Annotated in this window: 101 protein-coding genes (1 of these 101 cut by a window edge); 58 read left to right on the top strand and 43 right to left on the bottom strand. The window is 64.3% G+C overall.

What is annotated here, in order from left to right; all coding sequences use genetic code 11:
* From EDC39_RS09115 to glpX, 15 genes are all read right to left on the bottom strand, one after another.
* On the bottom strand, positions 1-2,245 hold the 5' portion of the coding sequence (locus EDC39_RS09115) for a sensor histidine kinase (RefSeq protein ID WP_148896138.1). 2 nt of this gene lie to the left of the window's left edge; the window shows 2,245 of its 2,247 coding nt (coding positions 1-2,245); the start codon lies at positions 2,243-2,245; the stop codon is cut by the window's left edge — 1 of its three bases falls inside, at position 1.
* 176 nt (positions 2,246-2,421) lie between these two features.
* Positions 2,422-3,351 (bottom strand): UDP-3-O-acyl-N-acetylglucosamine deacetylase, encoded by a 930-nt coding sequence (lpxC, locus tag EDC39_RS09110; RefSeq protein ID WP_148896075.1) that lies wholly within the window; start codon positions 3,349-3,351, stop codon positions 2,422-2,424.
* Between the two features lie 229 nt (positions 3,352-3,580).
* A complete protein-coding gene (locus EDC39_RS09105) occupies positions 3,581-5,272 on the bottom strand; it encodes an ABC1 kinase family protein (RefSeq protein WP_148896074.1) in 1,692 nt (563 codons plus the stop codon).
* Positions 5,273-5,290: 18 nt separating this feature from the next.
* Positions 5,291-5,590, bottom strand: coding sequence for a phasin family protein (locus tag EDC39_RS09100; RefSeq protein WP_148896073.1), 300 nt, complete (start codon positions 5,588-5,590; stop codon positions 5,291-5,293).
* Between the two features lie 102 nt (positions 5,591-5,692).
* Positions 5,693-6,649 (bottom strand): patatin-like phospholipase family protein, encoded by a 957-nt coding sequence (locus tag EDC39_RS09095; protein WP_148896072.1) that lies wholly within the window; start codon positions 6,647-6,649, stop codon positions 5,693-5,695.
* A 15-nt stretch (positions 6,650-6,664) separates the two neighbouring features.
* Entirely contained in the window at positions 6,665-6,874 is a 210-nt protein-coding gene (locus EDC39_RS09090; protein ID WP_148896071.1) for a DUF2905 domain-containing protein, read from the bottom strand.
* A 2-nt stretch (positions 6,875-6,876) separates the two neighbouring features.
* Positions 6,877-7,413 carry an epoxyqueuosine reductase QueH gene (locus EDC39_RS09085; RefSeq protein WP_148896070.1) on the bottom strand — a complete coding sequence of 179 codons (537 nt, stop codon included), beginning with the start codon at positions 7,411-7,413 and terminating at the stop codon, positions 6,877-6,879.
* Between the two features lie 33 nt (positions 7,414-7,446).
* On the bottom strand, positions 7,447-9,795 hold the full coding sequence (locus tag EDC39_RS09080; protein ID WP_148896069.1) for a hypothetical protein: 2,349 nt from the start codon (positions 9,793-9,795) through the stop codon (positions 7,447-7,449).
* Positions 9,796-10,097: 302 nt separating this feature from the next.
* Positions 10,098-11,414 carry a diguanylate cyclase gene (locus EDC39_RS09075; protein ID WP_148896068.1) on the bottom strand — a complete coding sequence of 439 codons (1,317 nt, stop codon included), beginning with the start codon at positions 11,412-11,414 and terminating at the stop codon, positions 10,098-10,100.
* A gap of 6 nt (positions 11,415-11,420) precedes the next feature.
* Positions 11,421-12,455, bottom strand: a complete 1,035-nt coding sequence (gene ruvB, locus EDC39_RS09070) for a Holliday junction branch migration DNA helicase RuvB (protein ID WP_148896067.1) — start codon at positions 12,453-12,455, stop codon at positions 11,421-11,423.
* Positions 12,456-12,470: 15 nt separating this feature from the next.
* Positions 12,471-13,064 carry a Holliday junction branch migration protein RuvA gene (gene ruvA, locus EDC39_RS09065; RefSeq protein WP_148896066.1) on the bottom strand — a complete coding sequence of 198 codons (594 nt, stop codon included), beginning with the start codon at positions 13,062-13,064 and terminating at the stop codon, positions 12,471-12,473.
* A complete protein-coding gene (ruvC, locus tag EDC39_RS09060; protein ID WP_148896065.1) occupies positions 13,061-13,573 on the bottom strand; it encodes a crossover junction endodeoxyribonuclease RuvC in 513 nt (170 codons plus the stop codon). Before ruvC ends, ruvA begins: the two co-directional genes overlap by 4 nt.
* 89 nt (positions 13,574-13,662) lie before the next feature.
* The gene (locus tag EDC39_RS09055; protein ID WP_148896064.1) at positions 13,663-14,406 is read right to left on the bottom strand and encodes a YebC/PmpR family DNA-binding transcriptional regulator; all 744 of its coding nucleotides are present in this window, start codon (positions 14,404-14,406) and stop codon (positions 13,663-13,665) included.
* A 322-nt stretch (positions 14,407-14,728) separates the two neighbouring features.
* Positions 14,729-15,556, bottom strand: a complete 828-nt coding sequence (locus tag EDC39_RS09050) for a cytidylate kinase family protein (protein ID WP_148896063.1) — start codon at positions 15,554-15,556, stop codon at positions 14,729-14,731.
* Between the two features lie 79 nt (positions 15,557-15,635).
* On the bottom strand, positions 15,636-16,589 hold the full coding sequence (gene glpX / locus EDC39_RS09045; RefSeq protein WP_148896062.1) for a class II fructose-bisphosphatase: 954 nt from the start codon (positions 16,587-16,589) through the stop codon (positions 15,636-15,638).
* A gap of 150 nt (positions 16,590-16,739) precedes the next feature.
* Here glpX and EDC39_RS09040 point away from each other — a divergent pair, with 150 nt between their 5' ends.
* From EDC39_RS09040 to EDC39_RS09015, 6 genes are all read left to right on the top strand, one after another.
* Positions 16,740-17,138 carry a rhodanese-like domain-containing protein gene (locus EDC39_RS09040; RefSeq protein WP_148896061.1) on the top strand — a complete coding sequence of 133 codons (399 nt, stop codon included), beginning with the start codon at positions 16,740-16,742 and terminating at the stop codon, positions 17,136-17,138.
* 182 nt (positions 17,139-17,320) lie between these two features.
* Positions 17,321-18,043, top strand: a complete 723-nt coding sequence (locus EDC39_RS09035) for a glycerophosphodiester phosphodiesterase (protein ID WP_187426726.1) — start codon at positions 17,321-17,323, stop codon at positions 18,041-18,043.
* 80 nt (positions 18,044-18,123) lie between these two features.
* The gene (locus EDC39_RS09030) at positions 18,124-18,768 is read left to right on the top strand and encodes an HAD family hydrolase (RefSeq protein WP_148896059.1); all 645 of its coding nucleotides are present in this window, start codon (positions 18,124-18,126) and stop codon (positions 18,766-18,768) included.
* Between the two features lie 276 nt (positions 18,769-19,044).
* Positions 19,045-20,196 carry a class I SAM-dependent methyltransferase gene (locus tag EDC39_RS09025; RefSeq protein ID WP_187426725.1) on the top strand — a complete coding sequence of 384 codons (1,152 nt, stop codon included), beginning with the start codon at positions 19,045-19,047 and terminating at the stop codon, positions 20,194-20,196.
* Positions 20,197-20,340: 144 nt separating this feature from the next.
* Positions 20,341-20,562 carry a NifU family protein gene (locus EDC39_RS09020; RefSeq protein ID WP_148896058.1) on the top strand — a complete coding sequence of 74 codons (222 nt, stop codon included), beginning with the start codon at positions 20,341-20,343 and terminating at the stop codon, positions 20,560-20,562.
* 27 nt (positions 20,563-20,589) lie between these two features.
* Positions 20,590-20,784 (top strand): hypothetical protein, encoded by a 195-nt coding sequence (locus tag EDC39_RS09015; protein ID WP_148896057.1) that lies wholly within the window; start codon positions 20,590-20,592, stop codon positions 20,782-20,784.
* Between the two features lie 165 nt (positions 20,785-20,949).
* Here EDC39_RS09015 and EDC39_RS09010 read toward each other — a convergent pair whose 3' ends face one another.
* From EDC39_RS09010 to EDC39_RS09000, 3 genes are read right to left on the bottom strand one after another with little or no spacing between them, the layout of a single operon-like run.
* Complete coding sequence (locus EDC39_RS09010) at positions 20,950-22,089, bottom strand: DUF362 domain-containing protein (protein ID WP_148896056.1); 1,140 nt, start codon at positions 22,087-22,089, stop codon at positions 20,950-20,952.
* On the bottom strand, positions 22,086-22,481 hold the full coding sequence (locus EDC39_RS09005; protein ID WP_148896055.1) for a secondary thiamine-phosphate synthase enzyme YjbQ: 396 nt from the start codon (positions 22,479-22,481) through the stop codon (positions 22,086-22,088). The genes EDC39_RS09010 and EDC39_RS09005 overlap by 4 nt, the downstream gene beginning before the upstream one ends.
* Positions 22,478-23,311 carry an esterase/lipase family protein gene (locus EDC39_RS09000; RefSeq protein ID WP_148896054.1) on the bottom strand — a complete coding sequence of 278 codons (834 nt, stop codon included), beginning with the start codon at positions 23,309-23,311 and terminating at the stop codon, positions 22,478-22,480. The genes EDC39_RS09005 and EDC39_RS09000 overlap by 4 nt, the downstream gene beginning before the upstream one ends.
* 92 nt (positions 23,312-23,403) lie before the next feature.
* Between EDC39_RS09000 and xerC the strand changes: the two genes are divergently transcribed.
* Positions 23,404-24,306: a tyrosine recombinase XerC gene (gene xerC / locus EDC39_RS08995; protein WP_148896053.1), complete on the top strand. Its 903-nt coding sequence runs from the start codon at positions 23,404-23,406 to the stop codon at positions 24,304-24,306.
* A 160-nt stretch (positions 24,307-24,466) separates the two neighbouring features.
* Positions 24,467-25,069 carry a peroxiredoxin gene (locus tag EDC39_RS08990; RefSeq protein ID WP_148896052.1) on the top strand — a complete coding sequence of 201 codons (603 nt, stop codon included), beginning with the start codon at positions 24,467-24,469 and terminating at the stop codon, positions 25,067-25,069.
* A 49-nt stretch (positions 25,070-25,118) separates the two neighbouring features.
* Here EDC39_RS08990 and EDC39_RS08985 read toward each other — a convergent pair whose 3' ends face one another.
* The 10 genes from EDC39_RS08985 to rpoH all read right to left on the bottom strand — a co-directional run bounded on the left by EDC39_RS08985 (position 25,119) and on the right by rpoH (position 35,095).
* Positions 25,119-25,370 (bottom strand): CDGSH iron-sulfur domain-containing protein, encoded by a 252-nt coding sequence (locus EDC39_RS08985; RefSeq protein WP_148896051.1) that lies wholly within the window; start codon positions 25,368-25,370, stop codon positions 25,119-25,121.
* 133 nt (positions 25,371-25,503) lie between these two features.
* Positions 25,504-27,090, bottom strand: a complete 1,587-nt coding sequence (locus EDC39_RS08980) for an acetyl-CoA hydrolase/transferase C-terminal domain-containing protein (protein WP_148896050.1) — start codon at positions 27,088-27,090, stop codon at positions 25,504-25,506.
* Positions 27,091-27,641: 551 nt separating this feature from the next.
* The gene (locus EDC39_RS08975; protein WP_148896049.1) at positions 27,642-28,379 is read right to left on the bottom strand and encodes an outer membrane protein assembly factor BamD; all 738 of its coding nucleotides are present in this window, start codon (positions 28,377-28,379) and stop codon (positions 27,642-27,644) included.
* A gap of 60 nt (positions 28,380-28,439) precedes the next feature.
* Positions 28,440-29,465, bottom strand: coding sequence for a protein BatD (locus EDC39_RS08970; protein ID WP_148896048.1), 1,026 nt, complete (start codon positions 29,463-29,465; stop codon positions 28,440-28,442).
* A complete protein-coding gene (locus tag EDC39_RS08965) occupies positions 29,462-30,808 on the bottom strand; it encodes a VWA domain-containing protein (protein WP_148896047.1) in 1,347 nt (448 codons plus the stop codon). Before EDC39_RS08965 ends, EDC39_RS08970 begins: the two co-directional genes overlap by 4 nt.
* A complete protein-coding gene (locus tag EDC39_RS08960) occupies positions 30,805-31,785 on the bottom strand; it encodes a VWA domain-containing protein (protein WP_148896046.1) in 981 nt (326 codons plus the stop codon). Before EDC39_RS08960 ends, EDC39_RS08965 begins: the two co-directional genes overlap by 4 nt.
* Positions 31,782-32,420 (bottom strand): BatD family protein, encoded by a 639-nt coding sequence (locus EDC39_RS08955; protein ID WP_148896045.1) that lies wholly within the window; start codon positions 32,418-32,420, stop codon positions 31,782-31,784. Before EDC39_RS08955 ends, EDC39_RS08960 begins: the two co-directional genes overlap by 4 nt.
* The gene (locus tag EDC39_RS08950; protein ID WP_148896044.1) at positions 32,417-33,256 is read right to left on the bottom strand and encodes a DUF58 domain-containing protein; all 840 of its coding nucleotides are present in this window, start codon (positions 33,254-33,256) and stop codon (positions 32,417-32,419) included. The genes EDC39_RS08955 and EDC39_RS08950 overlap by 4 nt, the downstream gene beginning before the upstream one ends.
* Positions 33,257-33,263: 7 nt before the next feature.
* Positions 33,264-34,265 carry an AAA family ATPase gene (locus tag EDC39_RS08945; protein ID WP_148896043.1) on the bottom strand — a complete coding sequence of 334 codons (1,002 nt, stop codon included), beginning with the start codon at positions 34,263-34,265 and terminating at the stop codon, positions 33,264-33,266.
* Complete coding sequence (rpoH, locus tag EDC39_RS08940) at positions 34,238-35,095, bottom strand: RNA polymerase sigma factor RpoH (protein WP_148896042.1); 858 nt, start codon at positions 35,093-35,095, stop codon at positions 34,238-34,240. Before rpoH ends, EDC39_RS08945 begins: the two co-directional genes overlap by 28 nt.
* A gap of 208 nt (positions 35,096-35,303) precedes the next feature.
* On the opposite strand from rpoH, the gene crcB reads away from it, so the two are divergent.
* From crcB to EDC39_RS08915, 5 genes are all read left to right on the top strand, one after another.
* Positions 35,304-35,675 carry a fluoride efflux transporter CrcB gene (gene crcB, locus EDC39_RS08935; protein WP_148896041.1) on the top strand — a complete coding sequence of 124 codons (372 nt, stop codon included), beginning with the start codon at positions 35,304-35,306 and terminating at the stop codon, positions 35,673-35,675.
* Positions 35,676-35,703: 28 nt separating this feature from the next.
* A complete protein-coding gene (locus EDC39_RS08930; RefSeq protein ID WP_148896040.1) occupies positions 35,704-36,036 on the top strand; it encodes a DUF190 domain-containing protein in 333 nt (110 codons plus the stop codon).
* 7 nt (positions 36,037-36,043) lie between these two features.
* Positions 36,044-36,511, top strand: coding sequence for a tellurite resistance TerB family protein (locus EDC39_RS08925; RefSeq protein ID WP_148896039.1), 468 nt, complete (start codon positions 36,044-36,046; stop codon positions 36,509-36,511).
* Between the two features lie 3 nt (positions 36,512-36,514).
* On the top strand, positions 36,515-37,135 hold the full coding sequence (locus EDC39_RS08920; RefSeq protein WP_148896038.1) for a class I SAM-dependent methyltransferase: 621 nt from the start codon (positions 36,515-36,517) through the stop codon (positions 37,133-37,135).
* Between the two features lie 72 nt (positions 37,136-37,207).
* Positions 37,208-38,092, top strand: coding sequence for a DUF2279 domain-containing protein (locus tag EDC39_RS08915; protein ID WP_148896037.1), 885 nt, complete (start codon positions 37,208-37,210; stop codon positions 38,090-38,092).
* A gap of 27 nt (positions 38,093-38,119) precedes the next feature.
* On the opposite strand, the gene EDC39_RS08910 is transcribed toward EDC39_RS08915, so the two are convergent.
* The 3 genes from EDC39_RS08910 to trhA form a co-directional block, all read right to left on the bottom strand.
* Positions 38,120-38,782, bottom strand: coding sequence for an NUDIX hydrolase (locus tag EDC39_RS08910; RefSeq protein WP_148896036.1), 663 nt, complete (start codon positions 38,780-38,782; stop codon positions 38,120-38,122).
* On the bottom strand, positions 38,779-39,735 hold the full coding sequence (locus EDC39_RS08905; protein ID WP_148896035.1) for an NADPH:quinone reductase: 957 nt from the start codon (positions 39,733-39,735) through the stop codon (positions 38,779-38,781). The genes EDC39_RS08910 and EDC39_RS08905 overlap by 4 nt, the downstream gene beginning before the upstream one ends.
* A gap of 267 nt (positions 39,736-40,002) precedes the next feature.
* Positions 40,003-40,653, bottom strand: coding sequence for a PAQR family membrane homeostasis protein TrhA (gene trhA / locus EDC39_RS08900; RefSeq protein WP_148896034.1), 651 nt, complete (start codon positions 40,651-40,653; stop codon positions 40,003-40,005).
* Between the two features lie 256 nt (positions 40,654-40,909).
* On the opposite strand from trhA, the gene EDC39_RS08895 reads away from it, so the two are divergent.
* Positions 40,910-41,587 carry a lipid-binding SYLF domain-containing protein gene (locus EDC39_RS08895; RefSeq protein WP_148896033.1) on the top strand — a complete coding sequence of 226 codons (678 nt, stop codon included), beginning with the start codon at positions 40,910-40,912 and terminating at the stop codon, positions 41,585-41,587.
* Positions 41,588-41,730: 143 nt separating this feature from the next.
* On the top strand, positions 41,731-42,213 hold the full coding sequence (locus EDC39_RS08890; protein ID WP_148896032.1) for an RT0821/Lpp0805 family surface protein: 483 nt from the start codon (positions 41,731-41,733) through the stop codon (positions 42,211-42,213).
* 66 nt (positions 42,214-42,279) lie between these two features.
* Here EDC39_RS08890 and EDC39_RS08885 read toward each other — a convergent pair whose 3' ends face one another.
* Positions 42,280-42,639 carry a YkgJ family cysteine cluster protein gene (locus EDC39_RS08885; RefSeq protein WP_148896031.1) on the bottom strand — a complete coding sequence of 120 codons (360 nt, stop codon included), beginning with the start codon at positions 42,637-42,639 and terminating at the stop codon, positions 42,280-42,282.
* 239 nt (positions 42,640-42,878) lie between these two features.
* Between EDC39_RS08885 and EDC39_RS08880 the strand changes: the two genes are divergently transcribed.
* From EDC39_RS08880 to EDC39_RS08825, 13 genes are all read left to right on the top strand, one after another.
* Entirely contained in the window at positions 42,879-44,654 is a 1,776-nt protein-coding gene (locus EDC39_RS08880) for an Npt1/Npt2 family nucleotide transporter (RefSeq protein WP_148896030.1), read from the top strand.
* Positions 44,655-44,853: 199 nt separating this feature from the next.
* Positions 44,854-45,711 carry a cation transporter gene (locus EDC39_RS08875; protein WP_187426724.1) on the top strand — a complete coding sequence of 286 codons (858 nt, stop codon included), beginning with the start codon at positions 44,854-44,856 and terminating at the stop codon, positions 45,709-45,711.
* A gap of 44 nt (positions 45,712-45,755) precedes the next feature.
* Positions 45,756-46,274 carry a DUF2318 domain-containing protein gene (locus tag EDC39_RS08870; RefSeq protein ID WP_148896028.1) on the top strand — a complete coding sequence of 173 codons (519 nt, stop codon included), beginning with the start codon at positions 45,756-45,758 and terminating at the stop codon, positions 46,272-46,274.
* Positions 46,275-46,352: 78 nt separating this feature from the next.
* A complete protein-coding gene (locus tag EDC39_RS08865; RefSeq protein WP_148896027.1) occupies positions 46,353-47,510 on the top strand; it encodes an ABC transporter permease in 1,158 nt (385 codons plus the stop codon).
* Positions 47,511-47,588: 78 nt separating this feature from the next.
* Positions 47,589-48,311 (top strand): ABC transporter ATP-binding protein, encoded by a 723-nt coding sequence (locus EDC39_RS08860; protein ID WP_148896026.1) that lies wholly within the window; start codon positions 47,589-47,591, stop codon positions 48,309-48,311.
* Positions 48,308-48,565, top strand: a complete 258-nt coding sequence (locus EDC39_RS08855) for a double zinc ribbon domain-containing protein (RefSeq protein ID WP_148896025.1) — start codon at positions 48,308-48,310, stop codon at positions 48,563-48,565. Before EDC39_RS08860 ends, EDC39_RS08855 begins: the two co-directional genes overlap by 4 nt.
* On the top strand, positions 48,562-48,867 hold the full coding sequence (locus EDC39_RS15340; protein ID WP_187426723.1) for a hypothetical protein: 306 nt from the start codon (positions 48,562-48,564) through the stop codon (positions 48,865-48,867). Before EDC39_RS08855 ends, EDC39_RS15340 begins: the two co-directional genes overlap by 4 nt.
* The gene (locus EDC39_RS08850; RefSeq protein ID WP_187426722.1) at positions 48,864-49,331 is read left to right on the top strand and encodes a c-type cytochrome; all 468 of its coding nucleotides are present in this window, start codon (positions 48,864-48,866) and stop codon (positions 49,329-49,331) included. The genes EDC39_RS15340 and EDC39_RS08850 overlap by 4 nt, the downstream gene beginning before the upstream one ends.
* Complete coding sequence (locus EDC39_RS08845) at positions 49,315-50,613, top strand: TolC family protein (protein ID WP_148896023.1); 1,299 nt, start codon at positions 49,315-49,317, stop codon at positions 50,611-50,613. Before EDC39_RS08850 ends, EDC39_RS08845 begins: the two co-directional genes overlap by 17 nt.
* Before the next feature lie 39 nt (positions 50,614-50,652).
* On the top strand, positions 50,653-52,218 hold the full coding sequence (locus EDC39_RS08840; RefSeq protein ID WP_222862856.1) for an efflux RND transporter periplasmic adaptor subunit: 1,566 nt from the start codon (positions 50,653-50,655) through the stop codon (positions 52,216-52,218).
* Positions 52,219-52,318: 100 nt separating this feature from the next.
* Positions 52,319-55,543 (top strand): efflux RND transporter permease subunit, encoded by a 3,225-nt coding sequence (locus tag EDC39_RS08835; RefSeq protein WP_148896022.1) that lies wholly within the window; start codon positions 52,319-52,321, stop codon positions 55,541-55,543.
* A gap of 65 nt (positions 55,544-55,608) precedes the next feature.
* Complete coding sequence (locus EDC39_RS08830; protein WP_148896021.1) at positions 55,609-56,169, top strand: hypothetical protein; 561 nt, start codon at positions 55,609-55,611, stop codon at positions 56,167-56,169.
* A 212-nt stretch (positions 56,170-56,381) separates the two neighbouring features.
* Complete coding sequence (locus EDC39_RS08825; protein ID WP_148896020.1) at positions 56,382-57,170, top strand: hypothetical protein; 789 nt, start codon at positions 56,382-56,384, stop codon at positions 57,168-57,170.
* A gap of 322 nt (positions 57,171-57,492) precedes the next feature.
* Here the strand turns inward: EDC39_RS08825 and EDC39_RS08820 are convergent, their stop codons facing one another.
* From EDC39_RS08820 to EDC39_RS08810, 3 genes are all read right to left on the bottom strand, one after another.
* On the bottom strand, positions 57,493-59,775 hold the full coding sequence (locus EDC39_RS08820; RefSeq protein ID WP_148896019.1) for an HD domain-containing phosphohydrolase: 2,283 nt from the start codon (positions 59,773-59,775) through the stop codon (positions 57,493-57,495).
* A gap of 488 nt (positions 59,776-60,263) precedes the next feature.
* Positions 60,264-60,722: a membrane protein insertion efficiency factor YidD gene (gene yidD / locus EDC39_RS08815; protein ID WP_246140222.1), complete on the bottom strand. Its 459-nt coding sequence runs from the start codon at positions 60,720-60,722 to the stop codon at positions 60,264-60,266.
* Complete coding sequence (locus tag EDC39_RS08810; RefSeq protein WP_148896018.1) at positions 60,719-62,041, bottom strand: replication-associated recombination protein A; 1,323 nt, start codon at positions 62,039-62,041, stop codon at positions 60,719-60,721. The genes yidD and EDC39_RS08810 overlap by 4 nt, the downstream gene beginning before the upstream one ends.
* Before the next feature lie 129 nt (positions 62,042-62,170).
* Here EDC39_RS08810 and EDC39_RS08805 point away from each other — a divergent pair, with 129 nt between their 5' ends.
* From EDC39_RS08805 to EDC39_RS08770, 8 genes are all read left to right on the top strand, one after another.
* On the top strand, positions 62,171-63,025 hold the full coding sequence (locus tag EDC39_RS08805) for an NAD(+)/NADH kinase (protein WP_148896017.1): 855 nt from the start codon (positions 62,171-62,173) through the stop codon (positions 63,023-63,025).
* Between the two features lie 28 nt (positions 63,026-63,053).
* Positions 63,054-64,736 carry a DNA repair protein RecN gene (gene recN, locus EDC39_RS08800; RefSeq protein WP_148896016.1) on the top strand — a complete coding sequence of 561 codons (1,683 nt, stop codon included), beginning with the start codon at positions 63,054-63,056 and terminating at the stop codon, positions 64,734-64,736.
* On the top strand, positions 64,726-65,202 hold the full coding sequence (locus tag EDC39_RS08795) for an N-acetyltransferase (protein ID WP_148896015.1): 477 nt from the start codon (positions 64,726-64,728) through the stop codon (positions 65,200-65,202). Before recN ends, EDC39_RS08795 begins: the two co-directional genes overlap by 11 nt.
* 110 nt (positions 65,203-65,312) lie before the next feature.
* A complete protein-coding gene (locus EDC39_RS08790; RefSeq protein ID WP_148896014.1) occupies positions 65,313-66,182 on the top strand; it encodes a M23 family metallopeptidase in 870 nt (289 codons plus the stop codon).
* A gap of 192 nt (positions 66,183-66,374) precedes the next feature.
* A complete protein-coding gene (gene secA / locus EDC39_RS08785; protein WP_187426721.1) occupies positions 66,375-69,059 on the top strand; it encodes a preprotein translocase subunit SecA in 2,685 nt (894 codons plus the stop codon).
* Between the two features lie 23 nt (positions 69,060-69,082).
* On the top strand, positions 69,083-70,270 hold the full coding sequence (gene argJ / locus EDC39_RS08780; protein ID WP_148896013.1) for a bifunctional glutamate N-acetyltransferase/amino-acid acetyltransferase ArgJ: 1,188 nt from the start codon (positions 69,083-69,085) through the stop codon (positions 70,268-70,270).
* A gap of 13 nt (positions 70,271-70,283) precedes the next feature.
* The gene (gene deoC, locus EDC39_RS08775; protein WP_148896012.1) at positions 70,284-70,961 is read left to right on the top strand and encodes a deoxyribose-phosphate aldolase; all 678 of its coding nucleotides are present in this window, start codon (positions 70,284-70,286) and stop codon (positions 70,959-70,961) included.
* A complete protein-coding gene (locus tag EDC39_RS08770; RefSeq protein WP_148896011.1) occupies positions 70,958-72,136 on the top strand; it encodes a phosphopentomutase in 1,179 nt (392 codons plus the stop codon). Before deoC ends, EDC39_RS08770 begins: the two co-directional genes overlap by 4 nt.
* A gap of 3 nt (positions 72,137-72,139) precedes the next feature.
* Here the strand turns inward: EDC39_RS08770 and EDC39_RS08765 are convergent, their stop codons facing one another.
* On the bottom strand, positions 72,140-72,910 hold the full coding sequence (locus EDC39_RS08765) for a PilZ domain-containing protein (protein WP_187426720.1): 771 nt from the start codon (positions 72,908-72,910) through the stop codon (positions 72,140-72,142).
* 235 nt (positions 72,911-73,145) lie between these two features.
* Here EDC39_RS08765 and EDC39_RS08760 point away from each other — a divergent pair, with 235 nt between their 5' ends.
* Positions 73,146-73,526, top strand: coding sequence for a DUF2914 domain-containing protein (locus EDC39_RS08760; protein WP_148896009.1), 381 nt, complete (start codon positions 73,146-73,148; stop codon positions 73,524-73,526).
* 88 nt (positions 73,527-73,614) lie between these two features.
* On the opposite strand, the gene EDC39_RS08755 is transcribed toward EDC39_RS08760, so the two are convergent.
* A complete protein-coding gene (locus tag EDC39_RS08755) occupies positions 73,615-74,058 on the bottom strand; it encodes a MucR family transcriptional regulator (protein WP_148896008.1) in 444 nt (147 codons plus the stop codon).
* Positions 74,059-74,252: 194 nt separating this feature from the next.
* Between EDC39_RS08755 and EDC39_RS08750 the strand changes: the two genes are divergently transcribed.
* The 7 genes from EDC39_RS08750 to EDC39_RS08720 all read left to right on the top strand — a co-directional run bounded on the left by EDC39_RS08750 (position 74,253) and on the right by EDC39_RS08720 (position 81,973).
* Positions 74,253-75,293: a deoxyguanosinetriphosphate triphosphohydrolase gene (locus tag EDC39_RS08750; RefSeq protein ID WP_148896007.1), complete on the top strand. Its 1,041-nt coding sequence runs from the start codon at positions 74,253-74,255 to the stop codon at positions 75,291-75,293.
* 285 nt (positions 75,294-75,578) lie between these two features.
* The gene (locus tag EDC39_RS08745; protein WP_148896006.1) at positions 75,579-76,001 is read left to right on the top strand and encodes a chemotaxis protein CheW; all 423 of its coding nucleotides are present in this window, start codon (positions 75,579-75,581) and stop codon (positions 75,999-76,001) included.
* Positions 75,998-76,408, top strand: coding sequence for a chemotaxis protein CheW (locus EDC39_RS08740; RefSeq protein WP_148896005.1), 411 nt, complete (start codon positions 75,998-76,000; stop codon positions 76,406-76,408). Before EDC39_RS08745 ends, EDC39_RS08740 begins: the two co-directional genes overlap by 4 nt.
* A gap of 44 nt (positions 76,409-76,452) precedes the next feature.
* A complete protein-coding gene (locus EDC39_RS15750) occupies positions 76,453-77,865 on the top strand; it encodes a response regulator (protein ID WP_148896004.1) in 1,413 nt (470 codons plus the stop codon).
* 109 nt (positions 77,866-77,974) lie between these two features.
* Positions 77,975-80,632 carry a valine--tRNA ligase gene (locus EDC39_RS08730; RefSeq protein WP_148896003.1) on the top strand — a complete coding sequence of 886 codons (2,658 nt, stop codon included), beginning with the start codon at positions 77,975-77,977 and terminating at the stop codon, positions 80,630-80,632.
* A 123-nt stretch (positions 80,633-80,755) separates the two neighbouring features.
* Positions 80,756-81,523: a class I SAM-dependent methyltransferase gene (locus EDC39_RS08725; protein ID WP_148896002.1), complete on the top strand. Its 768-nt coding sequence runs from the start codon at positions 80,756-80,758 to the stop codon at positions 81,521-81,523.
* Positions 81,524-81,640: 117 nt separating this feature from the next.
* A complete protein-coding gene (locus EDC39_RS08720; RefSeq protein WP_222862855.1) occupies positions 81,641-81,973 on the top strand; it encodes a hypothetical protein in 333 nt (110 codons plus the stop codon).
* Between the two features lie 45 nt (positions 81,974-82,018).
* Here the strand turns inward: EDC39_RS08720 and ptsP are convergent, their stop codons facing one another.
* From ptsP to EDC39_RS08700, 4 genes are all read right to left on the bottom strand, one after another.
* Positions 82,019-84,313: a phosphoenolpyruvate--protein phosphotransferase gene (gene ptsP / locus EDC39_RS08715; RefSeq protein WP_148896001.1), complete on the bottom strand. Its 2,295-nt coding sequence runs from the start codon at positions 84,311-84,313 to the stop codon at positions 82,019-82,021.
* A gap of 384 nt (positions 84,314-84,697) precedes the next feature.
* Positions 84,698-86,980: a sigma 54-interacting transcriptional regulator gene (locus EDC39_RS08710; protein ID WP_148896000.1), complete on the bottom strand. Its 2,283-nt coding sequence runs from the start codon at positions 86,978-86,980 to the stop codon at positions 84,698-84,700.
* An 86-nt stretch (positions 86,981-87,066) separates the two neighbouring features.
* Positions 87,067-88,083 (bottom strand): oligopeptide/dipeptide ABC transporter ATP-binding protein, encoded by a 1,017-nt coding sequence (locus EDC39_RS08705; protein ID WP_148895999.1) that lies wholly within the window; start codon positions 88,081-88,083, stop codon positions 87,067-87,069.
* A complete protein-coding gene (locus EDC39_RS08700; RefSeq protein ID WP_148895998.1) occupies positions 88,074-89,036 on the bottom strand; it encodes an ABC transporter ATP-binding protein in 963 nt (320 codons plus the stop codon). Before EDC39_RS08700 ends, EDC39_RS08705 begins: the two co-directional genes overlap by 10 nt.
* Before the next feature lie 341 nt (positions 89,037-89,377).
* On the opposite strand from EDC39_RS08700, the gene EDC39_RS08695 reads away from it, so the two are divergent.
* From EDC39_RS08695 to EDC39_RS08685, 3 genes are all read left to right on the top strand, one after another.
* Positions 89,378-90,376 carry a YhdH/YhfP family quinone oxidoreductase gene (locus tag EDC39_RS08695; RefSeq protein ID WP_148895997.1) on the top strand — a complete coding sequence of 333 codons (999 nt, stop codon included), beginning with the start codon at positions 89,378-89,380 and terminating at the stop codon, positions 90,374-90,376.
* Between the two features lie 10 nt (positions 90,377-90,386).
* Complete coding sequence (locus tag EDC39_RS08690) at positions 90,387-91,169, top strand: enoyl-CoA hydratase/isomerase family protein (protein WP_148895996.1); 783 nt, start codon at positions 90,387-90,389, stop codon at positions 91,167-91,169.
* 161 nt (positions 91,170-91,330) lie between these two features.
* The gene (locus EDC39_RS08685) at positions 91,331-92,146 is read left to right on the top strand and encodes a ZIP family metal transporter (protein WP_148895995.1); all 816 of its coding nucleotides are present in this window, start codon (positions 91,331-91,333) and stop codon (positions 92,144-92,146) included.
* Here EDC39_RS08685 and EDC39_RS08680 read toward each other — a convergent pair.
* A complete protein-coding gene (locus EDC39_RS08680; RefSeq protein WP_148895994.1) occupies positions 92,143-92,688 on the bottom strand; it encodes a YkgJ family cysteine cluster protein in 546 nt (181 codons plus the stop codon). The two genes, EDC39_RS08685 and EDC39_RS08680, sit on opposite strands and share 4 nt — an antisense overlap.
* A 5-nt stretch (positions 92,689-92,693) precedes the next feature.
* Complete coding sequence (locus tag EDC39_RS08675; RefSeq protein WP_187426719.1) at positions 92,694-93,518, bottom strand: DUF3014 domain-containing protein; 825 nt, start codon at positions 93,516-93,518, stop codon at positions 92,694-92,696.
* 119 nt (positions 93,519-93,637) lie between these two features.
* Here EDC39_RS08675 and EDC39_RS08670 point away from each other — a divergent pair, with 119 nt between their 5' ends.
* The 11 genes from EDC39_RS08670 (at position 93,638) to EDC39_RS08620 (ending at position 107,154) form a co-directional block, all read left to right on the top strand.
* The gene (locus EDC39_RS08670) at positions 93,638-93,913 is read left to right on the top strand and encodes a helix-turn-helix domain-containing protein (RefSeq protein WP_148895992.1); all 276 of its coding nucleotides are present in this window, start codon (positions 93,638-93,640) and stop codon (positions 93,911-93,913) included.
* 171 nt (positions 93,914-94,084) lie between these two features.
* A complete protein-coding gene (locus EDC39_RS08665) occupies positions 94,085-94,585 on the top strand; it encodes a cytochrome P460 family protein (protein WP_246140221.1) in 501 nt (166 codons plus the stop codon).
* A gap of 141 nt (positions 94,586-94,726) precedes the next feature.
* Positions 94,727-95,782 carry a dihydroorotate dehydrogenase-like protein gene (locus tag EDC39_RS08660; protein WP_148895991.1) on the top strand — a complete coding sequence of 352 codons (1,056 nt, stop codon included), beginning with the start codon at positions 94,727-94,729 and terminating at the stop codon, positions 95,780-95,782.
* 11 nt (positions 95,783-95,793) lie between these two features.
* Positions 95,794-96,699 (top strand): alpha/beta fold hydrolase, encoded by a 906-nt coding sequence (locus tag EDC39_RS08655; RefSeq protein WP_148895990.1) that lies wholly within the window; start codon positions 95,794-95,796, stop codon positions 96,697-96,699.
* Between the two features lie 76 nt (positions 96,700-96,775).
* Complete coding sequence (locus tag EDC39_RS08650) at positions 96,776-98,509, top strand: transporter substrate-binding domain-containing protein (protein ID WP_246140220.1); 1,734 nt, start codon at positions 96,776-96,778, stop codon at positions 98,507-98,509.
* On the top strand, positions 98,502-99,911 hold the full coding sequence (locus tag EDC39_RS08645) for a sigma-54-dependent transcriptional regulator (RefSeq protein WP_148895988.1): 1,410 nt from the start codon (positions 98,502-98,504) through the stop codon (positions 99,909-99,911). The genes EDC39_RS08650 and EDC39_RS08645 overlap by 8 nt, the downstream gene beginning before the upstream one ends.
* Positions 99,912-100,188: 277 nt before the next feature.
* On the top strand, positions 100,189-101,166 hold the full coding sequence (locus EDC39_RS08640; protein WP_148895987.1) for a TAXI family TRAP transporter solute-binding subunit: 978 nt from the start codon (positions 100,189-100,191) through the stop codon (positions 101,164-101,166).
* A gap of 123 nt (positions 101,167-101,289) precedes the next feature.
* The gene (locus EDC39_RS08635) at positions 101,290-103,389 is read left to right on the top strand and encodes a TRAP transporter permease (RefSeq protein WP_148895986.1); all 2,100 of its coding nucleotides are present in this window, start codon (positions 101,290-101,292) and stop codon (positions 103,387-103,389) included.
* On the top strand, positions 103,386-103,874 hold the full coding sequence (locus tag EDC39_RS08630; protein WP_148895985.1) for a universal stress protein: 489 nt from the start codon (positions 103,386-103,388) through the stop codon (positions 103,872-103,874). The genes EDC39_RS08635 and EDC39_RS08630 overlap by 4 nt, the downstream gene beginning before the upstream one ends.
* A 14-nt stretch (positions 103,875-103,888) precedes the next feature.
* Positions 103,889-106,888, top strand: coding sequence for an NAD-glutamate dehydrogenase domain-containing protein (locus EDC39_RS08625; RefSeq protein ID WP_148895984.1), 3,000 nt, complete (start codon positions 103,889-103,891; stop codon positions 106,886-106,888).
* A complete protein-coding gene (locus EDC39_RS08620; protein ID WP_148895983.1) occupies positions 106,888-107,154 on the top strand; it encodes a hypothetical protein in 267 nt (88 codons plus the stop codon). The genes EDC39_RS08625 and EDC39_RS08620 overlap by 1 nt, the downstream gene beginning before the upstream one ends.
* Positions 107,155-107,500: the final 346 nt, after the last annotated feature.

Below are 107,500 nucleotides of genomic sequence, written 5' to 3'. Positions count from 1 at the left end.
AGGCCGCGGGCTGTTTTTCGCTCACCGGCAGTTCGACGACGAACCGGGTGCCACGCGGCGTGTTGTCCTTGACCCGGATGTAGCCATTATGGTCCGAGATGATGGTGGCGACAATGGCCAGTCCGAGTCCGGTTCCCGATTTCTTGGTCGAGAAGTAGGGTTCGAACAGCCGTGCCTTGTCTGCCTCCCGGATGCCGCTGCCGGAGTCGGCAACTTCCATCGTCGCCATCTTCAGGTCGGGACTGTAGTGGCTGCTGATGTCGATCCGCCCCTTGCCGTTCATGGCGTCGATGGCGTTGTCGAGCAGGTTGATCAGCACCCGCTTGATCTGTTCGCGGTCGAGGTTGAAGATCGGCAGCGACGGGTCCGGCCTGAAGTTGAAGTCGATCTCCTTGTGCCCTTCCTGGTAGAGGACCAGGGTTTCGCTGATGATTTCGTTCAGGTCGTTGGGCGTCGGGTTGCTTGCCGGCATGCGGGCGAAGTTGGAGAACTCGTTGACCAGGGTCTTCAGCTCATCGACCTGCTTGATGATCATGCGGGTGCACTCGTCGAAGACCGTGTCGTCCTCGCCGAAACGGTCGAGGTAGCGCCGGCGCAGGCGCTGGGCCGAAAGCTGGACCGGGGTGAGCGGATTCTTGATCTCGTGGGCGATGCGGCGCGCAACTTCGCGCCAGGCCGCCATCCGCTGGGCCTTGATCAGCTGGGTCAGGTCGTCGAAGACCACCACGGTGCCCATGAACTCGCCGTTTTCGTCGCGCAGGGTGGTCATGTTGACCAGCAGGGTCAGGCGCTGGTCCTGGATCTGCAGCGACAGCTGCTTGCGGATCGAATCCTTGCCCGAATGGACCAGCTCGCGCAGAAAGTCCTTGATGATCGGCAGGTAGGTCGGGCCGACGACCTCGCGAAAGTTGCGGCCGATGATGTTGTGCGGATTGATGCGCAGAAGCCGGGTAGCCGACTTGTTGATGGTGGTGATGGCGCCGTTCTTGTTGATCGAGATGACCCCGGCGGTCACGTTCGACAGCACGATCTCCATGTAGCGGCGGCGCTGTTCCAGTTCGAGGTTGGACTGGCTCAGTTCGAGGTTGGTGCGCCGCAGGGCCTGCTGATGCTGCTTCAGATCCTGGGTCATCTTGTTGAAGGACTGCACCAGGGAGCCGACTTCGTCATCGGTCCTGGCGGTCAGCTGCAGTTCGAGGTCGCCGGCGGCCACCCTTTCGGTCGCCTCGGCCAGGTCCTGCAGTGGTCCGGTGATGCCGCGGGCCAGGTAGAAGCCGAACCAGGTAGCGAGAAAGAGGATCACCAGGGCGATCAGCAGCAGGACGATGACATAGCCCTGCTGGATTTTCGACTTGAGAAACTTCGTCCCCTTGTACTGCTCGTAGGAGGTGGAGATCTCCTTCATCTTGCTGACCAGGGAGTAGGGCACGTAGTAGTTGACCACCACTGCGCCGACGATGTCCTCGGGGTTGAAGTTGGAGTAGATGGGGACGATGCCGCGAATCAGGTCGGCCTTGCCGATGGGGGTGATGCGGGTGATGCGCTTGCCCTGCAGGGCTTCGCGTATCGCCTCGGAATCGGGATTGGTGAATTCCGCCGCCGGGATGTGCGGGTTGGAAGCGCGCACCAACTCCTCGTAGGTGGCGGAAAAGACCTCGACCACGCCCAGGTTGTACTCCTTCTGTTTCTGGATGATCAGCGCCTCAAGCCGGGGCAGGTTGCTTTCGTTGAGCAGTTTCTGCTCCTTGATGGTGGCCGCCAGCTGATCGGCATAGTAGAGGGCGTTGGAGGCCGAGTTGCGATAGTAGGTCTGGGCGACTTCGAGGGATTCCTGTAGTGAGGTTTCGATCTGGGTATTGAACCAGTTTTCGATGGTGGTGCTGATGAAGCCGGCCGAGACCATGAACAGGACCATGGTCGGGATCAGGGAGAAGGCGACGAAGGAGAGGACCAGCTTGCTGCGCAGATGGGCGCCGGGAACGTTCCGGCGCCGTTCGATGATCAGCTTGAACAGGTTGCGGAAGACCAGGAAGAGAAAGAGGATGATCAACAGGATGTTGATGTTGATCAGGGCCAGGACGAGAACCGTGTTCGACAGCGGAATGCTTGAGGTGAACTGGAAAAGTTCGGTCTCGAAGCGGGAAAAGACGATGACCAGCGCCACGACCACCAGTACGAGCAGCCACTCGCGGCGTCGTTTGCGCAGCTCGCTTTTTCTGGTCTTGTCCTGGTCGCCCTGGTTCATGCGGATACCGCTCTTGGTCAAATCGGAACTATGGAGCTTTCCGGTTGCCCAAAGGTAGGATAAAACAGGGCATTTGACAAGGGTGGAGGAGGGGGCGACGAAAAAGGCCGCCTGGTCGGTCGGCAAACTCAGGGCAGCCGCAAGGCTGCCCTGGCCGTTTCGGTTCCTGTTCCGCCTCAGGCCTTGGAGAAGACCAGTTCTTCCTGGTAGGCGGCCGGGGCCTGCTCCAGCGCTTCGAGCAGGTCCTTTTCGGAGAACTCGACGATCTGCCAGTGGTCGGGTGATTCGAGCACCCGTGTGACCGCCTTGTGATTGATGTCGTGGCCGGCCTTGAAAGCCTTGATGTGGCCGAGCAGCGGGTAGCCGAGCAGGCTGAAGTCGCCGATGGCGTCGAGAATCTTGTGGCGCACGAACTCGTCGCTGAAGCGGAGTCCTTCGTCGTTGAGGATGCCGTCCTTGCCAATGACCACGGCGTTTTCCAGCGAGCCGCCGCGCGCCAGGCCGTTGGCCTTGAGGTACTCGACCTCGTGCAGAAAGCCGAAGGTGCGGGCCGGGGCGATGTCGCGACGGAAGAGTTCCGGTGAAAACTTGATCGATCGGGACTGCAGGCCGATGCAGGGATGGTCGAAGGCGATATCGAAGCTGATGCGGAAGAAACGGGACGGAATCAGGCTGACCCGTTTTTCCCCTTCGACCAGGGTGATCGGCTTGCGGATGGCCAGGTACTTGCGGCTGCGGTGCAGCCGCTGAAGTCCGGCCTCGGTCAGAAGGTCGATCAGCGGGGCGGCGCTGCCGTCCATGATCGGAACTTCCGGGCCGTCGATGTCGATGTGCAGGTTGTCGATGCCGAAGGCGGTCAGGGCCGCCATCAGGTGTTCGATGGTAGAAACGCTCAGCCCCTGCTTGCCGATGACGGTGGCGAGCCGGGTGTCGACCACGTTGCAGGCCCTGGCCTCAATGGCGACGGTACGCTCCCCTTCGGTGCGGTGAAAGATGATTCCGGTTCCGGCATCGGCCGGACGCAGAGTCATGGTTATGTCGCGACCGGAATGGAGTCCGATTCCGGTGATGGTGACGGGCTTGGCAATGGTGGCCTGAAAAATCATCTGCCTTCTCCTGGGTCGTTCGGCTCGCTCGAGCCGGCATCTGCATCCATTCCGAATGCAAGATGCGGGCCACAGTGTGGCTTTTTCTGGCTGTGAAAAAAGTCAGCAAATACAGTTTGTTATGATGTTTGATAGGAGATTGTGGCGGTAGCGGCGCGGCATTTGTGGACAGAGGAACACAGGTTGTGGACACGGGGCCACAGCCGGTCGCCGGTTTGTGGCCGGCAGGCTACAGGCGTCCGGAGCGCAGGATGGCGATCGCCAGCCACAGGCCGAGGATGCCGGCGACGGAGTAGCCGAGAAAGCCGAGAATGGGAAAGCCGAACAGGAGCGGTCCCTTGTCGGTCTGCATTATCAGGGATGAACCGACGATCAGAGCGGCGATGAGCAGGCTGAAGGAGATGCGGTTGCTGGCCTTGTCGAGGTCGGTGATCAGCTTTTCCAGCCCGCGGTGTTCGAGGTCGATCTTGAACTTGTTGCGGTTGACCCGGTTGATGAATTCCTTGATGTCGGTCGGCAGGTTGCGCATCAGGCTGAGGTAGGACTGGGCGACGCGGCCGAAGTCACGGCTCAGGTTGGCCGGCGTCAGGCGTTCCTTGACCAGTCTTTCCAGCCAGGGGCGCAGATAGCCGATCATGTTGAAGTCGGGGTCGAGCTGCCGGCCGAGTCCCTCCATGGCCACCAGGGCGCGCGCCAGCAGCATCAGGTCGGAGGGGAAGCGGATCCGGTAATGGGTCAGGATCTCCACGAAGTCACCGAGCAGCTTGCCGACCTTGATCTCCTGCAGCGGCAGTTCGTAGTAGTCTTCGATGAACTCGCTCAGGTCGCGTTTGAGGGCCTTGATGTTCGATTCGTCGGTCAGTTCGCCGGAGTAGAGGAGCTGGTCGATGATCCGGTCGACATCCTGCTGCAGGATGGCGAGCAGCAGGTCGACGATCTGCCGCTTCAGCTCGTCGCCGATATGGCCGACCATGCCGTAATCGATCATGCAGACCCGGTTTTCCGGCAGAATGAAGATGTTGCCCGGATGCGGGTCACCGTGAAAGAGGCCGAATTCGAGCACCTGGCGCAGAAAGAGGTCGGCGCCCCGGCTGGCGATGACCTTCAGGTCGTAACCCTCGGCCCGCAGGCGATCGAGGTCGCTGACCTTGATCCCCTCGATGTGCTCCATGGTCAGCACGGTTTCGCCGGAATAGTCCCAGTGGATCTGCGGCACGTGAACGGTTTCGTCGCCGGCGAAATTGGCGGCGAAGCGCTCGATGGTGCGCGCCTCGCGAGTGAAGTCGAGCTCTCGGTGGATGGTGCGACGGAATTCCCTGACCAGACCGACCGGATCGTAGAGATCGCCGCCGGGCACGTGGTGTTCGATCAGGTAGGCCAGTCCCATGAGGATGTCGAGGTCGGTTTCGATGACATCGACGATTCCCGGGCGGCGGATCTTGAAGACGACCTTGGTGCCGTCCTTGAGGCGGCCGTGGTGGACCTGGGCGATGCTGGCGGCGGCGATCGGCTCGGGATCGAATTCGGAGAAGATTTCCTCGACCGGATAGCCGAACTCGCGCTCGATGGCGGCCCTGATCTTGTCCTGCGGCACCGACGGCACGCGGTCCTGCAGCTTTTTCAGCTCGTCGATGTATTCGCGCGGAACCAGGTCGGGACGGGTCGACAGCAGCTGGCCGAGCTTGATGAAGCTCGGTCCGAGCTCCTCCAGAGCCAGCCGTAGCCGTTGCGGCTGGCCGAGGCGTTCGATCTCCTTGGGGGCTGTTCCCAGGGTGACTATCTTGCGCCCCAGCTCAAGATAGTAGTTGATGTTGAGCTGTTCGACGAACTGCCCGAAGCCGTACTTGATCAGGATGCCGAGAATGGTCCGGTAGCGTCTGATCGTGCGGATATTGCGGTTGAAGCGGGAAAAGGGAAGCATTTGTGGCCCGTCGGGGCGTTACTGGCTCTTGAGCTTCTTTTCCAGCTGGCTGACCTTCTTGCGCAGCTTTTGGAACTCGTCGGCGGTGACAACTCCGAGCCGCTTGCAGGCCTTCTCCACTTCCTGCTGGGCCAGCTCCTCCAGCTTGGCCTGGTTGACCTTGGCGGTTTCCTGCAGCTTCTGCAGCAGGGCGCGCCCCTCGTCTTCGCTCAGGTTCAGCCGCTCCTTCATGTCGGCAAGCAGTTCTTCGGCCTTTTTCTGGCTGAGAGATGCGGCGCCCATGGCGGTCAGCATGGCCTTTTCGATCAGTTCGAACATGGTCTCCTCCTGTTTTTCAGTTATTACAGGCAGTTAAAGTGTAACACAGGGCCGCCGCCGGGCAACCGGAAATCTTCTCTGCCGCCAGTTCGGCGTCTGGACTCAGCCGCCGGCGGCGATCAGCCGGCGGATGGCGGGCAGCTGTTGGCGCGCCGCTTCTTCGCCAGCCCGGATGATCTCTTCGCCGCGGTGGAATTCGAGCATGTTGATGCCGGCGAACTGCGGACGCAGCAGCAGATCGACACCTTCCTTTTCAAGCCGCAGGGCGTTGATCTGGTTTTCCATGATGGCGACGCTCTGGGCGAAGACGCGGAAGATGTTGGGCGGACGGCGTTCCTCCTGTTTGCTGTCGCCGCCTTTGTCGTTGCGCCCCCAGATGTCCCGCCACAGGCGGTCGACCCGGTCGGCGTTGATCAGCCCGAACAACGAACCGCGCGGTTTCTGGCGGCGCGGATGCGGGGAGGGAACCCAGGCCTCATGGCTGCGCTTGTCGACTTCGGGGATGGCGCACAGGCCGAGAATCCTGTTGGCGCCCAGTTCCCTGACGGCGCCGACGGGAACGGGATGGCAGAGTCCGCCGTCGACCAGGAATCTCTGCCCGATGCGGACCGGCGGAAAGATGCCGGGAAAGGCGATGGCGGCCCTGAGGGCGGGCAGCAGCTCGCCCTGGCGCAGGATCATCGCTTCGCCCGATTCGATGTCGGTGGCGGCCATGGCGAGGGGGATCTGCAGTTCGCTGAAGGCCCTGACCGGCAGCAGCTCGGCGAGAAACCGCTCCAGCCGTTCGCTGTCGATCAGGCCGCTGGTGGGAACCGTTGGCCTGACCAGCCGGCCCAGCTGCCGCCAGTCGACGCGCAGGGCGACATCCTCCATGTCGGCGGCCGGAACGCCGGCGGCGTAGAGGGCGCCGATCAGGGCGCCGATGGAGGTGCCGGCGACGGCGACCGGCCGGATTCCTTCGGCTTCGAGCACCTTGATCAGGCCGATGTGCGCCAGCCCCCGGGCAGCGCCGCTGCCCAGGGCCAGGCCGAGGCGGACATTTTCGGGTTTCCGGTTCATGCGGAATAGTCCGGTTCAGCGGCGAAAGAGCCAGAGGAACAGGCTCAGCAGCAGCGAAAGCAGCAGGCAGCTGCCGAGGGGGAAATAGAAGGTGAAGTTCTCTTTTTCGATCCGGATGTCCCCCGGCAGTCTCCCCGGCAGCGGCAGCTTGTCCGCCAGCAACAGCAGCAGGCCGGCCAGCATCAGCATGCCGCCGGCGATCAGTAGCAGTTTCCCCGGATGCATGATCAACCTCCAGGCCGGTAGTAGCGGTCCTTTTCCGAATAGATGCAGCCGCAGTACTGTTGGCGGTAGAGCCCCATCGCCTTCGACTTGTCGATGCCCTGGCGCCAGCCGACCCGGAAATCCTCGTAGACGAAGGCGAGGCCGAATTCGGCGGCGAGTTCCTCGCCGTAGCGGCGGATAGCGTCGTGCTGCTGGTAGCGGGAATAGAGCAGGCTGGTGGAGAATCCCTCGAATCCCTGCTCCGCCGCCACCCGGACGGTTTCACGCAGGCGGGAGCGGTAGCAGTAGTCGCAGCGCCGCTGCGGCTCGGCGGCGACGTTGGCCAGAAATTCCTCGAGCGGATAGTCCTCGCGCACCTGCATCGGCAACTCGACCCGGTCGGCGTACTCGAGGGCGGTTTCCAGCCGGCGGCGGAACTCCTGGTAGGGATGGATGTTGTGGTTGTAGAAAAAGCCGGTCAGTCGGTGGCCCTGCTGGCGCAGAACTTCGACCGGGTAGATGGCACAGTTGCCACAGCAGACATGCAGCAGGATGTTCATGGTCGGCTCCCTGGCGATTAGGCGGCCAAAAATTCATTCTAAGGGGTTTGTCGGAGAAAATAAAGCCGCAACCTGCCGGACCAGGTCCCAGGGCGGGAACCCCCATTCCCGCCACAGGCGGTTGACCAGCCGGTCCGGAGCGGCGGCCGCTTCCAGCCGGCATTGGCGGAGCAGCTCGCGGCGCAGCCTGGCCAGATCGTGCAGGTAGCGTTGCAGGATGTCGGCGGCCACCTGCGGGTCGGTCGGCAACTCCACGCTTTGCCGGCGGGCCGAGGCCAGCAGCAGGCAACCGGCCAGCGGTTCGCAATCGGTCCGGATGCTCTCGCCGTCCGGCCCCTGCAGCTCGATGGAGGAAAAGAAGCGTTCCTTCTCCTTCAGGGGACCGGAGAATCTCCAGCTCTTCAGCGCGGGACGGTAGTGGTCGTAGAGGTAGTGTTCGGGGAAGAGCGGCAGGCCGTCGATCAGGATCCGTTCCCGTATTGTTTCCGCCAGCTGGCCCTGTCTGGCCGGCGCGGGCGCGTTTTCGCGCACGGTGCGGTTCGGCCGGGGAAGGTCCGGGTCGGCGAGCCGTTCGCCGAGCCAGAAGGCGAGCTCCTCGTCGAGTTCCCTGGCCGGGGGCAGCTCGCTATCGGGTTGCCAGGCGACATTGCGCAAAGCCTGCAGCCTTTCCGGGGTCGGGTAGACGGGGGGCAGATCCTTGGCTCGCCCCTCGGCGAAGACCGACCGGGCCCGCGCCGGATTGAATCCGCACCACGCCGCCAGGTTGCGGCCCCAGCTCGAGTGCCAGAAGAGAATCTGCTCCCGCCAGAGCTCCGCGGGGGGCGGCGCTTCCTCGGTCAGCCGCAGTTCGTTCTGGCAGAGCATTGCGAACAGCGGATCGGGCCAGTCGAGGGCGCAGGCGAGATAGCGCAGCGATCGTTGCCGCAAAAGGTTCCAGTCGAGATCGCGGCGGATGGTTCCGTTTTCGAGTTGGCAGACCGTCTCTTCGTCCGGAATCCGTTGCAACCGCAAAGAGATGTTCCCGTCTTCCAGTCGCATTTCGCGGCAGCAGAACTCGCTGCACACCAGTTCCCAGAGGGGGCGGCCGATGGTCGGCTGCAGCAGGCTGTCCGGCAGTTGCAGTTGCAGCTCGCCCGCCGGCGCCGCCAGGCCGAGAAGGTGGATGAAATCGTAGCTCCAGGCGGGGGCGGTCGGCGCCAGCCGGAATCGCCGGCTGGGCCAGGAGAGCCGCAGCTGTGCCTGCTTGTTACCCCGGAGCCGACTGTCCGGTACCGACCTGTCGGTCAGCACGGCCGTGATCCTCTCGTAGCGCTGTTGCGGCGGCAGCTCCTCCAGGCGGTTGACGCAGATGGCCGCCGCCGGCCGCTGTTCCAGCCAGGCGCACAGGGTGTGCCATGCCGCCAGGGGAGCGTCGGCGACCAGGGCGTCGGGAGGATCGCCGGCAAGCGCGAGTGGCTGGACGGCGAGCCAGCGCCCCGTAGGCCGGTTCTGCGGACCTGGCCCCGGCGGGGCAAGAGGGGCCAGGTCGGGGGTCAGCTGTTTCAGCGCCGCGAGCAGCAGCGGTGCGTTGATTTGTTTTTCGAGTTGCTGCAGGCGGTGCCAGAGGTGGTGGAAGCGGACGGCGGCCGCCTCCGGAAGGGGTGGTTCCCCTTCGGCCGGGACGAGATGGCGGTCGATCGGCGCGGGAAGCTGGCCGATGGCGTAGCCGAGGGCCCGTTCGAGCTTTTCGGGCTGGATGCCGCGGCCGAGGACGCGGGCGTGGATCACGGCGACCAGGCGGAAAAGGACGAGCAGCGCCTTGCCTCGGGCGGCGCGGGCAAGGTCGTTCCAGGGGCGCCGGCCGTCGTCGACGGCGGTGCGCAGAGCCTGTTCGATTTGGGGGGTGACGTCGAGCAGGCAGAGGTGCAACAGGTTGGTCAGCCACCAGGAAGAGACAGCCGTGTTGCCGGCGCTTTGCAGCACAGACAGGACCTTGAGCCGTTCCAGCAGGCTGCGCAGGGCCCGGTGCAGCGCCGAAGCGCTTTGTTTGCCGCCCAGCGGCCATTCCTGCTGCAGCCGGATATCGTCCTCTTGCCTCTGCCAGATGGAAACCCGCTGCCGGTCCCAGACGGCGAAGTGGTCGAGGCCGACAGCTTCGGCCAGGGCGGCTCCGCCCTCCAGGATGTCTTCCGCCAGGTCGCGGGGCAGCAGAATCAGACCGCCGGCCATGGCGCTGGCGCGGTTGATCCACAGTACCAGGTGCTCGGCCGGCGGTGGTTGCGGCGTCAGCAGCGGCGGACCGGTTTCGACGCGGCGGAAGGGGATCCGTCCGGTCTCCATCTCCTGCTCGATCCAGTGGACCAGCTGTTCGCGGAACTGTTGCAGAAAATCTTCGTCGGCCATGCACTGTCTGCGTCGACGGCGGTTGCCCGTCCTGTCGGAGATTTCAGTCTGTGTGGGGCCCTGCTCAGGGCGAAATAAAAGGGCCGTCACCATGACGGCCCTGGGGGTGATTCAGCGGGGCTTTATCGTTGAATTTTTCCCCCGAAAAAAAGCTAGCATAGAGGCCTGTTCTTGCCAACCCCATTTCTGCGGGTTGCGGAGACGCGGATCCTTGGGCAGGCCGTTGAAAAACGTTCTGAGAGCGGGCGAGACAAGGCGAAAAATGCAGTTTGGTAAATGAGCGAGTCTGTTCTCGGGCCCGGTCAGTGTATGCGGCGGCGGTCGAGCAGGTAGCAGCTGCCGGGACGATCCTTCAGGTATTCCTTGATCCGGGCGCATTCGCGACCGATGAGTGTGGCGCTGGGATGGTCGAAATTGTCGGAGGCGACGATGGCGATCGATATGCTGAGCAGGGGAAATTTCCGCTCTTCGCCGAAACGGTCGCGGGCGATGAAGAACCCGGCCCGGCGGTCTTCCTCGGAGTAATAGGCGGGGATGGCCCGGTCGAAACGGCGGACGATCTCGTCTGCGATGCGTTCGGCCAGCTCCGGCCGGGTCAGGAAGATGTAGTCATCGCCGCCGATGTGGCCGACCATGTCGTCTTCGCTTCCCAGTTCGGCCACCACATCGCGGATGATGTCGCCGGTCATGCTGATGACATCACTGCCGCGCTGGTATCCGTAGCGGTCGTTGTAAGCCTTGAAATGGTCGAGATCGGCGAAGGCGTGGGCGAAGGCCTCCCCCCGCTCGATGCGGGCCTCGATCTCCTTGCGGATGGCCAGGTTGCCGGGCAGGCGGGTCAGGGGACTGGCGTCGAGCTGGTATTCCTCCATCTCACGCAGCTTGCGCCCCATCTCGCGCATCTCGCGGGCCAGCCGGCTGAACTCGTCGTTGCCCCTGGCGTCGAAGTCGATATCGAAGCTGCCGGCCCCGAAGTCGCGGATCATGCGGGCGAAGGTCTGCAGCGAGTTCTGGATGTACAGGTGCAGGGAGATGCCGGTGACGGCCGCCAGCAGGATGCCGCAGATCACCAGAATCAGGACGACCTGATAGGTCTGGTCCCCCTCGCGGGAGATGGCCAGCAGCGTCTGGCGGGTCTGTTCTCCGGTCCGACGGGAGGTTCGCTCGATCTGCTGCAGCAGGTTGCGGCGCAGCGCGCCGAGTTCACCCGTCACCAGGCTGTGCGCCCGGTCGAGCTGTCGCTGCCGGCAGAAGGTGAGAAAATCGCCGGCCGTTTTCAGGTAGTTGCGGGAAGATTGTCCGAAGGAGAGTCCCTCTCTGCCGGAGAGACGACCGAACGCGGTTTCCGCTTCGACAAGACGGCCGCCCAGGGAAACCAGCAGCCCCGGTCGCTGGTCGAGCAGGTACTGCAGGGAGAGGCGTTCCTCTTCCAGCAGGGTGTCATGCAGCGACTGAAGCTGTTCCTGCAGGCTGAGATCGACCTGCAGGAGCTGCCTGGAACGTTCGGCCTGGTCACGCAGGCGGAAGAGAGCGTAGCTGACGGCGCTGAGGCTGAACAGGGCCAGGATCAGGTAGCCGAAAATGATCTGCCGGGTCAGGGTCGGTCGCTGCAGTGCCATGGCCGGTCAGCCCCCGCTTTCCGGCGGTGCGAACAGGCCGCCGGCCGCCGGCGGCTGGCGGTCGAAATGGCGGTAGGCCAGAGGGGTGGCGATGCGGCCGCGCGGCGTGCGGTGAATGAAGCCTCCCTGCAGCAGGAAGGGTTCGATGACGTCCTCGATGGTGTCCTTCTCTTCTCCGATGGCCGCCGCCAGAGTGTCGAGTCCGACCGGCCCGCCGCCGAACTTTTCGATGATGGTCAGCAGCAGCCGGCGGTCCATGTGGTCGAAGCCCCGGGCGTCGACCTCCAGCCGTCCCAGGGCGAGGTCGGCGATTTTCTGGTCGATGGTGCCGTCGCCCTCGATTTCGGCAAAATCGCGCACCCGTCGCAGCAGGCGGTTGGCGATGCGCGGCGTGCCGCGACTGCGGCGGGCGATCTCCAGCGCGCCCTTTTCGGCGATGGGAATGCCGAGCAGGCCGGCGCTGCGCCTGACGATGGTCGCCAGCTCTTCCGGGGTGTAGAACTCGAGGCGGGCGATGACGCCGAAGCGGTCGCGCAGCGGCGAGGAGAGCAGGCCGGCGCGGGTGGTGGCGCCGACCAGGGTGAAGCGGGGCAGGTCGAGCTTGATGGTGCGCGCCGAGGGCCCCTGGCCGATGATGATGTCGAGCTGGTAGTCCTCCATGGCCGGATAGAGAATTTCTTCCACCACGGGGGAGAGACGATGGATCTCGTCGATGAAGAGCACGTCGCCCGGTTCGAGGTTGGTCAGGATGGCGGCCAGATCTCCGGTCTTTTCGATGACCGGCCCGGACGTGCTCTTGATGCCGACCCCCATTTCGTTGGCGATGATGTTGGCCAAGGTGGTCTTGCCGAGACCGGGGGGGCCGTAGAAAAGGACGTGGTCCAGGGACTCCTGCCGTTTGCGGGCGGCGTCGATGAAGACCTGCAGGTTCTGCTTGACCTTGGTCTGGCCGATGTATTCGGTCAGCAGCCGGGGGCGCAGGCTGTTCTCGAACCCGTTGTCGTCGTCCTGGATGTGGCCGGAAATCAGCCGCTCGGTCATGGTCCGTCTCCCCTGTCAGCGCACCAGCCGGCGCAGTGCGGTCTTGAGAATCTGCTCGACACTGGCGTCGGGATCGATCTCCAGACCGTCGAGCACCTTTTTCGCCTGCGCCGCCTTGTAGCCGAGATTGACCAGGGCGGACAGGGCGTCCTCCCGGTTGTCCCTGATCGCCGCCGGCCGGTCGGCGGTTTTCTCCGACGGCGGCTGTGGACCGGCGACCTTTTCGCGCAGGTCGACTACCAGCCGTTCGGCGGTCTTCTTGCCGATGCCGGGGATACAGGCCAGGCGCTTGCTGTCCCCGTTGGCCAGGGCCTGCCGCAGTTCGTCGACCGGGATGTTGGACAGAATGTTGACGGCCAGCTTCGGACCGACCCCCGAGACGCTGATGAGCAGGGCGAAGAGCTCCTTCTCCTCGCCGGTCAGAAAGCCGAACAGCTGCAGGGCGTCTTCCTTGACATGGGTGTGGATCTGCAGGGTGGTGACGCCGTCGTCCGGCAGAGCATAGAGGGTGGAGAGGGGAACGGTGACCCGGTAGCCGACCCCGTTGACGTCGATGACCAGGTGATCCAGCGCCCGCAGGGCGATGCGGCCTGTCAGCTGAGCGATCATTTCTTCACTTTCCGGTTGCCTGCCAGCGCCAGACGGTTCTGCAGCGGGGCGCTGTGGAAATGGCAGATGGCGACGGCCAGGGCGTCAGCCGCGTCCTCCTGGGCGATTTCCGGCAGGTTGAGCAGGGTGCGCACCATCTGCTGCACCTGGATCTTCTCCGCCTTGCCGTAGCCGACCACGGCACTTTTGACCTGCAGGGCGGAATACTCGCAGACCGGCAGGCCGGCGTTGATGGCGGCGAGCATGGCGCTGGCGCGGGCGTGTCCGAGTTTGAGCGCCGACTGGGCGTTTCTGGCCAGGAAGATGTTCTCGATAGCCAGAACGTCGGGAGCGAAGCGTTCGACCAGTTCGGCGACGCCGTCATGGATGATCTTGAGCCGGTCGGCCAGCGGTTGCCTGCTGCTGGTGACGATGACGCCGTTGTCGACGTGGCGCAGGCGGTTGCCCCGGCCCTCGATGAGGCCGTAGCCGGTGAGCCGGGAACCGGGGTCGATGCCGAGTATGCGCATAGAAAATCGGGCCTTGGGCGTAAGGCGCTGGGCGCTGGGGGGGCTGATTGAAAACCCGGGGCCCAGCGCCCGACACCTGGGGCCCGCTGTTATCCCATGATGCGGGCCATCTCTTCGTCGGACATGTCGAAATTGGTGTAGACGTTCTGCACGTCGTCGTTGTCTTCCAGCTTTTCGATCAGCTTCATCAGCTGTTCGGCCTGCTTGCCCTCGACGGAAGTTGTTGTCTGGGGCAGCATGGTGATTTCGGCGGTGGTGAAGCTCAGCCCGGCTTCCTCGAGGGCGTTGCGCACCGTTTCGAAGTCGGCCGGATCGGTGACGACCTCGATGCCGCCGTCCTGGCGGACATCTTCGGCCCCCGCCTCGAGGGCGACCTCGAAGATCCGGTCGAAGTCGGCGTCCTCGGGGAAGCTGATCAGTCCCTTGCGGTCGAACATGAAGGCCACCGAGCCGCTGACGCCGAGGTTGCCGTTGTGCTTGTTGAAGATGTGCCGGACTTCGGCCACGGTTCGCGTGCGGTTGTCGGTCAGAAACTCGACGATGACCGCCACGCCGCCCGGTCCGTAGCCCTCGAAGGTGCCTTCCTCGTAGTTGACGCCGTCGAGATCGCCGGTCCCTTTCTTAATGGCCCGCTCGATGTTGTCCTTCGGCATGTTGGCCTGCTTGGCCCTGTCGACGGCCAGGCGCAGGCGGGGGTTGGCGTTCAGATCGCCGCCGCCGATCTTGGCGGCGACGGTGATTTCCTTGATCAGCTTGGTGAAAATCTTGCCTCTCTTGGCGTCCTGGGCCCCCTTGCGGTGCTTGATGTTGGCCCATTTGCTGTGACCTGCCATGCGGGGATTCTCCTTGTGGTGCTTTATGGTTTCATCAAGCGCGCTATTCTACAAAATTCCGCCCGCGCTCACAAGTTTTTGCCCCGAGTCCCCCCTGTATTGTGGCCGAGGGTGCCGAAGGGGGCAGATGCCGGGTATCCGGCCGGTTCGGGCGCAGGCGTGGCTCGAGCCATGTCGAACACTTGAACGATGCGGCCGAACCGGCAGATGGGTCTGTCGCTGCAGCCGGATCCCGATATGGTTGGTTTGGGACTGCAGCGAAAAAAACCCGGAAGGCCAACGCCTCCCGGGTCCGGTCGATCTGGGGATGTCGCCGTGTCGGTCAGTGGTCGCTGGGGATGTTGTGGTAGGCGATGACCTTGAGGTCTTCGACCACCTCCCGGACGCCGTCGACGCCTTTGATGATCTTGAGCGCCTGCTTCAGGTCGTCCTGGCTGTGCATGTGCCCGGAGAGGGTGACCATGCCGTCCCTGACCTCGTTGTGCAGGTGCAGGGTGTCGATCTTCTTTTCGCCGGTCAGGGCGATCTCGATCTTCTTCTGCAGGATCAGGTCGCGAAGGATCTTCTTCGATTCCCCCTTGCGTTCGACAAGGTTGCTGTCCTGAACGCCGTCGCAGATCAGCTTGACAGCCATTTCGTGCGAGAGCTTGGAGGTGTTGATCACCAGGTCGTAGTGCAGGGGGTCGGCCCAGTCGCGGTCGAAGTAGTACTTGATGAATCCGGCCCGCTGCTGGTCGCTGCGACGGACCAGGATGCGGGCGTAGTCGGGATCGAGCCATTCCCTTTCGGCCCAGCGCTCGACCCGTTCTTCAAAGGGAGCGATGATGCGCACCCGAAAGACGTTGGACACCTTGGCCAGCAGGTCCTGGCCGCCGCGGCCGTAGATGATGACGTTGCCGGCCAGGGCCTTCTCGAGGATGATCAGCTCGATCTGGTGCAGGTCAACGGCCAGCTTCTGGTCGAGTTCGTCGACGAAGGCCGGCGGTTTTTCGTCGGCCAGCTCGAAGGCCTCGTCACTCAGTCCGTAGTCGCTGGCTGCGTTTCGCAGGGCGTCGCCGTCGATCAGGGTGTAGCCCAGCCGTTCGGCAACCTCGTGGGCGATCGGAATGCCGCCGCTGCCCATTTCCCTTGAGATGGTGATAATCGCCATGGATCAATCCTTCTCCGTTCCTGGTAGGCAAATTCCCGCGAATTTTAACAGGCGGCTACGCGCTTGACAAGGTTTGCGGTCAGTAGACCGGCTTGTGGTCGAAGTAGTGCAGACTGCGAATGAAACGGACGGTGCGGCTTTTCGAGCGCATGACGATCGATTCGGTCTCGGCGCCGCCGGCGTAGTAGCGGACCCCGCGCAGAAAATCGCCGCTGGTGACGCCGGTGGCGGCGAAGACCACGTCGCCACCGGCCATCTCCTCGGCGGAATAGACCCGGTCGAAATCGGTGATGCCCATGTCGCGGGCGCGGTCCCGTTCTTCCTGGGTCATGAAGACCAGCCGTCCCTGCATGTCGCCGCCCATACACTTGAGGGCGGCCGCGGCCAGCACGCCTTCTGGGGCGCCGCCGATGCCGATGAGCATGTCGATGCCGCTGCCCTCGACGGCGGTGGCGATGGCCGGGGCCACGTCGCCGTCGCTGATCAGGTGGATGCGGGCGCCGACCTTGCGGATGTCCTCGATGATGCGGTCGTGTCGGGGGCGGTCGAGGGTGACCACCGTCAGGTCTTCGATCCGGCAGCCCTTGGCTTCGGCGATCCGTTTCAGGTTGGCCGACGGTGAGTCGTGGATGTCGATGACACCGCGGGCCGAAGGGCCGACAGCGATCTTTTCCATGTACATGTCCGGGGCGTGCAGAAAGCCGCCCTTGGGGGCCAGGGCGATGGTGGCGATCGAGCCGGGAAGTCCCTTGGCGCAGATGTTGGTTCCTTCCAGCGGGTCGACGGCGATGTCGACTTCCGGCGGCTGGCCGGTGCCGACCTTTTCGCCGATGTAGAGCATGGGGGCTTCGTCCATCTCCCCCTCGCCGATGACCACGGTGCCGTCAATCCCGATGGAATCGAGGGTGCGGCGCATGGCTTCGGTCGCGGCCTCGTCGGCCGACATCTTGTCTCCCTTGCCGACCCAGCGTCCGCAGGCCAGGGCGGCGGCTTCGGTGACCCGCACCAGTTCCAGTGCCAGATTGCGGTCCAAAGTCAGTCTCCGATCGGTGGAATGGCCCGCCGGCTGCCGACGGGAGTAGGCATGATGCCACGAAACGGCGGGGGAGGCAAGAAAGAGGGCTGCTTCCGCGGGCGGCATTGTTCTATAATGATAAACTGAATCATTAAGGATGGAGGTAGCATGAACAGAACACGGCTGTCTGCCCTTGTTGTCCTTTTGCTGTTGACCGTTCTGTCGGAGCCGCTGCTGGCCGCCATGGCGCGCAACATCGACGCCGCCGGCGCCCGCCGGCTGATCGCGGAGCGTCCCGACCTTTTCATTCTCGATGTCCGGACACCCGAGGAGTTCGCCGGGGTACGGCTCGAGGGCGCGGTGCTGATTCCCATCGACCAGGTGGTGAAGCGGATCGCCGAAATTCCGCGTAACCGGCCTGTTCTTGTCTACTGCGCCGTCGGCTCGCGTTCGTCACAGGTGGCGGGCTATTTGGCCCGGCTCGGCTATTCCGAAGTCTACAATCTCTACGGCGGGATCTGGGGCTGGCGGCTGCGTGGCTACCCGGTGCTCAAGGGACTGCCCTGAAGTCTGACGCCCTTCGTTGTCCAGGGCGCCGTAACCGTGCCGGCTGCCGCGACCGAAGATCAGGGTCAGCAGCATGCCGGCCAGCAGGAGCAGGGCGAGCAGCAGCAGCCAGAGATGGTGAGAATTTCCTTTTCGCGACATGACGATCGCACCTGAATCCTAAGGGGGAAGGGATGCCGGAAATGCCTTTCATCTGGGCGCATCGCGGTGCCTCGGCGGTGGCGCCGGAGAATACCCTGGCGGCCTTTCAGGCGGCGCTTGCCGCCGGCGCCGACGGCATTGAACTCGATGTCCAGGTGACCCGTGACGGTGTCCCGGTCGTTCTGCACGACGAACGCCTCGATCGTACCACGGACCGGCGGGGTCGGGTAAGGGGCCTGACCCTGAGCCAGGTCCGGCAGGCCGACGCCGGTGGCTGGTTTCACGCCAGTTTTCGCGGCGAGCGGGTGCCGACCCTGCAGGAGGTGTTCGAGTGGGCCGGTGACACTGTCGAGCTCAACCTCGAAATCAAGGATGCCGCCGCGGCCGGCGCCGTTCTCGCCCTGCTGAGGTTCTACCCTGCGGCGCGGGTGCTGGTTTCATCCTTCGACCGCAGTTTGCTGCGCCGCCTGCGCCGGGCCGCGCCACGGCTCGATCTGGCCGTGCTCTGCGACCGCAGGTTCTGGCGGGGGGCGTTGCGCGAGGCGGTTCGGCTGGACGCCCGCGCCCTGAACCCTCGCCAGGATCTGTTCGGCGCGGTGATGGCTTCGCTCTGCCGCCAGCGGCGGTTGCGGGTCTACCCCTGGACCGTCGACGATCCGGCGGCGATGCGCCGGCTGTTGCGCCAGGGCGCGGACGGTTTTTTCACCAACGACCCGGCGGCGGCGCGCCGGCTGCTGTCGGCATCCGATGTCGCCGGCGACTGAGCTTTTGTTTCCGCCTTGCCCCTGACGGCAGCTCTGGTAGGCTGTAAGGGCGACGTCTCCTTACCCTTGCGGAGTGGCCCTTGCTCGTCGACGCTGACCGGACAGAAGCCATCGTCTTCGATCTCGATGGCACCCTCTATGTCAATCGCCAGCTGCTGACCGAAATCGAGTGGACGGCGGAACTGCTGGTGGCGCAGGGGCACGGCATCGTGCGCGGCGAGGCCCGCCGGATGATCGCCGCAGCCCGAAAACGTCTCGCCGATCCCGACGATCGGGAACCGCCCCTGTCGCGGGTCTGCATGGAGCTCGGGGTCGATCTGAAGGAGCTGCACCGGGCCTTCGAGGAGTTTGTCCGGCCCGAACGCTACCTGGTGTACGACCCGGTTCTGCACGCCCTGCTCGATTCACTTTGCGACCGCTGCGCCCTCTACATCTACACCAACAACAACCTGGCCATGACCCACAAGATTCTTGCCCTGCTCGGGGTCGAAGAGCTGTTCGACAAGCTCTACACCATCGAGTTCTGTTGGCGGCCCAAACCGGATCCCGAGGCGCTGCAGCTCGTTCTCGAGGATATCGGTGGTCCGCCCGAGCGCCTGCTCTTTGTCGGCGACCGCTACCAGGTCGACCTCGAACCGGCGCTCGAGCACGGCATCCCGACCCTGCTGGTGAACGAAACCGCCGATCTGCTGCAGGTTCACAAGCTGCTGGGACTGCTTCCCTGAAACCTGAATCAGTGAGCTCATCACCGGCGGATAGCACAAGTCATTGACCTGTCTGAGCGTCCCGAAAATCACCGGTGAGCCTATGGGTGCGTCTCAGGTTTTTGAAAACCTCGTTCAGGCCGAGCACTTGTACTCTCCATCCGGCATGAACTCATTGACTCAGGTGAAATGCCGAAACGATGGAAACTTGAGCAAAAAAGTCACCTTTTTCTTGTCAGTGGCGCTCCCCTCGGTTAGAATCGCCAACCGAATCTTTCCGGCGGAGCATTGAAACCCATGCAGGTGGAAAACGAGACGAACGGTCAACTGGAGGCGCTGATCCGCGAAAGGATCCGGCGGCAGGGGCCGATTCCCTTTGCCGAATACATGCGCCTGTGCCTCTATCATCCCGAGTACGGCTATTACATGACGCCGCGCCGCCGCATCGGCAAGCAGGGGGACTTTTTCACCTCCAGCAGTGTTCATTTTCTGTTCGGCCGGCTGATCGCCAGACAGCTCGTCCAGCTCTGGGAACTGCTCGGCGGCGGTGCCATGACCATCGCCGAACAGGGGGCCGGTGAAGGCTACCTGGCCCTCGACATTCTTGACGCCCTGCGGGAGGAGGCGGCCGACTGCTACCACAGCCTCACTTACGCCCTGGTCGAGGTCAGTCCGGAACATCGCGCCCGCCAACAGGAGCGCCTGGCCGGCCATGCCGCCCGGCTCGTCTGGTGCGAGCCGGGCGAGCTCGCCGGCATGACCGGCTGCATTCTGAGCAACGAACTGGTCGACGCTTTTCCGGTGCATCTGGTCGAGAAGCGGGACGGCCTTCTGCGGGAAATCCATGTCGGTCTCGACGGTGAAACCCTTGTCGAAGTGGTGGCGGAGCCGTCGATCGGCCGGCTGCAGGAGCATGTCGACTGGCTCGGCTGCGGTCCGGTGGAAGGGAATCGCGGCGAAATCAACCTCGAGGCCGTCGACTGGATGCGGCAGGTCGCCAGGCTGCTCGGGCGCGGCATGGTGCTGACCATCGACTACGGTTATCCGGCCGCGGAGCTCTACGCACCGCACCGGCGGGCCGGCACGCTGCTCTGCTATCATCGCCATCGCAGCCACGACAACCCCTATGTCAACATCGGCTGCCAGGACATGACCAGTCATGTCGATTTCACCGCCCTGCAGAAGGCGGGGGAGGAAGAGGGGCTCGAAACCCTCTGGTTTGGCGAGCAGTACCGCTTTCTCATGGGGCTGGGATTCGTCGAGCAGCTGATAGCGTTGCAGGCCCGGGAGACCGACCCGTTGCGGGCACAGCAGCTGCGCATGACCCTGAAGAATCTCATTCTTCCCGAAGGGGGTATGGGGGAGACCTTCAAGGTGCTCGTCCAGGGCAAGGGGATCGGCCGCCCGGAGCTGCTCTGTCAGCGGCCGATCGAAGCGATCAGAATCTAGCCGGGCGCAGGCTGCCGGAAAAGATCTCGCCGCGGCGTTGTTTCCGTTTTTCGGCAGCCTGGTCAGGCGGCAATCCCGGCTTCCGGTACCTTGCCAAGCCGGAGCGGGGAGGCTATACTTAACCTAACGAACGGAGGTCACTCAATGAAAGCTCAGGTTGAAGAAGTGTTGAACCAGGTCCGTCCGGCGCTGCAGGCCGACGGTGGCGATGTCGAACTGATCGATGTTACCGAAGACGGTGTCGTCAGCGTCAAGCTGACCGGAGCCTGCGGCTCCTGCCCCATGTCGACAATGACCCTGAAAATGGGTATCGAACGAACCCTCAAGGAAAAGATTCCGGGAGTCAAGGAGGTCGTGCAGGTCTGATGGCGCGATGCTCCAGAGGAGATCGTCATGATTCGGGTTAAGACCTTTGGTGAACCGTTGCAACCGTTCAAGACGCGACGTGAACTGGAAGAACTCGATGCCAGGGTGAATGCGTTTCTGGTTGAGGAGAAAGTCAGTCGCGTCATTGTCGTACAGGATACGCCGACGACCGAAAATGGCAATGTCATTGGTCTGATCCGTACGCTGGTCTACGAAACCTGACTTGCCCCTCTCTGCAGGGAGGCGCAGAACAGAAAGAAAGGCCCGCAAGCATTGGCTTGCGGGCCTTTCTTCTTTGTTGGCGGCGGTGAGTCGGGAGTGTAAGAATCGGCATGGTGCGCCGTCAGTGGCATGTCGGTTTGCTGAAGCTGGTGCGGAGGCTGGCTCTCATCTTCTGTTTTTGCGCCAGCGCTCGGCCATGCGCAGCAGCCGTCCCTGGCAGGTGTCGATGGCGGCGTGCGGACAGAGCTCCTGGCAGCAGAAGCAGCGGATGCAGCGGTCGAGGTCGATGACGACCTGTCCGGTCAGGGCCATGGCCCCGGGCGGGCAGTGCCGGACGCAGTGGCCGCAGCGGACGCAGCGCTGATGGTCGATGGCGGGAAAGGCGGTCAGGGAGCGCTTCAGCCGTTTTTTCAGCCAGGGTGGCAGGCCGAAATTGACGTCGGTCTGCCGGGCCGGACGGAAGCGGGCCGGGCGCAGCGTCTCGAGTGGCGGGCCGACCAGGTCGACATCCTGCAGCCTGCTGCCGGCGCGGCCGGTTTTGCGGGCGACGCGCCAGGTCCAGACCGCACGCTCGTCAAGCCCGAGCAGATGGGCGGCGACGGTGTCGACGGCCACCGGATCGCGGCCGGCCAGCAGCAGTCCCAGCGCGACCGGGTCGCCGTTGCCGGGTCCGTTGCCTTCCATGCCGGTGATGCCGTCGACGATGGTCAGGGCCGGAGCCACCCGGTCGGCCAGATCGAGCAGCATCCGGGCGAAAAACGCCTTGTCCGTTCCGGCCTGCAGGTGCAGCTGCGGTTTGCGCATGCCGACCACGGCGCCGAAGAGGTTCTTTACCGCGCAGGTCAGCCCCATCATCTGGTGGGTCTTCAGTTTCGGCAGGTTGATGACTACGTCCGCCTCGAGGATGTCGCGGGCCAGTTCGAGCTGGTGAAAGGTACCGCCTTCGATGCGGACCGGAACCGATTCGGCAAAGGGCGCAAAGCGCGCTTGCGTCTCCTCGATCACCTGCAGGATGCCGCATTTGCTCGCCACCTGTCGCGGATTGCCGAGACCCGGCGAGTCGCCGACGCTGACCACGCCTCCGGCCCGGCGGACCAGGTCGATGGCGGCGCGGACGATTTCGGGATGGGTGGTGACGGCCTTCTCCGGCGCCTTGCCCGCCAGCATGTTGGGCTTGAGCAGAACCTTCTGGCCGGGGCTGACGAAGGCCTCCATGCCGCCGAGCGGGGCGAGCAGTTCCTCGAGGGCCGACCGCACCTCCTGTCGCCGGTAGCCGGCAAGATGCCGCAGGCTGACCCTGTTCATCGGCCGATGATCTGCAGGTGGACTTTCCGCCGGCGCGGGCCGTCGAATTCGCAGAACCAGATTCCCTGCCAGGTACCGAGAACGGGCCGTCCATCTTCGACGGGGATGGTCTCGCCGGCGCCGATCAGGCTGCTTTTCAGGTGGGCGGCGCTGTTCCCCTCAACGTGCCGGTAGCCGTCCTCGAAGGGAACGATTCTGTTCAGTTCCATGACCAGGTCGTGCGGCACGTCGGGATCGGCGTTTTCGTTGATGGTGACGGCAGCCGTGGTGTGGGGCGTGAAAACGAGCAGCAGCCCCGAACGGATGCCCGATTCGGCCACCGCCTGCCGGACTTGGGCCGTGATGTCGATCATCTCGACCTGCCGGCCGCTGCTGACTTCCAGGGTGATCATGGGGCGACCTCGCGCAGGGCCTTCAGCAGCGGGCGCAGGGCGCGGGGATGGTAGAGCAGGCTGTTGTGGCCGATCCAGGGCAGTTCGTGCCGTTCGCTCCCCTCCAGCTCGGCCAGCCGCCAGGGCAGGACCATGTTGTCCTGCGGGCTGAGGATGTTGACCATGCGCACTTCCGGCGGCATTGCGGCTTCGTTCAGGCCGCGCAGAAAGTCGCTGCCGGGAACCAGGTGCCGGGCCAGGGGGCTGAGGGCGAAGGGCGCGAGTTTCGAGCCGTGGTTGGGGGCGCCGAGCAGCACGCAGAGCTTCACCTTTTCGGCGCCGCCGCGCCGCTGGATGTAGTTGCGCGCCAGCAGGCCGCCCATGGAATGGCCGATAAGAATCACCTTGTCGACGCCGGTCTCGAGGCGCAGGCTGTCGACCTTCTTGGCGATCATCTCGGTGAGAATCTCGATGTCGTGCCAGACCGACAGGTTCAGGCTGAAGATGTCGCGGTAGCCGGCCATGCGCAGCCGTAGCCGCAGCCACCACCAGCAGGCGCGGTTGAGAAAGAGGCCGTGCAGCAGCAGCACCGGTGTCTTGTTGGTCTTGCGGACCGGCTTCTCGGTCAGGGGGAGCCAGCCGAAGGGATGCGACAGCAGGGTGAGGTAGAGCAGGATGGTTTCGCCGACGATCAGGCCCAGCGAGCGGAGGAGGTTGCGCGGAGCGAAACGTTCCTGCATCAGTTCGGGCCGCAGGTTGGCCGATTCGTACCAGGCGATGGCGCAGGAGAGAAGTACGGCCAGAAAGGTCAGGCCGAAAAGGATTTCGAACAGGGTGTACAGCAGGTTCATGGCAGTTCCTCGACCGGGCGTGCCAAAGTATCGCACGGCGTTGGTGCGGCGTCAATTCTCCCCTGTCCGGTTTCGTGCTACAATCACCGGGCATGAAAGACCGTTTGGACAGATTTCTCCGCCATCTCGCTGTCGAGCGCAACCTGTCGCCGCACACCCGGCAGGCCTACCGGCGCGACTTGGAGGAGTTCTTCGCCCTGCTGCGCGAAGAGGAGGGACTTGCCCCCGATGCCGGGCTGGAGCCCGGCCGGATCGACCGGGTTCTGATCCGGCGCTATGTCGCCCGGCTGCACCGGCGCAATCGCCGTTCGACCATCGCCCGCAAACTGGCCTCGCTGAGAAGCTTCTTCCGCTTTCTGGTCCGCGAAGGCGAACTGACCGCCAATCCGGGCGAGCTGGTCGCCACGCCGCGGCAGGAGAAGTACCTTCCCGCCACGCTTACCGTCGACGAGATGTTCGCCCTGCTCGATCGGCCCGGCGACGATGGCCTTCTGGCACTGCGCGACCGGGCGATGTTCGAGCTGCTCTATTCGAGCGGCCTGCGGGTCGGTGAACTGACCGGCCTGAATGTCGGTCAGCTCGATCTCGACGCCGGTCTGGTGCGGGTCCTGGGAAAGGGGGGAAAGGAGCGTATCGTGCCGGTGGGCAGCAGCGCCCGCGAGGCCCTGCGCCGCTATCTCGACCAGCGGCCCTCCGCCGGTCCCGACGAGCCTCTTTTTCTCAACTACCGCCGGCAGCGTCTGACCGCCCGCAGCGTGCAGCGCCTGCTCAAGCGCCGGCTGCTGGCGGCCGGCATCGTCAGGGACGCCACGCCCCATGCCCTGCGCCATTCTTTTGCCACCCACCTGCTCGACGGTGGTGCCGACCTGCGCGCCATTCAGGAACTGCTCGGCCACGCATCCCTGTCGACCACCCAGAAGTACACCCAGGTCAGCACTGATCAGCTGACCCGGGTCTACGACCAGGCCCATCCCCGCAGCCGGAAAAAGGGCTGAGCGGCGGGGTGGAGACGGCCGGGAATTGCCCTGGCGTAATAAATGACCATTGTGGTCATATTTTTCTTGACAAGCGGAAATGGCTTAGTAAAATTGTCAGAAATTTGGCAGACAGCCTTAACAAGAGAACGGACAAAAAACAGAACAAGGAGAGAAACACATGAGCGTACTGGTTGGAAAACAGGCCCCCGATTTCACGGCGACGGCAGTCATGCCGGACGGTTCCCTCAACAGCGAATTCAAGCTGTCCGACTTTCGCGGCAAGTATGTCGTCCTCTTTTTCTATCCTCTCGACTTCACCTTTGTCTGCCCGACGGAACTGATCGCCTTTTCCAAGCGCATCAAGGAATTCGAGGAGCGCAACGTCCAGGTCATCGGCTGTTCCATCGATTCGCAGTTCTCCCACATCGCCTGGCGCAACACCCCGGTCGAAGAAGGGGGCGTCGGTCCCGTCAGCTATCCGCTGGTCGCCGACGTCAAGCACGAAATCTGTCGCGCCTACGATGTCGAGTTCGAGGCCGCTGGGGTCGCGTTCCGCGGTTCCTTCCTCATCGACAAGGACGGCGTGGTGCGGCATCAGGTGGTCAACGACCTGCCCCTGGGACGCAACGTCGACGAAATGCTGCGCATGATCGACGCCCTGCAGTTCACCGAGCAGTACGGCGAGGTCTGCCCGGCCGGCTGGCAGAAAGGGCAGGAAGGCATGAAGCCGGACAAGGAGGGCGTAGCCAGCTACCTGGCCAAGAACGCCGAGAAACTCTGAACCCACCTCATACCCATTTCTCTGTGGGGCGCCTTCGGCGCCCCTTTTTTTACTTGGGTGTCGGCGGTTCGAAGCCGCAGCCCCCGTCGCAGAAGGGCTGGTTGCGGCTCTTGCCGCAGCTGCACAGGTAGACGGTTTGCCGGACCTCGAGCTCGAAACGGATGGGATGGGACGTCGATCCCGAGTGGGATTCGTCACAGAATGGCAGGTGGCTGGAGCGGCCGCAGGTGCAGCGGTAGTAGACACCGGGGTCGAGGGTGATGCGAATCGGCATGCCGGCGTCGGGATTCATCGGCGACATGGATGACCTCCGTCGGGGGATGTTTCAAATGGTAGCAGGGAACCGAAAGTTTTTCTTCGCTTCTGCCGAAAAAAAAAAGGAAGGCCCCTCGATTCGAGGGGCCTTCCTTTTTTCAGTGAAACCGGGTGATCGATTACTCGCAGAGGTCGATCTTGACGTCCCAGTTCTTGACCTTCATGGTGCCGTTGCGCTCCAGATTGAGGTGCATCTTGAAGGCCCGGTCCCACAGCTGCGGCTCGTGGCCGACGCCGCGCTCGAGGCAGCTCTTGGTGGCCATTTCCAGGTAATCGAGCAGCTGGTCCTTGTAATCGGGGTGGGCGCATTTCTCGATGATCAGCCGGGCGCGTTCCTTCGGCGCGACGCCGCGCAGGTCGGCCAGGCCCTGCTCGGTGACCACACAGTCGAGGTCGTGCTCGGTGTGGTCGATGTGCGAACAGTGCGGCACGATGCAGGAGATGCCGGTGGGGTCGGTCTTGGTCGGGCGCACCGACGGCGTATGCATGATCTTCAGGTAGCCGTTGCGCAGGAAGTCGCCGGAGCCGCCGAGACCGTTGATCATGCGGGTGCCACCGACCAGGGTCGAGTTGGCATGGGCGTAGATGTCGATCTCGACCGGGGTATTCATGGCGATGCAACCCAGGCGCCGGATCGGCTCCGGAGCGTTGGAGACTGACAGCGGCCGCAGGACGATCTTGTCGAAGTATTTGTCCCAGTTGTCGAAGAAGCGCGGGAAGCCCGGATCCTCGGACAGGGAGAGCGAGCAGGCGGAGGCGCCGTCCAGCTTGCCGGAGTCGAACAGGTCGAGCATGGTGTCCTGCAGGACCTCGGTGTAGACGGTCAGGTTGTAGAAGTCACCCTTGACCAGGCCGCCGACGACGGCGTTGGCGATGGAGCCGACGCCCGACTGCAGCGGCAGCAGGTTTTTCGGCAGGCGGCCCTTCTTGACCTCGTGGTGGAAGAAGTCGAGGATGTGCTCGGCGATGGCTTCCGACTTTTCGTCCATCTCGGCGAAGGCGCGGCCCTTGTCGCGATGCTTCGACTCGACGATGGCGACGATCTTCTCCGGGTCGCAGGGCACGTAGGGTGTGCCGATGCGCTGGGTGGCGTGGGTGATCAGGAAGGGCTGCCGGTAGGGCGGCTTCTGCTGCATGATGATGTCATGCATCCCTTCGAAGGAGGGCTGGCCGGTATTGACCTCGATGATGATCTTGTCGGCGACCATCATCAGTTCCGGCACGATGCCGCAGGAGGAGGTCAGGGCCAGACCGCAGTCCTCGTTGATGGCCGAGACCTCGATGATGGCGATGTCCATGCGGCCGTTTTCGGTGTAGAAGCCATAGCCGACGTCCTGGGCGAAGTGGCCGAGGTGCTTGTCGCCCATGCGGATTTTGCCGGTGTTGATTCCCTTGGCGATGTTCTTGCCGGTCTGGTAGGGCCAGCGGCGGTCGATCATGTCGAGAGAGGCCCAGCGGTCCTCGAACTCGACACCGACGGAGGCGCCGATGAACAGATTGTATTTGGTCTGCCCCTGCAGGCCGTTCTTTTCGACATGGTCGGCCAGGGCGATGGGCACGGCCTTGGGATAGCCGGCCGGGGTGAAGCCGGAGCAGCCGATGTTCATGCCCGGCTTGAAGAACTGCACGCAGTCCTCCGGCTTCATGACCTTGCTCAGCAAGGATTTGCGACGTACGCGTTCTTCCAGGGTACCGTATTGGGACATCTCTCTCCTCCTCATGAATTTCCCCGGGTCCGGCAACAAAGACCGGAGCACACGGGCAGGTCGAATGATGAACTGTTCACGGCCATGGGACGAGCTTTGCCACGGCCGCAACCGTTAAAACCGGGTTAAACAAATCGGGAGCCGACGGACTCTTCGGAATCCCGCCGGCACGGTTCGAACCGACAGTCGCAATTTATAAAAACCCGTTATACGAGTGCCGACTTTTATAATATGCCGTAAACGCCAAGTCAAGGAAAAAGCGGGGGGGAGCAAGGCGGGAAAAAGCCCGAAATAAAAGGCTGTTGCGCAGGATTGTCGACAGGGTTGAAGGGGGCGGAAGAGCGTGGAAGAGGGTTTGAAATGCGATATGTGCGCAAAATAACTATGAATATGATAGGGCGGTGCGCATCCCGGCGCAATGGAGGGCGGATGGACTGCCGGCCGGGACGGATTCAGTCTCCCTAAAAAAAAGGCGCCGCCGTCACGCCGTCTGTTTAACCACCGAAAAGAACGTATGGCGTTGCGCTTCTTCTTCGGCCGGCCGGCACAGGTCAGTAGTGCTTCTCCATGAATTTCTGCGCCTCGATGATGAACGGACTGGATGGAAACTCCCTGAACAGGGTGTTGAAGGCCTTGACCGCCTTTTCCTTCTGCCCGGTCAGCAGGTAGGCCTTGCCCAGGCAGAGCCAGGCCTCGTCGCGATAGAAGTAGTTGGGATAGGTTCTGAACATCGCCTCGAGTCGGTCGATGGCGGCCTTCGGCTTGCCGGTCTTCAGGTACCACTTGGCGACATAGACCTCGTGTTCCGCCAGACGGTCTTCGCAGCGGCCGATGTAGACCTTCACCTCTTCCAGGTGCGGGTCGTCGGGAAAACGCTTCACCAGGTTGCGGAAGGTCGCCAGGGCGCTGCGGGTGGCGGTCTGGTCCCGGTCAGCCGGCAGCATCTGCCGGAAATAGGAAAGGCCGAGCTGATAGAGAGCCTGGGACACCCGGTCGCTGTTGGGGTGCTGCTTGAGGAAGTCCTCGTAGGCGGCCGCCGCTTCCGGATATTTTTCGGCCAGGAAATAGGCCTCGGCGATCTTCAGCTCGGCGATGATGTTCAGTTCCGGCGAGTAGTAGCTTTCCCTGACTTTCTCCCAGTTGGCGATCGCCTCTTCGAACAGCCCCCGGTCGAACATCTTCTCCCCCTCCTGCAGGTAGTAGGCCGCGGTCTTTGGCGGCGGGACGACGGGCCTGGCGCAGGCGGCCAGCAGGCAGAGGGCGGTCAGTACAGCCAGAAGAGTGCGCATGGCGATGAATCCTTTATCGGGTGTTGGCGTGGATGACGGCAGTGCCGGACGGCCGGAGAATCATGGACGATGCAGACGGCGTTTGTCAATCCCGGCCGCCATTTTCCACAGCAGTTGCGCTGGAATATCGCTCCGCTGTCGTCGGCCGGCCCCGGGGGAGGTGTCGGCGGCAAACCGGAGGTCCGCCTGCCGCCAGTGTCGTGCCAGCTCCTCGAGCAGATGGGCAGCGACGCCCGCCCGGCACAGCAGGCGCAGGCGGGTGTCGTACGGCAGACCGGCCAGGCCGGTGCGCAGGTAGCGGTCGAGGGTGATGACTTTCCGCCATCTGCACACAAGCCAGACCGGAAATGCCGCCAGCGCAGCCAGTCCAGCCCAAATCAGCCAGGAGCGACGCGACCTGCGATCGGAGCTGGTATGGTAGCGGCCGTCGGCCGGATCGAACCAGGCCAGGCGCAGGCGCACCTCGCCGTTTGCGGGCAGATGGTAGCGCAGCGTCCGCCGCCAGGTCGGCCAGTGTCCGTCCTGGTCTGACGCGAGCAGCGGCAGCGCCGTGATACCGTCGCCGGCAACCGGCCCCGGCAACTGGCGCAGATCGGTGTCGCCGGACAGTTCGAGCAGCAGGGTGCCGGTCGCCGGATCGGTCCGCGTCGCATATGCGAGCCTGCCGACGGCGCCGGCGAACTGTTGCGGCCGGCCTTTTTGCGGCAGGGCGCGGACGTGCAGGGTCACGCCCCGGGCGGCGATGCGCCGGCCGTTCTGCACCACCCCGGCGCCTTCGAGAGGGATCTGCCCGGCGCGCAGGGGGCGGACGACCCGGCGCAGATGCTCGATCACGGTGTCGGAGGCCGTGTCGAGCCGGTGGACCTGCCCCGGTAGTTCCTCGACCAGCAGCAGGTCGGTCAGCGGCGGCCAGAGAGGACGCAGGGGAGCCGCCACCTGCCCTGGGCGTCGGATCTCCAGGGTCAGCAGCACCGCCTCGCCGACGTAGGGGGCCGGATTGGAGGCCAGAAGCCGGGCCTGTATCGCCGCCGCGGCGGGCTGTGCCGCCAGCAGCATCAGCAGGGGGAGCAGGCGCCAGGGTTTCACCAGTCTTTCTCCACCGTGATTTCCAGGTTTTCGCCGTCGCCGGCCGGCGCCAGTTCGCCGGCCCGCACTTCGATGCTTTGCAGCAGCTGCCGGGCCTGTTCCGGTCGCATTCCCTCTTTTTCGGAGCGCTGCTTTCCGGCCCGGTTTTCGCTGCCGCCGGCCGGTGACTGCCGCAGCAGGCGCAGGGCCAGGGACAGGTTGGTGATGGAGGCTTGCCTTCCCGGCGCGCTCAGCAGGGCCTGCTCGCAGAGTTCGACGGCCAGCCGCGGGTGTTGCAGGTTCAGGGCGTCGCTGCAGGCGTTGTGCAGGGCGACGGCCCGTTTTTCGCCGGTGACGCCGGCCGCGGCCTGGCGGAACAGGTTCACCGTTTCTTCGTCGACGGAACCTTTCATGGCGCGGGAAAACAGCGCCTCGGGGGTGTTGGCGGTTCGGGAGCGATCGCAGCCCAGGGGCAGAAGCGCCAGCAACAGCCCGGCAGTCAGCAGAGTTGCCGCCGGGCGGGCGATGAACAGGTGGCGGGCGACGAGCAGGAACAGAGCGGCCCAGAGCCAGGGGCGGAAGGCTGTCGGCGTTGTTGCCGCTTTTTGCCGGTGCAGAAACGGCAGCTGGTCGATGGTCGGCTCTGACGGCGCGATGCGCAGCCAGCTGCCGCCGCCGGTCTCGGCGATCGCCTGCATCCGTTGGCGATCGGGCCGCGACAGCGCCGGCCGGCCATGGAAGGTCCGGCCGGGCACCTGTTGCGGCCGGTCGTCTGCCGGCAGCAGGGTGTAGACGGCAATCCCCCGGCCGATGACCGGCGGCGGGGTCGGCAGGGTCCGTTCGCCGTCACTGTAGAGCAGAACGGCTTTCTCTCCGTCGCATTCTTCCAGCAGCCTGCGGGCGAACAGGACCGCCTCTTCCGGAGCGGAGCCGGGAGCGGCCACCTGTCCCGGCCTGAGGCCGTCGAGCAGCAGCCGCAGGGCCTGGTGGTCGGCTGTCAGCGGCGACTGCAGCACCGGCGCTCCGGCGAAGGGGACCAGCGCCACTTTCGCGCCGGGCAGCTCCTGCAGCAGCAGGGCCAGGTCCTGGCGGACCCGGTCGAGGCGGCTGATGCCGCCGGCATCGGCGCCCATGCTCCAAGAGACGTCTATCGCCACTGCCAGGTTCAGTGGCCGGGATTGCGTGGTGCGCTCCGGGGACAGGCCGGTCGGATACAGCAGCAGAAGCAGAACCAGCAGGGCGCACAGGTCGTAGGCCAGCCGGCGATACTGTCCGGCCGCCAGGGGATGACCGGACGGCAGACGGCGCAGCGACGCCTCGCGCCAGAGAATCAGCAGACAGGCCAGAACGATGGCGGCGGTCATGGCAGCCTCCGCAGCCAGCCGCGAAAGAGGAGCAGTTCGCCGATCAGCAGCCAGCCCAGCAGTGGCCGCAGCCGGTCGGCCAGGGGGCGGTCGTGGACACGTTCCCGGATTTCAAGCGGGCTGGTTTCCAGGCGGTCGATCTGGTCGTAGACCCGGTGCAGGCTGTCGGCTCCGGTGGCGCGGAAGTAGCGGCCGCCGGTAGCTTCGGCGATGCGCCGCAGCGGCTCTTCGTCGAGGGTGACCAGCAGGCCGGAGGTCGGATGGCCCGGTGGCGGCGGACCTCCGGCGCGGAAACGGACCGGGGCTCCCTCGCGGGTGCCGAAGCCGATGGTGTAGATACGCACGCCCAGGGCTCGGGCCGCCTCACTGGCTGTGGACGGGGCGATCCGGCCGCGGTTGGAGTGGCCGTCGGTGAGCAGGATGATGGCCCGGCTTTCGGCGGTCGAGCGCTCGAGACGCTGCAGGGCCGCTGCCAGGGCGTCGCCTATGGCGGTTCCCGTTCCCCGGACTTCTGCCGTCACCGCCCGCAGCCGGGCCGCCACTCGCCGCCGGTCGGTGGTCGGCGGAGTGAGCAGGAAGGGGGTGCCGGCAAAGAGTATGACGCCGATGCGGTCGTTTTCGCGCGCCAGCACGAATTCGGCGGCCGCCTGGCGGGCGACGGCCATGCGGTTCGGCTGCATGTCTTCGGCCCGCATGCTGGCGGAGATGTCGAGAGCCAGCATCAGGTCGACGCCCTGACGCACGCTGACCTGTTCGCTGTCGCGCAGGATCGGTCCGGCCAGCAGCAGCACCAGCAGCACCAGCAGCAGCGCCGCGAAGGGTGGATGCAGCCGGGCCAGGCGCGTCCGCCAGCTTTCGCCGCCGCGATAGGGGACCAGGGACGAGACCGGCAGACTCCGCCGGCGCCACGACCACAGGGGGAGCAGGGCCAACGGCAGCAGCGCCAGGACCGCCGGATACGCCCAGACCAGGGTCATGACCGTCGCTCCAGGTCCGCCAGCCGGCGCCGCCAGTCGGCGCGCTCGCTCTCGTCGGGCGTGTAGGGGCCGTAGCACCAGCCGAGCAGTTCACGCTCCAGTTGCTGCCGCTCGGGGGATGGCGGCAGGGCGGCCAGGCGTTGTTTCTCCGCGGCGTACGGCCCTGTCGCGAGCTTGCGGCGTCGGATGCGGACGCAGATCGGGAAGAGGAGCAGAACCGCCGCTGTCAGGGCGAGCGCCGGCAGCCAGGGGGGAAAGGCGTTGTCCGGCGGCCAGTTCTGACGCGGGACGACGGCGGTGTCGGCGGCGACCGGATCGGTGACGGTGACCGGCAGCGGCCGGCTCTGCAGGACGCGGTTGCCCCGGACCAGGGTCAGGGGAGGGATTTCCGTCGGTCCGGGCCGCACCGGCAGCAGCCTCAGCGTCAGGGTCCCCCTGTCGGTCCGGGGCGGTTGCAGCAGGCGAAAGGCCGGCAGGTCGGGAAGTCCGGCCAGGGACCATTCCGCGTCCGGCAGCCGCAGCTGCAGCACGACCGGCTCTCCCAGGCGGACGTCGGCCGGTTGCAGGGCGGGCAGGGGAGCGGCGCCCAGCAGCAACGGCCATAGCAACAGAAACGGCAGCGGCAGGCGGTTCATGCGCCGCTCCTTCGCCGGAAGAAGCGGGCCAGGGCCGGCAGCGGGGGGGCGTCGGCCGCCAGCGGCAGGACGTCAAACCCGCATTGCCGCAAGCGGCGATGCAGATCCCGGTCCGTCTGTCGCCAGGCCGGCGCGGCGCGCCGGCCGTCGACCAGCAGGCCGCGGCCGCTTTCGGCGTCGACCAGCGAAACCAGGGCGTTCGGCAGCCGGGTTTCCGCCGGATCGCGCAGGACAAGGGCGATGCAGTCGTGGCGGGCGGCCAGCCGGCGCATCAGCCTTTCGGGCAGACGGGCATGGAAATCGGAGAGCACGAGCAGCATCCCCGGCCGGCTCAGCAGCCGGTCGGCGGCCTCCATCGGCGGTTCGAGCCGGGTCCGGCGGATGTGTGGCCGGCCGGCGTCGAGCCGGTGAAGCAGGCGCAGCAGCCCGCTCTCGCTGCCGGTCGGCGGCAGGATCGGCCCGTTGTCGGCGGCAAAGCCGATCAGGCCGACGCGGTCACGCTGGGCGACGGCGGCAAAGGCGAGCAGGGCCGCTGTCTGCCGCAGCAGGTCGAACTTGGCCGGCAGCATCGAGGTCGACAGGTCGGCCAGCAGCAGGATGGTGCGGTCGTGTTCTTCCCGGTAGCGGCGGACGTGGGGCTGGCCGCTGCGGGCGGTGACGTTCCAGTCGATGTGACGCGGATCGTCCCCCGGCTGGTAGGGGCGCAGTTCGGAAAATTCGAGTCCGTGCCCCAGAAAGCGGCTGCGGTGGCCGCCGCCGATGAAGCCGGCCAGGTGCCGGCGCGATTCCAGCCGCAGCCTGCGCAGCCGGGCGATCGGGAAGGCGGTTGCGGCCATGGAGCGTTCAGGGCGGGTCGATGGCGGCGAGAATGCGCCGCAGGATGTCGTCGCAGGTTATCCCTTCGGCTTCGGCCTCGTAGCTCGGAATCAGCCGGTGGCGAAGGACCGGGCAGGCCATGGCGAGGATGTCGTCGGGAACGACGTAGCTGCGGCCGCGCATGAAGGCCCTGGCCCGGGCGGCGCGTGCCAGGCAGAGCGAGCCGCGCGGCGAAACGCCGTGGGCGATCAGCGGCTGCAGGTTGTTCAGCCCGTGGTCGGCGGGGGCGCGGGTGGCGGCGATCAGGTCGAGCAGCCAGGCCGACAGCTGCTGACTGAGGTGGATGTCGGTGACGGCCTTTTGCGCCTGCCGCAGAATCGTTCGCCCGAGCATCGGCTGCGGCGGCTCGACGGCACCACCGGCGTGGGTGTCGAGCATGGCCTGTTCGGCCTGCCGCGGCGGGTAGCCGAGGGTCAGCTTGAGAAAGAAGCGGTCGAGCTGGGCCTCCGGCAGCGGGTAGGTTCCCTCGTGTTCCAGAGGATTCTGGGTGGCCAGTACCATGAACGGCCGCGGCAGGGGGTGGGTTTCGTCCCCGAGGGTGGTCTGCCGCTCTTCCATCGCTTCGAGCAGGGCGGCCTGGACCTTGGCCGGAGCGCGGTTGATCTCGTCGGCCAGCAGGATCTGGGTGAAGATCGGTCCCTTGCGGGTGCGGAACTCGCCGCTGGGCGGGTGGTAGACCGGGGTGCCGGTCAGGTCTGACGGAAGCAGGTCGGGCGTGAACTGGATGCGGCGGAACTCGAGGTCGAGCAGGCGGGCGAAGGTTCGGGCCGCCAGGGTCTTGGCCAGTCCCGGCGCCCCTTCGATCAGCACGTGGCCTTCGCAGAGCAGGCCGATCAGCAGCCCTTCGAAAAGCTCCTCCTGCCCGATGACGATCCGCCCGGCCTCTTCAAGGGCCGGGCGGAAGGCCTGCCGCAGCTCTGCGATGCGGTCGTCGTCTCGGCTCAGACGGGCATGGGCAGATTCCGGCACTCGAGATACTCCTTCAGTTTCTTCAGGGCGTTCTGTTCGATCTGCCGCACCCGTTCGCGGCTGATGCCGTAGCGGTCGGCCAGCTCCTGCAGGGTCAGGGGCTCGTCCCGCAGCAGGCGATCGGTGATGATCTCCCGCTCCCGCGGCTTGAGCTTTTCCATCGCCTGCCGGATCGTTTGCCGGCGCAGTTCCTCCTCTTCCCTGGCCGCCAGCAGCTCTTCCTGGTCCTGGCGTTCGTCCGCCAGGGTGTCCATCAGCGTATAATCATCCCCTTCAACCAGCTCCACGTCAAGGGAGGCATCGCGCCGGTGCAGCCTGAGCTCCATCTCGTCGACATCCTCGGGCCGGACATCGAGTTCGGCGGCGATCTCCCGGCTGTCGCTTCCTCCGGTCAGGCGCCTGAGCGCTTCCCGGGTCTGGTTGAGCTTGAAGAAGAGTTTCTTCTGCGCCTGGGTGGTGCCGATCTTGACCAGCGACCAGGTGCGGATGATGAAGCTCTGGATGTAGGCACGAATCCACCAGACGGCGTAGCTGATGAGGCGGATGCCCCGGTCGGGATCGAACTTCTTTACCGCCATCATCAGGCCGATGTTCCCTTCCTGGATCAGGTCGAGCAGCTTGCAGCCGTAGTTGCGGTATTCCCAGGCGATCTTGACCACGAAGCGCAGGTTGCTGGTCACCAGCCGTTCTGCGGCGGCGAGATCCCCCTGGTGACGGTAGCGGCGGGCCAGCTCCAGTTCTTCCTGCGGTGAAAGCAGGTCGAACCGGTTGACCTGCTTCATGTAGTAGGCGAAGTTGTCCCCTACCACGGGAAGATTGAGTGTGTTCATCGCTACCCTCCGAAAAAGTCCTTTGTCTTCAGTTGATTAGCACTCTCAACTCGAGAGTGCTAAAACCTTATAGCAAACCTGGACGGCAAGTGCAAGAGGTGGCCACCCATTTCGGGATTCGGCTGCCGTAACAGGTAGTGGATTGGGGGGGGCGGTTGACAGGGGAAGACTCGCCTTCGATAATGCGCGAAACAAAGGAGAGTCCCGGATGCAGCTGCTCTATATCACGGTCTTTGGCGGGCTGGGCTGTCTGTCCCGCTATCTCGTTTCGGGCTGGGTCTATGCCCTGGCCGGCCGGGCCCTTCCCTGGGGGACGCTGGCGGTCAATGTCGTCGGTTCACTGCTGCTCGGCTTTTTGATGGAATCCGGCCTGCGCAGTACCCTGATCCCGGCGGAGATCCGCATGGGGCTGACCACCGGCTTCATGGGCGGGTTCACCACCTTTTCCACTTTCTCCTACGAAACCGTCCGCCTGCTGGAGGAAGGGAGCTGGCTGCAGGCCGGCGCCAACATGGCCCTGAACCTGGCCGTTTGCGTGGCTTCGGCCCTTTTCGGAATCTGGCTGGCCCGGCAGATCTGACGGCGCTGCGGCCGGAAAGGAGTTTGACATGACACGTCTGGAAGGCGAGCAGACCCTGATGCGGATCTTTTTCGGGGAATCGGATCGCTGGGAAAGGAAGCCCCTGTACGAAGCCCTGCTCGATCTCTTTCGCGCCAGGGGAATCGCCGGGGCCACCGTGCTCAAGGGGGCGGCCGGCTACGGCGGCCGCAGCGTCCTGCACACCGACAGGCTGCTGCGCTTTTCCTCCGACCTGCCGGTGGTGGTGGAGGTGGTCGACGCCCAGGAGAAGATCGAGGCTTTGCTGCCCGAACTCGACCGCATGATCGGCAGTGGCATGATCACCCTGGAGAAGGCCCGGGTGATCCGCTATTTCGCCTGAGGTGACCATGATCAGCCGACTTGTGCATCTGCTGACCGGGCAGGACGAAACCTCGAAGGAGCGGCGCCACGATCGTGTGCAGCTGGCGGTGGCGGTGCTGCTGCTGGAGATGGCGCACGCCGACCGCACATTCGCTCCGCTGGAGAAAAAACTGGTCAACGGCCTGCTGCGCGAGCGTTTCGGTCTCGATGCCGGCCAGGCCGACGAGCTGATCGCCGCCGCCGAGAAGAAGCGCGACGAGAGTTTCGATCTGCACCAGTTCACCCGCCTGATCAACGAGCACTTCACCCTCGAGGAGAAGCTCGAGGTGATGGAGGGGCTCTGGCGGCTGGTCTATGCCGACGGCGAACTCGATCGCTACGAGGACGCCCTGGCGCGCCAGCTTGCCGGCCTGCTGCGTCTTTCCCACCGCCAGGCCATCTCGATGAAGCTGCGGGTGCTCGACGAAGTCGACCCGGAGCGCCGCCGGCGCTGAACCATGCCGTCGCCCGGATTTCTCGCCCAGGTGACCGACTGGGCGCACAGCCTGCTCGACGAGATCATCCTGCCCGGAGACACCCTGCTCGACCTGACCGCCGGCAACGGCCATGACACCCTCTTTCTGGCGCGCCGGATGGGCGAAACGGGGACGCTGCTGGCATTCGACGTCCAGCCGGCCGCCCTGGCCGCCAGCGAACGGCAGCTGCGGGCGGCTGATTTTTCGCCGCGACGAATCGACGCGCCGCAGCGCATCGCACGGCCCGGCATCTACCTGATCGCCGACAGCCATCACTGTCTCGACCGCTACCTGGCTGCCGAGGTGCGGGCGGCGATCGCCAACCTCGGCTACCTGCCGGGCAGCGACAAGCGGGTGATGACCCGGCCGGAGACGACGGAAGCCGCTCTGCGCCTGACGCTGGACGCCCTGGCGCCGGGTGGCCGGCTGGCGGTGGTGGCCTATTGCGGCCATCCCGGCGGCGAGGAGGAGACGGCCGCGGTGCAGGCCCTGTTCGCCGCCTTGCCGGCGGCCGAGTTCGACGTGCTGCAGCTGACGGCCGCCAACCATCGCTGCGCCCCCTTGCTGCTGGTCGCCGAGCGGCGTCCGGTCGAAATCGCCTGATGGGGGGGGGCAATGTTTCTGCTATACTCACAACACGGCTGCGGCCGGTTGGCGATGCCGGGGAGGTGAGATGTGAGACGGGCGCTTCTGGTTCTGGTCGGCTGTCTTGTCCTGACGGGGCCGGGCCTGCCCGGTCGTTGCGAGCTCTACGCCGCCGAACAGGCCGTCAGCGCGGCGCCGGTTCCGGCCTCGTCCCCATCCCCGGATGTCGATCCGGCCGTCCGCCGCAACCGGGCCCTGCTGGCCAATGCCGCCGTCGCCGGCGGCATTCTGACCTGGGGACTGCTGAACTGGGACTATTTCTCCCGCGCCCCCAAGACCAAGAGCGAGGGCTGGTTCGGGCACGACACCGCCGAGGGCGGCGCCGACAAGGCCGGCCACCTCTGGGCCAGCTACACCCTCAGCCATGCTTTCGCCGCCTACTACCGGCACATCGGCTATCCGGCCGACGAGGCGACCTTCTACGGACCGCTGTCGGCTTTCGGTATGACCGGGCTGATGGAAATCGGCGATTCCTTCAGCGTCGACCACGGTTTTTCCTACGAGGACATGGCGGCCAACCTGGCGGGAGCGGCGGCCGGCTGGCTGCTGCTGAAGTATCCGCAGTGGCAGAAGAAGGTCGATCTGCGCTTGGAATACCGGCCCGAGCTCTCCGACCTGGAGGGGGATTTCGCCACCGATTACCAGCATTCGCGCTATCTGCTGGCGCTCAAGGCCGAAGGCTTTGAGCGGGTCCGTCATCCGTGGCTGCAGGCCCTCGAATTGCGTCTCGGCTACTATGCCCGCAACTACGACAGCTGGACCCCCGGGCAGCCCGACCGGCGCCGCCGCTATCTCTACCTCGGCATCGGGCTCAATGTCGGCCGTCTGCTGCGTCCGTTCTGGAAGACCCGGCTGTTCGACTACCTGCAGGTTCCCTACACCGATATCCAGCTCCGGCGGGGAGTCGAACAGTGACCCGTGACGGGCAACGGGTAAGCCCGGTCAATCGTCGATCACCTGCAGACATTCTGTGCCCAGGCAACCGATCAGGACCAGAAACTGGACGACCAGGCGGTAGGTGATGCCCCAGAGGATCGGCCGGCCGGGGCCCAGCAGGTCGATGCCCCGCACCGAGCGCGGCCTGTCGCCCCACAGCAGGCTGAATTCGCCGTGACGTTCGGGGTTGAGCAGTTCGCGGCAGGGGAACCAGAAGAGAGTCTCGACCTCCTCGTTCAGGGTCGGCGGCTGCAGCTGCGGCAGCAGGTAGACGAAGCAGGCGATCTGGACCGGCAGGTAGGCCCCGCGGATGTCGTCCAGCCGGCCGAGGTATTCGGCGGCGGAGAGGTCGAAACCGATCTCCTCCCGCGTCTCGCGTTCGGCCGCCGCCCGGGCGTCGGCGTCCTGCGGGTCGATGCGGCCGCCGGGAAAGGCCAGGTTGCCCGACCAGGGATCGCGCGGATCGCTGGCCCGTTCGATGAAAAGCATTTCCGGCCCGGTCGGCCGCTGGTGCAGCAGCATGGCCACGGCCGCTCGTTTGCGTCCGGACACCGGGGCGGTGACCGGACGGTGGTCGGCCAGAACCTGGCGAATCCGGGTCAGAGAAGGGAAGGCGATGTCGGTCGGCCTCGCGGCGATGCCGCCGCCGACAGGATGGAAATCTTTCATGGCTTGAGCACGATCTTGCCGAGGGTATGGGTTTCGAGCACCGCGTGGTGCGCCGCCGCGGCTTCATCCAGGGGGAATTGGCGACTGATCCGCGGCTGCAGAACCCTGCTGTCGAGCGCGGCGGCGAGGGCGGCGTTGGTCTGGCGGCGCTCCTCGTCGCTGGCGGCGAACAGGGACATGCCGCGGATTTCAGTCTCCTTGCCCATGGTCAGGCGCGGATCGAGTTCGATGCGGCCGCGGCTGCCGACGATGACCACCCGGCCGCGCGGCGCCAGCAGCATCAGGTCCCGCTTGAGGTTGACATTGGCGAGCATTTCGATGATCAGGTCGACGTCGCCGGTCGTTTCCGCCAGCCGGTCGGCGTAATCGGCGGCGCCATGGTCGAAGACCGCTTCAGCGCCGGCCGCGCGCACCAGTTCGCGGCCGGCCTCGGTGCCGGCGGTGCCGAAGACCCGCAGACCGGCGGCCGCGGCCAGCTGTACGGCCGTCTGGCCGACGGCGCCGCTGGCGCCGTGCACCAGTACCTTTTCCGCCGGGCGGGCGCCGCCGCGGATGAAGAGGGCGCGCCATGCGGCGCCGGCGGGAATACCGATGGCCGCCCCCTGCTCGAATCCGATGTGATCGGGCAGCGGATGAACCTGGTCGGGACGGCAGAGGGCGTACTCGGCGTAGGTGCCGGTCAGGGCGCCACTGAGCCAGACCCGCTGGCCGGCACGGAAGCCGTCGACCCCTTCGCCGACCTGTTCGATGCAGCCGGCCGCGTCGAAGCCCGGGATGTAGGGGAGTTTGGGCAGGACCGGGTAGGTGCCGGCCCGGATGTAGGTGTCGACCGGGTTGACTCCGGCGGCGGCGATTCTGACCAGGAGCTCCCCGCGGCCGGGTGGTCGGGAGGCCACCTCACCCGTCTGCATGACCTCCGGTTCTCCGAACTGTTTGACCAGGATGGCGCGCATCCTCTTTCTCCTCCGGCGGTTTCGGCGCACCCGGCGCCGGTCATGGTCAGGACCTGAATCAGTAAGTTTATCACCGGCGGATAGTACACGTCATTGACCTGCCTGCGTTTCCCAAAAATCGCCGGCGAACCTGTGGGTGCGCCTGAGGTTTTTTGAAAACCCATTCAGGCCACGCAGGTGCACTCTCCATCCAGCATAAACTCACTGATTCAGGTAGGATACCCGCTGCCGGCGGGGAGTCAAGGGCGGCAGGGGAGGCGCCGGTTTTCAGGCCTGGTGGGGGATCACGTACCAGAAGATGGCGAAGAAATGCAGGGCGCTGCCGACGAGGACGAACAGGTGCCAGATGGCGTGGCCGTAGGGGATTCTGCGCCAGGCGTAGAAGACGATGCCGCCGGTGTAGGCCAGCCCGCCGGCGACCAGCAGGCGGAATCCGGCCGGGTCGAGCTGCTGGAGCAGCGGGCGTACGGCGATGACCACCGCCCATCCCATGACGACATAACTGCCGACACGAAGAAATTCGCGGCTGCGGCTGGCGGCTGCTTCGCAGATGATGCCGGCGATGGCGCATCCCCAGATCACGCCGAACAGGGCCCAGCCCCAGGGGCCGCGCAGGGTGACCAGGGTGAACGGTGTGTAGGTGCCGGCGATCAGCAAAAAAATGGCGGCGTGGTCGATGGTGCGCAGAATCCGTTTGATGTTCGTCCGGGAAAAGGCGTGGTAGAGGGTCGAGGCGAGAAAGGAACCGATCAGGGTCAGCCCGTAGATGGCCGAGGTGGTCAGGTGCCAGGCGTCCCCCCTGTGGGCTGCTCCGAGAATCAGGACGACCAGGCCGCCGAGGGCGAGGGCGGCGCCTAAGCCATGGGTGAGGCTGTTGGCGATCTCCTCTTTGCGGGTGTACTCGGGGCTGTCGGCCATCTCGGTGCGTCCTCCTTCTTGCGGCGTTCGCCACCACGAATGTCATCTGCATCAAGTCTAGCACTTGACGTGCGCGGCAACCACGGCCCGGGCACCGGTTTTACGCAAGTTTTACCTCTGGGTGGCCTTGACGGTCTGCGGACCTTTGGGCTGTCGGTCGGCCGGGGAATCGGTTAGAATGACGATACGCCGAACCCGTATGTCACCCTGGATTAGGGTGTGTTCATTTGTCAGATGTCAGGAAAGGAGTCGTTCGATGCGTAAACCGATCTTGTTGCTGCTTGCCTTGCTGCTGGTGTCGTCGCCGGTCGTCGCCGGAGAGAAGGAATCGCAGACGGTGCGTGACGCCACCGAAGTAGTGCAGGAGATCATGAAGATTCCGGAAAAGGGGATCCCGCCGGCCATGCTTCGCAGCGCCCACGCCGTGGCCATCATCCCCGGCATGATCAAGGCCGGCTTCATCGTCGGTGGCAAGTATGGCCGGGGCGTGCTGGTGCTGAAGAAAAACGGTGACTGGAAGGCCCCGGTTTTCGTCCGCATGATCGGCGGCAGTTTCGGCTGGCAGATCGGCGCCCAGTCGACGGACGTGGTGCTGGTCTTCATGAGCGAGAAGAGCGTCAGCGACGTCTTCAGCGGCAAGATCACTCTCGGCGCTGACGCCGCAGTGGCGGCCGGTCCCGTCGGCCGGCGGGTCGAGGGGGCGACCGACATCAAGCTCAGGTCGGAAATCTATTCCTACTCGCGCAGTCGGGGACTGTTTGCCGGCGTTTCCCTGGAAGGGGCCTCGCTCGATATCGACCATGCTGCCGATGGCCTTTTCTACGGCCGGGAGGGGATCATGCCCCAGTCGATCGTGAAACGCAGTGTCACCAGTCTGCCGGTTCCTGCTCGCCGGCTGCTGGACGCCCTGCGGCAGGCGGCCGCCGGTCGCTAGCCCGTTCGCCGATCGAGCGCACAGTCTGGCGACGTGGGAACGCGCAGCGCTTTGGTGGCGGGAAGACGCTGTGCTGGCCTCTTCCGTGTGCCAGAATGGAAGTATAAATCCACGCCCGGTGTGGACACCGGAAGGAGGCAACCATGAAACGCCACGGATTGTTCAGGGGACTAGCCCCCGTTGTTTTGTTGCTCTTTGTCGTCGCCTGCGCCCCCAGCATGGGGCCGAAGGAGACCGGCGGCACCATCATCGGCGCCGGCACCGGCGCCCTGCTCGGTTCCCAGATCGGTCATGGTAAGGGAAGGCTGGTTGCCGTCGCCGTCGGCACCCTGGCCGGAGCGCTGATCGGCCAGGGGGTGGGCAAGACGCTCGACCAGGCCGACCGGGCGGCCATGCAGAGCACGGCTCAGCAGGCCCTGGAAAGGAATCCCGCCTACCAGCCGGGCTACTGGCGCAACCCCGACAGCGGCAACGAGGGCTCGATCACCCCGACCCGGACTTACCGCAAGGCCAATGGCCAGTACTGTCGCGAATACACCCAGGTAGTGATGGTGGCCGGCGAGAAACAGCAGGCCTACGGCACTGCCTGCCGGGAGACGGACGGCACCTGGAAGATCGTCAACTGATCGCCCTTTGCCGGTGTTCGGCTTCGCCCGTTTCGGGGGGGGGCGCCCGCTTCGCAGTTTTCGGATTCAGTCGAGGAAGGTTCCCTTCAGGCAGGATCTGTTGTGTTCAAGAGTGGGGTAGGCCCGGCAGATGTCGGGCTTGACCTCGTGGATGCCGCAGATGGCCCTGTCAGGGCCGTCTGCGACCAGAAAGGGGCAGCATTCCAGCCGTTCGCCGCTGTCGGGATCGAACCAGAGCATGCCCAGTTCGTGCACGTGGGCAAGGATGTCATCCCGCCCCGCCTGCCGCCAGCGCCGGATGTCCCGGGGCGAGGCATGCAGGTGCCAGCTGAATCGGCGGCAGCAGTCGCCGCAGGCGAGGCATGCCGTTTCCTCCTTCTGCCCCAGCCGGTTGCAGATCTCCTTCAATCTTGTCCACAGTCCCATGTGAAATCCCTCGTTTCCTGTTCTGGAATGCTGGCGGCTCTGGCTGAAGACTATTCCCCAGCTTTGCCCCGCTGTTGTGGAATTTTCTTCACCCGTTTTGTCGCACGGTTCGCTTCCAGTTTCATATCTATTTGAAAAAAAAGAAAAAAACCTATTCTTGCCGGCTGGCACGCTTTTGGTAGTCTTGAACGAATGGCCCGCGGTTGCGGGTGTTCGACAGCGACAGGAGCGGATAGCGTATGAACGGCAAGATGCTTGGACATCGATTCGTCAACTGGCTCGGTCTCGATCCCGGCGATCTGCGGGTGTTTCTGCCCGCCACCGGGGCACTCTTCTTTATCGGTGCCTCCAACGTTCTGTTCGGCAACTTTGCCGAAACGGCCTTTCTGAAACGGTTCGGCGTAGCCTACCTGCCGACCATGATTCTGGTCAACGCCATGTTGACCGTTTTTCTCATGGCGCTTGTGGGCCGCTGGCTTGGGCGGTTGTCGGGCGAAACGGTTTTGCGGCGTGTTCTGGCTTTTTGTGCGATGTCCGCGGTGCTGATATGGCTGGCCATCCCCCTGCAAGTTTCCTTGCTCTATCCCCTGGTCTATCTGCTGAAGGCCCAGTTTGAGCTGCTGTTGACCTTTCTGTTCTGGAACCTGGCCAATCAGATCTTTTCCACCCGTCAGTCAAAGCGGCTCTTTCCCCTCATGGTGACCGGCAGCCTTGTCGGCGGCATCAGCGGAGGTTTCGCTACGCCGGTTCTTGTTCGGCTGACCTCCGTCGACAGCCTGCTCTGGATCTACCTGGGGACGATCGGCCTGGCCTTTCTGCTGGTAGGGCGGGCGGCGAGGCTGGCGGCGGAAAATCCTGTCGAGACCAGGGTCGAGAAACTGCTGCCCAAATCCTCCTTTCTGGCGAGCATGCGCCGGGCGATGCCGGTGCTGCGGGCCTCGTCGCTGGTTCGGGGACTGGTGTTGCTCACCCTGATTCCGAACATGATCGTGCCGATGCTCAACTACCAGGTCAGCTTCGCCATTGACATGTCCCATGCCAATGAGAACGCGATGGTGAATTTCTTCGGTCTCTATCGGGGGGCCCAGTTCAGTCTGGCCCTGCTGGTCAGCCTTTTCGCCGGCCGGATCTACCGGAAGTTCGGCGTGACCGGCGGCCTGATGGTGCATCCTTTCAATTACCTGCTGGTCTTTGTCGCCTTCATGATGCAGTTCGACCTGCTGACGGCCGTGTATGCGGGCATCAGCACCGGTGTTTTCCGCCGGGCCCTGCAGACGCCGGCGCGGGCGGCGCTGATCGGACTCTTTCCCAACGAACAGCGGGTGCTGCTGATGCCGTTTCTGCGCGGTGTCGTGGTTCGGCTGGGCGTGCTGGTCGGGGCAACCTTCGTGCTGGTCTGCCAGTCGGGCTATTTCGTGGTCTGCCGTTTCCCCCTGCATCCGCAGAACCTGGCGCCGTTCGGTTTCGCTTTCACCCTGATCTGGCTGCTGGTGGTCTGGGGGATGAAAAAACACTATCCGGAACTGGTGCTCGAAACCCTGGGCTGGCGGGGAAGCGCCCGGGGCCGGCTGCGCCTTCCCGACGATCTGCGGACGGTGCTGCGCAACGACATCACCCGGGGGCGGGTTCTGCTTTCCCGGGCGGCCGCCGTTCGCGAGCGCTATTCCGGCGCCGAAGCCGAAGAGCTGGTCGCCTGTCTGACCCGCAAGGCCCGCCAGGTCGGCCGGGACGTTCTCGCCCGCCTGGAAAAACAGGATCCATCCGGCCGGCTGGCGGTCATCTGCCGGGCCATCGAAGAGGGGGATGCACGCCAGCACGCCAATGCCGTCGAAGCGCTCGAACAGCTGGTGCCGACATCGCTGGCGGCCGGGCTGGCCCGTTGTCTGGAGGGGAATCTGCGCGGCGGGCGGCACCTGCTGGGGCCGGTTCTGGAGGAGCTTGCCGCCGACCGGGACGATGAAATCCGGGCGCTGGCCGCCAGGCTGCGCCGCCGGGTGGAGGCTGAAGGACCATGAGTAACCGGGGTGTTGGATATCCGGCAGCCTGGGTGTCGAATAGTCTCCAGTTTTTGTGGCTGTGTCGGTTTTCGTGATGGTGATTGTTTGAAAAAGTCATTGATATCAGTCGGTTGTGGATATCGCTGAGGTTGGCATGTCACGTGAAAAAAAGAAGGCAACAGGTTCACAACCACTGAGGAAAGGACTGCTCGAAACGATGAAACGAAGTAGATGGATGCTCATCCCGGGCTTGCTGCTGGTGGCTGTCGGCATCGGCTGGTGGCTGTATCCGGTCGGCTTCGACCCGGCCGGGGCGGCATTGGCCGAGTACCAGGTGGAAAAGCTCTCCTGCGGTTCCTGCGTGCAGAAAATCGACCAGGCTCTCAAGGCCGGCGGCGGTGTCGGCGAAATCGAAGTCAGCCTGACCAGCGGTCGCTGCCGGGTCGTTTTCGATCCGTCGCGCATCAGCAGCGACGCCATCGCCCGGCGCATTACCGAGGCCGGCTATCCGGCCAGGTTGCTCACGGAGCTGAGCCCGGAGGAATATGCCGGCCTGCGTCAGCAGCAGGCCCGTCTCGGAGCCAAATATGTCGCCAAGGTCGGCTCGCGACTGGTCTCGCGGGACGATTTCGAGACAGCCTTGCGGCAACGACTTGGTGAGCGCGAGGTGACGCCGGCTCTGCTGGAACAGCTGCGCCGTCAGCTCTGGAACGACCTGCGGCAGCGGGAGATGCTGCTGGCCGAGGCCGAGGCCGAGGGCATTCTGGTGCAGCCGGGCGAGGTCGATGCCCGTCTTGCGCAGCTGCGGAAAGGGCATGCCAATCTGGACGAACTCATCGCGCAGCGTTTCGGCGACATGGAGACCTTCCGTCGGCAATTGCGCGAGGACATGACCATCGAACGACTGGTCGAGGAGAAGGTCCTGGCCGGCATCACCGACCCTGGACAGCGCCAGCTGCGGCTGCAGCAGTGGCTGGGCGACCTTGCCCGGCGGACCGACGTCGTCATTTTCGATTCCCGGCTCAAGCGGGCTGTCGCCAGCGGAGGCGACTGCGACAGCGGCTGTTGCGGCTGAAGCGGAATCCGGTTGAACAAAACAAGATACGAGGAGTTGGAACCATGTCTGAACGGCAAGCGAAGCGTGATCAGTTTCGGAAAGAGGGAGAAGGCGCAAAATCGACCGGCAGGCTGCTGCTGCCCGGCATTCTGGTGCTGTTGGCGGCCCTTGGTGTCGGCGCCTGGTTGCTGCTTGGTGACGGCGGCGGTGGCGGAGTGCAAACGGTTCGCATCGACGAAGGGGGTGTCCTCCACCTGCCCGCCAGCGACTTCGATGACGGCCGGGCAAGGTTTTTCCAGTACCGGGGGCAGCACGGAACGGTCAGGTTTTTTGTCGTCAAGAGCCGCGACGGCGTGATTCGAGCCGCCTTCGATGCCTGCGATGTCTGTTACCGGGAGAAGAAGGGCTACCGGCAGGAAGGGGACGCGATGATCTGCAACAACTGCGGACAGGCTTTTCCTTCCGACCAGGTCAATGTGGTCAAGGGCGGTTGCAATCCCTCGCCCCTGCAGCGCGAACTCGTCGGCGACCAGGTCCGGATCCGGGTCGCTTCCCTGGAACAGGGTGTGAAGTATTTTTGAACTTGATTCAGGAGCCAGGAGTCGGAATCGGAAATTTCCTCCTGATTCCTGCGCCCTGAATACCCGGAGAATTCATCCATGCGTCTGGAAACGATCACTCTCAACAATCTGCGTCGCCGCAAGGGGCGGGCGATCTTTCTGCTGACCGGTCTGCTGATCGGGGTGGCGACGGTGGTGGCGCTGCTGTCGCTGACCGGGGCCCTGGCCGACCGGGCCCGGGACGAACTGGAGAGCTTCGGCGCCAACATCCTGATTACGCCGCGCAGCGACCAGCTCGCCCTCAGTTACGGGGGGATCTCCCTGGGCGGGGTTTCCCTGGCCGGTCATGAAATCGACCAGGAATCGCTGGCGGCGATTGCCACCATCCCCAACCATCGGAACATCGCTGCCGTGGCGCCCAAGGTCCTGGGCGCGGTCGAGGTTGCCGGAGGCAGGGCGCTGCTGATGGGTGTCGAATCCGACGTCGAGTTCGGGCTGAAGAAGTGGTGGCAGCTGACGGGAGAGCGCCCCATCCGTGCCGACCAGCTGGTTCTCGGCAGCGCGGCCGCTTCCCGGCTCGGGGTGGCCGTGGGAGATGAACTCGAGGTTTCGGGGCGGATCTTCCGGGTCAGCGGGGTGCTGCGGCCGACCGGCAGCCAGGACGATCAGCTGCTGATTGTCCAGCTGCCTGTGGCCCAGGAGCTGCTTGGCAAGCCGGGGCAGGTGTCGCTGGTCGAGGTCGCCGCCCTGTGCGCCAACTGTCCGATTGAGGACATGGTCGGCCAGCTTGGTCGCGCCCTGCCGGATGTCGAGGTGAGGGCGGTGCAACAGGTGGTCAAGACCCGGATGCACGCCATCTCCCAGTTCCGGATCTTTGCCTGGGGGGTGGCCGCCGTGGTGATTCTGGTCGGCGCGCTGCTGGTTTTCGTCACCATGATGGGGGCGGTGCGTGAACGGACCCGCGAGATCGGCATCTTTCGTGCCATCGGCTATCGGCGCAGTCATGTGCTGCGGCTGGTGCTGGTCGAGGCCGGCGTTGTCAGCGCCTTTGCCGGCCTGTTCGGCTATCTGGCCGGAGTCGGTGTCACCCTCGGCGCCCTGCCGCTGCTCGGGGACGGCAAGGCGGTCTGGCATTTCGAGCCGCTGCTGGCCGTTTCGGCCCTGCTGGCAGCGGTCGTTGTCGGTCTGCTGGCGGCTCTGCAGCCGGCCCTGCACGCCAGCCGCCTGGAACCGGGCGAGGCGTTGCGGGCCCTGTAACAGGGGATTGAAAAACGTCATGAGGGCGGGCCACGCCAACTGCAATCGTTTTTCGACACCCTGGTAAAGGAGAAGATCATGACCCTCATAGAGCTCAGCGAACTGACCAGGCACTTTGTCAACGGCAGCGATTGTGTCGCTGCCCTGCATGGCATCGATCTGGAGGTGGCGGAAGGAACCTTCCTCGGCGTGATGGGGCCCTCCGGCTCCGGAAAGAGCACTCTGCTTTCCCTGCTGGGCGGTCTGAGCCAGCCGACCACCGGCACGGTGAGGATCGACGGCATCGACATCTACCGGCTGCCGGCCGAGCGGCTTGCCGATTTCCGGCGCGAGTATCTCGGGTTCGTCTTCCAGAGCCACAACCTGATTTCCTACCTGACGGCCCTGGAGAATGTCATGCTCCCGCTGGCGGTCTGCCGCATGAAGCCGGCGGAAAAGAGGCGGCGGGCGGCCGAGGTTCTCGAACGGGTGGGGCTGAAGGACCGGATGCTGCACCTGCCGTCGCAACTTTCCGGCGGCGAGCAGGAACGGGTTGCCATCGCCAGGGCGCTGGTCAACCGTCCGCCGCTGCTGCTTGCCGACGAGCCCACCGGCAGCCTCGACAGTGCCACCAGTCGCCAGATCATGGAGCTCTTTTGCGAGCTGCATCGCGACGGACAGACGATCGTCATGGTGACTCACAATCGCGAAAATCTCGAATGGTTCGACCGTACGGTTTTTTTGCGTGACGGCCGTATCGTCGAGGAGATCAGCCATCGGGACGAGCCGACAGCCGTTGCGGCGAAGAGGGAGTGCGCATGATCCTCGTTCTGTTCGTCACCCTGGGGCTGCTGCTCTGGCAGATCTGCTGCCAGCTCGACCGACGGGGGCAGAAAGTCGAGCCCTCCGCTGCCGATTGCGGTGAATGCGGTGAAACCATTGGCGACGACTGGCTGATCTGCCCGCGTTGCAAATCCCTGGTGCAACAGCATTGTCCCGGTTGCAGCGGCCTGCACGCGGTCTCCGATACCTTCTGCCCCTGGTGCGGAATCCGGCGGGAGGGGAGGACGGCATGAGGATACGGCGGCTGTTCGGACGTGAGACCTGCTGGCTGGGGTTCTGGCTGCTGGCCGCGGCCCTTTCGGTTCTGGCCTACAACACCTGGTCGGTCTGTTGCGGCGCCTGTTCCTACCAGGACCTGATCACGCCGGGACCGGCCGGCTGGATTCTGCTGGCGGCCAACCTTGTAGCCGGCCTGGTCCTTGTTATACTCGTGAGGGTCAACCATGTGAAATTCTTGGAAGAATCATGTCGCTGCGGACAGCGGCTGCAGAAAAGGTGGAGCTTCTGTCCACGATGTGGAAAGGAAACGCGATGAAAAGCCTGTTGCCGATACTCATGCTGATGCTGGCCGGCACCGCTTTCGCCTCGGGTGCGGGGCATCATTCCCACGGTGGCGGTGACCACATGGTAACCATGGGGGCGGTCAAAAAGAAGATTCCGGCCGAATACCGGGTGATGGACAGGACGCCGGTGGCGCCGACCGCGGCCTCGCTGCAAAGCGGTGCCGACCTTTTCGCCCGCAACTGCGCCGTCTGCCACGGTGCCGAAGGAAGGGGAGACGGCCCTGCAGCCGCTTCCCTGCCGACCCCGCCGGCCAATTTCCACGATGCCCATCACCGCGGCTTTTACGGTCCGGGCGAGAAGTACTGGATCATCAGCAACGGCCTGCAGAGCGGCATGCCGCCCTTCGGTGAGCGGCTCTCCTCCAGGCAGCGCTGGGATCTGGTGAATCATATTCTCAACCTTCCGCAGGAGAATCTGAATGCGCTGTTTGACTAGATTTCTCGGTTGCCTGCTGTTTCTGCTCCTGCCCTTGCAGGTCTGGGCGATTCCGACGCTCGATCGCCTGGTTGACGAGGCGCTGCGCAACAACCCCGATCTGCAGGCGGCCAGGGCCCGCTGGCAGATGGTCGGACACCAGGAGATTCCCGCCGGGACCCTGCCCGACCCGCAGCTTTCCCTGTCGCTGGTGAATCTGCCGACCGATACGCTCGCCTTTGACGAGACGCCGATGAGCGGCAAGGATATCCGGCTGTCGCAGAAGTTTCCCTTCCCCGGCAAGCTGGGGACCCGGCGGCAGATGGCGGAGTACCAGACCCTCTGGTACCGTCATGCCTGGGAGGACGCCCGGCTGCAACTGGCCGGCAAGGTGAAGCAGAGCTGGTACCGGCTCTACTTTCTCGATCGCGCCATTGCCCTGACGAAGAAGAACCTTGCCGTTCTCGACGATGTCATCCGTTTCGCCGAAACCCGCTATGCCGTCGGCAAGGGCCTGCAGCAGGATGTGCTCAAGGCCCAGGTCGAGCATTCACGGCTCACCGACCGGCTTTTAGCGCTGCAGCAGCAACGACGCACGACCCTTGAGCGCTTCAACAGCCTGCTGGCCCGTTCTCCCGGTCAGCCGATGCAGACGCCCGAACGGCTGCAGCCCGAAACGTTCGCCCTGAGCGAGGAACAGCTGCGGCAACTGTCGCGGCGAAACCGGCCGCTCAACGCCGCCTACCGGGCCCTGATCGACAGGTTCAAGAGCAAGCGGCGGCTGGCCGAACTCGATTTCCGGCCCGATTTCACGGTCTGGGCCGGTTACCGGCTGCGGGACGAGGTCGCGGGCGATTCGGCCCGGGGGCAGGATTTCATCAGTGGGGGCGTCAACCTCAACCTTCCCGTCTGGCAACGGAAAAGGCATGCCCAGGTAGCCGAGGCCGATTCGGCTGTTCGCATGGCCCGGGCCCAGTACGAACAGTTTCTCAACCAGGTCGATTTTCGTCTCGCCGACGCCTATGCCCGGATGGCAAAGAACCGGGATCTGATCGAACTCTACGAAAAGGGGCTGCTTCCCCAGGCCGAACAGGCCTATCGGGCCAGCATGGCTGCTTACCAGGTCGGCAAGGTCGAGTTTCTGAGTCTGCTCGACGCATTGATGAAGCTCTACCGTTTTCAGATCGACCATGAGCGCGCCGTCAGCGAATACCAGGTCAGCCTGGCCGAGCTGGAAACCGAAGCCGGACTGTCGGTATCCGATGCCGGCATCGACACCCCGGAGCAACCCAAGGCTGATTGAACAGCCGTTACCCATCTCCATCGAAGAAGGATTTCAGGTATGAAGAAGACCCGGACAGCATCTTTCGCGACATCCAGTCTGTTTCGCCGGTCGGTGGTTACCCTGCTGGCGGTATTGACCCTGGCCGGCGGCCTGGCCCTGGTCCAGGTCGGTGCCGAACGGTTGAATCTGTCGGTCGGGCCGGTAATCGGTCGGGCCCATGCCGGGGATGTCAAATACACCTGCGGCATGCATCCGATGGTCATCGTCGACGAACCGGGCACCTGTCCCATCTGCGGCATGGATCTGATTCCCCTCAAATCAGGCACCGCAGGTGGTGATGCCGCCAAGCCTGCCGGCAAACGCAAGATCAAATATTGGGTCGCTCCGATGGATCCGACCTACATCCGCAAGGAACCCGGAAAGTCGCCGATGGGGATGGACCTGGTTCCGGTTTACGAGGATGAAGCCGCCAGTGGTTCGGTCATCCGCATCGATCCGGTCACCATTCAGAACATGGGAGTGCGCACGGCACCGGTGCAGCGGCGTGACCTGGCCCGAACCGTGCGGACCGTAGGGGTGGTGGCCTACGAGGAGCCCCGACAGTATTCGGTCAACAGCAAGATCGACGGCTGGGTGGAGAAACTCCATGTCAATCAGACGGGACAGTTTGTCCGCAAGGGGCAGAAGCTGCTCGAGATCTACAGTCCAGACCTGGTCAGCGCCCAGCAGGAATTTCTGTTGGCACGGGACAATAGCGCCGAGCTGGCCGCCTCTCCCTTTCCCGCCATCGCCGAAGGGGCGAAACGCCTGCTTGAAGCTTCGCGGCGACGGCTGAAGTTGTGGGATATTTCCGACGCCCAGATCGCCCGGCTGGAAAAGACCGGCGAGGTGAAGCGAACCCTGACCCTGTACGCTCCCTATGACGGCATCGTCAACATGAAGATGGTCCGGGAAGGGCAGTTCATCAAGAAGGGGCAGGAGCTGCTGCAGCTTTCGGATATCTCGCGGGTCTGGGTCTATGCCGACATCTACGAATACGAACTCCCCTGGGTCGAGGTCGGCCAGCAGGCCGAGATCGTGCTGCCCTTTGTCGGCGGCAAGACGGTGCCCGGCAAGGTCAGCTACATCTATCCCTATGTCGAACCGAAAACCCGCACCGTCAAGGCGCGCATCGAACTCGATAACCTTGATTACGAGCTGAAACCGGACATGTATGTCAATGTCAGGCTGAAGGCGAAGCCGGTCAAACAGACGATCAGCATTCCGGCCGAGGCGGTGATCCATTCCGGAGAAAAGACCCTGGTCTTTGTCGCTCTGGGTGACGGCAAGTACGAGCCTCGCCAGGTCAGGACCGGCGTGCAGGACGAAGACGGTTATCTGCAGATTGTTCAGGGGCTGTTCGACGGTGAACGGGTGGTGACCAGCGCCCAGTTCATGCTCGATTCCGAAAGCCAGTTGCGCGAAGCGATCGCCAAGATGCTCGAGCCGAAGCAGACTGGGGCCGAACCGGCGGCGCAGCCGATGAAGATGGATGGTGAGAAGGCCGGCGATGGCCAGGCCGAGGACCTGTTCGGAGATGAAGGGCCCCGAAAACAGGACGAGGCCGAGGACCTGTTCAAATGAAAAGGCGACCAAGGACTAAAGGCTAAGGGCCAAGGGCCAGGGGGAGTTTCCGGACTCCTCTTGAATACTGACTCCTGAATACTGCTTCACCGAGGCATCCATGCTTGAGAAACTGATCGACTGGTCAATCCAGAACAAATTCATGGTCGTGCTGCTGACGTTCTTCGTCATTGTCGGCGGTGCCTATACGATGTTCAAGACTCCCATCGACGCCATCCCCGATCTTTCGGATGTGCAGGTGATCATCTTCACCGAGTATCCGGGGCAGGCGCCGCAGGTGGTCGAGGACCAGGTGACCTATCCCTTGACCACCCAGATGCTGGCGGTGCCGGGGGCGAAGGTGGTGCGCGGCTATTCCTTCTTCGGACTGTCTTTCGTCTATATCATTTTCGAAGACGGCACCGATCTCTACTGGGCCCGTTCGCGGGTGCTCGAATATCTCAACTATGCCGCCGGACGGTTGCCGCCCGGGGTGACGCCGAGTCTCGGCCCGGACGCCACCGGAGTCGGCTGGGTCTACGAATATGTGCTCGAGAGCGACAAGCACGATCTGCAGCAGCTCCGGTCGTTGCAGGACTGGTTTCTGCGCTACGAGCTGACCAGTGTCGAGGGGGTGGCCGAGGTCGCCTCCATCGGCGGCTATGTCAAGCAGTACCAGGTCGAGGTCGATCCCGACCGGCTGCTGGCCTATCACATCACCATCCCGCAGATCAAGCGGGCGATCCAGCGTTCCAACAACGATGTCGGCGGCCGTCTGGTGGAGATGGGCGAAACCGAATTCATGGTTCGGGGACTGGGCTATCTGAGGTCGAAGGAAGACATCGAGAACGTGGTGGTCGGCACCGACAGTCGGGGAACGCCGATCCGGGTGCGTGACCTGGCGCGGGTGACCATCGGTCCCGAACTGCGGCGCGGTCTGGCCGAACTTGACGGTGAAGGCGAGGCCGTCGGCGGGGTGATCGTCATGCGGGTGGGCGAAAACGCCCTGAAGACCATCGAGGCGGTCAAGAAGAAGCTGGAACAGCTCAAACAGGGACTGCCCGAGGGCGTGCGGATCAAGACCGTCTACGACCGCTCAAGCCTGATCGAGCGGGCGGTCGACACTCTCAAGGAGAAGCTGATCGAGGAAAGTATCGTCGTGGCGATCGTCACGGCCCTGTTCCTGTTCCACTTCTCCAGTTCGCTGGTGGCGATTCTGACCCTGCCGGTCGCCATCCTGATCGCTTTCATGATCATGTACGCACAGGGGATCAACGCCAACATCATGAGCCTGGGTGGCATCGCCATCGCCATAGGGGCGATGATCGATGCGGCGATCATCATGATCGAAAACGCCCACAAGCATCTGGAACGAGACCGGGGCAAGAAATCACACTGGGAAATTATCGCCTCTTCGGCCAAGGAGGTCGGCCCGGCTCTCTTCTATTCTCTGCTGGTGATCACGGTCTCCTTCTTTCCGGTCTTCACCCTTGGCGAGCAGTCGGGGCGCCTGTTCAAGCCGCTGGCCTATACCAAGACCTACGCCATGGCCGGCGCCGCCCTGCTGTCGGTCACCCTGGTACCGGTGCTGATGGGCTGGTTCATTCGCGGCAAGATCCCCGACGAAGATAAGAATCCGCTCAACCGGCTGATGATCCGTTTTTATCATCCGGTGGTCGATTTCGTGCTCAAGTGGCGGTGGCCGGTGCTGATTTCGGCGCTTCTGATCACCCTGAGCATTGTCGTTCCCCTGAGGAAGATGGGTTCGGAATTCATGCCGCCGCTCTACGAGGGGGACCTGCTCTACATGCCGACAACCCTGCCGGGGATTTCGATCACCAAGGCGAAGGAGCTGCTGCAGCAGACCGACCGGATCATCCGCCGGTTCCCCGAGGTGCACCACGTCTTCGGCAAGGTCGGGCGGGCCGAAACCGCCACCGACCCGGCGCCACTGTCGATGCTGGAGACGACCATCATGCTCAAGCCGGAGGACGAGTGGCGCAAGCTGCCGCGGGAGCGCTTCTACTCCGGATGGCCCGATTCCCTGGAGCTGCTGAAGAAACCGTTGCGCCTGATCTGGCCGGAAGAGACGACGATCACGGTGGAGGAGTTGAAGGCCGAACTGAACGAAGCCATTCAGTTTCCCGGTCTGACCAACGCCTGGACCATGCCGATCAAGACCCGGATCGACATGCTGGCCACCGGTATCAAGACGCCGGTCGGCATCAAGATCATGGGCGACGATCTGGAAAAGCTCTCCGCCATCGGTGAGCAGATCGAGGCGGTTGTCCGGGAGATTCCCGGCACCCTGAGCGTCTTTTCCGAGCGGGTGGTCGGCGGCAACTATCTCGATTATGAAATCGACCGTGAGGCGGTGGCCCGCTACGGGCTGACGGTCGGCGATGTGCAGGACATCATCAAGAGCGCCATCGGCGGCATGAACGTCACCGAGACGGTCGAGGGACTGGAGCGCTACCCGGTCAACATCCGCTATCAGCGTGATTACCGCGGCGATCTGCAGTCCCTGGAGCGGGTGCTGGTGCCACTGCCCGATGGCAAGCACATCCCCCTGTCGCAGGTGGCGCGGATCAGGATTCGCAAGGGGCCGCCCGGCATCAAGAGCGAAAACGCCCGCCAGACCGCCTGGATCTATGTCGATCTGAAGGACATCGACGTCGGCACCTATGTCGAGAACGCCCAGAAGGTCATTGCCGAGAAAGTCAAGCTGCCGGCCGGCTACAATATTGTCTGGAGCGGTCAGTACGAGTACATGCAGGCGGCGGCGGCCAAGCTGAAGGTGGTCATTCCGCTGACGCTGCTGATCATCTTCGTCATCATCTACATGAACACCAAGAGCCTGGTCAAGACCGGCATCATCTTCATCGCCCTGCCGTTGTCGCTGGTCGGTTGTTTCTGGTTCCTCTATGCACTCGGCTACAACATGTCGGTCGCGGTCTGGGTCGGGGTGATCGCCCTGGCAGGCATTTCCGCCGAAACCGGGGTGGTGATGCTGCTCTATCTCGATCTCGCTTTCGATCTCTGGCGCCGGAACGGACGGATGCTGACATTGGGCGATCTGACCCAGGCGATTCACCATGGCGCGGTCAAACGCATCCGGCCCAAGATCATGACTATCTGCGTCATCATCGCCGGTCTCGTTCCCATCATGTGGTCGCACGGCGCCGGGGCCGACGTGATGAAACGGATCGCCGCGCCGATGGTCGGCGGGGTGATTACCTCGGGACTGATGGAGCTGCTGGTCTTTCCGGTGATCTACTTCATGTGGCGGGGATTGAAGCTGAAGCATGAATTTACCCCGACCTCATTCGAAGAGATTCACGAATGACAGGCCACGGAATCGTTTGTTTGACACCGGGCGAAGGCCCATACTCTCACACCAAGGAGAAGGACATGAAAAACGCAGCAAGGATTCTTTTGATCGCCATCTTTACCCTGATGTTGCCGCTGGTTGCGGTGGCTGACAAGGAGATGGACCATGGCATGATGAAGGACGCCGGGCACCACGGCAAGATGGAAGGCATGGACCATGACGGTATGAAGGGCATGGACCATGACGGCATGAAGGGCATGAAGATGGGGGCGGGCATGCTGATGCTCGGCACCGAGAGTGAAGACGGCGTCGAGGCGATGGCTCATGCCAAGGTCTATGACGAGGCGGCCCGTGCCTCCATGGAGAAGATGGGCATGAGTGCCACCCACCATTTCATGATCATGTTCAAGGACGAAAAGACCGGCGCTCCGGTGACCGGGGGGCTGGTTGCAGTCAAGATCAAGCCCAAGAACGGTGAGGCGGGCAAGGCGATCAAGTTGATGCCGATGAAGATGGGCATGGGCGAAGGCTTCGGCGGCGATATCAACCTGCCGGCACCCGGCGAGTATGAGATCAAGGTCGGCAGCAAACTGGCCGACGGCAAGAAACGCCAGTTCAAGTTTGAAATCCGGGTCGAATAGACCGACATCGGTGTTGTCCGGGATGCTGGAGGTGCAGTGTGCTTCCAGTGTCCCGGACTACCCTCCTTTTTTCTGCATCCCCACGCAAAAGATGTCAGCCCCTTGGTAAACCTTGTCCGAAATCATACGTCTAACGGTAAACAGGGGACATTGCCGCCGCCAGAGGTTGCCGGGGGCTGTCTTGCCTGAAACACGGAAACCGGGAGTTGCCCATGTTGAAGCTGTTGTTGTCGACAGGATTGCTGTTGCTGAGTGTTCTTCCCGTTTCGGCCGCGGGATTGAGCCTGGAAGTCGGCCTGGATGTGGCCAGTGGTGATTATGGAACCGATGAAACGGTCACCGCGGTGACCGTGCCGGTGACCCTGGCCTGGAGTACGGCGGATTTTGACCTGGCCCTGACCCTGCCCTGGATCAGTCAGTCGGAAGGAACGACGGTGCTCATGGGTGGTCGACGTTTCGGCGGTATGGCGGACGGTTTGTCGACGGTTGGCGGCATGGGGGGAGGCCGCCTGGCCGCCGCCGGCTCCAGCGAGGGTCTGGGGGATGTAAGCCTGGAGTCGAACTGGGCTTTCTGGTCTTCGTCGAGCCTCGAGTTGAGCCTGCTCGGCTATCTCAAGGCACCGACCGGAGATGACAGCAAGGGGCTGGGTACCGGCGCCTGGGATGTCGGCGCCGGGCTGGCCGTCCGGCGACTGCTGGGTGACTGGTTTCTCGACGGTTCCCTGCGTTCCATCCTTCCCGGTGACAACGGTGACTATCAGCCCGATCCGTACTGGGAATGGTCGGCCGCCGTCGGGCGCTACCTGGCCGGAGGCTGGAATGTTTCCGGTGGCCTGGAAGGGGCCACGGCGCCTTTTGATGGTGAGGACGACGCCCTCGAACTGGTAGGGCGTGTCGGCTGGGAGGGAAATGATTTCGGGTTTGGCGGCCATCTGCTCGGCGGGCTCAGCGACGGCAGTCCGGATGTGGGGGCAGGGATCTACATCTTCCACCTTTTCTGAGCAGGGGCGGTTCTTTTGCACCGGCTCGTCGTTGCGTCCCTCTTCGCTTGTGCGACGTACCTTCCGGTACGCCTCCGCGCTCATCGGGCCGCGCCTTGACCCGGCACAAAATTCCTCGCCCTTCGACGGTTCGGGGGAGAGGGGCTGGCGAACTTCGTTGAAGCCGGGTTGCGGGGCGGTTCTTTTGCACCGGCTCGTCGTTGCGTCCCTCTTCACTTGTGCGACGTACCTTCCGGTACGCCTCCGCGCTCATCGGGCCGCGCCTTGACCCGGCACAAAACCCCTCGCCCTGCGCCGGCGCTCGAAGTGCTGCCGGTCTTCTTCAGTGAACGGTCAGAACCGGTTCGTCGGCAAGCCCGGCTTCATGGCGGGCCACGTAATGGCTGATGAAGCCGTTGAGAGCGCCGGAGATCTCCTCGGGCACACGCAAAAACTCGATGCCGACGCCGTGCGGCAGGCGTTGCGCCTTGCGGTTGTTGTGCCAGGCGACTCTCCCCTTCAGCCGGAAGAGGGTGGAGGGCTGGTTGGGCAGGGTGAAGATGACCTCGACGTGGTTGTTGACGTCGATGGGATGGTCGGTGGCGACGAAGATGCCGCCGCTGCTGAGGTTGGCGCTGGTGCCGGCAACGACTCGGTTGCCGATCTGGCAGGAGACATGTGTGCGGCAGGGGATGCGGACCTTGCGCCGGTCGATGCTGGTTCTTTTCGGCCTGGACCTGCCGACCATGCAGACCCTGGTTTCGTTGATGTAGCGGAAAAAGGCGTCGACCACATTCTTGTCGAAGTGGATCAGGCTTTCTTCGGCCAGAAGCTGCAGGGCCACGGGATAGGGCATCGGGTCCCGGTAGTGGCGCTTGGAGGTGATGGCCTCGAAGAAGTCGGCCACGGCGATGATGCGGGCGCCGAGCGGAATCTCTTCTCCCTTCAGCCCCTTCGGATAGCCGCTGCCGTCCATCTTTTCGTGGTGGGCGCCGACGATCTGCGGGATCTGGCGATAGATGCCTTCGAAGGGGATCCGTTCGAGAATTTCGCGGCTCTTGTCGGGATGGGTGCGAATCAGGGCCTTTTCTTCGGCGGAGAGTTCACCGTCCTTTTTCAGGATGAAGTCGGGAACGGCCAGCTTGCCGTAGTCGTGCAGCATGGCGGCGATGCGGACCATGTCGGTGTAGTCCTCGGAAAGACCCAGCTTGCGGCAGATGCCGACGGCGTATTCGGTGACCTGGGCCGAGTGCCCCGCGGTCAGAAAGTCGCGGGCGTCGATGCTTGCCGCCAGGACCTGCAGGATCGACTGGAACTGGCTTGACTGCTGATGGAGCAGACGCGTGTTCTGCAGGCCGATGCCGATCAGGGGAACCAGCCCCTCGAGCAGCTGCAGGTCGCTTTCCAGCAGTTGTCGGCGCGGACTGGACAGGCCCATGATCAGCAGCCCTGCAGGATGTTTTCCATTGTGGATGGGGCAGCAGAGAAACGAGCGGTTGCCCAGGTGGGCCATCCAGCGGCAGAAATTGTGGTGGCGGACGGAATGCAGCCCCCTGACGTCGTTGACGAGCAGCGAGCCGGACTGCCGCAGAAAGTCGGGCAGGGGGTGGCCCCTGGACTTCAGATCCATGGAAACGGGTTCGCGCAGTACCGCCAGGTCCTGTTCGCCCAGTCCGAATCCCGCCCGGTACTGCACTGTCTTTTCGTCCCGGTCGACGAGGAAGATCATGCCCCGGTCGAAGTCGAGATTTTCGGCCAGAATGTCGATGACCGCCTGCAGCAGATCCTCGCTGCTGCCGCGGCTGCCCACCGCCTGGCTCAGTTCCCGGGTCAGCTGCAGCTTGACCGCGTTGGCGTTTTCCTGGTCGACGAGGTGCTCGTTGGTCAGGATCTGCCGGTGCAGGTGTTTCTGGATGCCGATACGCTCGATGATACCGCCGATGGCGGTCAGGGCGAAGAGGCCCCCCATGGCGGCGAACGCAAGAGGGCCGGTCGCCGTTGCCGGGATCCACGGTATCGCCGGCAATGTCAGCAGGGTGCCGGCGGCGAGCAGGTTGCGGGCGCGCCTGAGGGTGTCGCCCGGTCGGTTGGGCCAGGAAAGGACATAGAGACAGCGGCTGTCCCCCCGGCCGGTACAGCGCGGATGAACGAAACCGGATCCTTCCTGGCTGTAGAGCGGAGCCAGCCCTTCGAGAAAACCGGTCACGTACTGACAGAGGAAGGGGCCGTGTCCCTTGCCGCCGAGCGACAGTTCGAGACGTCTGGCGCCGGTTTTTTTCAGTTCCCATAGCGCCGGTCGGCCGGACTGGTGCCGCCGTATCAGGTGCTGCAGAAGGAGGCCGGGGCCGACGATTCCCTGGGCCGCCTGGCTGAGAAAGCCGAGGCTTGCCCGGCGCCCGGCGTGGCGTCCCACCCGGCGCAGCAGCATGTCGTCGCCGGTTGCGGCTGCGACATGCTGGCAAAATCGGTAGAATTGTTCAGCTGTTACCCGCAGCCGTTCGCGGTCGATGCCGGAGGCTGTCAACAGTGACTGAATGGGAACGGAAACGTCGGAACGGCCGAGATAGTCGAGGCAATGCCGCAGCGGCTCGCTGAAGTCGATCGGTGGTTCGTTCAGCGGAGGCATGACGCCTCCATGGGGGAAAGAGAGAATAGAACCGTGTGCGCTCCGGAGGGTTGGATGCCGGACGCTGGTAGTGGGTTCTGTTTTTGACGACGACCAGGGGTCGATACCATCCCGTAGGCTCCATGCCGGTGCCTGCAGGACATCGAAAAACGATCGTGGTTGGCGTGACCCCGCGTCCGCAAGCCGATGACCGGCAGGTAGTACACAGTCATTGACCTGCCTGAACTCACGAACCCGGCAAGGCGTCGAAACAGCCTCAAACGCTCATTCACTCACTTTGTAAACCGAGTTTTTGCGTTTTTCGGCCGTCTTTGCCCCGTTTCGCCCACCCTCATGACGCTTTTCAATACCCTGCCTAAGCCGGCCATATGCATTCCAATGACTGCAAAGGGTGGTATATCGCTCTGTTGCCCCCTCCTTGAAACCGGTAAATCAGAAGCGAACCGCCGTCAATATAACCTGCGCGGCGGGCAAAAACAAGCTGAAAATCACTGGGTTATTTGCCCTGAGTCCATGCGGGAACGGGGTGGTTGACCATCGGGCGGATCCGGCGCCGCCGCGGGATGCCCCAGCCAGAAGTCGTTGGCCTCGACCGGGTCGAAATAGCGATAGCGATCGCCGACCAGCACCGGCCGGCGGCGTTCGCGCGGATCGTTTTCGTGAATCAGGCGGTCGACGGTGAGCAGAATGCCGAGCCAGGGGCCGTGGCGGGCCAGGGCCTGGCGGGCGTAGGCCGAACAGGTCGGATACATGGGGCAGCGGGCGCCGTCGACCGGTGAGATGTAGTGCTGAAAGAAACGGATCGCCTGGTCGAAAGCCGGACCGTCGGCCTCGATCGGCATCTCTTTCCGGCTCTTGCCGTCCCAGGGCTGCCAGTCGGATGCCGCGCTCCAGAGCGGGGTCGCCGGCAGCAGAAACAGCAGAACGAAAAGCAGCCGCCGGCTCATGGTTTTTCCTTTCGGCCCCTGCGCCGCATTTTCAGCTGCGCATGATAGGCCATGCGTTCGCCGATGGTCTTCTCGTAGCCGCGGTCGGTCGGCCGGTAGAAGGTTCGGCCGGCCAGGTCTTCCGGCAGGTGGGACTGGGTTGTCAGGGCTTCGGCCTGGTCATGGGCGTACTGGTAACCCTTGCCGTAGTCGAGTTCCTTCATCAGCCGGGTCGGGGCGTTGCGCAGGTGTTTGGGGACCGGCAGGGCGCCGCTGGCGCGAACCTCGGCCTGCGCCTGCTTGATGCCGACATAGCTGGCATTGCTCTTTGGCGCCGTGGCCAGATAGGTGACACCCTGGGCCAGGTTGATGCGCGCTTCGGGCAGGCCGACGAAATGCACCGCCTGCTGCACGGTGATGGCGATCTGCAGGGCGCGGGGATCGGCGTTGCCGACATCCTCGGAGGCGAAGATGACCATCCTGCGGGCGATGAACAGGGGGTCTTCGCCTGCCTCGAGCATCCGGGCCAGCCAGTAGAGGGCGGCGTCCGGGTCGGAGCCGCGCATGCTCTTGATGAAGGCCGAGATGACGTTGTAGTGCTCCTCGCCTCCCTTGTCGTAGAGAATGGCCCGGCTCTGCAGCGCCTCCTCGACCAGGGGCAGGTCGATGGTTCCGTTGCGGGCCGCGGTGGCGGCGATCTCCAGCGCGCCAAGGGCCACCCGGGCATCGCCGTGGGCCCGCGCGGCGAGAAAATCGAGGGCGTCCTCCTCGATTTGCAGATTGCTGTCCGCCAGGCCGCGCGGATCGCGCAGGGCTTTTTGCAGCAGGGTTTTCAGATCCTCGGCGGAAAGCGGTTCTAGCACGAAGACCCGCGACCGGGAGAGCAGGGCCGAATTGACCTCGAAGCTCGGGTTTTCGGTCGTCGCGCCGATAAGAATGACATCCCCCTTCTCGACGGCGGGAAGAAAGGCGTCCTGCTGCGCCTTGTTGAAACGGTGGATCTCGTCGACGAAAAGCAGGGTGCGGCGGCCGTGCCAGGCGCGTTCTTCCGCCGCCTTGGCGACGATCTCCCGCACCTCCTTGATGCTGCCGAGAACGGCCGAAAAAAAGACGAAGCGGCTGCTGGTGGTGTTGGCGATGACGCGGGCGAGGGTGGTCTTGCCGGTGCCCGGCGGTCCCCAGAAGATGACTGAGGCGAGCCGGTCCTGTTCGATCAGCCGGCGCAGCAGTTTCCCTTCCCCCAGCAGGTGCTGCTGGCCGACCATGTCGTCCAGGGCCTGGGGCCGCATCCGCTCGGCCAGCGGGGCGTCGTCGCCGGTGCTCTGAGAGAAGAGGTCCATTGCGCGTGTCTCCTTGCCGCGTTCGACTCTAGCACAGCGGACGGGGCCCGGCAACCGGACGTAGTGGCGGCAAAGGGATGGACGCAGGGGCGTAAATCTGCTAGATTTCGACGATTAGAGGTGGTTCTCATGAAAAGAATCGGTATCTATGCCAAGCACAACAACCGGGATGCCGCGGCCCTGGCCGGCGATGTCTGCTGCTATCTCGAAGAGCGCGGCTGCAGCATCTTTCTGGAAGATGTGCTGGCCTCGGCGCTGGGGCGGGAGAAGGGTTATCCGCCGGGCGCCATTCCTTCCCTGGTCGACCTGGTCGTCGTGCTGGGTGGTGACGGCACCCTGATTTCCGTCGCCCGGCTGATCGGTGAGCTGCGGATTCCCATCCTCGGAGTGAATCTCGGCCGGCTCGGTTTTCTCACCGAGGTCGCCTGCGACGAGACCTTTCCGGTGCTCGACCGGGTGCTGCGCGGCGATTTCGAGGTGTCGAGCCGCATGATGCTCGACGCCGTGGTGCTGCGTCGCGGCGAGGCCGTCGGCCGTTTCCGTACCCTGAACGACGTTGTCATCAACAAGGGGGCGCTGGCACGCATCATCGACATGGAGGCCAGCATCAACGGCGGCTACCTGACCACCTTCCGCGGCGACGGCCTGATCATCTCGACCCCGACCGGCACCACCGCCTACAACCTGGCCGCCGGCGGCCCCATCATCCATCCGGGGCTGCACTGCCTGGCCATCGCCCCCATCTGTCCGCACATGCTGACCAACCGGCCGATCATCGTCTCTGACGAAGACGTGATCCGGGTCGAGGTCAAGTTTCAGGACGAAGAGGTGATGCTGACCGCCGACGGCCAGATCGGCATGCCGCTGGCCGGCGGTGACGTGGTCGAGGTCAGGCGGTCTCCCTGCGTGACCCTGCTGGTGAAGAGCCCGCAGCGGGACTATTTCGAAATCCTTCGCACCAAGCTGCTCTGGGGAGAGCGCTAGCCCGCGACCGGGCGGCCGACGGATTGCCATGCTCAGAGAACTCGTCATCCGCAACTTCGCCATCATCGACCGGCTCGAGGTGAGTCTGAAGCCGGGATTCAACATTCTTACCGGCGAGACGGGCGCCGGCAAGTCGATCATCATCGATGCCGTCGGCCTGCTCATCGGCGGCCGCGCCCGGCCCGAGGTCATACGAGCCGGTACCGACGAAGCGACGGTCGAAGGGCTGTTCGACATCGCCGGGCTGACCGAGGTCAAACGGCAGCTCGAGGCATCCGGTTTCGAGGTTGCGGACGAACTGACCGTCAAGCGGGTGATCAGTCGGGAAGGGAAGAACCGGATCTTCATCAACGGTTCCATCGCCCGGCTGGGGCAGCTGCAGGATATCAGCCGACGGCTGGTCAACATCTACGGCCAGCATGAGCACCAGCTGCTGCAGAAGCCCGAGGCCCACCTCAATTTTCTCGATCATTTCGCCGGCCTGCAGCAACAGCGCCGGGCCTGTGCCGACTGCCATGCCGGGGTGAAGGCGTTGCGCGACGAGCTCGAACAGCTCGAGCAGGGAGAGCGCGACCGCCAGCAGCGGCTCGATTTTCTGCGGTTTCAGCGGCAGGAGATTGCCGCCGCCGCCCTGCGGCCGGGGGAGGACGAGGAACTGGAACAGGAGCGCAAGCTGCTGAAGCATGGCGAAAAACTCTCCCAGGCTACCGGCGGCGGCTATGAAAGCCTCTACGGCGGTGCGAACTCGGTCTGTGAAATCGTCAGCCGGCTGGCGGGAGAGCTCGAAAACCTGGCCGAAATCGACCCGCTACTCGGGACCCTGGCGGAAACCCTGCGCAGCAGCCAGTACAGTCTCGAGGACGTCGCCCTGCAGCTGCGCGACTTTTCCTCCCGGCTCAGTTTCGAGCCAGGCCGGCAGAACGAGGTCGAGGAACGGCTGGCCCGCATCGGTCAGCTCAAGCGCAAGTATGCGCCGACGGTCGAGGGGATTCTCGAGCGGCTGCAGCAGGTCGAGGCCGAACTCGACCGCCTCGAGCACGCCGACAGCCGACGCGAGGAGCTGGCCGGACAGTTGCGGCAGGCCGAGGCGCGCCTGCGGGAGCTGGGGCAGGACCTCTCCGCCCGGCGCCGCCGGGCGGCCGAGAAGATGGCGCGGGCGGTCGAGCGGGAACTGGCCGATCTGGCCATGCCGGGATCCCGTTTCGAGGTTCATTTCTTTGACCTGGACGAGCCGGGACCGAGGGGGCTGGAGCGGATCGAATTCTACCTGTCGACCAATCCCGGCGAAGATCCGAAACCCCTGGCCTGGATCGCCTCGGGGGGCGAGCTGTCGCGCATCATGCTGGCCCTGAAGCAGGTGGCGCCGGAGGCCGACGGGGTTTCGACCCTCGTTTTCGACGAGGTCGACGCCGGGATCGGCGGCGAGGCGGCCAGCGCCGTCGGCCGCAAGCTGAAAAAAGTGGCCCGGGGATTGCAGGTCCTCTGCATCACCCACCTGCCGCAGGTGGCGGCATTCGGGGACAACCATTACCGGGTCGAGAAGATGGTCGACGGTGGACGGACCTTCACCGCCATGGTCGCGCTCGGCGACGAGACGCGGGTCCGGGAGATGGCCCGCATGCTGGGAGGCGACCGGGTGACCGAACGGACTCTCGAACACGCGCGGGAAATGATCGAAGCCGTCGCAAGGGAGAAAGACGATGGTACGTAAGGCGGTCATCGCCGATGCCAAGGTGATTCACGGTCTGCTCAACCACTATGCCGGCGAAGGATTGATGCTCTCCGCCTCGCTGGCCGAGGTCTATGAATACATCCGGAGTTTCTATGTCTTCGAGCAGGACGGCGCCGTCGTCGGCACGGTCCGGTTGCAGATCTGCTGGGAGGACCTGGCCGAGATCCGCTCCCTGGCCGTGGCCGAAGAGGCCGGCGGCAGGGGGGTCGGCCGCAGCCTGGTGCTCGCCTGTCTCGACGAGGCCCGCGAACTGGGGTTGAGGCAGGTCTTCGCCCTGACCTACAAGCCGGACTTTTTCGCCCGGCTGGGGTTTGTCGAGATCGACAAGAGCCGGCTGCCGCAGAAGATCTGGCGCGACTGTATCAAGTGCGCCAAGTTTCCCGAATGCGACGAGACGGCGGTCAGCATCGACATCGACGGCGCCGTCCCGGACGGCGACAGCTAGCCTCAAATGTCGGAAAACTTGACAAAAAACGGGAAATACGGCTATCAATGCATTTTCATGCAGGGTCGTCTGTCGACGCCGCAGGCGTCGGCATTGCCTAGGGAGGGCCGGTGACAGACAAGCGTTTCACCATTCTGATCGTTCCTGAAGACGCCCGGCGCGTGCGCCGGTTCATGCTGCCGGGCTGGACGGTCCGGGCCTGTTGCCTGGCGATGGCGGCGGTGGTGCTCGGCGTCGCCCTGCTCGCCGCAGGCTATGTGCGCCGCGGGATCGACCGGGAGGAACTGGCGCGTCTGCGGCAGGAGAACACCGAGCAGCGGCTCGAGCTGGCCCGGCTCTCCACAGAACTGCAGACCCTGAACCGCGACCTGACCCTGCTGGCCCAGAACGATGCCCAGGTACGGAACCTGACCAGCGTCCAGGCCGCCCGGCCGGACGCCCTGACCGGCATCGGCGGACCGCCGGAACCGGAGCTGCCGAACGGGCTTTCCGACCTGCAGGAGCGCATCGACCAGGTACGTCGCCAGATCGATCTGCAGCGCCTCAGCCAGGAAGAGATTCAGGCCGCTCTCAACGACCAGCGATCGCTGCTGGCGGCGAAGCCCCAGGGCTGGCCGGTCAAGGGCTGGCTGACCTCGACCTTCGGCATGCGCAAGTCGCCCTTCACCGGCCGGCGCAAGATGCACGAGGGGCTCGACATCGCCGCCCGCACTGGAACCCCGGTGCATGCCACCGCCGACGGGGTGGTGACCCAGGCCGGAATCGCCCCCGGCTACGGCAAGCTGGTGGTCATCGACCATGGCTACGGCTACAAGACATACTACGCCCACAATTCGCGGATTTACGTCAAGGTCGGTCAGCGGGTCAGGCGTGGCGACCGGATCGCCGCCGTCGGCAACACCGGCAGTTCGACCGGCTCGCACGTTCACTACGAGGTGCGCCGCAACGGGGTGCCTGTCAATCCGCGCAAGTTCCTGTAGCCTCGGGACGCTCGATATGGCCTTGTCAGCAGACACGCGGTTGCCGTTTGGCAGCCGTTTTTTTATGCCCTTGCCGGCGGTGAACATGCAGCTGCCTGCGGGGGCTGCATTCTTGTCGGAGCCGACCCCCTGTGGTAGAATTCACCGCTTTTAGCCCGGAGGGGGCGGGCAGACTCACGCAGGAGAGAACGAATGATCAACAGCCTGATCAAGAAGATAGTCGGCAGCAAGAATGACCGGGAGCTGAAGCGCCTGCAGCCGCTGGTCGACCGGATCAACGCCCTGGAGCCGCAGATACAGGGGCTGAGCGACGAGCAGCTGCGCGGCAGGACCGCCGAGTTCCGCCAGCGGCTCGACAACGGCGAGTCCCTGGACGATCTGCTTCCCGAGGCATTCGCCACCGTGCGCGAGGCGGCGGTGCGGGTGCTCGGTATGCGCCATTTCGACGTGCAGCTGATCGGCGGCATGGTGCTGCACCAGGGCAAGATCGCCGAAATGAAGACCGGCGAGGGCAAAACCCTGGTCGCGACCCTGCCCAGCTACCTGAACGCCCTGACCGGCCGCGGCGTGCACGTGGTGACGGTCAACGACTACCTTGCCCGTCGCGACGCCGAATGGATGGGGCAGGTCCACCGCTTTCTCGGGCTGAGTGTCGGCTGCATCGTTCATGGCCTGACCGAAAAGGAACGGCAGCAGGCCTACGGCTGCGACATCACCTACGGCACCAACAACGAGTTCGGTTTCGACTATCTGCGCGACAACATGAAGTTCGCCCTCGAGGACTACGTGCAGCGCGAGCACCACTACGCCATCGTCGACGAGGTCGACTCGATTCTCATCGACGAGGCGCGCACGCCGCTGATCATTTCCGGTCCGTCGGAAACCTCCAGTGAGCTCTACTACATGGTCAACCGCATCATCCCCCGGCTGAAGCAGGGCGAGGTGATCGAGCATCGCGACGGCAAGATCGGCCAGGCGCGCAAGGAATACACCGGCGACTACACCATCGACGAAAAGTCCAAGACGGCGACCCTCACCGAGGAAGGGGTGGCCAAGGTGGAGAAGATGCTCGGAGTGCAGAACCTCTACGATCCGAGCAACATCGAGCTGCTGCACCATGTCAACCAGGCTCTCAAGGCGCACACCCTGTTCAAGCGCGACGTCGACTACGTGGTCAAGGACGGCGAGGTGCAGATCGTCGACGAGTTCACCGGCCGCCTGATGCCCGGCCGCCGCTGGAGCGACGGTCTGCACCAGGCCATCGAGGCCAAGGAAGGGGTCAAGATCGAGAGCGAGAACCAGACCCTGGCCACCATCACCTTCCAGAACTACTTCCGCATGTACGAAAAGCTGGCGGGCATGACCGGTACCGCCGATACCGAGGCGGCGGAGTTCAACGAGATCTACAAGCTCGACGTGGTGGTCATCCCGACCAACCGGCCGATGATCCGCATCGACCAGTCGGACGTGATCTACAAGACCGAAAAGGAGAAGTTCGCCGCCGTCATCGAGGATATCGTCCAGCGTCACGACAAGGGGCAGCCGGTGCTGGTCGGCACCATCTCCATCGAGAATTCGGAGCGCCTTTCCGAAATGCTCAAGAAACGCGGCGTGCCGCACAACGTGCTCAACGCCAAGCACCACGAAAAGGAAGCCTTCATCGTCGCCCAGGCCGGCCGCAAGGGGGCGGTGACCATCGCCACCAACATGGCCGGTCGCGGTACCGATATCGTTCTGGGGGGCAACCCGGAGATGCTTGCCCGGCAGCAGGCGCAGAATGCCGACGACTTCGAAACCGCCTACCAGGAGGCCCTCGAGCATTTCCGGCCGATCTGCGCCCGGGAAAAGGAAGAGGTGCTGGCCGCCGGCGGTCTCTATATCCTCGGTACCGAGCGCCACGAGTCGCGGCGGATCGACAACCAGCTGCGCGGCCGTTCCGGCCGTCAGGGCGATCCGGGTGAGAGCCGATTCTACCTGTCGCTGGAGGACGATCTGCTGCGCATCTTCGGCTCGCAGCGGGTGGCCTTCGTCATGGACAAGCTGAAGATTCCGGAAGGGGAGCCGATCGAGCATCCGATGATCTCCCGCGCCATCGAAAACGCCCAGAAGAAGGTTGAGGCGCACAACTTCGAGATCCGCAAGCACCTGATCGAGTACGACGACGTCATGAACCGTCAGCGTGAGGTCATCTACCAGCAGCGGCGGGAGGTGCTGGCGGGCGAGAACATCCGCGAGACCATCGACGGCATCATCGAGGAAATCGTTCTCGACATGGTGGCCACCTTCTGCCCCGAGAAGACCGCGCCGGAGGACTGGAACTGGTCGAGCCTGCTGGAAGACTGCTTCAACCAGTTCTATTTCCGGCCCGAGCTGCCGGAGCCGACCCCCTCGCTGACCCAGCGCGAGCTGGAGGAGATGCTGATCGCCCAGGTGAAGGCCCGGCTCGACCAGCGCAGCGAGGAGATGACGCCGGAGGTGTTCGAGCACCTGATGAAGGTTCTGCTGCTGCAGGCCATCGACGCCAAGTGGAAGGATCACCTGCTTTCCATCGACTACCTCAAGGAAGGGATCGGCCTGCGCGGCTACGGGCAGAAGAACCCCAAGGAGGAGTACAAGCGCGAGGCCTACCAGCTGTTCATGGACATGATGGGCCGGATTCGCCAGGAAGTGGTGCAGATGCTCTTCCGGGTGCAGCTGGTCCGCGAAGAGGAGGTCGAGCGGCTCGAACAGGAAGAGAGGCAGCAGCGCCTGGCCATCGGCCGTGCCGGCGGCGCGCCGCAGGCGCGTTCGCCCAAGGTCAATCCGGAAAAGATCGGCCGCAACGATCCCTGCCCCTGCGGCAGCGGAAAGAAATACAAGAAGTGTTGCGGCGCCTAGCCGGCAGCGGGGAGTGAACAGCGATGAACGCCGAAAGCAGATCTGTTGTCCGCGGATACCGTTTCGCTTCGGGAGCCGCGGGAATCAAGGCTTCAGGCAAGGCCGATCTCGGCCTGATCGTTTCGGAGACGCCGGCCGCGGCGGCCGGTGTCTTTACCCGCAACCAGGTGGCAGCGGCGCCGGTGGTGGTGACGTCCGGGCGGCTGGCGAAGGGACGCTGCCAGGCCATCGTCGTCAACAGCGGCAACGCCAACGCCTGCACCGGCGAGCGGGGGATGCGCGACGCCGTGCGCATGGGCGAGCTCGTCGCCCGCGCCCTCGGCATCGACCAGGAGCTGGTGGCTGTCTCCTCGACCGGGGTCATCGGGCAGCCGATGCCGATGGCGGGGCTCGAGGATGCCGTTGCGCGTCTGGCTGGCCGGCTCGATCCGGACGGCTGGCCGGGGGTGGCCGAAGCGATCATGACCACCGATTCCTTTGCCAAGACCGCGAGCCGCACCGGCGCCGGTTACGGCATTCTGGGCATCGCCAAGGGGGCGGGCATGATCCATCCCGACATGGCGACCATGCTGGCCTTCGTGCTGACCGACGCCGCCGTCGACCCGGCATTGATGAAGACGCTGCTGCTGCAGGCCGTCGACCGGACCTTCAACGCCATCACCGTCGATGGCGACACCTCGACCAACGACATGGTGCTGCTGCTCGCCAATGGCCGAAGCGGCGGTGACGTCATCGCCGCCGGCAGCCGGGAGGCGGAGCAGTTTGCCGCTCTGCTCGAGGAGGTGCTGCTCGAGCTGGCGAAGATGATCGTTCGCGACGGCGAGGGAGCGACCAAGCTGGTCGAGGTCCGCGTCACCGGCGCCGTCAGCGACGCCGAGGCGCGCCTCGCGGCGCGCAGCATCGCCACTTCCAGCCTGGTGAAGACCGCCTTTTTCGGCGAGGACGCCAACTGGGGACGCATCATCGCCGCCGCCGGCTATTCCGGGGCGACGGTCGATCCCGACCGGGTGCGGATCCTGTTCGACGATGTCGAAATGGCCCGCAACGGCCTTGCCGTCGGTGGCGACAGCGAAGCGAGGGGCACCGAGGTTCTGCGACGGGACGCCTTCGTCGTCACCGTCGATCTGGGGCTCGGCGACGGTGCTTTCAGCTACTACACCTCCGATCTGACCCATGACTACATCCGCATCAACGCCGAATACCGGACCTGAGAGGCCGGCCGCGATGACGCCGTTGCGGAATCCGGCCCGCCTCATCGACCATACCCTGCTCAGGCCGACGGCCAGCGAAACCGACATCCGGCAGCTGTGCGAGGAGGCGGTCGAATACGGTTTCGCCTCGGTCTGCGTGCCGCCGGTCATGGTTCCGCTCGCCGCCCGGCTGCTCTACGGTTCGTCGGTGGCGACCGGCACCGTCGTCGGTTTTCCCCTCGGCTACAGTTCCCCGCAGGTCAAGGTTTTCGAGGCGCGTCAGGCCGCCGGTGAAGGGGCGACCGAGATCGACATGGTCATCCAGCAGGGATGGATGGCCGCCGGGGAGGTTGCGCGGGTGGAGGAGGAGATCGCCGCCGTCGTCCGGGCGGTGCCCGGCGTCGCCGTCAAGGTGATTTTCGAATGCTGCCGGCTGTCGCACCGGCAGATGGAGATCCTGGTCGGGATGGCGATACGCGCCGGGGCCGCCTATGTCAAGACCTCCACCGGATTTGCCGAGGCGGGGGCGAGCGTCGATCACGTCCGGCTGCTGGCCGCAAGTGCCGCCGGCCGGATCGGCGTCAAGGCGGCGGGAGGGATCCGCACCCTGGCCGACCTGCAGGCCATGGTCGCCGCCGGCGCGACCCGGATCGGCACCTCGAGCGCCTGCGCCATCATGGAGCAGTGGAGCGAGGAGGCCAGGGGCGCATGAAAGCCTTTCGTCGTGTCGTTCTCATCGTTCTCGACGGGGTCGGAATCGGTGCGCTGCCCGATGCCGCCGCCTACGGCGACGCCGGCGCCAACACCCTGCGCCATGTCGCCGAGGCCGTCGGCGGGCTGACGCTGCCCCATCTCTGCCGGCTCGGTCTGGGCCGGGTGATCGACTTTCCCGGCGCGTCGCAGCAGGCGTTCGTTGCGGGGGCTGCCGGGCGCATGGCGGAACGGGCGGCGGGCAAGGATTCGACCGCCGGTCACTGGGAGCTGATGGGGGTGATCCTCGACCGGCCCCTGCCGACCTTCCCCGAGGGGTTCCCGCCGGCGATCATCGAGGCGTTCGAGGCGCAGACCGGCCTGAAGGTGCTCGGCAATGTCGCCGCCAGTGGCACCGAGATCATCGACCGGCTCGGGGAAGAGCATATGCGTACCGGCCGCCCCATCGTCTACACCAGTGTCGATTCGGTTTTTCAGGTCGCCGCCCATGAAGAGGTGATCCCGGTCGACAGGCTCTACGAGCTGTGCCGGACGGCCCGGCGGATTCTCGACCCCTGGCGGGTCGGCCGGGTCATCGCCCGCCCCTTCGTCGGCGATCCCGAACACGGTTTTCGGCGGACGGCGAGAAGGCATGATTTTTCCCTCGCTCCGGTGGGGACGACCGTTCTCGACCGGCTGGCCGAGAAGAGGGTTGCCGTTTGCGGCATCGGCAAGATCGGCGATCTCTATGCCGGTCGCGGCCTCTCCGAACAGCAGGCGACGGCCTCCAACGCCGAAGGCATGGAGCGGATTCTGGCGGCGATCGGCCGACTGGACAGTGGCGTGATCTTCGCCAATCTGGTCGATTTCGACATGCTCTGGGGGCACCGGCTCGACGCGGCCGGTTTCGCCGCCGGCCTGGAGGCTTTCGATCGCTGGCTGGGCGAGCTGTTCGCCGTTCTGGAGGAAGACGACCTGCTGATGATCACCGCCGACCACGGCTGCGATCCGACCACGCCAAGCACCGACCACAGCCGGGAATACGTGCCTCTGCTCTGCTGGCATGCCGGCATGCGGGGCAGGGTCGACCTGGGGCTGCGCGGCAGCTTCGCCGATGTCGGCGCGACCCTCGCCGAGGCCATGGGCGTCGAGTCTCCCTGTGGCGAGAGCTTTCTGGTCAGTCTGTTTACGGACTGAGATTCAGGCGGAAAAGGGTCGGCCGGGGTCGGGCTGGCCGTTTTGGCAGGTGTGCTGCCGGATATTGGTCAGATCGATTTCGATGTGTCCGTGCTTTTCTTCCAGCTCCTTGAGCAGCCGCTGTTCGAGAAAGGCCTCGAGCTGCGCGGTGGCTTCGGCGTCGAGATCGCGGAACTCGAGACCGATGCCCTGCTGGTAGCGGTTTTCGGGGCAGGGTTCGACGATGTAGATCACCCTGGCTGTCAGTTCGAGTTCCCGCTTCATGCCGAGCAGGGGGAGAACCAGGCGGAACTCCTCGCCCCGGGAGACGGCCAGCGAGGTCTTGATGAAGATGCCGCGGACACTGATGCTCAGGATCTCGACCAGCGAGGTGGTCTCGGCCCGCATCACCATCCCCGGAACGCGGACGGCAATGCGGAAGTTGTTGCGGGGCAGGGGTTCGAGATGCTGCTGGACGATGCAGAAAAGTTTGAAGATGTCGACCGGAACGTCGAGCCGGATGCCGGATGTGTCGGGCCTGCAGTCGCCGGGAGGGCCGATCAGGACCACGGGGCATCCGGTCCGCCGGCAGCCGGCATCGACAAGCCGGCCGATTTCGGGATGGGCGGCCAGACGGGATTCGACCAGCAGAAAGTCCGGGTTGCCGTCGGTGAAGTACTGGGGCAGGTCTTCGGGCCGGTGAGTGGCTATCACCCGGTAACCCCAGTGTTTGAGAATAAGTTCCAGCGTGGTCAGAAGGTCTTCCTGGCGCAGGCAGATGAGGATTTTCTTCATTGGAACCTTCTTTGACGACATGCTGCGAATTTAAGTGAAAAGCGCTGCCATTGGCAAGAAATTCCTGCAGGCGGGATGAAAAAAACCGCTCCGTTGGCTAGAATGTCTTGCCGAGGTTTTTACACGCCGATCGCGCGCCGTCACCGTCGCCGGTCCGAAGCTCCGGGGAACCGGAAATGCCGCCGGGTTGCCGGCGGAAAGACGGCCTGGGCAGAAGAGAAAAGGAGAAAAGAGAATGAAACGAATCGTTGTTGTTCTATTGGCGGGAATGCTGCTGGTTCCTTCCCTGTGCCGGGCCCTCGAGGTTGCCGAAAGCGCTCTGGCGAGGAAGGTCGAGCAGCGGCAGCCGGTCGACGTCATGACCGAGGTTCCGGCCGACATCGGCCGTCTCTACTGCTTCACCCGCCTGGTCGGGGCCGAAACGGAGACCCGCGTGGTCCATGTCTGGTCCTGGGAGGGCAGGGAGATGGCCCGGGTCGAGTTGCCGGTCCGCTCCAACAACTGGCGGACCTGGTCGTCGAAACGGATTTTGCCCGAATGGAGCGGCGAGTGGACGATCTCCATTCTCGACGCGCAAGGCAATCTGCTCGAAAAGCTCTCTTTTCAGGTCCGATGAGCTCACGGATTCAGGTGAAAAAAGCGCCCCGCAAGGGGCGCTTTTTTTGAACAGCGGAAAAGGGCGGCTGTTTCGCAGCCGGACCCTTTTATTTTTTGGCAGCCTTTTTCCGGCCGCCCTTTTTTCTGGCGGCGCGAGCCTTGGCCAGGTTGTCGGCCAGTCCGGCGTCGAGGGCCATCTGGCGGCGGGTTTCGGAATAGCTCTTGGCCGCCAGCGGCTGCGAGCGGGGAATGTCGAACTGGCGGCGGTAGTCGGCGGGGGTCATGTCGTGCTTGGTGCGCAGGTGCCGGGCGAGGGTCTTCATCCCTTCACCGCAGATCATGCAGTAGACCTTGTCACGTCCGAAGGCCTTCTTGCGGCTGACGACCGGCGCTCCTTCCTGTTGTTCGCCGGCGGCTTCAGGGGCCTGGGACAGTTTCTGCAGCGCCTTGTACAGTTCGGACAGGGAGCTGACCATTTCTTCGGTCGACATGGAACGGGAGGTCGCCTGGGCTTCGACGAGATCCTTGGCCATTTGCAGCAGTTCGGACATTTGTTTTCTCCTTTTCGATTTTCGGTTCCGGCAACTTTGATCACAACGTTGCCGGATTCAGTGGATTGAAATGAAAAAAGCGGCCGTTTGATAGCGGCCCCGCAACTTTTTCTTTGACCTTGTGAACGCTAAAGATAATATTGATGCGATCATTTGACAAGAAGTCAGTTGAATTTTTTTGCATCGGTTTGACAATGACCGTCAGAGAAACGATTGAGGAAAGAGAGAGAAAGACTCTTTCGAAACAGGCATCGCTGAGTCAGAATACGCAAGGGCGTGCCGTCGACGAAGATCCCTGTCCTGTAAGAACCTGTTACCAGGTCGATCGTGATCGCATCCTGCACAGCAAGTCGTTCCGCCGGCTCAAATACAAGACGCAGGTTTTTCTTTCTCCCGAAGGCGATCATTACCGAACCCGGCTTACCCATACCCTCGAAGTTTCCCAGATCGCCCGCACCATCGCCCGTGCTCTCGAGCTGAACGAAGATCTGACCGAAGCGATCGCCCTCGGTCATGACCTGGGTCATACTCCCTTCGGTCATGCCGGGGAACGGGTTCTCGACCGGCTGGTTCCGGGGGGCTTCCGGCATGTCGACCAGAGCCTGCGGGTCGTCGACCGGCTCGAAAAGGATGGTGCCGGCCTGAACCTGACCTGGGAGGTGCGCAACGGCATCGCCGGTCATTCCAAGGGCGAGGGGCCGCTCCACGAGCCGGACCCCGCCCGCCGGCCCGCGACCCGCGAGGGGGAGATCGTCCGTCTCGCCGATATCGTCGCCTATGTCAACCACGACCTTGATGACGCCATCCGGGGCGGACTCATCGCCGCCGAATCTGTGCCTCGCCGGATGCTGCGGTCGCTCGGAGACCGGCATGGACGGCGCATCGGAGTGCTGGTCGAGGACATCATTGCCACCACGCGGCGGGTCGACGACGGCCATATCCATCTGTCACAGGAACGGGCCGAGGCGCTGCTGGCCCTGCGCGACTGGCTTGGGATGCATGTCTATCGCGCGGCGGGAGTCGATCGCGAGTTCGGCAAGGCGGCACGGATACTCGAAGAGCTGTTCCGTTTTTTTCTCGAAAAGCCCGAAGCCCTGGACGAGTTTGGAGCCGGTTGGGACCGGACGGCGCCGCCGGAGACGAGGATCGCCGATTTCATTGCCGGCATGACCGACCGGTTTGCCCTCAACCTCTATCGCCGGCTCTTTCTGCCGGAGCCGTGGAAGGTTGTCTGACGACCTGAATCAGTGGAGTTCATGCCGGATGGAGAGTGCACCTGCATGGCCTGAATGCGCTTTGCAAAAATCTTGGGCGCCCCCATAGGTTCGTCGGTGATTTTTGCAAAGCGCAGACTGGCCAATGGCTTGTGCCATCCGCCGGAGATGAGCTTGCTGATTCAGGTAAGTGCGCATAAATGCGAATCTTTTCTCCGGTCGGCAGCTTGACACCCTCCAGGGGGTGTGCTAGCTTTAATGAGCTTTCCGGCCGGTTGATGGTCGGTATTCCGCTTTCGAGGTGCAATGGTCAGTGCCGACAGGTTGAAACTGGTTGCCGGTGTTGGGCCCCTGCAGCTGCTCTTCGGCATCGACGAGCTGCAGGAGGTGCTCGCTGCCGGTGAACTCGAGTGGCTACCGGATGGCGAGGCGATACGGCTGCGGGGGGCGGAGGTGCCCGTTCGCGATCCGGAAAGCCTGTTCGGCGTGCCGGCGGCGGCAGCTTTCGCGGCGCGGCATCTTCTGGTCTTTCGCGATCCCGACCGGCCCTGGGGGCTGCTGGTTGACGATATTGTTGGCGTTTTTCCCGCCGAAAGCTTTATACTGCGCGATGTGCCGGCCCTGCTGCGCAAGCCGGGGCAGAGCTACCGGCAGATCGCCGTTCATCAGGGCCGGGTGCTGATCTGCTGCGACAGCGAACGGCTGGCAGCCCGGCGGAGTGCGCCATGAACCTCGATCCGAAGTTCGTCCTGGTCGGCGTCGGAGACGGGTTGTTCGCTTTCAGCGTCGGCCAGGTGAAGGCTGTCGTCGAGGGAGCGGAGATCTTTCCCCTGCCGCAGTTACCGTCGGGTTTTCTCGGCGTTGTCCTGCACGGGGACGTGCCCGTTCCGGTCTGCGTCGGAGCCGGTTTTCGGACCGACGGAGAGGCTGCGGTTCCCTACCTGTTGCTCGGCCGTTCCGAATGCGGTCTGGTCGCCTTCCCGGTCGACCGGGTGCTGACGACGGTCGGCGGCGAGATGCTGGAAGAAGCTGATGCGGAGGAGACGCTTCCCCCCTGGCAGACGGCCTGGATTCGCTGCCGGGAGCGACGCGTCCCCCTGATCGATATCGACCGTTTTCTGGCGAGCGTGGGCTGACTGGCGGCATTGCCCTGTTTCTGAACACGACAAGGAGGCTTTCCATGAGCAAGAGGCTGCTTCTGGCCGATGACAGCATCACCATTCAGAAGGTCATCGGCATTACCTTTGCCAACGAAGACTTCGAACTCGAAATCGTTGACAATGGCGATGCCGCGCTGGACAGCGCCAGGGCCCGGCGTCCCGACATCATCCTGGCGGATGTCTACATGCCCGGCAAGAATGGTTACGAGCTCTGCCGCGCGGTCAAGGAGGACCCAGAGCTCAGGACGGTTCCCGTTCTGCTGCTGACCGGAACCTTCGAGCCGTTCGACGAGGACAAGGCCCGTCAGGCCGGTGCCGACGACTGGATTGCCAAGCCCTTTGAGTCGCAGGCGCTTATCGACAAGGTCGAAGAGCTGCTCGAACGGGCCGCGGCCGAGGCGGTGGCACCGTCGCCAGCGGTCGACGAGCCGGCGGAAGCGGCGTCAGCCGTTGCGGAAGAGCCGGCCGCCGAGGTCGAGGAGGAAGAGATCCTGTCGCTCGGCGAAGAGGACATCTGGGTCGACGAGGAAGACCTGGAGATCGTCGAGGAGGACTTCGATTTCGAGGAGCCGTTCGCCGAGCCGGCGGCGGCCGCGCAACCTGCCGCCGAAGAACCGGAGTCGACCGAGGTGCCGGCCGAGGAGGCCGCCGTGGCGGACGACGACATCTGGGGGGCGGTCAGCTTCGACGAGGACGATCTGCTGAGCGAGCCGCTGCCGGAGCCGGCTCCCGCTCCCGAATTTGACACCGAGCCGGTACTGCCCGGGCAGGAAGCTGCTTCCCGGCCGGAGCCGGTGGCGGTGGAAGAGGCTTTTGTTGCTCCCGAACCGGAGCCGCCGACAGAGGAGGTCGTAGCCCCTGGGCCCGTCGCCGCCGAACCGGAGCGGGAAGTTGCCGGTGAGGCGATCTGGGAGGAGACGGAAGAGGAGATTTTCGATCTCGACGATATCGACGTGATCGACGAAGAGGAACTGCTGGCCGAAGCCGGGCTGGAAGCTGCCGCTGCCGCTGCCGAGCCGGTACCGGTGGCGGAGGAAGAAACCGTTGCCGAACCGGCTGCCGAACCGGCTGCCGAACCGGCTGCCATTCCGGTCAGCGAGGCTGCTCCTGCCGCCGGTTTCGAGTGGGAAGAGGCACCGGTCGAGCCGGTGGCGCCGGCAGAGCCGGAGGTGAGGGGGATCGACCTGGCGGCGATGGAGCCCGAGCCTGAGCCTGAAGAGGTGCCCGTCGTCGCCGGCACCGAGGCCGTCGAGAAACAGGTGGCGGCGGCCCTGAACGAGGAGCAGCTCGAGGCGATTGTCGAAAAGGTGGCGGGAGCGGTCGTCGAGCGGCTGGCCGGCACGGTGCTGGAGCGCATCGCCTGGGAGGTGGTGCCCGACCTCGCTGAAAGTTACATCAAGGAAGAGCTTCGCAAGATTCGAGACGCGGTCTGACGCGGCCCGGCAGAAGAGCAAGTCCAGTTGACGATGGAAGTGGGGATTGCTAGAATCCCCACTTCTTTTTTGGGTAGCGACCGCGATCATTCCGAAGAGGCTGCAAGAGATGGACAAAGGATTGCCCAAGGGGTACGAGCCCCGCGATGTCGAGTTGAAATGGTACCGCCGGTGGGAGGAAGACGGCTGTTTCGAAGCCGATGAGCATTCGCCTCGCCCCCATTACTCCATCGTCATTCCCCCGCCGAACGTCACCGGTGTCCTGCATATGGGACACGCTCTGAACAATACCCTGCAGGACATTCTCTGCCGCTGGAAGCGGATGACCGGCCACGAGGTTCTCTGGATGCCGGGCACCGACCATGCCGGCATCGCCACCCAGAACGTGGTCGAAAAACAGCTCGCCGCCGAAGGGGTCGACCGGCACGAGCTCGGGCGCGAAAAGTTCGTCGAGCGGGTCTGGCGCTGGCGGGAGGAGTCCGGCGGCCAGATCATCAATCAGCTCAAGCGGCTCGGTGCCTCGTGCGACTGGCGCCGCGAGCGTTTCACCATGGACGAGGGGCTCTCCCGGGCGGTGCGTGAAGTCTTCGTCAGTCTCTACGAGCAGGGACTGATCTACCGTGCCAACCGGCTGATCAACTGGTGTCCCCGCTGCCACACCGCCCTGTCCGACCTCGAGGTCGAGCACGAGGAGCAGAAGGGCCATATCTGGCACCTGCGCTACCCGGTGGTCGGCAGCGACCGCTACCTGGTGGTGGCGACCACCCGTCCGGAAACCATGCTCGGGGATACGGCGGTGGCAGTGCATCCCGAGGACGAGCGCTACGCCGACCTGGTCGGCCGCAAGGTGCGGCTGCCCCTTGTCGACCGCGAGATTCCCATCGTCGCCGACACCTACGTCGACCGCGAGTTCGGCTCCGGGGCGGTGAAGATCACCCCGGCCCACGATTTCAACGACTTCGAGCTGGGACGGCGGCACGATCTTGAGCAGATCAACATCTTCGACGAATCGGCCGTGGTCAACGAAAACGGCGGTCCCTACCGGGGGCTGGGCCGTTTCGAGGCCCGCGAGAAGGTGCTGGCCGATCTCGAGGCACAGGGCCTGCTGGAGAAGGTGGAGGAGCACGCCAACGCCGTCGGCGAGTGCTACCGCTGCCGCTCGGTCATCGAGCCCTGGCTCTCCAAGCAGTGGTACGTCAAGGTCGGTCCGCTGGCCGAAGAGGCGATCAGGGCGGTCGAGGACGGCAGGACCCGCATCGTTCCCGAGCACTGGACCAAGACCTACTTCGAATGGATGCGCAACATCCAGGACTGGTGCATCAGCCGGCAGATCTGGTGGGGACACCAGATTCCGGCCTGGTTCTGCGACGACTGTGACCAGATTACCGTTTCGCGCCAGGACGCCGAGACGTGCGCCCACTGCGGCAGCCGCAACATCCGTCGCGAAACCGACGTGCTCGACACCTGGTTTTCCTCCGCCCTCTGGCCCTTTTCGACCATGGGCTGGCCGGAGAAGACCGAGACCCTGCAGAAGTTCTATCCGACCTCCTGTCTGGTGACCGGTTTCGACATCCTCTTCTTCTGGGTCGCCCGCATGATGATGATGGGGCTGAAGTTCATGGGTGAGGTCCCGTTCCGGGACGTCTACATCCACGCCCTGGTCAGGGACGCCCAGGGGCAGAAGATGAGCAAGAGCAAGGGGAACGTCATCGATCCTCTGACGGTGATCGAGGAATACGGCACCGACGCCTTCCGCTTCACCCTGGCCGCCTTCGCCGCTATGGGACGGGACATCAAGCTCTCGACCGACCGCATCGCCGGCTACCGCAACTTCACCAACAAGCTGTGGAACGCCAGCCGGTTCACCCTGATGAATCTCGAGGACTTCGATCCCGAGGGGTGCACCCTCGACGGCCTCGACCTGTCGCCGGCCGACCAGTGGATTCTCACCCGGCTCAGGGAGACGGCCGCGGCCACCGGCCAGGCGCTGGCCGAGTACAAGTTCAACGACGCCGCCGGCAGTCTCTACGCCTTTACCTGGCACCAGTTCTGCGACTGGTATGTCGAGCTGGTGAAGGACGAGCTCTACGGCGAGGACGCCGCCGCCCGCCGGCGGGTGCAGACGGTGCTCTACACGGTGCTCGAGCAGCTGCTGCGGCTGCTGCATCCTTTCATGCCCTTCATCACCGAGGAGATCTGGCAGGCGCTGCCCGGCAAGCGCCCCTGCCGCTACCTGATGCAGGCCGCCTATCCGGACGGCTCCGAGCTGAGAGCCGATGCGGCGCTGGCCGGGCGCATGGAGCAGGTGATGGAGATCATCCGCGGCATTCGCAACATCCGCGGCGAGATGGACATCGCCCCCAGCCGGCGCATCACCGTGGTGCTCGACTGCCGGGACGAGGCGGCGGCCGCCGTGGTGGCCGAGGGGCAGGCCTACATCCGCTCGCTGGCGCGGGTCGACGAGCTGCGCTTCGGCGTCGGCATCGAGCGTCCGGAAAAATCGGCGACCCAGGTCGCCGGCCCGGTGGAGATTCTCGTCCCCCTGGCCGGACTGATCGACATCGCCGAAGAGGAAAAGCGCCTGAGCAAGGAGGTCGCCAAGGTGCAGAAGGATGTCGATTTCTTCCGCAAGAAGCTCTCAAACGAGAAGTTCGTCGCCAACGCCCCGGCGCACGTGCTGGAAAAGGACCGCGGCAAGCTGGCCCAGGCCGAAGAGAAGCTGGCGGTGCTCAAGCAGAGCCTGGAGCGCATCCGCTCCCTCGGATGAACCTTCCGCCAGATCGACGCATCACCCCGGCCGCAGGCGTTTTCGTCTGCGGCCGTTTGTTTCTATTGACCGGCGTCATTGCATGGGTGACACTTTTGCCGTCTCTTATTTGAGAGGGCATGGATGCGCAAAGCGTTGAGCAGGGAAAAACTGCAGGGCATCTATGGACAGATCGCGAAGCGATATGATTTCCTGCACGCATTCCTCACGGCCGGAACCGACCAGAAGGGCAGAAGGATTCTGGTCGAGAATGCTGTTCGCCAAGGCGACAGAATCCTGGATTGCGGTTCCGGCACCGGATCGGCCGGGCTTCTGGCTGCGCGGTTGGCAGGTGAGCGTGGCCGGGTGACTCTCTTCGATCTCAGCGCAGAGATGCTGGCGGTGGCACGGGAAAAGGCGATCCGGGAGGGGCTTCAGGACCGCGTGACTTTTCAGACGGGTGACATGGCCCGTCTGCCGTTTGCCGATGACAGCTTTGACGTGGTCCTTTCAACCTACAGCCTGTGTCCCCTGGATGACCCGGAACAGGGCGCTCTGGAACTGTTCCGGGTGACCAGGCCCGGCGGCAGGGTTGCGGTTGCCCATTCGACCGAGCCTGAAAACAGGCTTGTCAGATGGCTGGCCGGCCGCATTGAAGATATCGCCTGGCGGTTTCCCCGGCTGTCCATGGGCTGCCGGGCCGTCAGTGTCGTTTCGGTGCTGGAGCGGGCAGGCGGTTGGGTCGTTTTGGCAAAACGCATCGGCCTGCCATTGTGGCCGTTCATGCTTTTCATTGTCGAGAAACCGGCAAGTCCGGCATCCAGTTCGCCCGGCGCGGGGTGCGCCCCATCGACCTCGTCACTCAGATTCTGTCACCAGTCGCCACCACCCGTTCTACGGAAACAGTCATGAGCAAAGTGAAACACACGGCAAGTTTCAGCATCGATCAGCCGGCAAGGGTGCTCTTTCCCCTGTTCAGCGCCGAAGGGGAGAAGCTGTGGGTTCCGGGGGGGGGATTACGAAAATGTCATGGGCTCGACCGGTCTGCATGAGGACTATGTCTTCCTGACGAAAAATCATGATCATGCCTCGGCCGATGCGATCTGGCTGGTGAAGCGGTACGAGCCGGAATCTTGCCTGGTGCAGTTCTACAAGGTGGAGCCGCAGGACAAGGTCGGTGTCATTACCGTCCGGTGCCGAGAGCTCGCCGAACGTCTGACCCGGGTCGAGGTGACTTACGAATACATCGCCCTGAGCGAAAGGGGCGAACAGTTCATTGCCGGGTTTACCGCGGATGCGTACGAGGCGTTTATCGGCGAATGGAATCGGCTGTTGGTAAATTATTTTGCGGCCAAGGGTTGACGGCCTGCCCCCTCCGCTTCTGGTGCGGCGGAAAAAGACGCAGAGTCAGTCCTTCGGCAGCAGGCGCTGCAGGCGGCTGCGAATCTCGTGGCTTTCGCCGAGATCGACGATCTCGTCAACGGCGCGGGCCGTCTGTTCGAGGTTGATGCGCTGCAGCAGGGCCTTGATGCGGGGAATGTAGGGCGCCGGGGTGGAAAATTCGCGCAGGCCGAGGCCGAGCAGGGCGAGCAGCCCCAGCGGATCGGTGGCCATCTCGCCGCAGAGACAGAGCGCGCGGCCGGTATCCCGGGCGATGAGGTGAATCTGGCGGATGGTCGCCAGAACCGCGGGGTGCAGGGGGTCGTAGTACTTGCGGACCAGTGGATTGCCCCGGTCGGCGGCCAGCAGGTACTGGACCAGGTCGTTGGTGCCCAGGGCGAAGAAGTCGACCAGCTCGGCCAGGTGGCGGGCGATGGGGATGGCCGCCGGCACCTCGATCATCACCCCCAGCGGAATGTCGGCCACATGTTCGATCTCTTCCCCGGCCAGGTTGGCCGCCGCCTGCCTGACCGCCTGCCGGCAGGCCAGGGCCTCCTCCACCGACGAGATCATGGGAAAGAGCAGTCTGACGTCGCCGTGGCGGGCGGCCATGAGAATGGCCTCGATCTGGGTGATGAAGATGTCCGGATTGTCGAGCGAGACCCGGACCGAGCGCCAGCCCATGAACGGATTGTCTTCCTCCGGCGGCGCGAAGTAGGGCAACGCCTTGTCGCCGCCGATGTCGAGGGTGCGGATGGTGACCACCTCGCCCGGAAATCCTTCCACCACCTTGCGGTAGAGCCGGTACTGGTCGTCGCGGTCGGGAAAGCCGCCGCGCGCCATGTAGGGAAATTCGGTGCGGTAGAGCCCGACGCCGCGGGCGCCGTTGTGGCGGGCGATCTCGATGTCGCTGACCAGGCCGATGTTGGCCCGCAGCACGATGTCGACGCCGTCGGCGGTGCGGGCCGGCAGTTTCCGCAGCTCGTCGAGCCGTCCCAGCTCCCGCCGCCGCTCCCGGTCGAGCCGGCGGTACTCCTCCTCGACGGCCGGCTGGGGGCGGATGTAGAAGGTGCCGGCGTTGGCGTCGAGAATGACCGGGGCCTCCGGTTCGAGATGGCGCAGCACGCCCCTGACGTCGACCATGGCCGGAATGCCGAGCGACTTGGCCATGATCACGGCGTGGGAATACTCGCCGCCGGATTCGGTGACCAGGCCGAGCACCTGCTCGGGATCGAGGCTGGCCATGTCGGAGGGCAGGATCTCGTGTGCCACCAGAATGCCGGGGGTTTTCAGGTGCAGGCCGCTTTCCTCCCGCCCGGTCAGGTGCGCCAGGATGCGCCGGCCGATGTCGGCCATGTCGGCCGCCCTTTCCCGCAGGTAGGGGTCGTCCATCTTTTTGAAGGCGTCGATGTAGGTGCTGACCACCTTCTTCAGCGCGTAGGGGGCGCTGTGCCCGGCGTCGATCTCGTCGAACAGCTTGTCGACGAAGCCGTGGTCCTCGAGGATCATCAGGTGGGTGTGAAAGATCGACGCGTCCTCCTCGCCCAGGCGTTCCGCCATCCGTTTTTCGAGAAACAGGGTCTGGATGCGGGTCTTTTCCAGCGCGTCGGCGAGTCTGCTGCGTTCCTCGTCGGCGTCGACGCCGTCCTCGTCGAAGATATCGGCGAATCCCTGCTGGTTGTCGAGGATGTGCGCCGGTCCCATGGCGACGCCGGGGTAGGCGACCTGGCCGCGCAGGATCGGTCGCTGCTCACACTCGTCGGCTGCTGTCGGCTCTCCGGTCTGTCCGGGGTCGGGCAGGGCGCTCTGCCGTCTGTTGATCGAGTCGAGCAGCCGGGCATTGATGACGATCGACGCCACCTGGAAGGCGATGGTCGACAGGGCGCTGATCTCCGTCTCGGTGAAGGTGCGCGGTTCGACGGTCTGGATGACGATGACGCCGAGCGGATTCTGCCGATCGAAGAGCGGGATGCCGAGGAAGGAGTGGTAGCGTTCCTCGCCGGTCTCGGCGAAGTAGCGGTAACGGGGATGCTTTTCCGGTTCGCGGATGGCGACGGTCTGCCGCTTCTCGACGGTCAGGCCGGCAAGGCCCTCGCTGGTTTTCATGGTCACCCGGCCGACGGCGTCGGGACTCAGGCCGTGAGTGGCCCGCAGGCGCAGGGTTTCGCCGTCCGGATCGAGCAGGTAGAGCGAGCAGACCTCGGTCTGCATCCGGCGCGCCACCAGGTCGACGATATTGTTCAGGGTCTCGTCGAGATTGTGCGACTGCAGGATCAGGGCGCTGATGTCCTCAAGGGTGCGTAATCCGAGTTTGCCTTGCATCGGTTCCGTTGCTGCCGGTCGTGTTGAGGGAGCGAAGGTGTGTGTTCGCGCCCCATGATAACCAAGGCGACGGGCTGTCGCCAAAAAAAAACGCCGTCCGGGGGAGAGAGAGCCCGTGACGGCGTCAAAAGGGGCAGGAATTGGTTGAAGGATCCTGTGTCCCCGGCATGTATTCATTTGTTAAGCAAGGGGTGTGCCAAGGGGCGCAGATGACGTGACAGGGGGATTTATCGGCGTTTGCGGCGGTGCGGAGATGTCGAAGTGTGTCAAAAATGGCCCATTTTGGCCGCTGCTCCCGGTATTTCGCCACGAAAGGCAGTGGTAAGGCCAATTGTGAATGTGTCGCATGTGGCACACCTGTGCGGCATGTGTGCCACAGCTGGCTCAGGTGGGCCGGCGGCGAAAGGCCTTGCTGTCGATGCCATGCCGTTCGAGCAGGCGGTAGAAGGTGCGGCGTGGCAGCTGGGCCTTGCGAGCGGCGGCGGAGACGTTGCCGCCCGTTTCCTGCAGATAGCGCTTGAGCAGGTTGGCCTCGATTCTCCCGACCTGGGCCGAGCGCAGTTCGTTGAACGTGGTGGGTCGATCGGCCGGCAGCTGGAGCTTCTGGTAGAGCTCGGCGAAGACGACCGGCAGGTTGTCGAGATGGATCACGTTGTCCTGGGTGAGAACCGCGGCGCGTTCGATGATGTTCTGCAGCTCACGGATGTTGCCCGGCCAGTGGTAGTTGAGCATCGCTTCCACCGCCCGGTCCTCGATGCCGAGCAGGGGCTTGTTCAGCCGCTTGCTGGCGCGTTCGACGAAATGGTGCGCCAGGGCGGGCAGCGATTCCCTGCGATTGCGCAGGGGGGGCAGGTTGATGGTGAAGACGTTGAGGCGGTAGAACAGGTCTTCGCGGAACCAGCCTTCGCGCACACCCTGTTCCAGGTTCTTGTTGGTGGCGGTGATCAGGCGGATGTCGACCTTGATCGAGCGGTTGCTGCCGACCGGCTTGATTTCGCCGTTGTCGAGCACCCGCAGCAGTTCCGCCTGCAGCTTCGGGGTGATGTCGCCGATTTCGTCGAGAAAGATGGTGCCGCCGCTGGCGGTCTCGAACAGCCCCTTCTTGTCGGCGTGGGCGCCGGTGAAGGCCCCCTTGACGTGGCCGAAGAGCTCGCTTTCGAGCAGGCTGTCGGGCAGGGTGGTGCAGTTGACGGTGACCAGCGGCCGGTCGGCGCGCAGGCTCTGCCGGTGGATGGCACGGGCGGTCAGTTCCTTGCCGGTCCCCGACTCGCCCCGGATCAGCACCGTGGTCGGGGTCGGGCCGACCTGGCGGATCAGGTCGAGCACTTCGCGTGTCTTGCCGTCCTCGGCGATAATCTCCAGGTCGCCGAATTCCTGGTCGAGGGCCCGGCGGGCCAGTTCGTATTTCTGCGCCAGGTTGAAGCGGTCCTCCTCGAGAACCTGCAGTGAGTAGGGCAGGCACATGCCGCCTTCCGCCAGCCCCTGGTAGACTGCCACGGCGTGTTCCCGGCAGGTGTGATAACCGCAGGCGCCGCAGTTCAGCTCGTCCTTTTCGCTGTGCTTGTTGGTGGCGCGCAGGATCTGGCGGATGCTTTCGGCGCTCGGCAGGGTCAGCCGCCGATGCTTGTTGGTGAAGGTCCGCCCCAGGTCGGGACTGGCATCGACGTCCAGGTAGTGTCCGGCCGTGCGGTAGGGGATGTCGGTGCTCTGGTGATAGCCGTAGATGAGGTGCCGCTTGGTGAAGGTGGTCAGACGGTTGTTCTTGCCGGGGCCGCCGATACAGCCGCCGTTGCAGAAGCGGATGTCGACCACCCGGGGACGGATGCGCCCGGCCGCCAGGTCGCGGATGATTTCCAGGGCGTTCTCTTCCCCTTCGGTGGCGATGTAGTCGGGATTGTGGGAATCGTGCGGAATGCCGAAGGCACGGAACGGTCCGCCGGCGATGGGAAAGATGCGTCCCTGATGTGGTTCGATGCCGTCGAAGGGGGTCTCCGGCATTTCCCTCAGCCGGTAGCCGTGCTCGTCGAGCATGATGTTCAGCTCGCGGTAGGTCAGCACCGTGTCGATGGCGCCGGCCACCGGTTCGCCGGCGATCTCGAATTTGCCGGCGATGCAGGAGCTGATGTAGATCACCCGGGTGTCGCTGCCGCGCTGCTGCTTGATGAAGCGGCCGATGGCGACCATGGGCGAAACCACCGGCAGCAGGTTCTTCAGCAGCTGCGGATAGTGCCGTTCGATCAGGTCGACCACCGTCGGGCAGTGGCTCGAGATCAGCGGTGTCTGCGGCGGCCGCTCGATCAGGCGGCGGTAATCGTCGCGGATCAGCTCGACGCCGCTGGTTCCTTCGTGGACCTCGACGAAGCCGAGTTTTTTCAGTGCCGTGACCAGCTGTCCGGGACGGATGTCGTTGAAAAAGGCGGGAAAAGAGCAGCCGAGTACGGCGACCACGTCACTGCCCCCGGCCAGCAGGCGGCGGGTTTCGTCGATGCAGTCGGCAATCTGCTTGGCGTTCTGCGAGCAGGAGCGCAGGCACTTGCCGCAGCCGATGCAGCGCTCGTGGATGACTTCGGTGCAGTCCTCCTTGACCTTGATCGCCTTGACCGGGCAGTTGCGCACGCAGGCGTAGCATTTGCGACAGAGATCCCTGTCGGTGGTGATCGGACCCATGGGCCTCCCGTACCAGAAAAGGTGGGTGATTAGACAAGTGGTCGGATTGTGCCATCGACGGCACAGTGAGTCAAGCCGGAATCCGGTCAGGACCCTGCCGGGGCGGCCGGCCGCCGGTAGCGTCCGACCTGCTCGCTGTAGTGGCAGGCGGTGTGGTGTCCGGTGTCCTTTTCGACCAGCGGCGGGTTCTCCACCCGGCAGATTTCGCCGGCGTAGGGACAGCGGGGATGGAAGGGACAGCCGGCGGGCGGGGTGATCGGAGAAGGGACTTCGCCGGCGAGGATCTGTCGTTTCTGGCGGCGTTTCGGGTCGGGAATCGGCACGGCGTTGAGCAGGGCCTCGGTGTAGGGATGCAGTGGATGACGGTACAGTTCACGGGCCGGGCCGAGTTCGACGATGCGCCCCAGGTACATGACGGCGACCCGGTCGCTGATATGCTCCACCACCGCCAGGTCGTGGGCGATGAAGAGATAGGAGAGCCCGTCCTGCTGCTGGATGTCGCGCAGCAGGTTGATCACCTGCGCCTGGATGGAAAGATCGAGGGCAGAAACCGGCTCGTCGGCGACGATCAGTTCCGGTCTGACTGCGATGGCGCGGGCGATGCCGATGCGCTGCCGCTGGCCGCCGGAAAATTCGTGCGGATAACGGTCGAGGTGTTCCGGACCGAGGCCGACCCGGTGGGCCAGTTCACCGACCTCGACGGCCAGTTCCTTTCCGGTGGCGAGGCCGTGCAGCAGCAGCGGCTCGGCCAGGATGTCGAACACCTTCATTCGTGGATTGAGGGAGGAGAAGGGGTCCTGGAAGATCATCTGCATCCGCCGGCGGTAGGGGCGCAGTTTGCGCTGGTTCAGGCGGGTCAGGTCGGTGCCGCCAAAGCGGATGACGCCGCTGTCCGGCTCGATCAGGCGGGTGATCAGACGGCCGGTGGTCGATTTGCCGCAGCCCGATTCGCCGACCAGGCCGAGGGTTTCGCCCGGTGCCAGACTGAAAGAGACGCCCGCCACTGCCCGCAGCCTTTGGGGCGGTCCGGACAGGGGACCCCGGCTGACGGTGAAGGACTTGTGCAGATCGCAGACTTCGAGCAGGACTTCGTTCATCGGCATTTCCAGCAGCGGACCAAGTGGCCCGGCCGCATCTCTTTCAGCCCCGGCGTCCGGCTGCGGCAATGACCGTCCGCCAGCGGACAGCGCTCGGCGTAGGCGCAGCCGGGGGGCAGGTCGGCGATGTCGGGGACCTGGCCGGGAATGGGGTTGAGGCGCTGGCGTTCTTCTCCCAGCTTCGGTATGCAGTCGAGCAGCCCCCGGGTATAGGGGTGCAGCGGTTCGCCGAAGATTTCGCCGGTGGCGGCCGTTTCGACGATCAGGCCGGCGTACATGATGGCGACCCGGTCGGCGCTTTCCGCCACCACCCCGAGGTCGTGGCTGATCAGCAGGGTCGCCATTCCCCGTTCCCTCTGCAGGTCGAGCAGCAGATCCATGATCTGCGCCTGGATGGTGACGTCAAGGGCGGTGGTCGGTTCGTCGGCGATCAGCAGCGCCGGATCGCAGGCCAGGGCCATGGCGATCATCACCCGCTGCCGCAGGCCGCCGGAGAGCTGGTGCGGGTAGTCGGCGAGCCGCATGCCGGCTTCGGGAATCCCGACCTGGGTCATCAGGTCGGCGGCGGCGCGCAGGGCCTCCCCCCGGTTCATGCCCCGGTGCAGCCGCAGGGCTTCGGCGATCTGTTCGCCGACCCGGAAGACCGGATTGAGCGAGGTCATCGGCTCCTGGAAGATCATGGAGATGCGGTTGCCCCGGATGCGTCTCAGCTCCGGTTCCGGCAGCCGCAACAGGTCCTGGCCGTCGAAGCGGATCTCTCCACTGACGATGCGTCCCGGCTCGGGTACCAGCCGCAGGATGGAAAGGGCGGTCATTGACTTGCCGCAGCCCGATTCGCCGACCAGGGCAAGGGTTTCGCCCCGGCTGATGTCGAGGTCGATACCGTCGATGGCCTTGACGATGCCGCGCTCGGTCTGGAAGTAGGTTTTGAGATTGCGGATGGAAATCAGCTCTGCCATGCCTGACCGGGGACCTCGGGAAGGGGTTTTCTGGACTTTACACTCTCGCTCCCGAAGGGTCAACCGCCGCCGGCGTTCGGGAACGCCGGGGAACTGCTTTGGTCCGTTGAATCCGAATCAGTGAGTCTGGGCTGGATGGAGAGTGCAAGTGCTGGTTCCGAACAAAGATTTTCCAAAATCGCAAGGTGCGCCCACAGGTTCACCGGTGATTTTGGGAAAGTTTAGGAGTAGATAATGACTTGTGCTATTCACCAGTGATAAATTTGCTGATTCAGGTTAAAGTAAGGTCCTGATCCATGTATGCAGTCCTGTCAAACCCATTCAAAAATCGGGAGGAAGAGATGAGCCAGATCTTCAAAGCCTTTTGGGTCGAGGAAGTCGAAGCGAAAAAATTCAGCCGCAGTATCGTCGAGCGCAGTACGGACGATCTGCCTCCGGGCGAGCTGCTGGTGCGGGTGCGCTATTCGTCGCTCAACTACAAGGACGCCCTGTCGTCGATCGGCAATCGCGGCGTGACCCGTAAATATCCGCATACCCCCGGCATCGACGCCGTCGGCGAGGTGGTGAGCTGCAGCGACGGCGCCTTCGAGCCAGGTGCTGCGGTGCTGGTGACCGGCCGTGACCTGGGCATGAACACCCCCGGTGGTTTCGGGCAGTACATCCGTGTCCCCTCGGACTGGGCGCTGCCGCTGCCGACCGGTCTGAACATGGCCGAAAGCATGATGCTGGGCACCGCCGGCCTGACGGCGGGGCTGTCGGTGCAGGCGCTGCTCGACGCCGGTTTGCGGCCGGATTGCGGCGACATCCTGGTGACCGGCGCCACCGGCGGTGTCGGTTCGCTGGCCATTCCCATGCTGGCCGCCGAGGGGTTCCGGGTCGTCGCCTCGACCGGCAAGGAGAGCGAGCATGCCTTTCTGCGCGATTTGGGAGCCGCCGAGGTGATCAGCCGTTCCGACGTGCTGGAGAACGCCGACAGGCCGCTGCTGTCGGAGCGCTGGGGCGGCGTGGTCGACTGTGTCGGCGGCTCGATTCTCGCCGCCGCGCTCAAGGCGACCCGCCATGGCGGGGCGGTGACCTGCTGCGGCCTGGTCGCGTCGCCGGAGCTGCATGTCAACGTCTTCCCCTTCATTCTGCGGGGCGTGAGCCTGCTCGGCATCGATTCCGTGGAGATCGACCGTGACCGCCGGGAGCAGGTATGGGGCAAGCTGGCCGGGTCCTGGAAGCCGTCGCAGCTTGCCGACATGAGCCGCGAGGTCGGTCTGGACGGTCTGCAGGTCGAAATCGACCGCATGCTGCAGGGGCAGTCCCGCGGCCGGGTGCTGGTCAACCTCGACCGCTAGGGAGGGCGGCATGGATTTTCGCAACCTGCTGCTCGAAAAGAAGGAGAGGGTCGCCGTCCTGACCGTCAACCGGCCCGCGGCCCTCAACGCCCTCGATCCCGCCACCATTGCCGAACTCGGTGAGGCGCTGCGGAAGCTGGAGGAGGATCGCGACGTGCACGTGGTCATCCTCACCGGCGCCGGTGACAGGGCCTTCATCGCCGGCGGCGACATCTCGGTCATGGTATCCCTCGGTCCGCTCGAGGCCCGGGAGGCCGCCCGCAGTGCCCAGAAGCTGTTCTGCCAGATCGAAAAGATGCCCAAGGTGGTGATCGCCGCCATCAACGGTTACGCTCTCGGCGGTGGCTGCGAGCTGGCCATGGCCTGCGACATCCGCCTGGCCGCCGAGAGCGCGAAAATCGGCCAGCCCGAGGTCAACCTGGGCATCATTCCGGGCTGGGCGGGCACCCAGCGGCTGCCGCGCCTGGTCGGCAAGGGCATCGCCAAGCAGCTGCTGTTTACCGGTGACATGATTTCCGCCCGGCGGGCGATGGAGATCGGTCTGGTCAACGAGGTGTATCCTGACGACGGGCTGCTGCCGGCGGCCAGGGAGCTGGCGGCCAGGATCGCCGCCAAGCCGCAGGTGGCGGTACGGCTGATCAAGGAGGCGGTCGACAACGGGTTGGAGATGGGCTCGGAGCAGGCCTTCGAATATGAGGCCGATCTGTTCGGGCTCTGTTTCGCCACCGAGGACCAGAAGGAGGGAATGAACGCCTTTTTGCAGAAGCGGCCGCCGGTCTGGAAGAACCAGTGACCGGTCGGGACGATCACGGGCGCAGGAGCGGGACGCGCCATGGCGCGCCCCGCTCCTGCGCCGGGTACCGATGAAAAGGCTGGCGCAGCGGCGGGCGTCTGATGTAACGTTGTCACTACGGCCGTTCGCCCCCATGCTACCCCTTTGATTTCTTTGCCGCCATGTTCGAGCCTTTTCAGCAGCTCAGTCCCGTTGTCCAGACCCTGCTGGCGACACTCTTCACCTGGGGAGTGACCGCCGCCGGCGCCTCGCTGGTCTTTTTCGTTCCGGTGGTGCGGCGCAGGCTGCTCGACGCGATGCTGGGCTTTGCCGCCGGCGTCATGATCGCGGCGAGTTTCTGGTCGCTGCTTTCCCCCGGTATCGAGATGGCCGCCCAGCTGGGGCACACCCCCTGGCTGACCGCCGTCATCGGCTTTCTCGGCGGCGGCGTCTTCATGCGCCTGACCGACCGTTTCCTGCCGCATCTGCATCCCGGGCTGCGCATCGACCAGAGCGAGGGGGTCAAGACCTCGTGGCAGCGCAGCACCCTGCTGGTTCTGGCCATCACCCTGCACAACATCCCCGAAGGTCTGGCCGTCGGCGTCGCTTTCGGTGCCGTAGCCGTCGGTCTGCCGTCGGCGACCCTGGGGGGCGCGATTGCCCTGGCGCTGGGCATCGGTATCCAGAACTTTCCGGAAGGGACGGCGGTTTCGCTCCCCCTGTGCCGGGAAGGGATGGGCAAGGGCAGGAGTTTTCTTCTCGGGCAGGCGTCCGGCATGGTCGAACCGGTCGCCGGGCTGATCGGCGTTCTGTTCGTGACCTACATGCAGTCCATTCTGCCCTACGCGCTCTGTTTCGCTGCCGGGGCGATGATCTTTGTCGTCGTCGAGGAACTGATTCCGGAATCGCAGCGCATCAACGCCCATATCGACCTCGTCACCATGGCGACCCTGGCCGGGTTCGCGGTGATGATGGCCCTCGACGTCGCCCTCGGTTAGCCGGCAGCGGCCAGCGGGTTCCAGACGAGCGCCTCAGCGACGCGCAGGCGCTCCGGCATCCTGATCCCCTCTCTTTTCAGTTTTTCACCCAGCAGCAGATTGATCGCCACCAGGGTCTGGTTGAGACGGTCGAGGTCGAGAACGACCTCTCCCGGCAGGCTGTCGAGTCCCCGGAAGTTGAGCGGGCAGAAGTCGATGCGGCGTTCTTCGCCGCTGCCGACCAGCAGTGGCAGTCCCTGGGTCCGGCAGATGACCGGCCGGGCGTCATAGAGCAGGCAGAGGTTCTGCTCCAGCAGCGGACAGTCGTCGCCGGCAGTGTTTGCGAGACGTTTCCGGACCCGTTCGCGTAGTGGTGGCGGAGCTTCGGCGAGGGCCCCGGACAGGGCGAGGGCTTCCACCGGCAGAACGCCGATGTGAGTGCAGCAGCCGGCGCAGCCCGGACGGCAGTACAGCTGCTCGCCGAGACGTTGCCTGGTTTTGGCGGCGAAGGCATCGATCCGGGTCAGCAGCTGCCGGTAGGCGGCAAGAGCGGATGACGGCATGGTTCTCAGCCCGGCCCGGCCAGTTCGGTCCGCAACTCCTTCAGCCATTGCAGCAGGGTGCGGGCGTGCTGCTCTCCCGCACGCAGCAGCAGCTTGCGGCCGGCCGATTCGGCTTCCAGGCGCGGATCGGCGAAGCGGTAGCGGTTGATGTGTCGGACCAGGGGAATCGGTTCCTTCGGCAACGGCGTGGCCAGCAGATGATCAATGACCTCGATCAGGCGGTCGTTGAAATAACCCGGCTGCCCGGTCTGCCGCCACGCCTGTTGGAAGAGAGGATAGAGGCCGCGATAGATGCGCAGCAGGGTCTGCTGCGGGATGGCTGTCAGCAGCCGGATGTAGGGGTCGTAGCGCCGGGCGTTGGCCGAGCTGATCACGTCGTGGCCGTCGAGCCGGTCGACAAGAAAGGGGGGCGCCGGCGGATTCACCGGCAGGTGCTGTCTCGGCAGGTTTTTTTCGGGCAGCTGGTCGATGAAGACCACCAGCCGGCCGATGAAATGTTCCAGCCGCAGCAGCCGCAGCAGGGATTTGTCCCGGACCAGGTCCTGCAGCCGTCTTTGCAGATAGCCGTCGACTTCCGCCAGCTTTCTGGGGAAGGGGAGAACGGCCGGCTGTTTCGCGTCCGTTTCCGGCGGTTTTTCCGGCAGGGAAACCGGGTGGCGCGGCGGCATGGGCAACCGCTCGCTCTGTTTCGGGGGAGCCTGCGGCGGCGGTTCGATGTCGGCGGCCGGAGTCGGCGGGCTCTCCGGTTCCAGGGTGTCGTAGAAATACCAGCCGGCGTAGAAGGCGAGCAGGACGACCAGCAGCAGAACGGCGAAGGTTTCCAGTTTCATTTTCGATCCCATGAAACAGAAGATTAGGGCAGCCATCGGCCGGGGTCAATGACGAATCAGGTTTTTTCGGCATTCGACAACGGATCGTCCGTCCATCTGGTATACGTTAGGAAAGGCGCATGACAGGGAATGGCACTCACATGCAGAGCAAGCTCTGGTATCTGAAGCGGGCGGATCTCTTCGCCGGGATGGGCGAAGAACAGATGGCCGACCGGCACGGGGTACGGGAGCGGGGAGGCACCGTCCGGCTGTCACTGACGCAGAAGGATCTGGCCACCCTCATCGGCGCATCCCGCGAGGTGGTGGCTGAAGAGCTGGCCCGGCTCAGGCGTTCCGGCCTGCTGGTCACCGGCTATCGTTCCCTCTCTTTGCTCCACCCGGAGCGGCTGGCCTGAGGGACGGGGCTGCCGGATTGACCGATAATTAAACAGTTCCTTTCCGTCCGCATGCGAGCGGTCGGAACAGGGTGTTGAAAAACGTCATGAGGGCGGACTCGAGGGCATGCCGGCTGCAATCGTTTTTCAACGGCCCGGTAAGCCAACCAACAGACATGGAGGAGAGACGCGATGAGAATGTCACGGATGTTTTCGGCAGGGGCCTGGTGCCTGGTTCTGGTCTTGCTGGCGGCCGCCGTCGCCGTTGCCGGCGGCATGGACCGCCCGGCTGCCGACGGCAAGGCGGTGTGGCGCTACATCCACCAGACCGAACCCTATCAGCAATGGCCGCTTTTCCCCGGCAAGGAAAAACTCTACAAGGGGCGTCATCCCCACGGCGCCTTTCTGACCACCTACGTCAGTCCCGACGCCCTCGCGGCCATCGAGGCGAAAAAGGGCATGCTGCCGAATGGCGCCTTCGTGGTCAAGGAGAACTACACGCCCGAGAAGAAGCTGGCTGCGGTCACGGTCATGTACCGGGTCGAGGGCTATGACAGCGAGGCCGGCGACTGGTTCTGGGCCAAGTACGCTCCCGACGGCAAGGTGCTCAAGGAAGGCAAGGTCAAGGGTTGCATCCAGTGCCACCAGGCGGTGATCAGCAACGACTGGATCTTTACCGGCCCGGTCAAGTAAATCGGCCCAGCGGTCCGGAGGTCTCCTTCCGGGCCGCTTTCCCGTCGTCCGGATGGGCCTGAACCCGTTGAATGGTCTGGCCTTTCGCCAGCATTTTGCGTTATCCTGCCGCAAAACCGATTCCACCAGAGGAAGGATGCCATGGTCGATCTTTCAACCCGCTACATGGGACTGAGCCTGAAAAATCCCCTTGTCGTTGCCAGTTCGAGCCTGACCGGAACCGTGGACGGCGTTCGCCGTTGCGCCGAGGCCGGCGCCGGCGCCGTCGTTCTCAAGTCGCTGTTCGAAGAGCAGATTCTGGCCGAAACCGGGAAGATGGCCGATTCCGCCGACGGCATGTACGGTGGCGAGGGGCTGGAGTATCTGCAGGGCTACGGGATCGAGCTCGGTCCCAGGGACTACCTGCAGCTGGTTCAGGATGCGAAACGGGCGGTGGAGATTCCGGTCATCGCCAGTCTCAACTGCGTCTCCTCGCAGCGCTGGGCCGACTATGCGGAGAAGCTGCAGAGCGCCGGCGCCGACGCCATCGAGCTGAATGTCGCCCTGATGCCGACCGATGCCGGCCAGAGTTCGGAAGAGGTTGAAAACCGCTATTACCGGGTGCTGCACGAGGTCAAGTCGAAGGTCGACATTCCCGTGGCCATGAAGATCGGCCCCTATTTCAGTTCGTTCGCCCATTTCGCCCAGCACCTCTGCGCCGACCGCCAGGAAGCCCCCCCCTTCACCGTCGGCTGGTGCGGTCCGGGGGAGACCGGCGGCAGGATCGTCTGGCGCGGCGCCGACGCCCTGGTGCTGTTCAACCGTTTCTATCAGTTCGACATCGACATCGACAGGCTCGAGCTGAAGGCGGGCAATCCCTACAGCGATTCGAGCGAGATTCATACCCCCCTGCGCTGGATCTCCTTCCTTTACGGGCGGGTGGATGCCGACCTGGCGGCGACCACCGGCATCCATACCGGGCAGGACGCCGTCAAGCAGCTGCTGGCCGGCGCCCAGGTGGTGCAGCTCTGCTCGACTCTCTATCAGCACGGCCTGGAGCGGATCGGCGAGATCCGGCAGCAGCTTTCCGACTGGATGCAACAGAAGGGATTTGACAGCCTCGACCGCTTCCGCGGCCGTCTGAGTCGTTCGCACAGCGACCAGCCGGAAAGCTTCGAGCGCCTGCAGTACATCAAGCTCTTTGTCGGTATCGACTAGCCGGAGGCAAGGTGGACGGGGACCGGCAGACCCGGCTCTTGAACCTGCCGGACGGCAGGCGGCTGGCGGTCAGCGTCTTTGGCGACGCGACGGGCCGCCCGGTTTTCTATCAGCACGGCTTCCCCGGCAGCCGGCTCGAGGCGGCCCTGGTCGCCGAAGAGGCGGCACGGCTCGGTGTGCGGCTGATCGCCATCGACCGTCCAGGCTACGGGCGGTCCGATGTCGCGCCCGGTCGCCGGTTTGCCGACTGGGCGGCGGATCTGTCGGCTGCCGCCAGCGAGCTGGGTATTGGCCGCTTCGCCCTGCTCGGGGTGTCGGGCGGCGCCCTTTTCACTCTCGCCGTCGCGGCGCATCTGAAAGAGCGGGTTTCGGCGCTGGGGCTGGTCTGCGGTCTGGCGCCGGTTGTCGTTCCGGAGCTGGCTCTGGCCCTGCATCTGCCGGCCCGCCTCTGTTTCGGGCTGATGCGATTCTGTCCGCGGCTGGCCCGCCCCTTTTTCCGTTCCGTCGTCAGCCCCTTGCTCGCCGCCCGTCCGGCGTGGACGCTGGGACTGCTGGCGCCGGTCATGCCGGCGGCCGATCGCGCCATCCTGCGCCGGCCCGATGTGCGCGAGAGGCTGGTGGCCTCCATCGCCGAGGCGTTTCGCCGGGGAGGGGACGGGGTGGTGCAGGATCTGGAACTGCTCGCCGGCCCGCTCGATTTTTCCCTGCTGTCGATCCGGGTTCCGGTGATGATCTGGCATGGCGGGGATGACCGGACGGTGCCCGTCGCCCACGGCCGCTGGTACGCGGCACAGCTGCCGACGGCGGTTTTGGAGGAAATTCCCGGCGAGGGGCATTTCTCGCTGCCGGTCCGTCGGGGCGGTCACATACTGGAGGCCCTTCGGGCCATGATGGAGCAGGCGGATGCCAGGGCGTAATCCATTCAGCGTTGTCGTCGATCGAAGCGGGTCCGGGAGCGATTCGGGAGACTTCGCCAGCCGGAAGAGGGGAGGTTTGTGGTGGGGTCTCCTCCTGTTCTGCCTGTCTCTTTTCCTGTCGGCGATGCCGGCCGTCGCCGAGGATGACGAGCCGGGGAGACTTCCGGTCCGCGAGAGTCCCGTCGTCATCGGCGGCGACCACAACTATCCGCCCTACGAGTTTCTCGACGAAAACGGCGATCCGGCCGGCTTCAATGTCGAGCTGTCCCGCGCCATCGCCGAGGTGATGGGCATGGAGATCGAGATCCGCCTCGGCCCCTGGGACGAGATGCGGCGCGGACTGGCCGACGGCACGATCGATATCCTGCAGGGGATGGCCTTTACCCGCGAGCGGACCAGCGAGGTCGACTTCTCCATTCCCCACGCCAAGGTGCACCAGTCGATCTGGGTGCGCAACGGTTCGCCGATCAAAAGACTGCGGGACCTGGCCAACAAGCGGGTCATCGTCATGCGCGGGGCGGTGATGCACGATTTCATGCTCGACCGGCCGGAACTGAACGCCGAGCTGGTGCCGGTCGAGACCCTGGAGGACGCCCTGAGACTGCTCGCCGAAGGAGAGTGCGATGCCGCCCTGGTCGCCAAGCTGCCCGGCGAATACCTGATACACAAGGCCGGCCTGGACAACATCCATCCCATCGCCCGGCCGCTGGTGGCCCAGGACTACGGCTACGCGGTGAAGAAAGGCAACCGCGACCTGCTGGCCAAGATCAACGAGGGCCTGGCGCTGCTGAAGAAGTCGGGTCGCTACCGCCAGATCTATGAACGCTGGTTGGGGGTGCTGCCGGAACCTGGCGTTCCCTGGGAGCGCATCGTCCGGCTCGGCGCCCTGGTCGTCGGGCCGTTGCTGGCGGTGCTGATCCTGACCGTCATCTGGTCGAGCACCCTCAAGCGGCAGGTCGCCCTGCGGACCGAGGATCTGAAACGGGAGATCGCCGAAAAGGAGGAGGCCCTGCGGCGGCTCAAGGTGCACCAGCAGCAGCTTATCCAGGCCGACAAGATGGCGTCCCTGGGGGTGCTGGTGTCCGGGGTGGCACACGAGGTGAACAATCCCAACGGCCTGATCCTGCTCAATCTGCCGATCCTGAAAAAGGTCTGGGCCGATGTGGCCGCCCGGCTGGACGAGCATTACCGCCAGACTGGCGATTTCAGGCTCGGCTGGCTCAACTACTCGCGCATGCGCGACGAGATCCCGCAGATGCTCAACGAGATGCAGCAGGCGGCCGGGCGCATCAAGCGGATCGTCGAGGACCTGAAGGACTTCGCCCGCCGCGACGACGCCGAACTGAACGAGGATGTCGACCTGAACGAGGTGGCCCAGGCGGCGGTACGGCTGGTGGAGAACACCCTGAAGAAGGCGACCAGCCGTTTTCAGATCGAGCTCGCCGATGGATTGCCGACCTTTCGCGGCAAGGCGCAGCGCATCGAGCAGGTGGTGGTCAACCTGCTGCTCAACGCCTGCCAGGCCCTGACCTCCCACGACCAGGCCGTTACTTTGCGCACCTGGCGCGATGGCGACCATTTGGTTCTAGAGGTGGCGGACGAGGGCCGGGGCATCGATCCGCAGCATTTGCCGAAGCTGACCGATCCCTTCTTCACCACCCGCCGTGAGAGCGGCGGCACCGGCCTGGGACTGTCGGTTTCGGCTGGTATCGTCGAGGAACACGGCGGCCGGCTCGAGTTCACCTCGCGTCTTGGCGAGGGGACGCGGGTCAGGCTCTATCTGCCCCAGGAGAGGCCCGGAGATGAATGACGCGCTTAATCCAGAATTCAGCATTCTGATGGTGGACGACGAGCTTCCCTGGCTGCGCAGCCTCGGCATGATTCTCGAGGGGCCGGGAGGTTTCACCAACCTGCTTCAGTGTTCCGACAGCCGGGAGGTTCCCCGCCTGCTGGCGGAGCACGACATCGGTCTGGTGCTGCTCGATCTGACCATGCCACATGTCGGCGGCGAGGAGCTGCTGCAGCGCATTACCGAGGAACATCCCGAGGTGCAGGTTATCATCCTGTCCGGCATGAACCAGCTCGAAACCGCCGTGCGCTGCATGCGCCAGGGAGCGTTCGACTATTTCGTCAAGACGGTGGAGGAAGACCGCCTGCTCGACGGCGTGCGCCGGGCGGTGCGCATGGTCCGCCTGCAGCGGGAGAACCATGCCATCCGGAGGCGGCTGTTCGGTCGCCGGCTGGAACGGCCGGAGGTCTTCGACCACATCGTCACCCGGCATCCTTCGATGCTGGCGATTTTCGGCTATCTCGAATCGATCGCCGCCTCCAGGCAGCCGGTGCTGATTCTCGGCGAAAGCGGTGTCGGCAAGGAGCTGGTCGCCAGGGCGGTGCACCTGCTGAGCAACGGCCGGGGCGAGCAGGTGAACGTCAATGTCGCCGGCCTCGACGACAACGTCTTTGCCGACACCCTGTTCGGCCATGCCCGCGGCGCCTACACCGGAGCCGAGCGCGAGCGGGCCGGCATGGTGGAGAAGGCGGCCGGCGGCACCCTTTTTCTCGACGAGATCGGCGATCTGTCGCCGGCCAGCCAGGTCAAGCTGCTGCGGCTGATTCAGGAGGGCGAATACTACCCGCTCGGCAGCGACACGCCGCGGCAGAGCTCGGCGCGCATCATCTGCGCCACCAACCAGGACCTGGCGGCCAAGGTGTCCGACCGCAGTTTCCGCAAGGACCTCTATTACCGGCTGCACGCCCATCAGGTGCGCATCCCGCCCCTGCGCGAGCGGAAAGAGGACATCCCCCTGCTGCTCGATCACTTTCTGCGCAAGGCCGCCGCCGAACTGAACAAGCCGGTGCCGACGCCGCCGCCGGAACTGCTCGACCTGCTGATGTCCTACTCCTTTCCCGGCAACGTCAGGGAGCTGGAGGCGATGGTGCACGACGCCGTCAGCCGGCACGAAGGGGGGGTGCTCTCGATGGCGGTCTTCAGGGAACGTACCGGGGAGGGACGCGAACTGCAGCGAACAGCTGACCGGGAGAACATCTTCGCCATGCTGCCCGAACTGCCGACCCTGAGCGAAGCGGCGGACATGCTGGTTGACGCCGCCATGGAGCGGGCCGGCAACAACCAGACCCTGGCGGCGCGGCTGCTGGGCATCTCCCAGCCGGCGCTGAGCAAGCGTTTGCGTCAGAGACGTTCCGTTTCTTGAGGGGTATAACCATGGCTATAACCATAACCCTGGTTATAGCCCTCGGCAAATCCTGCCCAAACCCGTCCTTTTCCTTTCGTCATCTCCGCGTCCATAACCAAAGTTATACCCTCCCGGGTCGCCCGTCTGCCGATAATTTTTAGAAAATCGTTTTACAAAACAGGGTGTTGGCGTCGACGCTGCAAACTGGCATCGGCCTTGCTGTATACGCCGTGGCCGAAGATGTAATCACCGTCACTGCCTTGCAGTGACATCAACCACAAAAGGAGGAGAAAACATGAAGAAGTTGCTGACCCTTTGTCTCGCGGCGGTCGTCGCCGTCGCCATGCTGCCGGTATCCGGCTTCGCCGCCCGGACCACCTACGTCACCATCGGCACCGGCGGTGTCACCGGCGTCTACTATCCGACCGGCGGCGCCATCGCCAAGATGGTGAACAAGAAGCGCAAGCAGTACCATCTGCGCGCCACCGTCGAGTCGACCGGCGGTTCGGTGTTCAACGTCAACGCCATCATGGCCGGCGATCTCGAGTTCGGCGTCGTCCAGTCCGACCGCCAGTACCAGGCCTATCACGGCACCGCCGACTGGGAAGGCAAGCCGCAGAAGAAGCTTCGCGCCGTCTTCTCCATCCATCCCGAGTCGGTGACCATCGTCGCCGCCGCCGACAAGAACATCAAGACCGTCTACGACCTGAAGGGCAAGATCGTCAACATCGGCAACCCCGGCTCCGGCCAGCGCGGCAACGCCATCGACCTGCTTCAGGCCGCCGGCATCGATTACAAGAAGGACCTCAAGGCCGAAGGGCTGAAGGCCGCCGAGTCGGCCAGCATGCTGCAGGACGGCCGCATCGACGCCTTCTTCTACACCGTCGGTCATCCGAACGGCTCGGTGAAGGAAGCGGTCGCCGGAGCCCGCAAGGTCAACTTCGTCGAGGTGCCCAAGGCCATCGTCGACAAGCTGGTGGCCAAGTTCCCCTACTACGCGCCGTCGTTCATTCCGGTCGACCAGTATCCGGGGGTGATGAACAAGAAGAATGTCGAGACCTTCGGCGTCAAGGCGACTTTCTGCACCAGCGCCGATGTGCCTGACGACATCGTCTACGCCATCACCAAGGAAGTGTTCGAGAACTTCGACGAGTTCAAGAAGCTGCATCCGGCCTACGCCGTGCTGACCAAGGAGAGCATGCTGCAGGGTCTGTCGGCCCCGATCCATCCCGGCGCCCTGAAGTACTACAAAGAAGCCGGCCTGATGAAGTAAGCCGCACGGCCGGGAGGCGAAAGCCTCCCGGCCTTTCTTCCGTTTCGATCCCTGAGTCAAGCCGCCGCCGGCGGCTTGACTGAGGCGACCGAGGCCTCGAGATGCCATCAAGGAGTACCGACCATGAATGACAACCATTTGCAGGAACCGATCGACGAGGGACTTGAAAAGGCCCGCCGCATGGTGGAAGAGGAGGAGATGGGGCTGCGTCATGCCGTCGGCTGGCAGCGCTTCATCGTGCCGATCGTCGCTTTTTGCTGGTCCATGTTCCAGCTGTCGCTGTCGAGCTGGCTGCTGCTCGATTCGACCTACGTGCGGTCCATCCACCTCGCCTTCGCCCTCTTTCTGATCTATGTCTCCTTCCCCACCCTGAAGCGGAAGGTGAACATCCCCGGGTTGCGCTGGATGTCGGCGACCGACCGGATTCCGACGGTCGACCTGGTCATCGCCGTCGTCGCCGCCCTGATCGCCCTCTACATCGCCATCGATTACGAGGGGATCGCCAACCGGGTCGGCATGCCCAACACGCGCGACATGATCATCGGCGGCCTGTTGGTGCTGATCCTCTGGGAGGCTACCCGGCGGGTGGTCGGTCCGGCGCTGGCGGTGATCGGCATTGTTTTCACCCTCTACTCCTTTTTCGGGCCCTACATGCCCGATTTCCTTTCCTTCAAGGGGGTGAGCCTGACCCGCTACATCGGGCAGATTTCGCTGACCACGGAGGGGATCTACGGCGTGCCGATCTATGTCTCGGCCAAGATCGTCTTCCTCTACGTCCTGTTCGGTGCCCTGCTGGAGAGAGCCGGCGCCGGCAAGTTCTTCATCGATCTGGCGATGAGCCTGCTCGGCCGCTACAAGGGGGGACCGGCCAAGGCGGCGGTCCTCTCCTCGGGACTGACCGGCCTGATTTCCGGCTCGTCGATCGCCAACGTGGTCACCACCGGCACCTTCACCATTCCGATGATGAAGAAGGTCGGCTATCCGCCGAAGAAGGCGGCGGCCATCGAGGTGGCGGTGTCGACCAACGGTCAGCTGATGCCCCCGGTCATGGGCGCCGCGGCCTTCATCATCGCCGAATACGTCAATCTGCCTTACCTCGAAGTCTGCAAGGCGGCGGCGATCCCGGCCTTTGCTTCCTACGTGGCCCTGTTCTTCCTCACCCACATCGAGGCGAGCAAGCTGGGGATGCGCGGCCTGCCGAAGGCCGAGCTGCCGGTCTTCTTCCAGGTGCTGTTCGGCGGCCTGCACTACCTGCTGCCGATTTTCTACCTGCTCTACGAGCTGATCGTTCCCCGTCACTCGCCCGACATGGCGGCCTTCCGCGCCACCATGGTGCTGCTGGTGATCATGCTCTTTCAGCATGTGGCGCGGCTGCGCAAGGAGGAGCGGCTGCCCTTCGGTGAGGGGCTGAAGCTCGGCGTCGTCGACATCTTCGAAGGCATGGTCGCCGGTGCCCGCAACATGGTCAGCGTCGCCGTGGCCACGGCGGCGGCCGGCGTGGTCGTCGGTGTGGTGACCATGGGCCTCGGTGGTCTGGTTACCGACATCATCGACACCCTGAGCATGGGCAACCTCTACATGATGCTCGGCATCGTCGCCATCGCCAGCCTGATTCTCGGCATGGGGCTGCCGACCACCGCCAACTACATCGTCATGGCCAGCCTGACGGCGCCGGCCCTGGTCACCCTGGCCGGGGACAGTGGCTTCGTCGTGCCGCTGATCGCCGCCCATCTGTTTTGCTTCTACTTCGGCATCCTGGCCGACGACACGCCGCCGGTCGGCCTGGCGGCCTACGCGGCCAGCGCCATCGCCCGCAGCGAGCCGATTCCGACCGGCATCCAGGGCTTCCTCTACGACATCCGGACGGCGGCGCTGCCTTTCATGTTCATTTTCAACACCGACATCCTGCTGGTCGGCATCGACAGCTTCCCGCTGGCGATCTTCATCTTCGTGATGACCTGCTTCGGCACCTGCTCCTTCGCCGCCGCCACCCAGGGCTGGTTCATCGCCAAGAACAGGTTCCACGAGACCCTGCTGCTCTTTCTGGTCTGCGCCATCATGTTCCGGCCCGACTTCTGGGGGCACCTGATCGGTCTTGAGAACCACTACATCTGCTATCTGGCGGGTGTCGCCCTGCTGGTGGTCATCTACCTGATGCAGCTGCCGCGGGCCCGGAAGCACGCCGCCGCCATTGCCGCCACGGCGACGGGAGGCGCGGCATGATACCGGTCTACAAAAAAATCCTGTTTGCCACCGACCTTTCCGCCAGTGCCTCGACCGTGCTGCGGCACGTGGTCGCCATGGCCAGGGCCCACCAGGCCTCGGTGGAGATCGTGCACGTGCTTCCCGATGTCGACCAGGCGGTCATCAACTATGTGGCCACCATCATGGGGGAGGGCAAGCTGGGGCACATCGAGAAGGAGCACCGCGACGAGGTGGCCGGGTTGCTCAGCCGCAAGCTGATGCAGTTCGCCCGCGAGGAGCTGGCCGACCATCCGGAGGATCTGGAGCGGATCGACCGGATCGAGGTGCTGCACGGCCCGCCGGCGCCGGTCGTTCTCGCCGAGGCCAGGCGGTGCGGCGCCGATCTGATCGTCATCGGTTCCCATGGCAAGGGGCGACTCGAGTACGCTTTTCTCGGCAGTGTCGCCCAGCGGATCGTCCGCAAGACGGACATACCGCTGCTGCTGATTCCACTGACCGACTGAAGCAGGAGTCTGGCATGACCGAATCGGAAAAGGTGCGCTGGTTCCGGCAGGTATCGAAGACCATCACCGCCCGTTGCCTGGAGGCCGGCGCCAACCTGCAGTGGCTGCAGGAGCAGATGCATCCCTACCTGTCGGTGACCATGCGGGACGAAGCCGACGCCATCGGTTCGCTCGCCATCCAGCTGCCGACCCTGAAGGACACCCGCCGCCTGGTGCTGCGGGACACGCCGAAGTCGCTGGTGATCGCCCGGCTGAACCGTCCCGGTTCCCTCTACGACACCCTGCGGCTGCTGCGCGAGCGGGAGATCTCCTACGCCCAGTTCACCCATTCCTACGCCCCCATCCCGGGCATCGGCGAGGAGCTGGAGCTGCAGCGTTTCGAGTTCGACCGCAAGACGGCGGAGGATATCGCCGGCGTCAGCGAGATCCGGGTGCCCCGTTCCTTCGTCAAGGAGATTCGCGCCGCCCTGCGCGAGCATTATCCCGGCTACGACATGGGGCGGCTGGACAAGGAGCTGCGTCTGCTCTGGCTCAACAACGAGAACTACGTCCGCTACTCGCCGCCGCGCCGGGTGGCCCAGATTCTCTGGCTCTACCAGCAGTCGGTCGCCAGCGGCGGCGTCTATTTCGACGCCGAGCCGGCGCAGGAGATCGTCGACCAGCCCGAGTACCGCATCCTCTTCGCCGCCGGCAACCCGCCGCAGCTTGATTTTCTGCACCAGGTGATGGAGGTCTTCAAGCGCCTCGGGCTGGGGATCAAGCGGGCCTACTGCCTGACCATCCACAACGGGCTGCATCCCTACTTTCTCGGCACCTTCTACCTGCACGGCAATGGCGAGGCGCTGCTGGAGAAGAACGGTTTTCTCTTCAACCAGCTCAAGCAGGAGCTGTTCAACACCCAGATCCTGTCGACGGTGTCGGCCACCTACCGCCAGTACGTCGCCGCCGGCCGGATGACGGGCATCGACGCCTCGCTGGTCAATGCCTTCGCCAGCTTCTGCCACACCACCCTGGCGCACAACCAGCCCGACCGGTTCGGCTACCAGGAGGTGGAAAACGCCTTCATGTCCGACCTGGAGATGACCCTGCGGCTGGTGGCCCTGTTCCGGGCCCGCTTCGAGCCCGGCCTGCAGGAGCGTGAGCAGGCCTACCGGACCGAGCACGCCGAGCTGGAGCGGGCGATCGACGACTACAACACTGGTCACGCCTATCTCGACGGCATCCGCAAGACCATCTTCCGCTGCTGCCTGCTCTTCATCGAGCACACGCTGAAGACCAACTTCTTCGTCGCCGAGAAGCACGCTCTGGCCTTCCGTCTCGATCCGGCCTACCTCGACCGGCTGGGGCCCGAGTTCACCTCCGACCTGCCGCCGGAACGGCCCTTCCGGGTGACCTTCTTCTTCGGCCGGCACGGCTGCGGCTATCACATCGGCTTCTCCGACATCGCCCGCGGCGGCTGGCGCACAGTGCTGGCCAAGAACCGGGACGACTTCATCACCAACGCCAACACCCTGTTCCGCGAGAACTACGTCCTGGCCCACACCCAGCACCTGAAGAACAAGGACATCTACGAGGGTGGCTCGAAGATGGTGGTGGTGCTCGACGCCGCCGACATCGCCAACCGCGAGATGGTCACCCGGCGCCTGTACAAGCTGCAGTACGGCTTCATCCAGGCCTTTTTCGACATCTACGTCACCGAAAACGGGGTGGCTCGCGATCCCCGGGTGGTCGACTACTACCGGGAGGACGAGCCGATCGAGCTGGGGCCGGACGAGAACATGCACGACGAGATGGTTGAGCTGATCGCCCGCATCTCGACCAAGCGCGGCTACCTGCTCGGCCCCGGCGTCATCTCGAGCAAGAGGTTCGGCATAAACCACAAGGAGTTCGGCGTCACCTCCACCGGCGTCATCACCTTCGCCGACATCACCCTGCAGCAGATGGGCATCGACATGCGCCGGGACGCCTTCAGCGTCAAAATGACCGGTGGCCCCGGCGGCGATGTCGCCGGCAACGCCCTGCGCCTGCTGCTGGAGCGGGCGCCGAAGGTGCAGATCCGGCTGATTCTCGACGGCACCGGGGCGCTCTTCGATCCGGCCGGTGCCGATCATGACGCCCTGGCGCAGGTGGTGCTGCGGCACGACATCGACCAGTACGATCCGCAGGCCCTGCACGACGGCGGCATGATGATCTTCCGCAGCCAGACCCGCAAGGACGGACTGCGCGAGCTTTACCGCAAGATCAGCCGCCAGGGGGACACGCTGGTCGAGGAGTGGATCACCGTCGACGAATTCTACCGGCTGTTCAACAGTCTGGTCTTTACCGTCGAGGCCGATCTCTTCATCCCCGCCGGCGGCCGGCCGGAGACCATCCACCGCGGCAACTGGCAGCAGTTTCTGCGCGACGGCCAGCCCAGCGCCCGCGCCATTGTCGAAGGGGCCAACTCCTTCATCACCCCGGAGGCGCGCGACCGGCTGCAGGAAGCCGGCGTCATCATCATGCGTGACGCCTCGGCCAACAAGTGCGGCGTCATCTCCTCCTCCTACGAGATCATCGCCAATCTGCTGCTCAGCGAGCAGGAGTTCTTCGCCCACAAGGAGCGTTACGTCGGCGACGTGCTGGCGATTCTTGAAAAACGGGCCGCCGACGAGGCGAGGCTGATCTTCCGCCGCAAGGAGCAGGGCGGGGGCAGCTACACCGAGATCTCCGCCGCCATCTCCCGCGAGATCAACGGCCACTACGCCCGCCTGTTCGACTACTTCCAGAAGAACCCGGAGCTGGCCGACCGGCCGCTCTACCGGCGGGCCCTGCTGGCCCACCTGCCGAAACTGCTGCGCGAGACGCCCCGCTTCCGGCGGCGGATCGGCCAGCTGCCGCCCAAGTACCGGGCCGCCATTCTCGCCAGCGAGGTGGCGTCGAGCCTGGTCTATCAGCAGGATGCCGAAGCCGCCTACGAGGCGATGCTCCAGGCGCATCTGCAGCGGCACTTTTCCGGAGGAAAGGAGACGGCCTGATGGGACCCGACCCGATACTCGCCCTGCATCAGGAAGACCAGAATCTGGCCGCCGGCGTTACCGTGACTGCTTTCTGGTTCGACTTTCGCGGCCGTTACCACGCCCGGGCGGTGGTCGAATCCCTGCGCACGGACGTTGTGCGGGTACGGCTGGTCGAAGCCGCCGGTCCGCATGCCGCCGGCAGTCTGATCGACATTCCGCGCATCAGCGATTCCCAGAACTGGTCGAGCGAGAACTGCGTTCGACTGGCAGTCAGCGGAGTCTGACTCTAATAAACCTCCCACTCTCCCCTTGAATCGCCGGCCCTTGCGGGCCGGCATTTTTTTTTCAGGGGCGGTGCTTTTCCGCCAGCTCGGCGTTGGGCTGCTTTTCGCTTGCTGGGGAAGGGAGTGTTCGAGCTTCGTTGTGGTGGGTGGGAGATGAAGAAATGTGATAATTCAAGACCTGACCCCGGGCATTTTGTTTACCATGGTAGATTCAACTCATAAGTGCACCACCTTCGAGGTGGGTTAAGAGGCAGGACATGATGGGGCTTCTGGTAGTGTTGAAAGCACGACCAAACAACACCCAGAAAGGAACCCATCATGTCCTACACACATCTTACACCGCAGG

The organism is Geothermobacter ehrlichii (assembly GCF_008124615.1).
Classification (GTDB): Bacteria; Desulfobacterota; Desulfuromonadia; order Desulfuromonadales; family Geothermobacteraceae; genus Geothermobacter; species Geothermobacter ehrlichii.
Note: the sequence above shows the minus strand (reverse complement) of the source record. Positions and strands in the feature narration are given on the sequence as shown.

Bases quoted from the DNA above. Each gene is read 5' to 3' on its own strand.
- EDC39_RS08960 (WP_148896046.1), bottom strand. From the start codon at position 31,785: ATGACCCTGGTCTGGGCGTATCCGGCGGTCCTGGCGCTGCTGCCGTTG.
- EDC39_RS08695 (WP_148895997.1), top strand. From the start codon at position 89,378: ATGAGCCAGATCTTCAAAGCCTTTTGGGTCGAGGAAGTCGAAGCGAAA.
- EDC39_RS09005 (WP_148896055.1), bottom strand. From the start codon at position 22,481: ATGATCACCCTGGAAGTCAGCAGCGGCCGGCAGGTCGAGATGATCGAC.
- EDC39_RS08670 (WP_148895992.1), top strand. From the start codon at position 93,638: ATGACAGGGAATGGCACTCACATGCAGAGCAAGCTCTGGTATCTGAAG.
- EDC39_RS08740 (WP_148896005.1), top strand. From the start codon at position 75,998: ATGAACCTCGATCCGAAGTTCGTCCTGGTCGGCGTCGGAGACGGGTTG.
- EDC39_RS08640 (WP_148895987.1), top strand. From the start codon at position 100,189: ATGAAGAAGTTGCTGACCCTTTGTCTCGCGGCGGTCGTCGCCGTCGCC.
- EDC39_RS08685 (WP_148895995.1), top strand. From the start codon at position 91,331: ATGTTCGAGCCTTTTCAGCAGCTCAGTCCCGTTGTCCAGACCCTGCTG.
- EDC39_RS08850 (WP_187426722.1), top strand. From the start codon at position 48,864: ATGAAAAGCCTGTTGCCGATACTCATGCTGATGCTGGCCGGCACCGCT.
- EDC39_RS08635 (WP_148895986.1), top strand. From the start codon at position 101,290: ATGAATGACAACCATTTGCAGGAACCGATCGACGAGGGACTTGAAAAG.
- EDC39_RS08860 (WP_148896026.1), top strand. From the start codon at position 47,589: ATGACCCTCATAGAGCTCAGCGAACTGACCAGGCACTTTGTCAACGGC.
- EDC39_RS09100 (WP_148896073.1), bottom strand. From the start codon at position 5,590: ATGTTCGAACTGATCGAAAAGGCCATGCTGACCGCCATGGGCGCCGCA.
- yidD (WP_246140222.1), bottom strand. From the start codon at position 60,722: ATGAGCCGGCGGCTGCTTTTCGTTCTGCTGTTTCTGCTGCCGGCGACC.
- EDC39_RS08830 (WP_148896021.1), top strand. From the start codon at position 55,609: ATGAAAAACGCAGCAAGGATTCTTTTGATCGCCATCTTTACCCTGATG.
- EDC39_RS08705 (WP_148895999.1), bottom strand. From the start codon at position 88,083: ATGCCGATGAACGAAGTCCTGCTCGAAGTCTGCGATCTGCACAAGTCC.
- rpoH (WP_148896042.1), bottom strand. From the start codon at position 35,095: ATGAACACACTCAATCTTCCCGTGGTAGGGGACAACTTCGCCTACTAC.
- EDC39_RS09015 (WP_148896057.1), top strand. From the start codon at position 20,590: ATGATTCGGGTTAAGACCTTTGGTGAACCGTTGCAACCGTTCAAGACG.
- EDC39_RS08950 (WP_148896044.1), bottom strand. From the start codon at position 33,256: ATGGCCGCAACCGCCTTCCCGATCGCCCGGCTGCGCAGGCTGCGGCTG.
- EDC39_RS08795 (WP_148896015.1), top strand. From the start codon at position 64,726: ATGGTACGTAAGGCGGTCATCGCCGATGCCAAGGTGATTCACGGTCTG.
- EDC39_RS09050 (WP_148896063.1), bottom strand. From the start codon at position 15,556: ATGGCGATTATCACCATCTCAAGGGAAATGGGCAGCGGCGGCATTCCG.
- recN (WP_148896016.1), top strand. From the start codon at position 63,054: ATGCTCAGAGAACTCGTCATCCGCAACTTCGCCATCATCGACCGGCTC.
- EDC39_RS08880 (WP_148896030.1), top strand. From the start codon at position 42,879: ATGAACGGCAAGATGCTTGGACATCGATTCGTCAACTGGCTCGGTCTC.
- crcB (WP_148896041.1), top strand. From the start codon at position 35,304: ATGCAGCTGCTCTATATCACGGTCTTTGGCGGGCTGGGCTGTCTGTCC.
- EDC39_RS09075 (WP_148896068.1), bottom strand. From the start codon at position 11,414: ATGGCACTGCAGCGACCGACCCTGACCCGGCAGATCATTTTCGGCTAC.
- EDC39_RS08835 (WP_148896022.1), top strand. From the start codon at position 52,319: ATGCTTGAGAAACTGATCGACTGGTCAATCCAGAACAAATTCATGGTC.
- deoC (WP_148896012.1), top strand. From the start codon at position 70,284: ATGACGCCGTTGCGGAATCCGGCCCGCCTCATCGACCATACCCTGCTC.
- EDC39_RS09090 (WP_148896071.1), bottom strand. From the start codon at position 6,874: ATGCATCCGGGGAAACTGCTACTGATCGCCGGCGGCATGCTGATGCTG.
- EDC39_RS08980 (WP_148896050.1), bottom strand. From the start codon at position 27,090: ATGTCCCAATACGGTACCCTGGAAGAACGCGTACGTCGCAAATCCTTG.
- EDC39_RS15750 (WP_148896004.1), top strand. From the start codon at position 76,453: ATGAGCAAGAGGCTGCTTCTGGCCGATGACAGCATCACCATTCAGAAG.
- EDC39_RS09055 (WP_148896064.1), bottom strand. From the start codon at position 14,406: ATGGCAGGTCACAGCAAATGGGCCAACATCAAGCACCGCAAGGGGGCC.
- EDC39_RS08700 (WP_148895998.1), bottom strand. From the start codon at position 89,036: ATGGCAGAGCTGATTTCCATCCGCAATCTCAAAACCTACTTCCAGACC.
- EDC39_RS08630 (WP_148895985.1), top strand. From the start codon at position 103,386: ATGATACCGGTCTACAAAAAAATCCTGTTTGCCACCGACCTTTCCGCC.
- EDC39_RS08760 (WP_148896009.1), top strand. From the start codon at position 73,146: ATGAAACGAATCGTTGTTGTTCTATTGGCGGGAATGCTGCTGGTTCCT.
- EDC39_RS08660 (WP_148895991.1), top strand. From the start codon at position 94,727: ATGGTCGATCTTTCAACCCGCTACATGGGACTGAGCCTGAAAAATCCC.
- EDC39_RS09040 (WP_148896061.1), top strand. From the start codon at position 16,740: ATGAACAGAACACGGCTGTCTGCCCTTGTTGTCCTTTTGCTGTTGACC.
- EDC39_RS08755 (WP_148896008.1), bottom strand. From the start codon at position 74,058: ATGTCCGAACTGCTGCAAATGGCCAAGGATCTCGTCGAAGCCCAGGCG.
- EDC39_RS08810 (WP_148896018.1), bottom strand. From the start codon at position 62,041: ATGGACCTCTTCTCTCAGAGCACCGGCGACGACGCCCCGCTGGCCGAG.
- EDC39_RS08805 (WP_148896017.1), top strand. From the start codon at position 62,171: ATGAAAAGAATCGGTATCTATGCCAAGCACAACAACCGGGATGCCGCG.
- EDC39_RS08725 (WP_148896002.1), top strand. From the start codon at position 80,756: ATGCGCAAAGCGTTGAGCAGGGAAAAACTGCAGGGCATCTATGGACAG.
- EDC39_RS09010 (WP_148896056.1), bottom strand. From the start codon at position 22,089: ATGAACAGGGTCAGCCTGCGGCATCTTGCCGGCTACCGGCGACAGGAG.
- EDC39_RS09095 (WP_148896072.1), bottom strand. From the start codon at position 6,649: ATGAACCGGAAACCCGAAAATGTCCGCCTCGGCCTGGCCCTGGGCAGC.
- argJ (WP_148896013.1), top strand. From the start codon at position 69,083: ATGAACGCCGAAAGCAGATCTGTTGTCCGCGGATACCGTTTCGCTTCG.
- EDC39_RS08710 (WP_148896000.1), bottom strand. From the start codon at position 86,980: ATGGGTCCGATCACCACCGACAGGGATCTCTGTCGCAAATGCTACGCC.
- EDC39_RS08865 (WP_148896027.1), top strand. From the start codon at position 46,353: ATGCGTCTGGAAACGATCACTCTCAACAATCTGCGTCGCCGCAAGGGG.
- EDC39_RS08965 (WP_148896047.1), bottom strand. From the start codon at position 30,808: ATGACCGCCGCCATCGTTCTGGCCTGTCTGCTGATTCTCTGGCGCGAG.
- EDC39_RS08720 (WP_222862855.1), top strand. From the start codon at position 81,641: ATGGGCTCGACCGGTCTGCATGAGGACTATGTCTTCCTGACGAAAAAT.
- EDC39_RS08910 (WP_148896036.1), bottom strand. From the start codon at position 38,782: ATGAAAGATTTCCATCCTGTCGGCGGCGGCATCGCCGCGAGGCCGACC.
- EDC39_RS08990 (WP_148896052.1), top strand. From the start codon at position 24,467: ATGAGCGTACTGGTTGGAAAACAGGCCCCCGATTTCACGGCGACGGCA.
- EDC39_RS08930 (WP_148896040.1), top strand. From the start codon at position 35,704: ATGACACGTCTGGAAGGCGAGCAGACCCTGATGCGGATCTTTTTCGGG.
- EDC39_RS08690 (WP_148895996.1), top strand. From the start codon at position 90,387: ATGGATTTTCGCAACCTGCTGCTCGAAAAGAAGGAGAGGGTCGCCGTC.
- EDC39_RS08665 (WP_246140221.1), top strand. From the start codon at position 94,085: ATGAGAATGTCACGGATGTTTTCGGCAGGGGCCTGGTGCCTGGTTCTG.
- EDC39_RS09020 (WP_148896058.1), top strand. From the start codon at position 20,341: ATGAAAGCTCAGGTTGAAGAAGTGTTGAACCAGGTCCGTCCGGCGCTG.
- EDC39_RS08985 (WP_148896051.1), bottom strand. From the start codon at position 25,370: ATGTCGCCGATGAATCCCGACGCCGGCATGCCGATTCGCATCACCCTC.
- EDC39_RS08870 (WP_148896028.1), top strand. From the start codon at position 45,756: ATGTCTGAACGGCAAGCGAAGCGTGATCAGTTTCGGAAAGAGGGAGAA.
- EDC39_RS08840 (WP_222862856.1), top strand. From the start codon at position 50,653: ATGAAGAAGACCCGGACAGCATCTTTCGCGACATCCAGTCTGTTTCGC.
- secA (WP_187426721.1), top strand. From the start codon at position 66,375: ATGATCAACAGCCTGATCAAGAAGATAGTCGGCAGCAAGAATGACCGG.
- EDC39_RS08845 (WP_148896023.1), top strand. From the start codon at position 49,315: ATGCGCTGTTTGACTAGATTTCTCGGTTGCCTGCTGTTTCTGCTCCTG.
- EDC39_RS08745 (WP_148896006.1), top strand. From the start codon at position 75,579: ATGGTCAGTGCCGACAGGTTGAAACTGGTTGCCGGTGTTGGGCCCCTG.
- EDC39_RS09025 (WP_187426725.1), top strand. From the start codon at position 19,045: ATGCAGGTGGAAAACGAGACGAACGGTCAACTGGAGGCGCTGATCCGC.
- EDC39_RS15340 (WP_187426723.1), top strand. From the start codon at position 48,562: ATGAGGATACGGCGGCTGTTCGGACGTGAGACCTGCTGGCTGGGGTTC.
- EDC39_RS08625 (WP_148895984.1), top strand. From the start codon at position 103,889: ATGACCGAATCGGAAAAGGTGCGCTGGTTCCGGCAGGTATCGAAGACC.
- EDC39_RS09080 (WP_148896069.1), bottom strand. From the start codon at position 9,795: ATGGCCGACGAAGATTTTCTGCAACAGTTCCGCGAACAGCTGGTCCAC.
- ptsP (WP_148896001.1), bottom strand. From the start codon at position 84,313: ATGCAAGGCAAACTCGGATTACGCACCCTTGAGGACATCAGCGCCCTG.
- EDC39_RS08825 (WP_148896020.1), top strand. From the start codon at position 56,382: ATGTTGAAGCTGTTGTTGTCGACAGGATTGCTGTTGCTGAGTGTTCTT.
- EDC39_RS08730 (WP_148896003.1), top strand. From the start codon at position 77,975: ATGGACAAAGGATTGCCCAAGGGGTACGAGCCCCGCGATGTCGAGTTG.
- EDC39_RS09000 (WP_148896054.1), bottom strand. From the start codon at position 23,311: ATGAACCTGCTGTACACCCTGTTCGAAATCCTTTTCGGCCTGACCTTT.
- lpxC (WP_148896075.1), bottom strand. From the start codon at position 3,351: ATGATTTTTCAGGCCACCATTGCCAAGCCCGTCACCATCACCGGAATC.
- EDC39_RS08675 (WP_187426719.1), bottom strand. From the start codon at position 93,518: ATGAAACTGGAAACCTTCGCCGTTCTGCTGCTGGTCGTCCTGCTCGCC.
- EDC39_RS08895 (WP_148896033.1), top strand. From the start codon at position 40,910: ATGCGTAAACCGATCTTGTTGCTGCTTGCCTTGCTGCTGGTGTCGTCG.
- ruvA (WP_148896066.1), bottom strand. From the start codon at position 13,064: ATGATCGCTCAGCTGACAGGCCGCATCGCCCTGCGGGCGCTGGATCAC.
- EDC39_RS08955 (WP_148896045.1), bottom strand. From the start codon at position 32,420: ATGAACCGCCTGCCGCTGCCGTTTCTGTTGCTATGGCCGTTGCTGCTG.
- EDC39_RS08975 (WP_148896049.1), bottom strand. From the start codon at position 28,379: ATGCGCACTCTTCTGGCTGTACTGACCGCCCTCTGCCTGCTGGCCGCC.
- EDC39_RS08925 (WP_148896039.1), top strand. From the start codon at position 36,044: ATGATCAGCCGACTTGTGCATCTGCTGACCGGGCAGGACGAAACCTCG.
- ruvC (WP_148896065.1), bottom strand. From the start codon at position 13,573: ATGCGCATACTCGGCATCGACCCCGGTTCCCGGCTCACCGGCTACGGC.
- EDC39_RS08765 (WP_187426720.1), bottom strand. From the start codon at position 72,910: ATGAAGAAAATCCTCATCTGCCTGCGCCAGGAAGACCTTCTGACCACG.
- EDC39_RS08905 (WP_148896035.1), bottom strand. From the start codon at position 39,735: ATGCGCGCCATCCTGGTCAAACAGTTCGGAGAACCGGAGGTCATGCAG.
- EDC39_RS08620 (WP_148895983.1), top strand. From the start codon at position 106,888: ATGGGACCCGACCCGATACTCGCCCTGCATCAGGAAGACCAGAATCTG.
- EDC39_RS08820 (WP_148896019.1), bottom strand. From the start codon at position 59,775: ATGCCTCCGCTGAACGAACCACCGATCGACTTCAGCGAGCCGCTGCGG.
- EDC39_RS08680 (WP_148895994.1), bottom strand. From the start codon at position 92,688: ATGCCGTCATCCGCTCTTGCCGCCTACCGGCAGCTGCTGACCCGGATC.
- EDC39_RS08750 (WP_148896007.1), top strand. From the start codon at position 74,253: ATGACCGTCAGAGAAACGATTGAGGAAAGAGAGAGAAAGACTCTTTCG.
- EDC39_RS08885 (WP_148896031.1), bottom strand. From the start codon at position 42,639: ATGGGACTGTGGACAAGATTGAAGGAGATCTGCAACCGGCTGGGGCAG.
- EDC39_RS08890 (WP_148896032.1), top strand. From the start codon at position 41,731: ATGAAACGCCACGGATTGTTCAGGGGACTAGCCCCCGTTGTTTTGTTG.
- trhA (WP_148896034.1), bottom strand. From the start codon at position 40,653: ATGGCCGACAGCCCCGAGTACACCCGCAAAGAGGAGATCGCCAACAGC.
- EDC39_RS08770 (WP_148896011.1), top strand. From the start codon at position 70,958: ATGAAAGCCTTTCGTCGTGTCGTTCTCATCGTTCTCGACGGGGTCGGA.
- xerC (WP_148896053.1), top strand. From the start codon at position 23,404: ATGAAAGACCGTTTGGACAGATTTCTCCGCCATCTCGCTGTCGAGCGC.
- ruvB (WP_148896067.1), bottom strand. From the start codon at position 12,455: ATGACCGAGCGGCTGATTTCCGGCCACATCCAGGACGACGACAACGGG.
- EDC39_RS08920 (WP_148896038.1), top strand. From the start codon at position 36,515: ATGCCGTCGCCCGGATTTCTCGCCCAGGTGACCGACTGGGCGCACAGC.
- EDC39_RS08645 (WP_148895988.1), top strand. From the start codon at position 98,502: ATGAATGACGCGCTTAATCCAGAATTCAGCATTCTGATGGTGGACGAC.
- EDC39_RS08855 (WP_148896025.1), top strand. From the start codon at position 48,308: ATGATCCTCGTTCTGTTCGTCACCCTGGGGCTGCTGCTCTGGCAGATC.
- EDC39_RS09085 (WP_148896070.1), bottom strand. From the start codon at position 7,413: ATGAACATCCTGCTGCATGTCTGCTGTGGCAACTGTGCCATCTACCCG.
- EDC39_RS08875 (WP_187426724.1), top strand. From the start codon at position 44,854: ATGAAACGAAGTAGATGGATGCTCATCCCGGGCTTGCTGCTGGTGGCT.
- EDC39_RS09105 (WP_148896074.1), bottom strand. From the start codon at position 5,272: ATGCTTCCCTTTTCCCGCTTCAACCGCAATATCCGCACGATCAGACGC.
- EDC39_RS09035 (WP_187426726.1), top strand. From the start codon at position 17,321: ATGCCTTTCATCTGGGCGCATCGCGGTGCCTCGGCGGTGGCGCCGGAG.